The sequence below is a fragment of the Streptomyces cylindrosporus genome (assembly GCF_022698165.1).
GTDB classification, from domain to species: domain Bacteria; phylum Actinomycetota; class Actinomycetes; order Streptomycetales; family Streptomycetaceae; genus Streptomyces; species Streptomyces cylindrosporus.
The window spans coordinates 114,293-229,635 of record NZ_JALDAY010000001.1 but is presented as its reverse complement, the minus strand read 5'-3'; the positions used below and the strand labels follow the sequence as shown (position 1 = coordinate 229,635).

The window sequence follows — 115,343 nt, the reverse complement described above, 5'->3', positions numbered from 1 at the left end:
CCAGCGAGCCCTGTGACGCGGGCACGGAGTAGGCCGTCTTCAGCGGCTGGTAGAACTCGTCCATCGACTGGACGACCGACGCGAAGTACTCGGTCGGCGAGACATAGCTGAGCTGGGCGTACGCCTGGCCGAGCCAGCCGGCCTTGTCGTAGCGGGTCTCGGTCAGCCGCGTCCCGGTGCCGACGTCGCCGGTCCAGGTGCCGGTGACCCGGCCGAGGGCGTCGTAGGACGTGGACGTCTTCTTGTTGCGCCCGTCCCACTGCGCGACGGGCTGGTCCAGCTCGTCGTACTCGGTGCGGGAGGTGCCCGCGTCCGGGTCGACCGACTTCTTCTTGCGGCCGAGCTGGTCGTACTCGTTGCGCCACACGTTGCCCGCGGCGTCGGTGACCGTCTCCAGCTTGCCCGAGGGCGTGTAGGTGTACTTCGTCGAGTCGTACGGGGTCGGCGCGGCCGGGGACGCGCCCCGGTAGTGGCGGATCTCCGTGATGTTGCCCTCGGCGTCCGAGACCGTCGTCGCGGGCACCCCGCCGACCGGCGGGTCGACGTTGGTGAGCTCGCCGTCGTACGTGGTCGTGGTGCGCCACTGCTCGGCGCCGGAGACCGCGAAGATCTCCGCGGTGGTGCGGCCGAGGGCGTCGTACTCGGTCCTCGTCTGCGCGCCGACCTCGCCGTTGTGCACGAGCAGCAGCTCGTCCGAGGCGGCGCCGGCCGCGTTGTACGTGGCGTTGGTCTGCTTGACCTGGCCCGCGCCGTCGTAGAACGAGTCCGCGACCATGCGGGTGCCGTTCGGGCCCTCGGTCTGGATCTGGCGGGGCCGCAGCAGGCTGTCGTAGAGCTGGTACTCGGCGCCGTAGGAGCCGTCGTTCTCGATCTTCTCGGTCTTGATCGAGGTGACCTTGTCCTTGCGGACGTTGTACGAGTACTTGATGCTCGGCGTCTGCGACTTGGCGCGGTCCGGGAGCCAGACGGAGGTCAGCCGGCCGAGGGCGTCGTAGGCGAGGTCCGTGCGCCGGGAGTTGGGGTCGGACTGGCCGGTGGACAGGCCCCACGCGGGGGCGTAGTCGGTGGTCGTGATGTGGCCGAGGGCGTTGGTCAGCTTGGTCTGGGTGAGCAGGCCGTTCGTCTCGGTGTAGTCGGTGCGCGTCGGGTTCTGCTTGGCGTCCTTCTGGATCTTCGGCCGGCCGAAGTCGTCGTACGTGGTGGTGCCGGTGACCTGGTACGTGGCGGTGGTGCCGTCGTGCGCGGTCAGGCGCTCGGTCTTGGTCGCGTCGCCCTTGGCGGGGGCGGCGCCGAACACCCCGTCGTCGTAGGAGGTGCGTTCGTCCGCCAGGACCTGGGTCCTGCGGTCGGGGGTGGTGGAGCACTTCACGGACACCTTCTCGCTGCGCGAGGGCAGCGAGAGGATGTTCTTCGCGGTGTTGTCCGCGTACCACAGGCGGGTGCAGGTGTCGTCGCCGGTCCTGGAGACGTCGGACTGGTCGTCGATCTCGATGGGCCGGCCGGTGCCGAGGTCCGTCTCGAACGTCGTGGTCGACTTGGTCTGGCGCCAACTGCCGTCCGACAGCAGGCTGTAGCCGCGTTCGGTGTCGGACTTGACGATGCTGGCGCGGGTGGTGCCCCAGCTCCGGGTCTGGGTCGCGGTGGTGTGCTTCCAGGGCTCGCTGATCGCCTTCGAGATCAGCTTGGAGCCGTCGTAGGTCGCGGCCTCCAGCTCGTGGCCGGCGAACTCCTCGGAGTCGGTGTAGGAGACCCCCGTGGAGTCCTTGACCGTCACCGAGCGGGTGCCGCCCGCGGGGTCGGCGTCGCCGTTCATGCCCTGGAGGTAGGTGTAGTCGACGCGGGTCTTCTGGTCGTCGGCGGTGCCGGAGGTCACGGTGACCTTGCCGTAGCCCTGCCAGCCGCCCCAGGTCAGGTACTTCTCGTCGGTGATGCCGTCGGGCTTCGCCTTACGCCAGGCCGCGTCGCCCTGGTAGGCGTAGCGGGTGACGAGCTGGTCGCTGCCGCCGGTGCGGTCGGTCTCGATCACCGCGGAGACGACGTACTTGTGGAACCAGTCCGTGATCGGCTCGATGTAGCCGGGCGGGGACCACTTCACCGGGTAGCAGCGCTTGGTGGACTCGCCCGGCTTCGGCAGGGCGGCCTTGGTGCAGTCGGTGGGCGCGTAGTTGACGTCGAGCTGGGAGCCGGTCTCGCTGAGGACCGCCGAGAGACGGAAGCGGTAGAAGGGCGCGATGTTGTCGCCGACCGCGTCGACCCGGTTGGCGAGCTGCTCGCCGAAGAGGTCGACGGTCGGCAGCTTGGTGGCCGTGCCGGCCCGGCCCTCGTGCTCGATCTTCGACAGCCACAGCGTCTTGGAGTCGTCGCCGTTGTCGGTGAACAGATGCGTGAGGGTCCAGGCGTCCACGTCCTGGTAGTTCGTGGCGTCCTTGCGCATCTGGGTGACGATCGAGGTCAGCCGCTTGGTGGTGAAGAAGGTCTGGCCGACCGTGCACTTGGTGCCGGACTTGCACTCCTGGTCGACCGGGACGTCCGGCCAGTGGGCGGCGTTGGCCGTGGTGCGCTTGCTCTCCGCGCAGTCGAAGTCCGCGGTGGGCAGGCAGCGTTCGGCCACGTTGAAGACGATCCGGGCCGGGGCCTTCGCCGCGTAGACCTGGCCGTCGCGCTGACCGTAGTCGATGCGCTTGAGGTAGCCGCCGCGGTGGTACGCCGTCCCGTTGACGTCCGTCTTCCCGTTGAGGGCGTAGTAGTTGGTCTCGCGGTCGTAGAAGTAGGACATCACGTTGCCGTGGGTGTCCTTGACGTAGTCCAGGCTCCAGCGCCAGGCCTGCTGGCAGTGCGCCGAGGTGAAGGTGGCGTTGTAGCAGGGCTCACCGGAGTCGTCGCCGAAGACCGGCGCGGTCCAGACCGAGTTGGTCTCCTCGTTGCCGGTCGCCCAGCCCGGCAGCCGGTTCTGGCCGAAGTAGTACTCCGTGCCGTCGGTGGTGGTGACCCGCCAGTACTCGCCGTCGTTGTCGCCGTTCGTGGCGCCGGTCAGCTTCTCGACCTTGGAGCCCTCGTCGCCGGACAGGCGGTACTTGCCGGTCGTGTCGTCCTTGACGAGCTCCGAGGCGGAGCCGCCCAGCATGACGGTGGCGTTCTCGAAGGCCCAGCACTGCTCCCCGGAGCCGTCGTGGCCGTCGTCGGAGCAGGGCTTGTAGCGGCGCTCGATGTAGCCCGGGTCGTAGGAGAAGCCCTCACCGATCCAGGAGCCCTGGTTGTTGGTCGCCGCGGTGCGGCCGTCGGCCGACTGGGAGGAGTAGCCGAGACCGGCGGTCGGGGTCAGGCCGCCCGGGGTCGGGACCGTGCGCAGCGGATAGTTCCAGGAGAAGCCGCCGGAGGAGTTCGCGACCGTCCAACTGGCCGACGGGGCAAGGGCGGTGGCCTTGTAGGTGCCCTGCGCGCCGGAGGGACCGGCCGCGACCGCGACCAGGGAGGTCGCGTCAGTGGCCATGGTCGAGACGCCCTCGGGCGCGGCCGGCGCCGCGGTCACGTCGGCCGAGACGGTGCCCGCCTTGACGTCGTTGACCGTCTTCAGGACCGTGGGCTGCTGCGGGCACTTCGCGCTGCCGGGTGTGGCGAACTCGGCGCACGCCGGGAGCCGCACCAGCCGCAGGCGGGAGGCGTAGGAGCCGCCGAAGCCCTCCGCGAACTGCGAGTAGTCCACCGTCAGCCGGACCTTGCCGGCCTTGTCCGCCTCGCCGTCGGCGCGCTCCACGCCGAGCAGGACGCCGACGCCGAGCTTCGTGGCCCGCTTCGGGTCGAGGACGTCGACCCGGACCTTGCCGGCCGCCTGTCCCGCCTTGACCCCGGCCTTCGCCCGGGTGACCGTGACGGGCAGGCCGCCCGCCTCCGCGGTGGCGCCGAGCTTGACCTCGGCGCCGCCCTGCCTCGGCCACACCGCCTTGTCGAGGCCCTTGACCGCGGCCTTGTGCGCCGGGTCGGAGGGGCGGGACTTCTTCTTCGCGTCGGACCCCTGGGCGGGGTCCCCGTCGTCCTGGACGCCGGGGCGGCTGGTGCGGCCCCGGTCGCCGTCGTCGAGCGCCAGTGCCTGGACCGACGAGGCCGACAGCGCGAGCGTGAGCCCGAGCACTGTCGCGGCCAACGCCGGTCCGGGCATACGGCGGCTCAGTGAGCGGCCACGGAAGAACATTCGGCAACTTCCTGAAAGAGGGACAGGACAGGTGTGCCGGGCCGCCTCGACGGCCCGGCACACTTCAGGGGTGACGGTCCGTCACATGTCGGGCAGCGCCGTCAGCGCGGCCATCTGCTGCACCGCGGTCTGGTCGGCGGCGCCGCTGTAGACGCGGACCTCGTCGATCGCGCCGGCGAAGTACTCACTCGCCCCGCGCAGTGAACGGCCCACCTGGAGACCGCCGGTGGCGGACCACAGGGTGTCGTCCGTGCCGTAGGCACCGGCCACCAGCTGGCCCTCCACGTAGAGGCGGACCGAGTTGGCGAAGGCGTCGTAGACGACCGCCAGGTGCTGGCCGGAGCCGCCGGTGTCGGGCAGTTCCTGGTCGTCGGTGAAGGTGACGACCTCGGGGGCGGCCGCGTCGGACCTGGCCACGGCCAGCTCCCACTGCTGGGTGGCGGCCTGGTAGCGGACCTGGAGGCGGTTGGCGTTCGCGCCGGGCAGGGACAGCACCGTCTGCGACTTCTCCGGGTCCAGCGAGGTGAGCTGGGCGCGGGCGGTCACGGTGAAGCTGCTGTTGCCGGTGACCGGGGCGGTGGCGGTGGACGCGTAGTCCCCGTCGCCGTCCAGGACCAGGTTGCCGTCGCCGACCAGGGCGGCGGTGTCGAACAACGGGTCGGCCGGCCGGTAGATCGAGGCGTTGCCCGCGAGGGTCAGCGCCTGGCCGCCGCCGGTCTCGGCGGAGGCGCCGCCGGTGGCGTCGTCGAGCTGCCAGTAGGCCTTGCGCTGCGGCCGGACGGTCATCAGCTCGGCGACCTGGGCGGACGGCAGCACCCGGTCGAAGACCCGCACCTCGGCGAGGTCGCCGGTGAAGTTGTCGCGGTAGCCGCTCTTGGCCGTGGCGCGGCCGATCTGCAGCGGCCCGTACGACTTCCAGGTCGAGCGGCGGGCGGCGGAACCCTTCAGGTCCTTGTTGACGTAGAGCTGGAGCTCGGGGCCGGAGCTCTTCTGCGCGTCGTACACGCCGGTCAGCAGGACCCACTGGTCCTTGACCGGGGTCACTCCGGTGGAGACGGCCTTCCACTCGCCGAGCGAGTCCACGTCCTCGACCGGCGCGGAGAACTTCCAGGTCTGCGCCGAGGCGTCGTAGCCGAGGGTGAAGCCGGGCTCGCCGGTGCCGTCCTGGCTGACGACCACCATGTCCCGGTCCAGTGCGGTGGGCCGCACCCAGGCGCTGACGCTGAAGCCCCTGGCCGTGTCGAGGACGGTCTCGCTGGTGTCGAGGTACGCCCCGGAGCTGCCGTCGAAGCGGGCGGCCCGGTCGACCTTGCCGCCGGGGCCCTCCGCGCCGAACGTGACGGCGGAGCCCGCGGTCGCGGAGAACTCGTCGCCCTCGTCGTGCGCCTCGGTGTCCCCGGCCTCGTCGGCGAGGTTCCACTGGGCGACGACCGGGGTGCCCTCGCTCACCAGGAACTCGTAGTGCGCCTTGGTGCCGGGGTTCTCCGCCTTGTCGACGGCGATCACGTCGACCCAGTGCCGCCCGGACCGGGTCGGCATCCACTGCACGGAGGCGGCGCCGCCGGGCGTGGGTGCGGGGACGGTGGTCGCGGGGCTGGCGGTGCTGTCGAAGGCGTACTGGTACTTGACGACGTCGGTGTCGGGGATCTTGTCGTTCGGGTTCGGGGCGAAGGTGAAGGTGCCGTAGGTGCCCACGCCGTCGTGGTAGACGGTGTCGGACGGGTACTGCTTGGACAGCACGTTCGGCTTGCCCGGGTGGTCCGGGTCGTAGATGAACTCGCAGCGCTGCGCGGGGTCGCCGTCGGAACTCCACGGGCCGTAGCCGTCACCGTCGTAGGCCCGGGCGCTCCAGTAGATGACGGTGTTCTTCGGGATCGTGGACTTCACGGTGTGCGTGAACCTGGTGCCCGCCGTGGGGGACAGCCAGTCCGGGGTGGTGTACGTGTACGAGCCGCCCGACCACTCCACCTTGAACTGGACCTTGACCTTGTCCGTCTGGCCGTTGCCGTGGTCGGGGTCGCTCGCGATGGCGTAGAGCTTCGGCGGGGTCTCGGCGTACTCGCGGCTCGCGCCCCACTTGCACACGCCGCCGGGGTCGGTGGCCATGTCGGACGTCTTGATCTGCCGGGGCAGGTTGTTGTACTTGACCGACAGGTAGGCGTTGCCGCAGATCCGCTTCCACTCGGCGAAGCGGGACTCGTCGGCGGCCCGCAGACCCAGCGTCATGGAGTTCCAGCCGCCCGCGGCGGCCGTCTTGATCTCGCTGGTCAGCTCGCCGGACTCGCCGCTCTCGAAGTGCAGGTTGGCCTGGCTGGAGCAGGAGGTCGGGGAGATCGCCTTGTCGACGGTCTGGAGATAGTCGTCCCAGTCGTCCGAGGTGTTGGACCAGCTGCTGGACGAGTTGAGCGAGTAGTTCTGGCCGCCGATCCGGTAGAGCTGGATGGGCTCCGCGGTCGGGGAGGCGCTGTAGATGTGCTCGACCCGGGCGGAGAAGGTCGCGCCCAGGATCTGCTTCCCCTTGTAGAAGGAGAGCGGCATCGTGAACATCACGCGGCGCACGCCGACGCCGTTGCAGGAGACCGGGTTGTAGTCGGTCGGGCACTTGCCGACGCCCGCGCTGCCGGAGTACTTCCAGTCCTGCTCGCCCGGCATCCCGGACATGACGCCGGTCCAGGAGGTGCGCGAGGTGGTGCGCGAGATCGGGTCGATGACGACCGGGAAGACGGTGTCCGCGCCCTTGAGCAGCTTCTGGTCGGGGACGAGGCTGAGCCTGCCCTTGCCGACCTCGACGTCCAGCGGGGCGACACGGCCGCCACCGCCGGGGCCCTCCAGGGCGGGCTCGGCGGCGGCCTGCGGGCCCGGGGTGGCCGCAGTGGTGGTCGGGGTGGCCGTGCCGGTCGTGGAGGTGGCCGCGGGGGTCGCTGTCGCGGTCTCGTCCGCGCCCGCCGCCGCGGCCTTCAGCGCCTTCGCGACGGCCTTGGGGCCCTGCTTCCTGGTCGCGGCCTCCTCGACGGCGGCCGAGTCCCACATCGAGGGCCTGCCCGCCTGGAAGACGGTGCCGCCGACCGCGGAGTCCTCGGCGACGATCGCCCCGTCGCCGCCCTCGGCGACCTTCAGTCCGTCGGTGGTCATCCCGAGGTCGATCCGGGCCAGCCGCGGGTCGGCCGCCGCCTCGGGCGTCTTGACGACGAGGAGATGGCCGAAGCCGTCGGCCTCGGCGCGCACGGTCAGGTCGACGCCGGGCAGGACCTCGGCGTAGGTGGCGGTGTCGCCCTCCACCCGCGGCGCGGGCAGCTTGCCGTACGGCCAGGTCAGGGCGAACTCGCGGCCCGCCTTCCGCATCGTCACGAACGGCTTGCCCGCCTGGCCGGCGGAGAGGCTGAGGCCGACGGTGGCGGCCTTCGGCCCCCAGGTGCCGTCGGCACGCTTCACCAGCGTCTCGTCGACCGGGACCCACTTGCCGCCCTGGACCGTGCGCACCGGCTCGGTGTACTCGCGGGCGGTGAAGGTGCCGTCGGGCTCGGCGAAGATCTCCCGGCGCTCGGTGCGCGCGCCCACGACCTCGGTCTTCTTGCCGGTGTCCTTGGCCATCGCCATGGCCTGCTGCTCGGTCACCGCCGACCGGTCGGCGGCGACCGGCTTCTGGTCCCGGCCGGGGCCGCCGTCCGGCAGGGCCGCCAGGGTGCCGGCGGTCACCGCGCCGGCGACGGCGGCCGCGACGGCGGCGCGCACCAGCACGCCACGCCGTATCGGTCTGTGTCTGTCTGCGGACACGCGTCCACTCTCCCGTTGGTTCATGTCTGTCTCGGGTCCGGGCCCCGGATGCGCGCGCCGAGCGCGGCGCCCTCCGGTCCGGTTGCGCACAGGGCGAAGTCCCCGGCCGCGGCGGCCGGTGACTTCTCGTCGGCGGACGGTCAGCGGACGGCCGCGCCGAAGGCGACGTCCGCCGCGGGGATCCCGTTCCCGCCCGGCTTGATCGTCTGGGTGGGCGCCCCGCCGGAGGTCACGCCCCAGGGGAAGCCGTGGACCGCGTGGCCGCCGGCCGGGCCGTAGGGCACACCCACGTACAGCAGGGAGGGCGAGGCGGCCAGGGAGAGGCCGGCAAGCATGCGGGACGCGGGCGTGCCGGGGATGCCGTTGCCGGGGCTGATCCACTGGTCGGAGGCGCCGGGGGCGCCGACGAGCGGGACGATCTGGACGCCGCCCTCGTCGGTGTACTCCTCGGAGGCCTCCTCACCGGGCACGCCGACGGCGACCTTGGTGGTGGCGGCGGTGGAGGTGGCGTTCGGGGAGGTGTTGACGGCGGTGAGCCGCTTGCCGAACAGGTCGCCGGCCTCGGCCGTCTCCTCGACGTTGTCGGTGTTCTGGTCGATCCAGGCCAGCTGGCTGAAGCCGCCGCTCGCGGTGAGCCGGAACACCTGGACGGCGCCCGCGTCGACGGTGGTCTTCAGGTCCTCGCCGGGAACGCCCACCACCAGCAGCGACTCGGTGGTGGAGGTGGCTCCGGACGCCCGGTACGGGACCATGGCGAGCGCGGCGCCGAACTGGTCGCCGACCTCCTCGGCGCCATTGACGAGGTCGTCGGCCTGGTCCTGGCCGAGACCGCCGAGCGGCTTCGGGGAGCCCGACGTCAGGGCGTGGCTGAAGTAGCCGACACCGCCCGCGAAGACGGTGGTGCCGAGCGCCTCGCCCGGGGAGCCGACCGCGAAGTGGGTGGGGGTCGCGGCGAGCGAGGCGCCGAAGCGGTCGTCCCGCTCGGCCACGCCGGGCACGGCACCGGCGGTCTCGGTGTCCTGGCTGACGCCGGCCACGGTCTGCGCGGTGCCGCTGACATAGTAGAAGCAGCCCGCGTCCTCGACGGTGCCGATCGACTCGCCGGGGCTGCCGATCAGCAGGAACGGCGTGCCGGCCGAGGTCTTGCCGGCCTCGACGGCGTATCCGACCCAGTCCTCCGCCTCCGGGGAGCCGGCCAGCGGCTTGTCGGTGCCCTGGAGGAACTCCTTGACGGCCTTGCCCGTGCCGAGTCCGGCCGTGGCTCCGTAGACGACCTGCACCAGTCCGGCGTCGGGGACGGTGCCGAGGTCCTCGTACGGGGTGCCGACCACCAGGTCGCTGCAGCCGTCGAGGTCGGCGTCGTAGACGGCCAGGGAGAAGCCGTACCGGTCGCCCGTCTCGGGGGCGCCCGGGATGTTGTCCGGGGCCTGGGAGACGGTCGTACTGCCCTTGCCGCCGCCGTAGACGACGTGGACGGCGCCGGCCTTGGCCACGCCGTCGACGGTCGCCTCGGGGTCCGCGATCGCCGTGTCCCTGACACCGTCACCGTTGAAGTCGGACTCCACGCCCGACGGACACGCGACGGCCGCCGCGGCGGGCGTGCCCCCGCTTCCGAGCCCCCAGCTCAGCAGTGCGCTCACGGCCACGACGCAGGCAGCACGGCGCCACACTTTCCCCACCCTTGACACATGCACCCCGTTGATAAACGAAATCTAAAGAAGGTCAAGGAATCATCTACGGCATGACGTGCACACGCAACGGTCACTCCCCTTACCAGCGCATGACAAAAATCACAGGAGCCCCACAGGCAACATCAAGGGGCACTTGGGTGTCCGCGTATGCTCGCCGGGGACGCAGGACAGACACCGGAAGGCGAACGAGTGAACTACAGGGTCCAGCCCAGCGCGCAGGTCGACGAGAGCGCCGAGATCGGCGCCGGAAGCAGCGTCTGGGACCTCGCGCAGATCCGTGAGGACGCCCGGCTCGGCGAGGGCTGCGTGATCGGCCGGGGCGCGTACGTCGGCTCGGGCGTGCGGATGGGCGACAACTGCAAGCTGCAGAACTACGCGCTGGTCTACGAACCGGCCGAGCTCGGCAGCGGCGTCTTCATCGGCCCGGCCGTGGTCCTCACCAACGACCACAACCCGCGCTCCGTGGACCCCGACGGCAAGCAGAAGCGCGGCGGCGACTGGGAGGCGGTCGGCGTGAAGATCGCCGACGGGGCGTCGATCGGAGCGCGCTCCGTGTGCGTCGCGCCGCTGACGATCGGGCGCTGGGCGATGGTCGCCGCGGGCGCGGTCGTCACCAAGGACGTCCCCGACTTCGCCCTAGTGGTCGGCGTCCCCGCCCGCCGCATCGGCTGGGTCGGCCGCGCGGGCGTCCGCCTGACCGAGCGCGAGGGTGAGAGCGGCGTGTGGGAGTGCCCGAGGACGGGCGAGCTGTACGACGAGAAGGACGGCGTCTTGAGCGAGCGGGCGGTCTGAGCGGGGGGCGAGCGGCCGAGCGGTCGGAGCAAGGGACGGGCGGTCCGAGCGGGAGGCGGGCGACCCGAGCGGGAGGCGGGCGGCCCACGCAGGGGGCGAGCGGCCCAAGCCAACGGGCGGTCTCAGCAGGGGGCGAGCGACCCGAGCAGGAGCGGGTGGTCCAAGTAGGAGCGACCGGTCCAAGCAGGGAGCAAGCGGCCCGAGCAGCCGGGCGCGTCGGCCTGGGACCAGCGCGTCGGCTGAGGAAGCGGGCGGGGCTCCTGACCAGCCGCCGGGCTCGGCCCGCCGGGCGGTTGCTCCGGCTCACGTGAACGCAGCGCGAGGGGCGAACGCCCTGCTCACCTGAGCCCAGGCCACCGAGCCCCGCACCGCGCCACCCGCACCCAGCTGTCAGCCCACCAAAGCGGCGCGCCGCCCCCACCCGCACCCGCCCTCAGCCCACCAAGCCGGACTCCGCCCCCACCCGCACCCGCACCCGCCCTCAGCCCACCGAGCCAGCCTCCGGCCCACCCGCACCCAGCCCTCATCCCACCAAACCGGCGCGCCGCCCCACCCGCACCCGCCCTCAGCCCACCAAACCGGCCACCGGCTCACCCGCCCGGCGCCACACCCAGTGCCGGTCCACCGCCAGCGGCAGCCCCAGCACCACCGGTATCCACATCAGCGCACCCAGCCGGTCCGCCTCCTGGATCAGGGGGTGGTTGGTGACCACGAACGCCCCGCTGAGCGCGGTCGCCGCGGCGAGCAGGCCCAGCCCTTCGCCGTACCGGAAAAGCGCCCAGGCCGCGAGGGCGGTCAGGGCGAGGAAGTACGGCAGGGCGGCCTGCTGCGCGGCCCAGTCGCGCCAGAACCGGCCGGCGAGGGCGAGCAGTTCGCCCCACGGGTCGGCCACCTCACGCAGCCGGAAGTGGTGGGTGAAGGTGTCCTGGAGGGTCACCTGCGCGGACGGCAGCGCCAGCACCTTCATCGACACGGCGACCGACGCGGCGGCCACCGCCGACACCCCCGCCAGTACGGCCGTCCCCCGGTGCCGCAGCCGCCCCGGGAGCAGCAGGGCACCCGTAGCGACGGCCGCCACGAACGCGGCCAGTACGAGGACCGACGAGTACCGGGTGAACGCCCCCACCCCGTACGCCAGGACCATGACGGCCGCCGCCTTCGGCAGGGAACGGCGGCGCAACAGCACCAGCCCGCCCCACAGCACGCCGAGCGCGCACATCGTGAACAGCCCCTCGCTCAGGGCCTGGTCGCTCCACCAGCCGAGCGGACTGGCGAGGAACGCCACCTGCCCGGTGAGGGCGGCCGTCCGGCCCACCCCCGCCCCGCGCCGCAGCAGCCCGAAGACCAGCAGGGAGCCGCCCGCCGCGGTGAGCAGGCCGAGCAGCCACATGCCGTCGAGCACACCGAAGGCGGCGACGAAGGGCGCCGCGAGCAGCGGATAGGCGGGGCGGGCGGCGAAGATGGCCTGGTAGCGGGGGTCCGCCGTGGTGATGTCCCGGGCGTCCGCCCAGCGGTCGAGGCAGCTGCGCTCGGCCGCGGCCCGAAGCGCCCGCTCGCTCTTGCGGTTCGTCGGCTGCAGCCGCGCCTCGTGCGCCTCACGGCTCGCCCGGCTCGCGCAGTACGCGGCGAGCGCCGTGCGGTGCGCCTCCTCCCGGGAGGCGCCCAGGTACTGCTCGGCGGCGCGGGCGTACCGGTAGGAGTCGGGGAACAGCGTCCAGCGGGGACCGGCGGCGAGCTGCAGGACGGCGTACACGACACAGACCAGCAGCGGCAGGACGGCGGCCCGCAGCCGGGGTGGCATCCGGGTGGTGCGCGCCACCGCGGGCTCGCTACGGACGGACAGCTCACCCGGCATGGCAGGGGCACCCCCGAGAGTCACGAAGACGACGGCCCCGGCCGAGTGGCCGGGGCCGCATCCTACGACGAGCCTGGTCAGCCGCCGATGACCACCCGGCGCACACCCTTCCACGCCTCCGGGTCCGTCGTACGGCGCCCGTCGACGAGGACCGTGACGTCCGGCAGGTCGGCCGGGGTCAGGGTGCGGTACTCGGCGTGGTCGGCCTGGAGGATCGCCGCGGTGACCTTCTCGCCCGCGTGCGGGGTCAGACCGTGCGCGGCGAGCTCCTCGGCCGTGTACATCGGGTCCGAGACGAGCGGCACCGCGCCGCGCGCCTTCAGCGCCTCGACGGTCGGGAAGACGCCCGAGAAGGCCGTCTCCTTCACGCCGCCGCGGTAGGCCGCGCCCAGGACGAGGACGTTCGCGCCGGTCAGGTCGCCGTAGGCCGCCGCGAGCAGGTCGACGGCGTACTCCGGCATCGCGGCGTTCGCCTCACGCGCGGAGCGCACCACGGTCGCGGACGGGTCGTTCCACAGGTACATCCGCGGGTAGATCGGGATGCAGTGGCCGCCGACCGCGATGCCCGGCTGGTGGATGTGGCTGTACGGCTGCGAGTTGCAGGCCTCGATGACCTTCTTGACGTCGATGCCGTTGCTGTCGGCGAAGCGCGCGAACTGGTTCGCCAGACCGATGTTGACGTCCCGGTAGGTCGTCTCGGCCAGCTTGGCGAGCTCGGAGGCCTCGGCGGTGCCCAGGTCCCACACCCCGTTGGGCTGCGGCAGGTCGGCGCGCTCGTCGAAGTCGAGGACCTGCTCGTAGAACTCCACACCGCGGGCCGTCGAGGCCTCGTCGATGCCGCCGACCAGCTTGGGGTAGCGGCGCAGGTCGGCGAAGACCCGGCCGGTGAGGACGCGTTCCGGGGAGAAGACGAGGTGGAAGTCCTCGCCCGCGGTCAGGCCCGAGCCCTCGGCGAGCATCGGCGCCCAGCGGGTGCGGGTGGTACCGACCGGGAGGGTCGTCTCGTACGAGACCAGCGTGCCGGGCTTCAGACCCTGGGCGATCGCCTTGGTGGCCGCGTCCATCCAGCCGAAGTCCGGGACGCCCTCGGCGTCCACGAACAGCGGGACGACCACGACGACGGCCTCGGACTCGGCGACCGCGGACGCGGTGTCCGTGGTCGCGCTGAGCAGACCGGCGTCGACCGCCTGCTTCAGCTTGACGTCCAGGTCGTGCTCGCCGGGGAACGGCTCGACGCCGGCGTTGACCAGCTCGACGACCTTCTCGTTGACGTCCGCGCCGATGACCCGGTGGCCCTTGGCGGCGAACTGCACCGCCAGCGGAAGCCCGATCTTGCCGAGCGCTACTACACAGATGTTCATGGAGGGTCGCTACTTCTTCCTCTTGGAACGGGACTTCGATATCCGGGCGAGGCCGGCCAGCACCCGCTGAGCCGCGGTCGGCTTCGGGGGGTACATCCGCGCCGTGTCGACCACGACCCGCCCCTTGGGGTTGACCAGGGCCGACGCCCGGTACGGGTCGTCGTCCCGGCCCCACCTGCGGGCCAGCGGCATGGGCAGCCCCTTGCCGCGCACGGGTATCTCGTACGTCGAACCGGCCACGTCCAGGTACACCCGCACGCCGAACTTGCCGGTGACCTGCGCCAGCGGGGCACGGGCGTGCAGCACCGTGGCGGCGCCGTCGGCGGACGGCTCCAGCCTCATCTCGCCCACCACGGACGCGAGTTCGTGCTCCGGCGGCAGCCTGCGGGCGCCCGCCTTGTCGGCAGACTTGGGCATCGCGCCCTTGACCAGGCGCAGTGCCGCGCCGGCGCCCTCGACCTCGCCGAGGACCGGCAGCCGTACGAACGCCGTGTAGGCGAGCTGCTCGCCCTGCTGTTCCCACGCGGAGGACAGCAGCTGGGTTCCCTTGGCGAGGCGACCGGGGACGGCCTCCCCGACCAGTTCGTACACCCGGTCGGGCACGCCGACGCGGGGGTCGCGGAAGCCGGGGTAGCGGGCGTAGGCGCGCTCCCCCTCCACGACGAACGGGGGTGCCCCGTGCTCCTTCTCCGAGGAGATCGCCCGGGCCAGCTCGTCGACCGCCCCGGCCCGCGCCAGTGCGATCCGCACCCGGCGCTTGACGTCCATGGCGTCCCGGATGCCGTCGGTGAAGTACGCGTCGGCGAGCCGGCCGATGCCCGAGCAGAGCTCGCGCTGCAGGTCCCGGTCCAGGGACGGGAAGTCGTCCTGGACCAGCTTGGCCAGCTCCCAGGTGAAGTGCCGGCGCAGCACGGCGTCGCGCTTCGGGCCCTCCTCGACGAGACCGGCGGTGAAGTCCACGATCTCGGCCGCCGCCCGCAGCCGCGCCAGATGGTCGGCGCGGTAGGTGATGTTGCTGGCGTCGCCGCGCTTGACCGCGTAGTAGCAGGTGTAGTCGGCCACCACCGAGATCTTCCGGGCGCGCACGCACGCCTCGATGGTGAACGGCTGGTCGCTGCCCACGGGCAGGTGCTCGGGGAAGCGCAGGTGGTACTTCTCCACCATGTCCCGCCGGAACAGCTTGGTGTTGGCCAGGGTGAACGGCAGCGCGGAGTCGTACAGGCTGACGTCCGCGAGGTTCTCCTTGTAGAGCGCCTGGTGCACGTACCGGCCGTTGGTGCCGACCATCTTGCCGACGACGACGTCCGAGTCGTTCTCGTCGGCGCACTTCACCATGCGCTCCAGGGCCTCCTCGCCGAGGTGGTCGTCGGAGCCGATGAAGTAGACGTAACGGCCGGTGGCCACGTCCAGCGCACGGTTGCTGGGCGCTGCCGGGCCCCCGGAGTTGGCCTGGTGGATCACCTTGACGGTGTCCGGGTAGAGCGCGGCGAACCGGTCCAGTTCCTTGCCGCTGGAGTCCGTGGAGCCGTCGTCGACGGCGACGATCTCCAGGCGCTCCCGCCCGATGCTCTGCCCGATCAGGGAGTCCAGGCACTCCGTGAGGTAGGGCATCGTGTTGTACACCGCGACGACGACGCTGACGTCCGGTCTGCCGGTCATGCTCCCGCCTCCACCCGTCCGCGCTCGGCCGCCGGGCGGACCGCGCTGCCGGGCACCAGCCGCGTGTAGACCGCGTCCAGCCGCTCGGCCTGGGCCTCCCAGGTCCACTCGTCGAGCAGGCCGTCCTTCTCGTACACGCTGCGGTAGCGCTCCGCGTCACCGAGCACGGACTTGACCGCGCGCACGTAGTCCTCGACGTCCTCGGCCTTGAAGACCTCGCCCTGGCCGGTGCGTTCGACCATCTCGCCCATGGTCTTCACATCGCTGACGACCAGCGGCAGCCGGGCGTGCGAGTACTCGAAGAACTTGGTGATGAGGGCGATCTCGTGGTTCGGCCAGTGGTGGATCGGGATGACCCCGAGGTCCGCCCCCGCGAGGAAGCGCACCACCTGGTAGTGCGGCACGTACGGCAGGATGTGCAGCCGGTCCGAGACGCCGAGTTCCTCGGCGCGCTCGCGCAGGCCCCGCATGTACTCGGACTCGGTGTTCAGCACCACGAACGCGGTGTGCACGTCGGCCAGTTGGGGCAGCGACTCGACCATGATGTCGAGGCCGCGCTGCGGGGCGGCGGCACCGCTGTACACCGTCAGCGGCACGTCGAGGCCGATGCCGCACAGCTCGCGCAGGTCCGGGACCGGCTCCGCGGCCTGCTCCGGGGAGAGCTCCGCGTCGGGCGCGTTGAGCACGACCGAGGGAAGCTCCTTGAGCCCGTGGCGCTCCTGGAGCATCTCGGCGAGCGTGGAGGACACCGTGGTGACGGCGTCGGCGTGCCGGGAGTACTCCAGCTCGTGCGCGCACTGCGCCTTGTGCCAGCGCGGGTGCGGGTTCCACGGCTTGATGCCGGGCAGGAACTCGTGCGCGTCCCACACCAGCTTGACCTTGCCGCCCCGGGCCCGGGCGCGCAGCGCGGCGCGGGCGCCGACGCCGAGCATGCGGAAGTCGTTGGCGTGGATCAGGTCGGGCTCGAGCTCGTCGATGACCTTGCCGTACGCCAGCTCCAGGTCCCACAGGTGCGGCTCCAGCCGACGCCAGCTGCGGTTGCCCATGGTCTTCTGCCAGAACGCGGTGGTGAACCGGTCCAGCGGGCCGTCCATCTCCTTGCGGCGCCGGTCCAGCTCGGCGGTCTTCCGGGACCGCAGGTTCACCCAGGACTGCATGAACCGGGACGCCAGCCGCGGCAGCACCAGGCGCAGCCGGGTGAGGAACGAGCCCTCCTGCCGGGCCAGGATCAGCCGGACGTTGAGGTCGGCGCGCCAGGCCTTCATCTTCTGCCTGCGGTACGAGGCCAGCGGCCCCGGCTTGTAGGCCAGCGGCGAGCGCAGTACGGCCCGGCGGTACTCGTGACGGCGGCGGTGCAGCGGATTGGGCACCGGCAGCAGACGCACCTGCGCCTTGCCGATCTCCCAGGTGATCTCGCTCTTCGCCTTCGCCTTCCCCTTGCCGAGCAGGATCACGTCCCACCCCGCGTCGGCGGCCGAGCGTGCTTCCTTCTGCACGCGCGAGTCGCCGTTCACCCCGTTGTCGACGAGCATGACGATGCGTCCACGCACCGCGGGCCGCGCCGGCGTCTTCTCAGCTGCCATGTGTTGCCAGGTCCTCCGCCTGAAGGGAAACGCTGCGGTTGTGTATCGCCGACTCCAGCACGGCCGCGGCCACCTGCACGGTGCGCATGCCCTGGCGCAGGGTGCAGATGTCGGCGTCCTTGCCCAGCACCGCGTCCCGGAACAGCTCGTGCTCGACCAGCAGCGGCTCGCGCTTGGGGATGGCGTACCGGATCATGTCGCCCTCGGAGACCCCGCGGAAGGCCTGCAGGGCCTCCCATTCGGTGGTGACCGCGGCGTTGGAGTGGAAGGTCAGGTCGGCGGTGAGAGTGTCGGCGATGAAGCAGCCGCGCTCGCCGGTCACCGAGGTGAAGCGCTCCTTGAGCGGGCTCAGCCAGTTGACCAGGTGGTTCACCATGGTGCCGTCGTCGAGGCGGCCCACCGCGGAGACCATGTCCTCGTGGCTACGGCCGCTCTTGGAGACGGTGTGGGCGGCGATCGACACGTACTGGCGTCCGAGCACCCAACCGGTGAGGTCGATGTCGTGGGTGGCGAGGTCCTTGACCACGCCGACGTCCGCGATGCGGTGCGGGAAGGGGCCCTGGCGGCGGGTCACCACCTGGTAGACGTCACCGAGTTCACCGGCCTCCAGGCGGGCGCGCAGGGAGCGCAGCGCCGGGTTGCAGCGCTCGATGTGGCCGACGCCGGCCACCAGCCCGCGCGACTCGAAGGCGTCGACGAGGCGGCGGGCGCCTTCCACGGTCTCCGCGACCGGCTTCTCGATGAGCGCGCACACCCCGGCCTCGGCGAGCGCCAGGCCGACCTCCTCGTGGAGGTGGGTGGGGCAGGCCACGACCGCGTAGTCGACGCCGAGGGCGATGAGCTCCTCGACGGTGTTCAGGATCGGCGCCCCCTGGGAGGCGCCGAACTTGTCGCCCATCGGGTCGACGACGCCGACCAGGTCGACACCCTCCAGACCGGCCAGGACCCGGGCGTGGTGCCGGCCCATGGAACCGAGTCCGACGAGTCCCGCGCGCAGCGCCTTCCCGGTGCTCACAGCTGCTCCCCCAGGGTGTTGACGGCGGCGACGACGCGGTCGAGGTCGCTGGTGGACAGCGACGGGTGGACGGGCAGCGACACGACCTCGGCGGCGGCGCGGTCCGTCTCCGGCAGGTCCCAGGTGCGTCCGGCCTTCTGGTCCGGCTCCCAGTACGGCTTCAGCCGGTGGATGGGGGTCGGGTAGTAGACGGCGTTGCCGATGCCGGCCTCGGTCAGCTTCGCCATGGCGGCCTCGCGGTCGCCCAGGATGCGCACGGTGTACTGGTGGTAGATGTGCCGGGCGCCCTCGGCGACCTTCGGCGTGACCACGTTCTCCGCGCTGATGTGCTCGGTGAGGTAGGCGGCGTTGGCGATGCGCTGCTCGGTCCAGCCGGCGAGCTTGCCGCGCTGGACGCGGCCGATCGCGGCGGAGACGTCCGTCATCCGCACGTTGGCGCCGACGATCTCGTTGGCGTAGCGCTGCTCCATGCCCTGGTTGCGCAGCAGGCGCAGGGTGCGGGCGGTCTCGGCGTCACCGGTGGAGATCATGCCGCCCTCGAGGCTGTGCATGTTCTTCGTCGGGTAGAAGCTGAAGGTGCCCACCGCTCCGAAGGCGCCGACCGGGATGCCGTGCAGCGCGGCGGCATGGGCCTGGCAGGCGTCCTCGACGACGGCGAGGCCGTGCTTGCGGGCGATCGCCAGGATCTCGTCCATGGCGGCGGGGTGGCCGTAGAGGTGGACCGGCATGATCGCGGCGGTGCGCGGCGTGATGGCCGCCTCGACCGCGGCGGGGTCCAGGCAGAAGGTGTCGGCATCGATGTCGGCGAAGACCACGTCGGCGCCGACCAGTCGAACGGCGTTCGCGGAGGCCGCGAAGGAGAACGACGGGACGATCACCTCGTCGCCCGGGCCGAGCCCGAGGGCCAGCAGCGACAGGTGGAGGGCGGAGGTGCCGGAGTTGACCGCCACGCAGTGACGTCCCCCGACCAGCTCCGAGAACTCCTCCTCGAAAGCGGCCACTTCCGGACCCTGGACGACCATGCCACTGCGCAGTACGCGCACCGCGGCCTCGATCTCGTCCTCGCCGATCACAGGTCTCGCGGCCGGTATGAACTCATGGGCGTCAGTCATCGACATCCCCCTCCTCTACGGCGACCTCAAGGGCGCACCACTCATGCCGTCGGGAAGGACCATGTCGATGTACAGCACGGCCGCATCCCAGGTTGTCCATGGCCGCCTGTGGGCGGATGGACGGTTCGTACACAGGACCCCGCCCCCACGAGGGTTCCTTGCGGGAAGTCAGCCGTGCCCGGCGCCGAGGGCCGGTGTGCTCATCGGCTGTTCAACTCATCCGCACGTTACCAGCACTTGGTCGGCAATTTTCCTGGGCGTTACGACAGTGAAATCACCCTCGCCCGTTGCCTCCGTCACAGGAGAAACACAGCGCGACCTTCAGGTGCACACAGCGTGACGCAAAAGGGAAGACGGTCATACGACGGCGCGGGCGCCCGGTGGTGTGCCGGACGCCCGCGCCGCTGCCGTTCCCGCTTCGCCGCGGGTGCGGAGGTCAGTCCTCCGTCGAGGCCGAGACGGACGAGGCGCTCTGCTGCGCGGCCGCCGTCTTCTTGGCCGCCGCCTTCTTGGTGGCGGTCTTCTTCGACGTGGCCTTCTTCGCGACCGTCTTCTTGGCCGCCGTCTTCTTGGTGGCGGCCTTCTTCGCGGTGGCCTTCTTGGCCGTCTTACGGGCCGTCTTCTTGGCCGGAGCCGCCTCCTCGGCGCCCTCCGCCGCGGCCTCGCCGGCCTCGGTGGTGGACGGGACGACCACGACGGCCGCCTCCTCGGACGCGGTGGGCGCGGTCTCCTTGCGCACCGCACGGCGCCGCGGACGGGCCGGAGCGGCGCTCTCGGCGGGCGCCTCGGGCTGCTCGGCGACGGGCGCGGCAACCTCCTCGGCCGGCTGCGGCTCCGCCACGGGCGCGGTCTCGGCGACCGTCACCACGGCGGCCTCGGCCCCGGCGGGCGACCCGGCCGGCGCGGACACCTTGCGGGTGGCACGGCGGCGGGTACGGCCCTTGGGCGCGGCCTCCTCGACGGCGGGCGCGGCCTGGGCGACCGGGTCCTCCGCCGCGACCGGCTCGGCCCGCACCTCGGCGGCCGTCTCCGGCTGCACCGGACGCGCGGTCTCCTCGGCGACGGTGACGTCCTGAGCGGTCGGCACCTCGGCGGCGTCCGCGTCGCCGTGCCCGGCGTCGGCGTGCTCGCTCTCCGGACGCGTGGCCCGCCCCTTCGGCGAACCCGCCGGGGCCGAGGCCCTACGGCCGGACCGGCGCCGACTGCGACCGCCGCGCACCGCGGCCTCCGCCTCGGCGACGCTGCTGTACAGCTCCTCGTCGGGCGCGAAGGAGGGCGCGGCCAGCGCGACCGGCTCGGCCACCTCCGCGGCGACCTCCGCCTCGGTCTCCTCGACCTCGGGAGCCTCCACGGCCACCGCGGCCTCGTGCACATGCTCGTGCCCGTCGCCGCCGCGCCCGCGCTTCTTGCGCTTGCCGCCGCCACCGGCGGAGGTCGGCTGCTCCATGTGCACGATGACACCGCGGCCGTTGCAGTGGACGCAGGTCTCGGAGAAGGACTCCAGCAGCCCCTGCCCGACCCGCTTACGGGTCATCTGCACGAGCCCCAGCGAGGTCACCTCCGCCACCTGGTGCTTGGTCCGGTCCCGGCCCAGGCACTCCAGCAGGCGCCGCAGCACCAGGTCCCGGTTGGACTCCAGCACCATGTCGATGAAGTCGATGACGATGATGCCGCCGAGGTCGCGCAGCCGCAGCTGACGCACGATCTCCTCGGCCGCCTCCAGGTTGTTCCTGGTGACCGTCTCCTCCAGGTTGCCGCCCTGGCCGGTGAACTTGCCGGTGTTGACGTCGACCACGACCATCGCCTCGGTCCGGTCGATCACCAGCGAACCGCCGCTGGGCAGCCAGACCTTGCGGTCCAGGGCCTTGGCGAGCTGCTCGTCGATCCGGTACGTGGCGAAGACGTCGACCTCGGAGGTCCACTTCGACAGCCGGTCGGCGAGGTCCGGCGCGACGTGCGAGACGTATCCGTGGATGGTCTCCCAGGCGTCGTCACCGCTGACGACGACCTTGGTGAAGTCCTCGTTGAAGATGTCGCGGACGACCCGGACGGTCATGTCCGGCTCGCCGTACAGCAGCGTCGGGGCGTTGCCGTTCTTCGACTTCTTCTGGATGTCCTCCCACTGCGCCTGGAGCCGCTCGACGTCACGGCGCAGCTCGTCCTCCGAGGCGCCCTCCGCGGCCGTACGGACGATGACGCCCGCGTCCTCGGGGACGATCTTCTTGAGGATGGTCTTCAGCCGGGCCCGCTCGGTGTCGGGCAGCTTGCGGCTGATCCCGGTCATCGAGCCCTCGGGGACGTACACGAGGTAGCGGCCCGGGAGGGAGACCTGGCTGGTGAGCCGGGCGCCCTTGTGCCCGATCGGGTCCTTCGTCACCTGGACGAGCACGGACTGCCCGGACTTCAGGGCGCTTTCGATGCGGCGCGGCCCGTTGGCCATGCCCAGCGCCTCGAAGTTGACCTCACCGGCGTACAGGACGGCGTTGCGCCCCTTGCCGATGTCGATGAAGGCGGCCTCCATGGAGGGAAGCACGTTCTGGACCTTGCCCAGATACACGTTCCCGACGTACGAGGTCGACTGCTCCTTGTTGACGTAGTGCTCGACGAGCACGCCGTCCTCCAGGACGCCGATCTGCGTGCGCTCGCCGCTCTGCCGGACGACCATCACCCGCTCGACGGCCTCACGGCGGGCGAGGAACTCGGCCTCGGTGATGATCGGGACGCGCCGGCGCCCCTGCTCGCGCCCTTCCCGGCGGCGCTGCTTCTTGGCCTCCAGACGGGTCGACCCCTTGATCGACTGCACCTCGTCGGAGGGCTCGGCCTTCGGGCGGGGCTCGCGGACCTTGACGACCGTGCGCTCGGGGTCGCCCTCACCGGGCTCGGTGTCCACGGAGGAGTCACCGGCGCGACGCCGGCGCCGACGGCGCCGACGGCTGCTGGAGGAGGAGCCCCCGGCCTCGTCGCGGGCGTCGTCCTCGTCCTCTTCCTCCTGCTCGGCGGTGTCCTCGGCATCCTGCTCGGCCTGCTCGGCGGCGGCCTCGTCGGAGTCCTCGTCGTCACCGGCGGCCTCGGGGGACTCGCCCCGGCGACGGCGACGGCCACCACGGCGACGGCGGCGGCGCGAACCGGTCTCCTCGGCCTCCGCCTCGTCCTCACCGGCGTCCTCGGCCGGCTCCTCGGCCTCGGCCTCGTCCTCGGCCACGGTCTCGACGGCGGCCTGCGGCTCGGCGTCCTCGCCGAAGGCAGCGCCCCGGCGCCGACGCCGGCGCCGCGATCCGCCCTGCTCCTCCGCCGGCTCCTCGACCTCCGGGACCTCCACCTCGACCTCTGCGGCCGCTTCGGCGGCGGCCCGCTCCGGCGTCTGGAACCTCGGCTCGGTGAACACGGGTGCCTGGAACACGGCGACGGCAGGCCGCGCCGGCCGCCGCGGCCCCTCGTCCTCGACCTCGTCGGCCCCGGCACCCCGCTCGGGCTCGGAGAACCCGACAGCGGCCTTGCGAACGGCCCGACGACGGGTACGACGGGGAGCGGCGTCCTCGATGACAGCCTCCTCGGCAGAAGCGGATCGGGCGGCACGACCGGCAGGGGCCTCGGCAGCAGCGGACTCGGCGGCACGAGCGGCAGGGGCCTCGGCAGCAGCGGACTCGGCGGCACGAGCGACGGGGGCCTCAGCGTCAGCGGACTCGGCGGCACGGACGGCAGGGGCCTCGGCAGCAGCAGTGTCGGCCTCGGCGGCGGCAGCCTCTTCGGTGGCCGGCGTGACGGTCGCGTCCTCGGCAGCGGCACCGGTCTCACCGGCGGCGGCCTCGGCCTCGCCGGTCACAGCGCCCTCCGCCTGGGCAGGCGCGGACACACGACGAGTGGCCCGACGCCGGGTACGACGCGGAGCGGCCTCCTCGGCAGGAGCCTCATCGGCCTCGGCGACGACCGCCGACTCGGCGGCAGCGGCGGGAGCCTCGCTCACGGCAGCCGCCGCGTCCTCCGCGACCGGCGCGGCCTCGTCGGTGTCGGCGGCCTTCGGCGCCCCGGCAGGCGCGGAAGCCCGGCGGGTCGCACGACGACGCGTACGCGCGGGCGCAGCCTCCTCCGCGACAGCGGGCGTCTCGGCGACGACCTCGGCCGCCGCTTCCTCGACGCTGTCCCCGGAAGCAGCCGGCACCGCGGTCTCGACGACCTCGACGACCTCGGCGGCAGCCGGAGCCCCGGCAGGCGCCGAGGCACGCCGCGTCGCACGACGACGCGTACGCCCGGCGGGCGCGGCCTCCTCGGCAGGCGCCTCGGCGACGACAACCGCCTCCGCGGCCTCCTCGACCTCGGCGGCCTCCTCGACCTCGGCGACCTCTTCAGCCTCGTCGGCCTTCTTCTCGTCGTCAGCCGGTATGGCCGACTCGGTGATCTCCTCCGGCGCTGCGGAGGCGGCCCCGGCGGGCGGACCCGCGGGGCGTGAAGCGGCACGGCGCCGACGACGCGGCGGCAGGGTGTCGCTGGGAGTGTTCAGTTCGGAACCCTCTGTGGGTTCGGTCGGTTCGAGCATGCGGGCTTATCTCCCGTCAGGCTCCCGGGCGCCGCGCCCGGTCCGGCGTCGATGACTCGATCGCCGTTGACGTCCGCGGCTCGCGCGTTGCGCGGTGCCGCCGTTCGGGGCGCGGGCGCCGCACGGAAGCTCTCTGTGTCCTGTCTCGCCGGTTCCGTACGCCATGTTGCGTACGGCCTGGCGAAAGTCTTCTGGTCGGTGCGCTGCCCGACCCAGGTGGCTCCCGAGTACGAGGGCGGCGCTACGACGTCCGTCCTTCGCGGGACCTTCCTTACGCCGGCGCCTTCGCGGTGGCAGCGGGGTCGGCCGTGGGTAGGGCCGTCGCTGCCTCGCGGTCGGGCGCGAGCGGGTCGGTCACCGTGCCGGTCTCTTCATCGAACAGCCCCTGCGCCAGCCTGGTCACCGCTGCGGCGACCGGCGGCGCCAGGTCGGCCACGGCGCGAAGACCGGACAGGACGTCGTCGGGTCGTACGGCAGGCGTCACGTGCCGAACAACCAGCCGCAGTATCGCACAGGGCTGGTCGGTCGGCCTATCAGCCGTTTCATTGTGCGTTTCCAGGTGTACGACCGCGGCCCGGGCGTCGAAGGTGCGGACGCCGTTCTTGGTCGTGCGCTGGACCTCCACGGCCTCGGCGGCGTTGAACGCGGCGACGGCCCGCTCGGCCTCCGCCGGCGCCACGCCGTCCAGCCGCAGCTCCCACACGGAGGCGGTGAGCCGGTCGGCGAGCCCGGAGGTCCGGGCCTCGACGGCGTCGACGACGTCGAGCCCGGCGGGCAGCGACTCGTCGAGGAGGAGCCTGAGCTTCTCCGGGTCCCGCGCCTCGGTGAGGGCGATCTCCAGGTACTCCGCCTCACTGCCCGTGCCGGTGGGTGCGGCATTGGCGTACGACACCTTCGGATGCGGCGTGAACCCCGCCGAGTACGCCATGGGCACCTCGGCGCGGCGCAGCGCACGCTCGAAGGCGCGCTGGAAGTCACGGTGGCTGGTGAACCGGAGGCGGCCGCGCTTGGTGTAGCGCAGTCGGATGCGCTGCACCGCGGGTGCGGGCGGCGGGCCTTCGGGCTGTCGCTTGCCCAGTGTCGCTCAGTCCTTCGTGAGTGCGGTCGTACTGCTACCAAGAGTACGTGTCTCGCGGCCCGTCGGTTCCCGCCGGTCCACGGCCTCGGCGCGGGCGGGCTCGCCGAACACCATGCGCCGGAAGTCGGCGCGGGCCTGCCGTACGGACTCCCGGGCGGAGGCCAGGGCGAGCCGGGTGGCCCGGCCCACACTGCGCGCGGCCTCGGCGGCGGGCCGGAGCACGGCGTCCCGGACGACGTGTCCGACGGGCGTGAGCACGGTGCGGTAGACCCAGCGCACGGGCTCGACGAAGATCCACCGGAAGAGGGTCCCGAGGGCCCGCCCCACGGCGAGGGAGATCCGTCCCGCGATCCGCCAGGCGTGCCCGAGGGCGTCGCCGACCTCGCGCGCGACGACGGCGAGCACGCGTCCGACCGGCACGAGCACCCACCGCCACAGCGCGAGTGCGGGCAGGACGAACAGGACGCGGGCGATCCAGTACAGGCCGGTGCCGATCCCGGTGACGGCCATGCCGAGGATCCACCCGATCCCCTTGGCGCACCAGACGATCGCCTGTCCTACGGGGGTGAGCACCCGCATGACCGCGTGCCCGATCGGCGTGAGCACGCGCGCGTACAGCCATCCCAGCCCGGCCGCAACACCCCGCGCGGCCCATGCGAGGGCGTGCCCGAGGGGAGTCAGCACGTACTGGTAGGTCCATACGGCGGGTATGACGAGGAGCACGTTCCCGAGCCACCCCAGCGCCTTGCCGACCGGGACGACGACGTACCGCCAAAGCCCCACGAGCGGCCAGACGAACACGGCCCGCGCCACCCACTCCAGCGCCCGGCCGACCGGCCTGAGCACGGTGTCGTTCAGGAACCGTCCGGCCACGACGAGCGCGTCCCACACCATCCGTACCGGCACGACCAGCACGAGCACGACGATCCGCACCGGAATGCGGATGGCGACGACGAGGCACCCCTCGGGCCCCTGCCCCTGCCCCTGCGGCGGGCGCTTCTCCAGATCCATACCCGTCTGGACGCGCCGACGGGCCCGGCCGGATCCCGTCGGGGCGCCGGTTCTCTATTTCTTCCGGGACCCCCGGGCCGCCTTGCCCGCGCGGGCGGCCTTCGGTCTGCGGGCCGGTGACGCGGGCGGAGGTACGGCGGACAGGTGCCGGGCCGAGAAATCGCGGTTGATCTCGGTCTGCCGACGGACGGCCTCGGGGAGGTCGGGCAGAGCGAGGAGGGTGTCGCAGGCCCGGAGCGCGGCCAGGTGGTCGCCCACCCAGTAGGCGGTGATGGAGAACTCGAACAGCAGGCCCCAGCGGTACACCCAGGACCGGGTGAAGAGGAGGTCGTCCGGCTCCGGGCGTCCGACGGCGTCGACGAGCAGGGCGTGCGCGGTGCGGTGACGGCCCTTCAGACGCAGCCGGGAGGCCAGCTCGTAACAGGCTTCGAGCCGCCCGGGCCGCGCCTCCCAGGCCCGGGAGAACGCGTCCATCGCCCCCGGCCAGTCGTCCTCCGCGTCCGCCCGCAGGATTCCGGCCTCCAGGAGGGAGCAGTACACCTCCTCCGGCCAGCCGCCCATCGCCGCGCGCCGCTCGTACAGCTCGACGGCCTCGGCCGCGTGACCGAGGTCGCGTTCGGTGTTGGCGAGGTAGAAGACGGTGCGGGGGTTGCCGGGGTCGCGTTCGAGTTCGCGCCGCAGCAGCCGGGCGTCGCGCTCGAACTTGTCGCTGCGGCAACCGCCGTCGGCGTGGTCCTCGATGACCAGGGCGTCCAGGTTCTCCTGGACGTCGGGCTCGTCCGTGCACGGGTACTCGTGGGTGACGCCCTCGTACCGCCACGCCCAGTCGCCCCGCATGAGGTGCTTGAACCGGTGCTGGGTGCCGGGAGTGTCGTAACGCAGCATGTACGAGCCCGCCGTGAGCCGGGGCAGCGGGGCGTCCTGGCGGATGACGTGGTCGGCGTCGAGGGTGAGGAGGTAGTCGGCGCGGCCGCGCGCCCGCCGGATGTTGGCGGTGCGGTTGTGGCCGAAGTCGACCCAGGGTTCCTCGCGCAGTTCGCCGGGGATGCCGTCCAGCGCCTTGCGGACGAGGTCCTGTGTGCCGTCGGTCGAGCCGGTGTCGGAGATCACCCAGGTGTCGACGAGGTGGCGGACCGAGCCGAGGCACCGTTCGATGACCTGCGCCTCGTTCTTGACGATCATGCAGAGGCAGAGGGTCTGCTGCTTCACGGTTCGAAATGTGGCATGTCTTCGGTTTTCCTCCCGTACATCCCCACACAAATTCGCCCGTCCGGCTCCCTCCACTGGTCCGATCTACGGATAAAACAGCGCGTCCCGAACGGCGACGCCGGCCGACACCGCACCCCCGGGCCACCCTCACCTCGGGGCCGGGAGCTGTCCCGGACCATCGAGGCAAGGAGCACACAGATGAGTCCTGAACACAGGACGTCCGCGCTGCTCGGGCCGCTGGCCCGGGACGGTTTCAGGAAGGCCGGGATGCTGGCCTCGCTCACGCTGGTCCTGGCGACCGGCCTGGCGGGCCCCGCGGCCGCGGCGGCGCGCGACATCGGCGACCGGACCCCGACGTTCCGCGGCGGCGACGACCACTGCAAGCCGAACGGCCACCACAAGTCCCAGCACGCGACCCCTTCGACCGACGACCACGGCAAGGGCGGCTGCAAGGGCCCGACCGGCCCGAAGGGGGCGACCGGCGCCACCGGCCCGACCGGGCCGAAGGGAATGACCGGGGCGACGGGTGCCACGGGTGCCCCCGGCGCCCCCGGCGCCACAGGACCGGCGGGACCCACCGGACCGGCCGGTCCGACCGGACCCGCGGGACCGACCGGCCCGCAAGGCCCGCAGGGCGCGACCGGTGCGGCCGGCCCGTGCTCCGACATCGACGCCTACCACCCCCAGGGCAACGTCGAGTACCGGGCCGCGCTGACCGGCGGCCGCTTCTACGGAGGCATCCGTGACCTCTCGGGCAACGACGCGAACCCGCCGGTGCTGTGGACCGACCTGAGCACCCACACCGGCTATCCCGCGGGCGGCGACGCGGGCCTGCCGTGCGGCGCGGCCGTCGGCGAGCATCCGACGTCGGGCGGCATCCAGTTCGAGACGATCACGACCACCGGACGCGTCTACCGGATCACCTGCACCTTCGACAGCAACGGCACTCTTCCGGCGATCCTTCAGTGCGGCACCAACACCGGCAACGTCTGGGCCGAGGCAGCCAACCGACCGGCCCCCAACGGGGTCAACGACGGCACCACGCCCTGACACCCGTCACGCCCAGGGGCGCCCCGGAGGGCCTCGCCGCCTCCGCGGACGCCCCGCGCGTGTGCGCTCAGATCGCCTCGCACAGCGCCTGGTCGGCGAGGAGCAGGGCGTGCCAGTAGCGGTAGAGCCGGACGCCCTCCGAGTGCCCGGTGAACTCGCAGTACTGGATGGCGGCGGCGACGGCCTCCAGCGGCGGCAGAAACGCCGAGGGCAGCACGTCGGCGTCTCCCCCGGCCGAGGCCAGCTCACGCATCGCCTCGTGCGCCGTGGCGACCACGTCCCCCTCCAGCTCGGGGAGGTGCTCGCTCAGCGCCCGGTAGTACCTCAGATGCTCGCGCAACGCCGTCGCGAGGAGACTGCTCGGCTCTGCCATGGGGTCCTCCGTCGGAAAGTCGCACGAGACAAGGCAGGGTGTTCGGAAGCCCCCGCACGGAGGGGGCCAACCGGCCCCGGCACGACCGCGACCGGCCCCCCGCACGGGCCGACCGTCACCTCGTCAGGCCGACGGCACCGGCGCACGCTGACAGCATGACCGGCAACCAGAAAATCCAGAAGCCTCCACGCAACGGGTCATGGCATCCGAAAGGCTTCATGATCCTCACTCCGGCCCGGATCGAGGTCACGGCCGGAGAACAGTTCACCTCGTCCGTGACCGTGTGGCCCGCGGGACCACGGCACGTCGTGAACGCGTCAGCAGCCGCCGGATCGCCCGTACAGGTCGAGGTGAACGGTCACAAGGTGACGATCACCGGCCGCCTCGGACACGCGGGCGAGCAACTCGCCGTCCACGTGACCGTACGAGACGACACCACGGAAACCGCCCACGACACCCTGCTCATCGAGGCCACCCCGACCGACCGACGGGCGACCCCACCCGCACACTCCCCTACTTGTTGACCACCGTCAGAGGCAGCAACTTCTTCCCCGTCGGCCCGATCTGAATGTGCGTGTCCATCTGCGGGCAATTCACAAAGCACAAGCCCTCAGAGGTCGTTCTCTTTCCGAACCTCATGTGCGGATTCCGCTGGTCAGGGATGGGATGCAGCTGCCGCGGAAGTCTCGACTCGTTGCCGGTCGGGATGTTGTGGGGGTGGCGGATGCCGTCGATGCGGGCGGTTCTGGAAGCGCGGCGGAAAGCCGCGGCAGTTCGGGTGGGCGAACTTGAAGCCGAACTGGTGCGGGTGCGGGCGGACTTGGCGGACGCGGAAGAGGTCCTCAGGCACCGGGTGATCGGCTTGGAGCAGTATCTGGAGGCACTGGCCGAGGAAGCGCCCGCCGTGGTGGCTGTCGGGTCGTCCCGCAGGAAGCCGGTCGGGCCGCGACGCGCGGTGCCGCACCGGGAGAACGCGGTCAGTGTCGGGGACCTGTCAGTGGACTACCAGGCGTTGATGGCCGCGGCCCTGGACGCGGGCGCCGAGGGGCTGGGTGCCCGCCGGGCTGCGGTCGTGCTGGGCTGGGACAGCGCCTCCGTCTCCCGCGTCGAGGGCGCGAGGGCCCGGTTGAAACGGCTGGTGGAACGGGGCTGGCTGGTCGAGGAGAAGCCGGGCAGGTTCATGCTGCCGACGCTGGGACAGAATGCCGCTGAGGGTGGGCGGCCAGCCGGCGGCTCATGAGCGTGGTCATCGACCACAGGATGACGGCTTCGCTGGTGTCGGTGCGCCGTTCGTAGTCACGGACCAGGCGACGGCTGCGCAGGAACCAGGCAAAGGATCTTTCCACGACCCAGCGGCGGGTCAGGACCTGAAAACCTTGGACATCGTCGCTGCGGCGGACGACGTCGATGACGAGACCGAGGTGCTGGGCAGCCCAGTCCTGGAGGTGCCCGCGGTAACCGCCGTCGGCCCAGATCCGCGAAAGCCGCCGCAGCTGCATCTTTGCCGCGGGCAGCAGGATGCGGGCGGCGTCCCGGTCGGTCGTGGACGCTGGCGTGACCAGCACGGCCAGAAGAAGCCCGAGAGTGTCGGTGAGCAGGTGCCGCTTGCGTCCATTGATCTTCTTCCCTGCGTCGTAACCCCGTGAAGCGAAGGCGACGGTGGCGTCCGCCTTCACCGACTGCGAGTCCACTACGCCCGCACTCGCCTCCTCCGCACGGCCCTCCAAACGCCGGACGGTCCCGCGCAGCCGGTCGTGCAGCTCGGCCACCAGCCCGGTGTCCCGCCAGCGGGCGAAGAAGGCATACACGCGAGGCCAGGGCGGAAAGTCGGCCGGCATCGCCCGCCACTCGATGCCGTTGTCGACGAGATAGCGAACCGCGTCGATCATCTGCCGGTGGCAATATCCCTCCGGCCGCCCGCCCCGGCCCTCCAGCCACCCCGGCACCGGCAGCAGATCCCGCACCAGGGACCACTCCGCATCGCTCATGTCGGAGCCATACCGCGGCCGCCGGCCCGGCCGGTCAGCAGCGTTCCCGAACCGGTGAGCGAGACAGTCACACCCAAGAGTGGCCGGACTGGACCCGTCGGCCACCACCACGCAACACTTCAACACCAGGGCCTCTTGCAACTCGCTGGATTCGACAACCGCGAGCTACCAAGAGGCCCGTCCTTCATGCCTGGACACCGCTCAACTCACCCGAACCAGGACCCTGTTCGAACCACACCGACCACACGAGCGCATTGAGAACAGGCAGTCACCAGTTGCACCGTAGGGCGGCGATGTCAGACGAGCGTGGCGGCGATGTCTGGAAGGGCGAGGAAGTTCGCAGGCTGCATCCGCGCGCGGTGAAGCTGTTCGCCGGGCCGCGCGCGAGTCGAGTTGCCCTGAAGTGGTGGTCACCAGCAGGCGCGCGGTCGATGATGGCGGTATGGGGTGGTGGGGGAGGCTGCGTCCGTGGCTGGCGCTGGTCGGGCCGTTGATGGCTGTGGTGGTGCTCACCGCGGCGCCGGCGGGGGTGAAGGACGGCGAACTGCCGTGGCCCAAGTGGCTGGTGGCGGGGTTGGTGGCGGCGGGCGGGGTGCTGGTCGCTGTCTGGACACCCCTCGTCAAGGCCAGGACCGACGCGTTGGCCGCCCGCACCACACGCGCCGCTGAACGCGATGCGCGGGGCGAAGACGCGCTGCACCGGCTGCCCACACGTAAGGGCAGAGTCCAGCTGGTCGAGGAGGTCACCGATCGCGCGCTCCTGGGCATCCACGAAGCCATCCCGCTGCCCGCGGATAGGACCAACGGTCAGGGGCTGTCTGCGGAGTTGCCCACCTACGTTGCCCGCGACATCGACGCGGACCTGCGCACGGCGCTCGAAGCTCGCAGGAAGACCGGCGGGTTCGTGCTGCTGGTCGGTCCGGCCGCATCCGGCAAGACCCGCTGCGTCTACGAAGCCATCCGGGCCGTGCTCCCGCGCGGGCGCCTGTTCATGCCCGGCGACGCCGCCACCCTCACCGAACTCGTCACGGGCGGCGCCAACCTCAAGCACGGCGTCGTGTGGCTCAACGAGACACAGAACTTCCTCACCGGTCCGGACCGCCTCAAAGCCGCCACGGTTCGCCGTCTGCTGGCCGACAGCGCCCACCCTGTGATCCTGATCGGCACCATCTGGCCTACGACCTATGACCAGTTGCGCACCCCCGCCGCGGCCGTGGACGGCGGGGAGTCAGAAGACCTCAACAAGGACAGCCGTGACGTCCTGGAACTGGCCCGCCGATTTTCCCTCGGTTCCTGGAGCGAACAGGAGTGGGCGCGTGCCGGGGAGCTAACCTCAATTGACCCTCGGATCGAACGGGTGACGCGCCACCGCGGGCAGGCCGGGCTAACCCAGTTACTCTCGGCCGCCCCCGAACTCATCCACCGGTGGGAACAGGCGGACAGTCCCTTCGGCCAGGCCGTCATCACGGCCGCCGTGATCGCCCGGCGCTGCGGCCATCCCGACACAGTCCCCTCAGCCATCGTGGAGGCCCTCGCCCTGGAGTGCCTAACCGGACCCTGGCGTGCGGCTGCGAAGGACAGCTGGTTCCCCGAGGCGCTCACGTGGGCCTGCCAGCCCGTCCACCACAGCGGCGGCATCGCGCCCCTCCAGGCATGCGCAAAAACCATCGGGCAGATCGACGGCTACCAGGTCTCCGACATCCTCGTCGACCACGCCAGCCCGTCCGCTCCTGCCTCTCAACAACCGATCACCTCACGCGTGTGGACCCACCTCACCGACCTGGCCGCACCCGAGGCGTGCCTCTCAATCGGAATCGCCGCCTACCGTGCAGGCCAGTCAACTCATGCCCGCACGTCCTGGCAACGCGCCGCCGACGCCGGACACACCGCCGCCATGCACAACCTCGGCTTCCTCCTCGCCGAGCAGGGCGACACCGACAACGCCCGCACCTGGTACACCCGCGCCGCCGACGCCGGACACACCGACGCCATGGTCAACCTCGGCATCCTCCTGAAGCAGCAGGGCGACACCGACAACGCCCGCACCTGGTACACCCGCGCCATCGACGCCGGAGACACCGACGCCATGTACAACCTCGGCAACCTCCTCGCCGAGCAGGGCGACACCGACAACGCCCGCACCTGGTACACCCGCGCCATCGACGCCGGAGACACCGACGCCATGTACAACCTCGGCATCCTCCTCGCCGAGCAGGGCGACACCGACAACGCCCGCACCTGGTACACCCGCGCCGCCGACGCCGGACACACCGCCGCCATGTACAGCCTCGGCATCCTCCTCGCCGAGCAGGGCGACACCGACAACGCCCGCACCTGGTACACCCGCGCCGCCGACGCCGGACACACCGACGCCATGGTCAACCTCGGCATCCTCCTGAAGCAGCAGGGCGACACCGACAACGCCCGCACCTGGTACACCCGCGCCATCGACGCCGGAGACACCGACGCCATGTACAACCTCGGCATCCTCCTCGCCCAGCAGGGCGACACCGACAACGCCCGCACCTGGTACACCCGCGCCGCCGACGCCGGACACACCGACGCCATGTACAACCTCGGCATCCTCCTCGCCCAGCAGGGCGACACCGACGGCGCCCGCACGTCCTGGCAACGCGCCGCCGACGCCGGACACACCGACGCAGCGGATGCCTTGGCCACGCTCATGCAGCAGGAAGACAACTCCGCGCCCACTGCCAATCCACAGGAATAACGACACCGCAGACGAACCCTGCCAGCTAGGGCCGTTCTAAATAGCCGAAAGCTAACGAGATTCGCTCGTTCGCCCTGGGTTCCTGCACCGTCTTCCCGACGGTGGTCTTACTCGGCGCAGGCGTAGTGCTCTCATCGGCGTTCCCCAGCGCGATCACCAGCACAACCACGACAATGACGGACACTGCCGTCACCGCTCCCAGGCACCCCACAGACACGCACGCCCCCGGCCCTTCTTTTGCGGCGATCCAAGAGGAGGTCCCCAGCTCCCGGCAGGGGGTCGGCTTCCGCTCGGACCTCCCCACTGGGAACCCCAGCGGGGACCACCCGCCGGCGGTTCACCCGTAGGCGGCTGACTCTCTGGCACGTCGGCCTCCTTCGCAGCGGACACCACCACGCTAGGAAGCCGTGACTCCTCGCGCGAACCCGGCGCAGCCACTCGGGCGACCGCCGCCGCCCACCCTGCTCCTCGGGAGCTGTCAGTCCTCAACCCACTCCACCTCGGAGCAGACCGCTGAAGAGCCCCCAGACGGCGGCAGAGGCGTTCTCGGCGCATCTCTCACGAACTCCTGCCGCCGACCTTGGATGCCGAGCGCGTGCAGCGCAGCAGCCGCCTCATCCTCGCTGGCGTCCGCCAGAGCATCAGCGATCCGCCGCAACGCCTCGCTCACCTCAGTGCCCGTGCCCGCCGCCCGCAGCGTCCTTCTTGACTGTCAACGGCAGCAACTTCTTGCCGCTGTTACTTACTTGTGGCCAAGTATCCATCTGCGGTCACAACGGCTCGCGCATCCGCGAACCCATTTGCTGCCCTTTCCCTCTCGTCACATCAGTTTCACAGGCAGGCGCACAATCGAGTGAGCGCGCGCCCTCTGACACCCATACGCCCTTACCAGCCGGACTTGACACTGATACTACGGATCCCTGGAACCAGGGGGGATGCAAGTGACAAGCATCGATACGGGATCTGCCGGTGATACTGCGAACGATGGATCGCAGAGTGAAGGCGACAAAAGCGAAAGCAGGACCAGAATCCTGATCGCAGCTATTGGCGGGCTGGCACTGGTCGCTGCTGCGACTGTCACAGCCCTGCTTACTTTCCTCGGCGGCAACAACGGATCACCACCACCCACCACTGCCTCTGCCTCACCCCCCTCCGTCGCGACTGAAGACCCCTGCGACCTCAGACGGCTTGCCGACTCGTGGAATCAGCCTCCGTCGCAGCGCTACAACGAAACCCTCTTCGCCGGCCGCCGGGCACCTAACGTCTATACGCAGGTGGGTGGGCCGGAAGACAACCCAGAAATCAGCGTCAAGGGGCAGGTAAGCCTGGACATTCCTGCAGGCCAAGTCCTCTATCTCATCACGAGGCCTGACCCAGATTCCAAGGACGAGTACGGACACCCAGGGTCAAATAGATTCTATCCAGCCTCACCAGTCACCCCGACTTCCAGTGGCTGTTGGGAAGACGACAACCACTCAGTCGGCTATCCCGGCGCCAAGGGAATTAGTGAAACCTACATGCTCGTTCTCGTAGGATCCGACCAGGCGGCAAAATTCCCTGCCGATCGCAAGTCGAGGGACTGGGATGGATACAGCCAAGAGCAATGGCAAGCCATAACCAAGATCGACGTCATGAGCTTCCACGTTTCAACGGCCTGAAGAGTTGCCCCGGGCCCAGCTCTACCGACCAACACCGCGGTCAACCACGGGCGTAGACAGTCAACCCGCGATCCGGTTCACCTTCGTCACCTTGCACGTCACCTTCTGCGTGACTTGGTCCGAGCCACCGGCCGTGGTCTTCACCGTCTGGCCCGACGCAACCGTCAACGACAGGGCCGCGCCCTCTGACACGCGAATCCCGTTCGGGGCGTCGAACTCGACAGTGACGCTGTACGTCGAGGCCTTCGAAGTGTGGTTGTGGATCTCCAACCCGGCCGTGGGCAGCCGCGTTGTCGAGTCCACAGCGCATGACGTGACCTTCACGTCAGCTGATGGCTTGTGGCTGGGACTGTTGCTCGTCCCGACCGCGATCACCACCACAATCACGACAATGACGACCACTGCCGCCAGGGCGCCGAGGCACCCCCACAGACACGCACGACCCCGGCGCTGCTTTTGCGGCGGTGCGGGAGGCGGCCCCCACCCTCCAGGAGGGGCTTGGCCTTCGCTCGGGCGCCCCCACTGCGCACCGCTTCCTTGCGGCTCCCCTGTCGGCGGCTGACTCGGCGGCATGTCGGCCTCCTTCGTAGCGGACATCGCCACGCTAGGAAGCCCGAGATCATCTCGCGAGTTGGAGGCAGCCATGTGGGCTGGCGCCTGCCGGCGCGGATCGCGCCCCTCAAGGCCTGGCAGCCCCTAGACCCACTCCAGCCGAAGAGCCTCCACTCGGCGGCAGAGGCGTCCTCGGCGTCTCCTGCACGGGCGCCTGCCGTCCAGGCTGCGCCCCGAGCGCCCTCAGGACGGCAGCGGCCTCTTGCTCGCTGCCGTCCCCCAGCGCCGCCACGATGCGCCGCAACGCCTCACTCACCTCAGTGCGTGTGTCCGCTGGTCGGAGCGTCCTTCTTGACCGTCAGCGGCAGCAACTTCTTGCCGCTGTTGCTTACTTGTGGCCAAGTATCCATCTGCGGGCACACTCGAAGCCACAAATGAGGCCCGTGGCATCACTACTCCACTTCGATGCCGTAATCCTGGACGAGCTGCTCCAGTCCTCCCATGTACCCCTTTCCGCCCAGCACGAAGTCCCAGTCACCACTGGGTCTGTGGCGGAAAGAGCCGAGCACCAACGCCGTCTCGCCGATGCGGCCGTCGGAGACTTCGAGTCGATCAAGTTCGTTCATCGCAGGGTCCAGCAACCGCCCTTGAGGCGGCAGTCGCGCAGGGATCTTTCAGCCCTTCATGCGGGCGAAGGTGTGCTTGACGCGGGCCCGGACCTGCTTGTGGCTCCGGTTGTGTTCGTCTTTCCAGGCCGGGAGTTCTTCGCCTTTGCGGCGGCGGTGCGGGATGACGAGTCCGGTGCCTTGGTAGCCGCCGTCGGCGATGGTTATCGTCTTGCCGACGGCAGCCTTGGCGCCGGATTCTTCCCAGCCGCGGGAGTCGTGGCCGTTGCCCGGTACGGGCCGGCCGACCACGACGACCAGGCGGGTACCGGCGTCGATGATGACCTGCACGTTCGCGGAGAACCGGTAGTTGCGGCTCGAGGCGCCGACCTTGCGGTCGCGGACTGGGACCAGCGTGCCGTCGACGATCCACAACCGCTCCGTGGCATCGGCCGGACGCGAAGCCGGTGCGAGAGCGAGGAGGGGTCCGAGTCGCTGGATGACCCTGCACACCGTCGCCGGCGAGACCCCCAACAGCGGCGCGAGTTGCCTCATGGTGAGGTTCGTCCGGTAGTAGACGGCCACCACCAGCACCCGCTCGGCAAGCGGCAGACACCACGGCCGTCCGAGCCGCGGCCCATCGCCACCTCGCTCCCGCACCGCCTTCAGCAACCGCTCGAACTGCGTCATCCGCAGCCCCGTGAACGTCTCCACCCACAATGGATCAGCCCTCAACACCCCACGCATACAAGGGAAATGCCCTGATCACGGCCTTCTGCAACGCGCTTTAGCAGCGGAGTGCCGTGCCCGTCAATGATGAGAGGGCGATTCCAACCCAACTCCGGCCCCCGCCAAGGAGCCTCGCGCCTTCCTCTTCTCCGGCACCCCCAGGAGGAGCCAGCCACGCTCCATGGCCAGTCCAACTGTTCGGCACGCCCAGTCCGGCCGACAGGGCGACTCCTGAGACGGGTACCCCTACTGGGTGCCAGCGTGTGGCACAAGGTCTCGCACAACGTCGGCTGGTCCGGCCTCTTCGACTGCTCGCCACCACAGATGGCCCCGGCTCAGCCAACAGTGACTCGATCAGCGACCACGCTTCGTCCGCCACAATCCACGATGGCAAGTACTTCTTCCTCCAAGGCCTCAGCAACGAGCGCTGAGGCCGCCAGCCGCATGATCAACCACTTCCGCAGGACACCAGGAGTCAGCGGGCGAGCCTACGTACCCACCTGGAGGAGCCCACCCTCCACAGCACCCCTCGATCAATACAGATTCCACGGACTCCCCAGAGCATTGAAGATCACCCGGGACGGGAAGAAGGTTTCAACTGCACGTTCCATGATCGATTGAGATCGATCTCCTACAAAAGCTCACCGACTGCACTCGGCATCAACAGTTACCCCGCGCTTACGACTGGGATAGTTTCTGGACGCAAAAGGCTTCCATACCGCCCCAGCAGTCCTCACGCCCCACAGCCTTGGGGGGTCCGTGTTGTCACGCCTCGCCATCTCGGGAAGGCTTCCGGAGTCTACTCGACGTCCACATCCAAGAGGCGCTACGGTACGGCCATGCGGTCTCGGCAGGACGAAAACAATACACGAGCGACGAGGGTCAACCCGGGGCCCTTCAGACCCTCTCGCCCTAAACGTATAGAGTAATTAATTCATATCAGGCTCATGTTCGAATGATCGCAACTCATTTCCGGAGGCGAATCCGTGACGACTGCCGCCACTCAACTGTCACCAGACTTGGATAAGGCTGGTTCGGCCGACGGCAAGGGCGGGACCCCACCCACACCTTACGGAGCCTGCGCCATGATGGTGAGTGACGCGGACTGTGACCTCGATGCCATCACATGGTCGATGAAACTCGCATCAGTGCGGCGTTACTATCATCAACGCTTTTGGGAGGATGAGACAAAAGAGGCCGAGTACGCCTCAAGGATCGAACCAGACCCGCGGCTGGAGAGCGTGGCGGAGCACAGTTGGCATGTCGCGGATGCCGTTTTGATCCTGGCACCACGTTTTCCTCTAATCGATATCGGTCGGGCTCTTGCATTGTCGGTGCTCCACGACAAGATGGAGATCAAGATCGGTGACTGGAGTCCAGTAGGCCGCGACGGCACCGGCGATAAGACACACGCCTTCGACACTGAGAGACGCAAGAGCAAGGAAGACGCCGAGCGGAAAGCAATCGAGCAATATCTCAGGATGCTGAGTCCCGCCGCTAGCGAGCTCCAGCAGCCGATGTTCCATGAGCTACTGGAAGGCCGAACAGATGAAGCGAAGTTCGTCAAAGCGGTCGACAAGTTGCAGGCCCTCGTCTATGTCGTGGTCAAGAAATCTGGCCGCATGAACAAAAACCATCTGCGATTTACTATGCGTTATAGCGAGAAGGTTATGATCTGGCCTGGTCTTGAGCTGCACCTTACGCGAATGAGGGAACGACTCTTTGCCTCTATTGCAGACAATCAGAAGAAGCCGATCGAGGAAATCAAGGCATGGGCAAAGACTGAACAGATGACGTTATTTGAGGACTGAGACATCCGCCTCCCAGGTATGAACTCGTCAAGGGGCAAACCAATGGTTGCAACTGGGAGTGGCAGCACAAGGAATATTCTTCTAGACTTCTTGGATCGGGATGGCCGGGAGATGTGGGGGACGTTCCGCGACTTCTCCAACCTTCAACACAGGAAGTTCCTGTCGGCCGGCCTCACAGCAGCATGTTTCCTCTGTCGTGAGTACTGCATCCTGCCACCCGTATTTCTTACTCTAGACCCAATTGTGCGCAATCTACTTCAAACAAGAGCCACATATCTGGATGAGCGGATCATCCGACTGCCGTTGAAGGACGACAGCCTCGAAACCTGGATCGGAAAATCGCAACGCCAGTACAAGGGCCATGCAGGTTGGGCTGCGGAAGTCACTGCTCCTGCTGGCCTAAAGTTCCTCCAGCGACACGCCTCATCCATCATCGCGCGCGAGTCAGACGTGTCGTACTCCCTGACCTCCGGCTGGGAGGAGGGACCCGACGCCGATCAATTCTGGATCCCCACGACCCGGCTGGTGCGCCCCGCCCTTCTGGAACAGGCACGGACGATTCCTCGTAGGTTGCTTGATGGCAACTCTGCGGTTACCTGGGCCCGCATCCGGTCCGATCTTGCATCGTCCACGCCGCGGGAGGACGACTTCCTGCGACGGGCACTCCAGCATGAATACTTCAAGATCTATATCAGCGAATACGATCTCGCCGTATTAGACGGGCTGCCGATTCAGCGCATCAACTTCAGCGCTGCACCGTCCGATCCCTATTACCATTTTGACTGTTTTCGGGCCGCGATGCGTACCGCTGGGCTAGACCCGCTGGTCTTAAATCTCAGCGCCGAGTCTCTTTGCCGACTTCGGTCGACGTATGGCCACCATCAATTCATTGCGGCCTACCGGCAGTTGACCCAGGTGGCTACGACCTCGCGCGAGGTCGAATATTCCCTGGCTCAACCTCTGCGCTCCCGCGATTGGGCGAAGGATAGGGAACTCAGCCTGCTTGCAGTGCAACCCCCCAGCACCAATGGCATCGTCCTCGACGATGCACAGCTCGAACGGGTCGAGGAAAGACTGATCGTACTCGCTACGCACGCAGCAAGTGGATATGCCAGGATCGCCGAGAACGGCGGTCGAAGACAGAGAGAAGGCTCAATGGTTGCGGTTCACGCCACCGAACCCGTCAAACAGCCCTGGGTGGGAGTCTTCGTCGCACTCCGTGAGGAACTGGAGATACTCCAGAGCCGATGGAACCTGACAAACGCATACGGAGACACTACTTGGAACGGGACCGCGGGCGGCCGGCCGGTCCGAGTGCTGTGTGCACAAGGTGCGGGTCGAGTACGCGCAGCTGTCGAAATGTCTCACTTCCTTAGCGGGCTAGACGATTTGCCCGATCTAATCATCGTGCTCGGAATAGCCGGAGGTTTCACCGAGACCGACTCAATCAACCGGGGTGACGTCATTGTCGCCGACAACGTGGCGGACCTGGGCACGCGAAAGCTGCGGGCGGGGGCCGACGGTGATACGCCAGAGTTTCGGATTGCACCATATATATGCGCCCCGGAACTGACACAGGCTCTCAACTCCGGATCATTCAACGAACGCCAGTGGGCAAACAACGTAGCCCGCGAAAACGACTGGCCGCGTGAACTCCTGCCGCGAATCCACCATGGCACCATCATCTCTGTGGATGAAGTGGTGAGTACGGACGAATGGCGTCAGCACCTGCTGCAGGCGTGGCCTAAGGCCTGCGGCGTCGAAATGGAAGCGGGTGGTGTGATGGCGGCCGCTCAAAGATTCAGCAAGATCCCGGTTTCCGTCGTCCGAGGAGTGAGCGATCTTGCGAATCCGCTAAAAGCCGACGACGAGTGGCGCAAGCGTGCCATGCGTGCTGCTGCATCCGTAACCGAGCAAGCCCTCAATATTCTGACGCCTGGATGGAACTGAACTGGTCACCGCATGGAGGGGCCACCCGGCCTCAGCAACTTCGGATCATCGTAGAACTCTGCGTCTCGTCGCCGGACTAGGTCTGAGAAAAGCTGCCACGAAATGATGTCGCGATACTTGAAGCCCGAGCTCGATAGCGTCACCACGCCGTCATCTCTGGTGGCCAAGCCTAGGTCCACAGCCTCAGCCAATACAACTTCGCACTCGCGTCGCAGGTTCGGCTCCGCCTGCTCGAGCAGGCGTCTGACGTCCAGCCGGAACATATCGAGAACAAGACGCTTGCGAATTCGCTCCGCATCGTCATAGACGAAACCATAGTCGACGACTATATCACCCCCGCGCGCCCCAAGGTATCTTTGCATCGCCCTCGCGGATGGATGCAGCGGGATATTACGCAAATAGTCGACGGTGTTAGTGTACGTCCTGGCGCCCAGGCCTACGCCGAGAACCGGCACTCCGGAAAACTGAAGCCTCTTTTGCAGATATCCGCCATTTTCTGTACGGAATCGAACGTTACTCTCTTGTCGGTATCCAGCCGACAGAATAAGCTCACGCGCGGCATCGTATCTAGAGTAAAGGGCCGGATCACGCCGATAGCTGTACCTACCTGTACGACTGAACCAAGCATCTGGGCGGATTGTAAGCATGTAGGTCGAGATCGTCTCGGGTGAAAACGCCAGCACACCACGAACTGAGGACAACCACGATTCATCGGTCTGACCCAGGAATCCCATAATAAGATCAACGCTGAGATTTCGGACCCGTGCTTCACGTACTGAATCGATGGCTCCTCGAATGACAGTTACACCGGCTAGATTACGGCCCGCATGTTTCAATTCGCCGCCATCGAGCGACTCAATCCCGAGATTGATCCGGTTAAGTCCCATAGCCACCAGGTCTTTGAGGAAGGAATAGCCGTCACTTCCTGAAAGCGAATCGGGGGACGCCTCCATACAGAACTCCTCCACACCCGATAAATCGACGTGCAGCCGATCCAAGGTGCGGATGATTCTCTCGAAATGACGCACATCCAGCAGGCTCGGCGTGCCTCCACCAAAATAGACTGTCCGGATCTTCCGCGCCTGGAGGACATCCGCATAAGCCGACAACTCTTGGCACACAGCGTCAACATACGCGTCGTAAAGGGAATGCGATGTAGATGTGATCGTGTACAGATTGCAAAATCCACACTTGTACCGACAGAAGGGCATATGCAGATAAAGGTTGAGGTCGTTTTCAGGCGTGTAGTCAAGATCGGTCGCCCAGATCGCCTGTGCGCTCCGGGGCATTGACAATGGCCTGTATGCAGACCTTGGCGGATAGGTATAAACAAACGGAGGTATCGCTTCTCCCTCAACGTGTACACGCAGCTCGCCATCGCTACTGAAACTCATGACGTTGGCACCTCCACTCGCTTTCCGGTCACAGTTCAAACTCCCTGCACTGCGAACTGCCCCATCGCTGGCCCGGTAGATACACCGAACAAGGAAATCCCAACGCCCTTCTCTATCTTGCTCAACAGCAACCTCGCCTCGATGGGTAGATCAGCGATCAGTCGAACGTCTCGAATTTCTTCTTGCCATGTCCTGAATATATTGCGCGTTCCTCTACTAGTGTCATGGACCTCGATGTCACCAAGACCTGTAAGCACGTCGAGTTTACCGACAACCAGGTGCGTTGCATCGTTAATCTCGGCCGCAGTGCACAACTGATGGATGTCCATCCATCCGCAACGTCGCAATTCACCTCTTGAGGTGTCCAGTTCATCTCCTTTCTCCTGCAGCGTACGCAGTTGAGGCCCGAAGACTTCCGTAAGAAAGGGTCCGTTTCCAAGCTTCGTTAGGTAAGCAGTGGCGAGTAGGAAGACCCGACCAATCGATCGGTGACCGATCCCCAGCCCGGTGAGGACCGCTCCAACGGTCGTGTTGGACGAGGTGACGTACGGGTAGTCGCCGTGATCGAGGTCGAGGAAAGTGCCTTGACCGCCTTCCGCAACGGCATACGCACCAGCCGCCAACGCCCTACGTAAAATCACTCCGGTATTAGTGATGTTCGCACCCATAGCTTCTACAAGTTCCTGGCAGAACGCCCGATCCTCTTCGGGAAGCTTGCGAAGCTTGTCGGGAAACACCAGGTCGCCGACACGGGTTCCCGTCCGTCCTGTCTTCGCGACCAAGGCCGGCCCTACGCCTTTACCTGTCGTTCCGAGACGGGCAGAGGTTGCCCGATCCGCATCGATGTGCTCTTGAGTAATGACGTGTGCCGCCTTGGACAGGTACACCGAGTCGATAGTCAGTCCTAAAGCGACGCGGGCCGCGAGCTCGTCGAGCAGAGTCCTCGCATGTACCACTACCCCGTTACCGATCAACGAAAATTCAGATGTGATGCCACCAGCCGGCAGCATTCTGAACTCGATTTTCTTTCCGTTGACAAGTAGCGAATGTCCCGCATTGGGACCGCCCTGGAATCTCGCGCAAAATGCAGCTTTGCTGCTTAGGATTGCGGAGAGCTTGCCCTTTCCTTCATCTCCCCATTGGGCACCCAGTACCACATCAATTGGCATCGGGCACCCCCGGCATGTCAGTAGCCTTTGGCTCCAGCCGATGCCCTAGTCGGAGATTAGAAACGAGCTCATCGAGTCGTCGGAACATCCGCTCACCGCCATCGGACAGGTCATTACTGACGACCTGATCGAAAGCATATCCAACCATTTTCCGCTCCGCGCTGTTGCCGTGCACAGGCGAGGTTTGGCGTGTGATCTTCACGACGATACCGCCGACACTTCGGATGTAATCTGCCTCTTCCGGGAATCGGACGTCTGAAACAACCATTGGGTCAGCTCCTGCGGCTGCGACAGACTCGATGATGACCTGCAACCAATAGTTGGGAGAAGAGTGCCGGACCCGGAAATCAGTCCACCAGATCAGTCCGTCTCGAAAATCCTCTTTCTGGCTCTCGTCGTATTGGAAGCCATGCAGTCTAACCATGGCATCGACCTCTGCCTTGACAGCAGCCCCGACAGAACATTCACGAAAGTGGTGAGCTTCGACCAGATATCGAGCTGCCGTGGTCTTACCGGCCCCCGGCCGATCCGATGCCAAACCAATGATTGGTGGCTGATCGCTGTAGATCGTCACGCCGCGCTCCCGTGGACTTGACCATGTCGCGAGAAACGGTGTTGCACTGACTGTTCTACCGAGGTGCGACACCTACGTTACGCCTTAAGCAACGGTCCCGATACCCGTAGTTCAGTAAAACCATGACGTAGACGCCCGGATACCATGCTCCCATAATTGCACGACCCGCCTCTTACACCCCCGTTGGGAAATTTAGCCAGCACCTTGCGCGCCGCGACAGCAGTACTGAATTTCCAACCCCGACACGTCCGAAATTCGCTGCATGCCTACGCCCGAAAGTTAACCTTTGATCGACGCCTCATGACTCTGTCTAGTCGCCATTCTGGATGGTCAGTCTGCCGCAGTGGCAGGAACAGAGGGTGGCGCCGTTTCAGCATAGAAGATGAATTGCCATGCGAGTACCGCAGTCGCGGCGGCTTCTGCGAGCGAGACAACGAAGAGAACTGCTGGCGGCGAGGAGGAGCACCAGAACACAGTGACGCCCGCTGCAGCCGTGCCACAGAACGTCAACAGGTCCGCGCAAAGCTGCAAGAGCTTGCGCAGTCGTCGCTTCGGATCGATGCGATGAGCCGACTCCCAGCCAAACACAGATGCCGATCCGGTAAGGTCGGCTAGCCGCGGGTCGAGTTCTTCTCGCACATATCGACCTATGGGCGAAACTTTTTGGTCATTGGCAAGATAAGTCCACCTCAGAACCAGGCAAGCCGCAGGTAGGAGCAATAGCAGCGACAACCGACCTGACTGGGCCCCAGCAACCGCCACGGCCGCAACCGACGCCAAGGTCGCGTACAACAGATTGTCCCTGAACCCTATCCGGCTCCGTTGCTCCTCCTTGAGCTGCTGATACTCCAGAAGCAACAACTGCCCGACGAGCACCACTGGTTGGGTCATTCTTCCTCCGCGTGAGTTCAGTCGAGTCCTTCCCGCTCAACTGGCCCTGCACGCTCCGGATCTTGCGAAAATGCATCCACCGTCGTCACAGCCCTTCGCCACGTGATGGGCTTTCGACTACCCGAATCGTTGAAACGACCAGGATGGATCTTCGGCTTGCCGATGATCAAAACTCGGGAGCCGGGTAGGCGAAGTGCGTCTCCCGATCAGGAAAGCCGATGCGGCAACTCTGCAGGCCTCGCTCACCCACGGCAGCCTGTCAGCACTCGATCAAATACGGAGCGCACGTCAGTGCATATGATCGCTGGGCGCTGGCAGAAAGTTCTGGACCAGCACAGCAACAACTTCTTCCCCCTAGGCCCGATTTGTCCGAGTGAGTGCGCGCCCTCTGACACACATGCGCCCTTACAAGCCGGACTTGGCAAACGACCTGCGAGATTTGGCGCCAGAAGGTCGCTCTCTCAACTCTTGACGGCCTCTGCGATCTGCTGGGCGGCCTGGGCGGGTGTGAGGTGCGTGGTGTCAACGACCTCAGCCTCGGCGTGCAGCCACGTGCGGGCCGCCTCGGCGTAGGGCTCAAGGTATTGGAGTCGGAACGGGGAGTTGGGGCCAAGAACGGTGTCGCCCGCGATGCGCCCGCGGAGGGCGTCCTGGTCGGCATGGAGGACGAAGTGCCGAACGGGAATGGCGTGCTGAGCGAGGCCCGAGCTGATCTCGCGCCAGTGCTGCTCGACCAGGACCGTCATGGGCATCACCAGGGTGCCGCCGGCGTAGTCGAGGACGCGTCGGGCGGTCTCGACTACGAGTGACCGCCACGGCGGCCAGTGCTGGAAGTTATCCGTCGCGGGCAGTCCTGGCTTGATGTCCATGAGTGTCTCGCCGACTTTCTCGGCGTCGAACACCCGTGAGTCCGGGATCAGCTGCTGCACGAGTGCACTGGTCGTTGTCTTGCCTGCGCCGTGCGTGCCGTTGAGCCATACGATCATGGACTTGACGCTAGCGTCGTGGGGGCTGCGGGGACAGCTTCGGGTGACAGAAGGACTGCTGAATGAGCGTGCGTGACAGGATGCCTCGCCTGTGACAACCAGGACGCTGCGACCGATCTCTTTTGGCAGCTCACCCAACCGCGCTGGCAACAACTCCTGAGCTTCGGCTCAACCGACCAACACCGCGGTCAGCCAGGTCAACCACGGGGCAGATCATCAGCCCGCGATCCGGTTCACCTTCGTCACCTTGCATGTCACCTTCTGCGTGACTTGGTCCGAGCCGCCGGCCGTGGTCTTCACCGTCTGGCCCGCTGCAACCGTCAATGACAGGGCAGCGCCTTCTGACAGACGGGTCCCGTTCGGTTCGTCGAACTCGACAGTGACGCCGTACGTCGAGGCCTTCGAAGTGTGGTTGTGGATCTCCAGCCTGGCCGTGGGCAGCCGCGTTGCCGAGTCCACAGCGCATGACGTGATCTTCACGTCTACTGATGGCGGATGGCTGGGACTGGTGCTCGTCCCTACCGCGATCACCACCACAATCACAACAATGACGACCAGTGCCGCCAGGGCGCCGAGACACCCCCACAGGCATGCACGACCCCGCCGCTTCTTTTGTGGCGGCGCGGGAGGAGGCCCCCACCCTGCAGGAGGGGCTTGGCCTTCACTCGGCCGCCCCCACTGAGGACCGCTTCCCTGCGGCTCACCCATCGGCGGCTGACTCGCCAGCATGTCGGCCTCCCTCGTAGCGGACATCGCCACGCTAGGAAGACCGAGATGCTCTCGCGAGTTGGAGGCAGCCATGTGGGCGGGCGGCCGCCGTCGCGGATCGCGCTCCTCAAAGCTTGCCAGCCCCTAGACCCACTCCACCTCAGAGCGGATGGCCGAAGAGCCTCCAGGCGGCGGCAGAGGCGTCCTCGGCGCCTCCTGCCCGGATGACTGCCGCCCGCCCCGAGCGCCAAGCGCCCCAAGCACAGCGGCAGCCTCCTCTTCGCTCACGTCCGCCAACGCATCCACGATGCGCCGCAACGCCTCACTCACGTCAGTGAGCGTGATCGCTGGTCGGAGCGTCCTTCTTGACCGTCAACGGCAGCAACTTCTTCCCGCTGTTGCTTACTTGTGGCCAAGTATCCATCTGCGGACAAACCCCACAGTCAAAACAAGGCGTCCACCGGCAGTCCTCGACCTCCGTCTCGTCGAGGGCGTCCTGCCAGTCCTCCCAGAGCCAGTCCTTGTCCAGGCCCGAGTCGAGGTGGTCCCAGGGGAGGACCTCCTCGTACGTCTTCTCGCGGGTCGTGTACCAGTCGACGTCCACGCCGAAGGCCGGCAGCGTCTTGTCGGCGCAGGCCATCCAGCGCTCGTACGAGAAGTGCTCGCGCCAGCCGTCGAAGCGGCCGCCGTCCTCGTAGACCGCGCGGATGACGGCGCCGACGCGGCGGTCGCCGCGCGACAGGAGGCCTTCCACGATGCCCGGCTTGCCGTCGTGGTAGCGGAAGCCGATCGAGCGGCCGTACTTCTTGTCGCCGCGGATCTTGTCCCGGAGCTTTTCGAGGCGCGCGTCCGTCTCCTCCGCCGAGAGCTGCGGGGCCCACTGGAAGGGGGTGTGCGGCTTGGGGACGAAGCCGCCGATCGACACCGTGCAGCGGATGTCGTTCGAGCGGGAGACCTCGCGGCCCTTCGCGATGACCTTCGTCGCCATGTCGGCGATCTGCAGGACGTCCTCGTCGGTCTCCGTCGGCAGGCCGCACATGAAGTACAGCTTCACCTGGCGCCAGCCGTTGCCGTAGGCCGTCGCGACGGTGCGGATCAGGTCCTCCTCCGACACCATCTTGTTGATGACCTTGCGCATGCGCTCCGAGCCGCCCTCGGGGGCGAAGGTCAGGCCGGAGCGGCGGCCGTTCCTCGTCAGTTCGTTGGCGAGGTCGACATTGAACGCGTCCACCCGCGTCGACGGGAGGGACAGGCCGATCTTGTCCTCCTCGTACCTGTCCGCCAGGCCCTTCGCGATGTCGCCGATCTCGGAGTGGTCCGCACTCGACAGCGAAAGAAGACCGACCTCCTCGAAGCCCGTCGCCTTCAGGCCCTTCTCCACCATCTCGCCGATGCCCGTGATGGAGCGCTCGCGCACCGGGCGCGTGATCATGCCCGCCTGGCAGAAGCGGCAGCCGCGCGTGCAGCCGCGGAAGATCTCCACCGACATGCGCTCGTGGACCGTCTCGGCGAGCGGCACCAGCGGCTGCTTGGGGTACGGCCACTCGTCCAGGTCCATGACGGTGTGCTTGGACACCCGCCACGGCACCCCGCTGCGGTTCGGTACGACTCGGGCGATGCGGCCGTCCGGGAGGTACTCGACGTCGTAGAACGCCGGGATGTAGACGGAGCCCGTCCTCGCGAGGCGGAAGAGGACCTCCTCGCGGCCGCCGGGGCAGCCCTCCGCCTTCCACTCGCGGATGATCTTCGTCATGTCCAGTACGGCCTGCTCGCCGTCGCCGATGATCGCCGCGTCGATGAAGTCCGCGATCGGCTCCGGGTTGAAGGCCGCGTGGCCGCCCGCGAGGACGATCGGGTCGTCCAGGCCGCGGTCCTTGGACTCCAGCGGGATGCCCGCCAGGTCCAGCGCCGTCAGCATGTTGGTGTAGCCCAGCTCCGTGGAGAAGGACAGGCCGAGCACGTCGAAGGCCTTCACCGGGCGGTGGCTGTCGACCGTGAACTGCGGGACGGCGTGCTCCCGCATCAGCGCCTCCAGGTCCGGCCACACGCTGTACGTGCGCTCGGCGAGGACGCCCTCCTGCTCGTTCAGTACCTCGTAGAGGATCATGACGCCCTGGTTGGGCAGCCCGACCTCGTACGCGTCCGGGTACATCAGCGCCCAGCGCACATCGCAGGACTCCCACGGCTTGACCGTGGAGTTGAGCTCTCCGCCGACGTACTGGATCGGCTTCTGCACATGCGGGAGCAGAGCTTCGAGCTGCGGGAACACCGACGCAGCGACTTCGGCAGGCATCTCGCGAACCTTCGGGCTGGACTGAACTGACAGGGGTGACCATCTAGCCTAACCCGCCCCCGGGCCCGCCCCGACCGCCCGAGCCGCGCCACGGGCCCGACCCGAGGTCCCGAACCCCGCCTCAGCTCCCCAGACCGCCCTTCACCTCCGCCCACAGCCCCGGCAGCTCCGCCTCGTCCGTCGCCGCCCGCTGCTCCTCGCGCCCGTACAGCACCCCGTACGTGAACGCGCTCTCCCCCGCCCCCTGCGCCTGCGCCGCGATCTCGCGCAGGGCCTCGCGGGCCATCACGCTGTCCTGGTGGTCGCCGAGCAGGTTCTGCAGCGCCTTCGCCGACTTCACCAGCGCGGACGCGGGGCCGCCGAGCGCCGGTACGGCCGCCTCCGCCGCGTACCGCGTGCGCTTGGCCTTCTTGCGCGCCTCGTGCAGCACCAGGTCGCGGTCGTGTCCGGCCGGTTCTCCGAGCGCCTGCTCGACGAGCTTCGCGACCTTCCCGAAGTCCTTGCGTACGGCCTTGGCGAGCACCTTCTCCGGTTTCCCGGCGGCCGCCTCCAGCAGGGGCGGATCCGCGACCAGCGCGTCGAGCGTCTCCAGGAGCTGCAAGTACCGCTTTCCGTCCAGTACGGCGATCAGCCGCCGCCGCGATCCCCCGCGCCGCGCGTGCGCCCAGGTGCGCAGGCGGGTGCGGACGGGGCCGACCACGAGGGTGCGGGGCAGTTCGTCGACGGCCGCCGTGATGCGCTCGGTCAGCACCTCCTGGTCGCGGTCCACACCGAGCTCACCGGCCAGCCACTTCAGTTCCTCGCCGATCGGGTCGGTGACGGCACGGTCGAGGACCTTCGAATACGAGCGGAACGAGCTGCGCATCCGCCGCGTGGCGACCCGCATCCGGTGCACGGAGTCGTACGCGTCCTGCCGTACCGCCGGGTCGAGTTCCAGGATCGCGTCCCGCTGCTCACGGACGTACGCGAGGACGTGGTCGCCCGCGGTCACGGGTTCCGGCGCGGCCGGCCGCTGCTTCTTGCGCTTCTTCCTCGGTTCCGTCTCGGCGAGCGCCCGGGCCAGCTTGGACGCCGACTTGGCGGGCCGTACGCCCGCCTTGCGCAGTCTTTTGTCGACCTTGTCGAGGAAGGCCGGGTCGCCGTCGTCGGCGAGCTCCACCTCCATCTCGGTCCACTGCGCGGTACCGCCGTCCCCGCCCAGCCGCTCGGCCCGTACGGCGTCCACGCTGACCTCGGCGAGCAGCCGGCCCTCGGCGTCGACCAGGTCGCGGACGTCGCGGTCGGAGCGCAGCCGCATCACGGGCAGCAGTTCGGCGTCCCGGATCCGGGCGCGGATGAGGGCGACGAGGCTGCGCGGGACGGTCGCGGAGAGGGGGGCGTGGACCTCGTCGCGGACGCCCGGCGCGACCGGCAGCTTCAGGTGCCAGCCGGCGTCCGAGCCGCCGAGGCGGCGGCGCAGGGTGATGGAGGCCGCGGCGAGGCGCTCGTCCGGGGTGTCGTAGTAGGTGGCGTCGAGGTGCGCGACTCCCTTGTCGACCACGGCCGCGACACCGGCGACGCCGGTCAGGTCGGGCAGTCCGCTGTCGTCGGATTCGTACTTCCGCTCGATCTCACGCTTTGTGTCCGCCATGAACCGAATCTAGTGGGATTCCGCTTCGAGCGGCAGGGCCCATCGGGCATGAATGCCAGGCAAACACAGCGAAAACACTCGGCACGCCTACGCCGACATGGGCCGTTGCACCCTGATCGACTGCAACAGCCCCACCGCCACCCACACGGCGAACATCGACGATCCTCCGTACGACACGAACGGCAGCGGCAGACCCGTCACCGGCATGATCCCGAGGGTCATGCCGATGTTCTCGAAGGACTGGAAGGCGAACCAGGCGACGATCCCGGCGGCCACGATCGTCCCGTACAGCTCGGTCGTCTCGCGGGCGATCCGGCACGCGCGCCACAGCAACACACCGAGCAGCACGATGATCAGGCCCGCGCCGAGGAAGCCGAGCTCCTCGCCCGCGACCGTGAAGACGAAGTCGGTCTGCTGCTCGGGCACGAACTGGCCGGTGGTCTGGGAGCCGTGGAAGAGCCCGGCGCCGGTCAGCCCGCCCGAACCGATCGCGATCCGCGCCTGGTTGGTGTTGTAGCCGACGCCGGCCGGGTCGAGGTCGGGGTTGGCGAAGGCGGCGAAGCGGTTGATCTGGTACTCGTCCAGGATGTGCAGCTGCCAGATGGCGACGCAGCCCAGCACCCCGGCGGCGAGCAGGCCGAAGATCCAGCGGTTGGAGGCGCCGGAGGCGAGCAGCACGCCCAGGATGATGGCCACCATGGCCAGGACCGTGCCGAGGTCGGGCATGAGCAGCACGATCAGGATCGGGACGGCGGCCAGACCCAGCGCCTGCAGGACCGTGCGGTGGTCGGGGTACGGCCGGTCCCCGGCGTCGACGCGGGCCGCCAGTATCATCGCCATGCCCAGGATGATCGAGACCTTCACGAACTCGGCAGGCTGGAGCGAGAAGCCGCCGCCGAGCACGATCCAGTTGCGGCTGCCGTTGATGGTGGCGCCGAGCGGGGTGAGCACCATCAGCACGCCGAGCAGCGAGATGCCGTAGAGGACCGGCACGACGTTGCGCAGGGTGCGGTGGCCGAGCCAGACCGTGCCGACCATCAGGGCGAACCCGATGCCGGTGTTCATGAGGTGCCGGATCAGGAAGTAGTACTGGTCGCCCTGGTTGATCTCGGTGCGGTTGCGGGTCGCCGAGTAGACCAGGACCGAGCCGATCAGCGACAGCGCGAGGGCCGCCAGCAGTATCGGCCAGTCCAGCCGGCGGGCCAGCGAGTCGCGGGCGAAGATCCGTGTCCAGCCCGCGCGCTCGGGCCCGTACCCGGAGACGGAGAAGCTGTTGGCCCCGGTCATGTGAGCATCCTCCGGCTTCCCCTTCTGCGCGGGCGCCTGCGGGTGTTGCGGTTGGTCGCGGTGGGCGAGGCGGTGGTCGCGCCCGGCTGGGTCTCGTCCGGGGCGGTCGCGCCCTGTTCCTCGGCCTTCTGGAGGTCCTTGACCGGGTCCTTGGAGACCTTCGGGGAGTCGATCGTGCCGTCCGTCTTGACCTTCGGCAGGCCCTTCTGCGGGGTGGGCAGCAGCGCCTTCTTCTTGTCGATCGAGCCGTCGGCCTGGACGCCGTACAGGGCGCTGTAGATGCCGCGGACGGCCTCACCGGAGGCGCCGGAACCCGTACCGGCCTGGGCGATCGTCATGACGACCGTGTAGTCCTTGGAGTACGTCGCCAGCCACGAGGTGGTCTGCTTGCCGTAGACCTCCGCGGTACCGGTCTTGGCGTGCAGGGTGATCTTGTCCTGCGGCCAGCCCTGGAACTTCCAGGCGGCGGTACCGCTGGTGATGACGCCGGCGAGGGCCTTGTCCATGCCCTTGAGGGTGGCCTGGCTGACCGGGAGCTTGGCCTTGACCTGCGGCTTGATCTCCTTGACCGTCTTGCCGTCGGCGCTGACGATCGCCTTGCCGATGGTGGGGACGTACTCGGTGCCGCCGTTGGCGAGCGCCCCGTAGATCATGGCCTCCTGGATCGGCGTGACGAGGGTGTCGCCCTGGCCGATGGAGTAGTTGATCGAGTCGCCCTCGCGCATCTTGTTGCCCTCGAGGCAGTTCTCGTACGCGATCTTCTCGACGTAGGAGCCGTCCTTCTTGCCGGTCTTGCACCAGACGGCCTTGTTGGCCTTCCAGTAGGCCTCCTTCCACTGGCGGTCGGGGACGCGGCCGGTGACCTCGTTCGGGAGGTCGACGCCGGTCTCCTTGCCGAGGCCGAACTGGTGCGCGGCCTTGTAGAAGTAGTCCTTGGGCTCGCCCTTCTTCGGGTTGATGCCGCCGTCCTTCTTCCACTCGCGGTCGGCGAGGCCGTAGAAGACGGTGTCGCAGGAGACCTCCAGGGCGCGGCCCAGGGAGATCGGGCCGAAGTTCTCGCCCTCGAAGTTCTTGAAGACCTGGCCGCCCACCGAGTACGAGCTGGTGCAGGGGTAGCCGCCGTCCCAGACGTAGCCGGCCTCGACCGCGGCGGCCGTGGAGACCACCTTGAAGGTCGAACCGGGCGCGGACTGACCCTGTATGGCCCTGTTGAGGAGCGGGTAGTCGGAGTCCTTGCCGGTGAGCTTCTTGTAGTCCTTGGCGGAGATGCCGCCCACCCACACGTTCGGGTCGTACGTCGGCGCGGAGGCCATGGCGACGATACGGCCGGTCTTGGCCTCCATGACGACCACGGCGCCGGAGTCGGCCTTGTAGTTCTCGCCGGTGATCTTGTCGTACTGCTCGCGGGCCTTCTTCATCGCCGTGTTGAGCTCGTACTCGGCGATCCGCTGGACGCGGGAGTCGATGCTGGTGACCAGGTTCGAACCGGGCTCCGCCGCATCGGACTTGGCCTTGCCGATCACGCGGCCGAGGTTGTCGACCTCGTAGCGGGTGACGCCGGCCTTGCCGCGCAGTTCCTTGTCGTACTCCCGCTCAAGGCCGGAGCGGCCGACCTGGTCGGAGCGCAGGTAGGGCGAGTCGGTGTCCTTGGCCTGCTGGATCTCGTCGTCGGTGACCGGGGAGAGGTAGCCGAGGACCTGGGCGGTGTTGGACTTGCCGGGGGCCGGGTAGCGGCGCACGGCCTCCGGCTCGGCGGTGATGCCGGGGAAGTCCTCGGAGCGCTCGCGGATCTGCAGGGCCTGGCGGGGCGTCGCCTCGTCGGTGATGGGGATCGGCTGGTACGGCGAGCCGTTCCAGCACGGCTGGGGCGTCTTCGCGTCGCACAGCCGGACCTTCTGCATGACCTCCTCGGGCTTCATGCCGAGGACCTTGGCCAGCTTGGTCAGGACGGCCTTGCCGTCGTCCTTCATCTTCAGCAGGTCGGTGCGGGAGGCGGAGACGACCAGCCGTGTCTCGTTGTCCGCGAGGGGCACTCCGCGGGCGTCCAGGATGGAGCCGCGCACGGCGGGCTGGACGACCTGCTGGACGTGGTTGCCCGACGCCTCCTTCTGGTACGACGCGCCCTCACGGATCTGCAGGTACCACAGGCGGCCGCCGAGGGTGCCGAGCAGGGAGAGGACGAGGATCTGGATGACGACGAGACGGATCTGGACACGTGGGGTCCGTCCGGTCTCGGGAATGTTGGTCACGGTGGCTGCCTCCCCCTCTCAGTGCGCGGACGTGTGTGCGCTTACGCATGATGAACGACGGGCCTGTGAGGCGTCGTTCCGCGAAAGCCGCCCCGTTCGAGTGAACGCGGCGGAGCCGAACTGACGTGCCCTCACAGCCGCTTGACCCCCTTGATGCGGCCCACCCGGGCCGTCCGCGTGCGGGCCTTGGTCTTCAGGCTGCCGAGGCCGCCGCGCTGGCCGCCGATCTTGAGGCCGGTGCCGTTGGAGATCCAGCCGGAGGAAATGTCGGTGGCCTTCTTGGACGAGGCGTTGGTCTCCGCGAGCGGGTCGTTGTCCGCGCGCCGGGCCAGCGCCATGATCCCGGGGACCACGAACGGGGCGAGCAGCAGGTCGTACAGGGCGGCCGAGAACAGCAGGCTCATCAGGCCCACATGGCGGGCGGCGGTGTCGCCGACGAGGGCGCCGACCCCGGCGTACAGCAGGGTGGAGCCGATCGCGGCGGCGACCACGACGAGCATCGGGCCGGTGGCCGACTTGAGTCTGCCGTTCTCCGGTTTGATCAGCCCGGCGAAGTAGCCGATGACGCACAGCACGAGGGCGTAGCGGCCCGCCGCGTGGTCGGCCGGTGGGGCGAGGTCGGCGAGCAGGCCGGCGCCGAAGCCGACGAGGGCGCCGCCGACATGGCCGTACACCATGGCCAGGCCCAGGACGGTCAGGAGCAGCAAGTCGGGTACGGCGCCCGGGAGATGGAGGCGGGCGAGGACGCTCACCTGGATCACCAGGGCGACGACGACCAGGGCCGAGGAGAGCAGGATCCGGTTGACGCGCATGGGGAACTCAGCTCCTACTGCTGCTGGCCGTCGACGGGCGCGTTCGCCGACGGGGTGACCGTGACGGTGACCGTCGGCGTGGGGGTCGGCTTGGGCTTCTTGGGCAGGACCGTGTCGCGCGGGTCCTTCTTCGGGGCCTCGACGACGACACCGACGATGTCGAGCTTGGTGAAGCCGACGTACGGAGTGACGTAGATCGTGCGGGTCAGGCCGCCCTCGGAGGGCTCGACGCGGGAGACCACGCCGACCGGGACACCGGGCACGAACGGCTTGTCGGCCTGGGAGCCGAAGGTGACGAGGCGGTCGCCCTTCTTCACGTCGGCCTTGCCGTTGAGGAGCTCGACACGCAGCGGCCGGTCGCCCTGCCCGGAGGCGAAGCCGAGCTCGTCGCTGTCCTCCATGCGGGTGCCGACGGTGAAGTCGGGGTCGTTGGCGAGCAGGACCGTGGAGGTGTCGGGGCCGACCGTCGTCACGCGGCCGACCAGGCCGTCGCCGTTGAGGACGGTCATGTCCCGCTTGATGCCGTCGTTGGCGCCGACGTCGATGGTGATCGTCCAGGAGAAGCCCTGGGCCGCTCCTATGGCGATGACCTCGGCGCCCTTGATGCCGTACTGGCCCTCGCCCGCGATCTTCAGCATCTTGTCGAGCTGCTTGAGGCGGCTGGCGTTGCGGTCGTCGCTGCCGAGCTTCGCCTTGAGGGCCGCGTTCTCCTGCTCCAGGCGGGCGAGCCGGTCGTGCTTGCTGCCGGAGTCGCGGATCGCGGAGACGGCGTTGCCGACCGGGTCGACCGCCGCCGACACGCCGTCCTCGATCGGGCCGAACACGGTGGCCGCGGCCTGGCGGGCACCGTCGACCGGCGAGTCCTCCCCGCCGCGGATGTCGACCGTGATCAGCGCGAACGCGACGGCGATCAGCAGCACCAGGAGCAGCCGGCTCTCTCTCGTGTCCCTCACGTGCGGCGGCCGTGCCTTCCTCATAGGAATGTGCGGGTGTTCAGGTATGGGGGTGCGGAGGCTTATGGGCGAGCTTATGCCTCTATATCAACGATCCGCCGCACGAGAGGAGATCATCTCGTACGGCGGAATCGAAGAGTTACGTCATCTGCGCGGCTGGGCGTCCAGCACCTGCTGGAGCGCCTCGAACTCCTCCACGCACTTGCCGGAGCCGAGCGCCACGCTGTCCAGCGGGTCCTCGGCGATGTGGATCGGCATGCCGGTCTCGCGCCGCAGCCGCTCGTCGAGGCCGCGCAGCAGCGCCCCGCCGCCCGTCAGAACGATTCCGCGGTCCATGATGTCGCCGGACAGCTCCGGCGGGCACTTGTCCAGGGTCGTCTTCACGGCGTCGACGATCGCGTTGACCGGCTCCTCGATCGCCTTGCGCACTTCGGCGGCCGAGATGACGACGGTCTTGGGCAGCCCGGAGACGAGGTCCCGGCCACGGATTTCGGTGTGCTCGTCGGAGTCGAGGTCGTACGCCGAACCGATCGTGATCTTGATCTGTTCCGCCGTCCGCTCACCGAGGAGGAGCGAGTACTCCTTCTTGATGTGCTGGATGATCGCGTTGTCCAGCTCGTCGCCGGCGACGCGGATGGACTGGGCGGTGACGATGCCGCCGAGCGAGATGACCGCGACCTCCGTGGTGCCGCCGCCGATGTCCACCACCATGTTGCCCGTGGCCTCGTGGACCGGCAGACCGGAGCCGATGGCCGCGGCCATGGGCTCCTCGATGATGTGCACCTGCCGGGCGCCGGCCTGGGACGACGCCTCGATGACGGCACGGCGCTCGACGCCGGTGATGCCCGAGGGCACACAGACGACGACTCGTGGACGGGCCAGATACCTCCGCTTGTGGATCTTCAGGATGAAGTAGCGGAGCATCCGCTCGGTGATCTCGAAGTCGGCGATCACGCCGTCCTTCAACGGCCGGACGGCGACGATGTTCCCGGGCGTGCGCCCGATCATCTTCTTCGCTTCCGCACCGACCGCGAGAATTCCACCGGTGTTCGTGTTGATCGCGACGACGGACGGCTCGTTGAGTACGATCCCGCGACCCCTGACGTACACCAGCGTGTTGGCGGTCCCGAGGTCGACAGCCATGTCACGGCCGATGAACGACATTGAGTTCCCCATCAGGATTCGTCTGGCCTTCCCGGGAGCTTTTGAGGGCTTTTCAGGTCGGCGAAGTGGGTGCTGTGACGTGAAGGCTTCCATCGTAGACGCGCCTTCGCGAACACTGCGGGAGGGTCTTCGCCATTGTCAGCAGATGATGCGCGGCTCCGCTTCTGGAGACGGGCGTTCGGGGGTGCTCGTTCCCTCGATCGCCGCGCATCATGCGGCCCTAGGCCCGACCGGGGAAGAAGATCTTCACCTCGCGCTCGGCGGACTCCTCGGAGTCGGAGGCGTGGATCAGGTTCTCGCGGACGATCACGCCGAAGTCACCGCGGACGGAGCCGGGGGCGGCGGCGATCGGGTCGGTCGGGCCGGCCAGCGCGCGGACGCCCTCGATGACCCGCTCGCCCTCGACGATCAGGGCGACGACCGGGCCGGAGGCCATGAACTCGACCAGCGGCTCGTAGAACGGCTTGCCCTTGTGCTCGCCGTAGTGCTGCTCCAGGGTCTCCTGGTCCAGGGTGCGCAGCTCCAGCGCGGTGATCTGCCAGCCGGCCTTGCGCTCGATACGGCTGATGATCTCGCCGGTCAGGCCGCGACGGACGGCGTCGGGCTTGAGCAGGACGAGGGTGCGCTGGGTCACTGCGGGCTCCTATTGATCATGAGTCGTGCGGGGGTGTTCGAAGGTTACAGGGCGTGTCGGGGCCCTTGTTACGCAGCGTCAGGTGTAGAGGAGCCCGACTGTGCCGTCTGCGCCGCGAATCTGGCCTTCGCCTCGTCGATCTTCCGGCCGTAGTGGACGGAGGCCCACCACAGGGCCGCGAAGACCGCGCCCAGGAAGAACATGGTCGGGACGGCGAAGCCGGAGGCGATCAGGGCGATCTGCAGGGCCCAGCCCAGCGCGATGCCGCCCGGCCGGGTCACCATCCCGCACAGCAGCACCGACAGGAACATCAGGATGCCGCAGACCGTCCAGACCGTGGCCGCCGACAGGTCCGGGTCCTTCATGGCGACCAGTCCGGCGAAGCCGATCACGAAGAACTCGCCGATCAGCGTGGAAGCACAGAGCGTACGCACGGGTCAGCCCCTCCCGAGGAGCAGTCGGGCCTCGCCCACGGTGATGACGGAGCCGGTGACCAGGACACCGCCGCCGGCGAACTCGCCCTCCTCCTCGGCCAGCGTGATCGCGGCCTCCAGGGCGTCCGGCAGCCGCGGCTCGACCTGCACGCGGTCGTCGCCGAAGACCTCGACGGCGATCGCGGCGAGCTCGTCGGCGTCCATCGCGCGCGCGGTGGAGTTCTGCGTGACGACGACCTCGGCGAAGATCGGCTCGAAGGCCTCCAGCAGCCCGCGGACGTTCTTGTCGCCGCTCGCGCCCACGACGCCGATCAGCCGGCTGAAGTCGAAGGCCTCGCCGACCGCCTCCGCGGTGGCGCGGGCGCCGGCCGGGTTGTGCGCGGCGTCCAGGACGACGGTCGGGGAGCGCCGTACGACTTCGAGGCGGCCCGGCGAGGAGACCGCCGCGAACGCCTTGCGCACGGTGTCGATGTCGAGGGGCTCGGGGCGCTGGGAGCCGACGCCGAAGAAGGCCTCGACGGCGGCGAGCGCGACGGCGGCGTTGTGCGCCTGGTAGGGGCCGTGCAGCGGGAGGTAGACCTCGTCGTACTCGCCGCCGAGGCCGCGCAGGGTGAGCAGCTGGCCGCCGACGGCGACCTGGCGGGCGACGACCCCGAACTCCAGGCCCTCGCGGGCCACGGTGGCGTCGACCTCGACGGCCTTCTTCAGCAGCACCTGGGCCGCGTCGACCGGCTGCTGGGCCAGGATGACCGTCGCGTCCTGCTTGATGATCCCGGACTTCTCGCCGGCGATCGCGGCGGGCGTCTCGCCGAGGCGGTCGGTGTGGTCGAGGTCGATGGGGGTCACGACCGCCACATCACCGTCGATCACGTTCGTCGCGTCCCAGGAGCCGCCCATGCCGACCTCGACGACCGCGACGTCGACGGGCGCGTCCGCGAAGGCGGCGTACGCCATGCCGGTCAGCACCTCGAAGAAGGACAGCCGGAACTCCTGCTGCCCGTCGACCATCTCGACGTACGGCTTGATGTCCTCGTACGTCTCGATGAACCGCTCGGCGGAGATGGGGGCGCCGTCCAGGCTGATGCGCTCGGTGATCGACTGGACGTGCGGGCTGGTGTAGCGGCCGGTGCGCAGGTCGAAGGCGCCGAGGAGTGCCTCGATCATGCGGGCCGTGGAGGTCTTGCCGTTCGTGCCCGTGATGTGGATCGAGGGGTACGAGCGCTGGGGATCGCCCAGGACGTCCATGAGGGCGGTGATGCGGGTGACCGAGGGCTCCAGCTTGGTCTCGCCCCAGCGTGTCGCGAGCTCCGCCTCGACCGCGCGCAGGGCCTTGTCGACCTCGGGGTCCTCGGGGCGCGCGGGGACATCGGGTTGGGGCGGGCCGCCCTGGGTGCGCAGGGTCCGGCTGCCGGCCTCGATGACCGCGAGATCCGGGTCGCGGTCCGTCTCTTCCGCGATGATCTCGTCGAAGGGGTCGCTCTCACTCACGGGGCCAGTCTACGGAGGACCACTGACAGACGTGGACGAAGGTTCCCGGACAGCTCCGGGAACCTTCGTCGCGGCGGTACCGGTCAGGCCTCCGGCAGCCTGTCCAGCTGGGCCTGGATCCTCGTGATGTCCTCCTCCGCCTTCGCCAGGCGGCCTCGGATCTTGTCCACGACGTTGTCCGGGGCCTTCGCCAGGAACGCCTCGTTGCCCAGCTTCGCCGTCGCCTGGGACTTCTCCTTCTCCGCCGCCGCGAGGTCCTTCGCGAGGCGCTTGCGCTCCGCCGCGACGTCGATCGTGCCGGAGAGGTCGAGGGCGACCTCGGCGCCGGAGATCGGGAGCGTCGCCGTCGCCGTGAAGGACTCGCCCTCCGGCTGGAGGCGCAGGAGCTGGCGGATCGCCGCCTCGTGCGGGGCCAGGGCCGTGCCGTCCAGCGTCAGGCGGGCCGGGACCCGCTGGCCGGGCTGGAGGCCCTGGTCGGCGCGGAAGCGGCGGACCTCGGTGATGACCGACTGGAGGGTCTCGATCTCCTGCTCGGCCGCGGTGTCACGGAAGCCACTGTCCTTGGGCCACTCGGCGATGACGATCGACTCGCCGCCGGTGAGCGTGGTCCACAGGGTCTCCGTGACGAACGGGACGACCGGGTGCAGGAGCTTCAACGTCACGTCGAGGACCTCGCCCAGGACGCGCTTCGAGACCTCGGCCGGCTCGCCGCCCGCCTGGAACGTCGTCTTGGACAGCTCGACGTACCAGTCGAAGACCTCGTCCCACGCGAAGTGGAAGAGGGCGTCGGAGAGCTTGGCGAACTGGTAGTCCTCGTACAGCGCGTCGACTTCGGCGACGACCGAGTTGAGGCGGGAGAGGATCCAGCGGTCGGTCGCCGACATCCGCTCCTGGGAAGGCAGCGGGCCGTCCACCGTCGCGCCGTTCATCAGCGCGAAGCGCGTCGCGTTCCAGATCTTGTTGGCGAAGTTGCGGGAACCCTGGACCCAGTCCTCGCCGATCGGCACGTCGACGCCCGGGTTGGCGCCGCGGGCGAGGGTGAAGCGGAGGGCGTCGCTGCCGTACTTGTCCATCCAGTCAAGGGGATTGACGGCGTTCCCGAAGGACTTCGACATCTTCTTGCCGAACTGGTCGCGGACCATGCCGTGCAGGGCGATGGTGTGGAACGGCGGGGTGCCGTCCATCGCGTACAGGCCGAACATCATCATCCGGGCGACCCAGAAGAAGAGGATGTCGTAGCCGGTGACCAGGACGGAGTTCGGGTAGAACTTCGCGAGCGACTCGGTCTGTTCGGGCCAGCCGAGCGTGGAGAAGGGCCACAGGCCGGAGGAGAACCAGGTGTCGAGGACGTCGGTGTCCTGCTTCCAGCCCTCCGCCTCGGTGCCGGGCGGCTGCTCGTCGGGGCCGACGCAGACGACCTCGCCGTTCGGGCCGTAGAAGACCGGGATGCGGTGGCCCCACCACAACTGCCGTGAGATGCACCAGTCGTGGAGGTTGTCGACCCAGTCGAAGTACCGCTTCTCCATCTCCTGCGGGTGGATCTTGACCTTGCCCTCGCGGACCGCGTCGCCGGCGGCCTTCGCGAGCGGGCCGACCTTGACCCACCACTGCATGGACAGGCGCGGCTCGATGGTGGTCTTGCAGCGCGAGCAGTGGCCGACGGAGTGGACGTACGGGCGCTTCTCGGCGACGATCCGGCCCTCGGCGCGCAGCGCGGCGACGATCGCGGAGCGGGCCTCGAAGCGGTCCAGGCCCTGGAAGGGGCCGTGGACGGTGATGACGGCGTGCTCGTCCATGACCGTGATGGCCGGCAGGTCGTGCCGCTGGCCGATCTCGAAGTCGTTCGGGTCGTGGGCCGGGGTGACCTTGACGGCGCCGGTGCCGAACTCGGGGTCGACGTGCTCGTCGGCGACGACCGGGATGGTGCGGTCGGTCAGCGGGAGCTTGATCTGCTTGCCGACGAGGTGCTTGTAGCGCTCGTCGTCGGGGTGCACGGCGACGGCGGTGTCACCGAGCATGGTCTCGGCGCGGGTGGTGGCGACGACGAGCGTCTCCTCCCCCTCGCCGTACTTGAGGGAGACCAGCTCGCCGTCGTCGTCCTGGTACTCGACCTCGATGTCGGAGATCGCGGTGAGGCACCGGGGACACCAGTTGATGATGCGCTCGGCGCGGTAGATCAGCTCGTCGTCGTACAGCCGCTTGAAGATGGTCTGGACGGCCTGCGAGAGCCCCTCGTCCATGGTGAAGCGCTCGCGCGACCAGGCGACGCCGTCACCGAGGCGGCGCATCTGGCCGGAGATCTGGCCGCCGGACTCGGCCTTCCACTGCCAGACCCGCTCGACGAAGGCCTCGCGGCCGAGGTCGTGCCGGGACTTGCCTTCCTTCCCCAGCTCGCGCTCGACGACGTTCTGCGTGGCGATGCCGGCGTGGTCCATGCCGGGCTGCCAGAGCGTCTCGTAACCCTGCATGCGCTTACGGCGGGTCAGCGCGTCGATGAGGGTGTGCTCGAAGGCGTGCCCGAGGTGGAGGCTGCCGGTGACGTTCGGCGGCGGGATGACGATCGTGTACGACGGCTTGTCGCTCTTCTCGTCCGCCTCGAAGTAACCGCGCTCTACCCAGCGCTCGTACAGCGGCCCCTCTACATCGGCCGGCGCGTACTGGGTCGGCAGTTCGGTGTCGGGCGCGGGTGGCTGCTGCTGAGCGTTCTCGGTCACGGGGTCAGTTTAGGGGTGTCGCGGGCATGTCCCGAAACGCGTTTGTTCTGTAACGGTGCGACCCCCGATGCGGTGCGGCTACCGCGTCTGCGCCAGGATGTCGGGAACACATAAAGCATCTGGAGGGGAACCCAGAAATGAGCTACAACCAGCCGGGCCCGTACGGCGGGCAGCCTCAGCAGCCCGGACCGTACGGCCAGCCGGGACCGTACGGCCAGCAGCCGCCGCAGGCCCCCCAGCCCGGCTATGGCTACCCCCAGCAGACGCCTCCGCCGCAGCCGGGTTACGGCTACCCGCAGCAGCCCCCGCAGGGCGTGCCGGGCCAGCCCCCGCAGGGTGTGCCGCCGCAGCCGAACCCGTACGACCAGCAGCAGGCGTACGGCCAGCAGCCGCCGTACGGCCAGCCCCAGTACGGCGTCCCGCAGCCGCCCCCGCCGGGTGGTGGCGGCAAGAAGGCGGGCCTGATCATCGGCGCCGTGGCGGTCGTCGCGGCGATCGGGGTGGGCGCGTACTTCGTGCTCGGGTCGGGGAACGGGGGCTCCGGTGGCGGCGGCAGCGTCGCCAGCGACGGGGCGCACAAGCTGACGGCGCCGGCGACGCTCATCAACGACGAGTACAAGAAGAGCGGCAAGTCCGAGGTCGGCACGATGACCTCCAGCGACATCAAGGACGCCGAGTCCTGGGGCGTGAAGAACCCCAAGGACGTCAGCGCGAGCTACGCCTCGGGCACCGGCCTCACCGCCAAGAGCCTGATGTTCGCCGGCGTCTACGGCACCATCGACGACCCGGAGAAGGTCGTCGACGCGATGTTCGCCCAGATGAAGACGGAGTCGGAGAAGGACTCGGGCTCCTCCTCGACCGACGGCAAACTCGTGGGCACGCCCCAGGAGTTCAAGCCGGCCGGCTTCAAGAACGGCATCATGAAGTGCCAGGTGGTGGAGACCACGACCTCCGGCCAGACCATGAAGATGCCGTTCTGCATCTGGGGCGACCACAGCACGCTGACCTATGTGCTGTCGTACGACCTGGAAGCCCTGACCTCGGGCAAGAGCCAGTCGATGGACGAGGCGGCGGCGCTGACCTCGAAGGTCCGCGACGACGTGCGTGTGCCCGCGTGATGTCGTAGGCCGTCACAACGGCGAAGGGGCCCCGGTCGGTTCGACCGGGGCCCCTTTCGGCTTGTTCCGCGCGGGGGTTACGCCGTCTTCTGCTCGCCCGGTCCCCGCCCGTTGCGCGCGTCGCGCGGGATCAGGGTCGGGTTGACGTTCGAGTGGACGACGTCCGCCGTGATGACGACGCGGGCCACGTCCTTGCGGGACGGGACCTCGTACATCACCGACATGAGGACCTCCTCCATGATGGCGCGCAGGCCGCGGGCGCCGGTCTGGCGGAGGATGGCCTGGTCGGCGATGGCCTCCAGGGCCTCGCGCTCGAAGTCCAGCTCCACGCCGTCGAGTTCGAAGAGGCGCTGGTACTGCTTGACGAGCGCGTTGCGCGGCTCGACCAGGATCTGGAGCAGGGCCTCGCGGTCCAGGTTGTGGACCGAGGTGATGACGGGGAGGCGGCCGATGAACTCGGGGATCATGCCGAACTTGACCAGGTCCTCGGGCATGACGTCCTCGAACTGGTCCTTGGCCTCCAGCTCGCGCTTGGAGCGGATCGTCGCGCCGAAGCCGATGCCCTTGGCGCCGGCCCGGGACTCGATGATCTTCTCCAGGCCCGCGAAGGCACCGCCCACGATGAACAGGACGTTCGTCGTGTCGATCTGGATGAACTCCTGGTGCGGGTGCTTGCGGCCGCCCTGCGGCGGGACCGAGGCCGTGGTGCCTTCGAGGATCTTCAGGAGGGCCTGCTGGACGCCCTCGCCGCTCACGTCGCGCGTGATGGAGGGGTTTTCACTCTTCCTCGCGACCTTGTCGATCTCGTCGATGTAGATGATCCCGGTCTCGGCCTTCTTGACGTCGTAGTCGGCCGCCTGGATCAGCTTGAGCAGGATGTTCTCGACGTCCTCGCCGACATAGCCGGCCTCCGTCAGCGCCGTCGCGTCCGCGATCGCGAACGGGACGTTCAGCATGCGGGCCAGGGTCTGGGCGAGGAGGGTCTTGCCGGAGCCCGTGGGGCCCAGCAGCAGGATGTTGGACTTCGCCAGCTCGATCGCGTCGTCACGGCCGCTGCCGCCGCCGTTCTCGCCGGCCTGGACGCGCTTGTAGTGGTTGTAGACCGCGACGGAGAGGGCCTTCTTGGCGGCCTCCTGGCCGACCACGTAGCCCTCGAGGAACTCGTAGATCTCGCGCGGCTTCGGGAGCTCCTCCCAGCGCACCTCGCTGGTCTCCGCGAGCTCTTCCTCGATGATCTCGTTGCAGAGATCGATGCACTCGTCGCAGATGTACACACCAGGCCCTGCGATGAGCTTCTTGACCTGCTTCTGGCTCTTGCCGCAGAACGAGCACTTCAGCAGATCGCCGCCGTCACCGATGCGTGCCACGGTGTGCTTCCCCTTCGCCTGGGAGACGCCTAGATCCAGCGGCTCCTGGTGCTGCCTATTCCGACGGTACCTTGCCGGGCCCCCCGTTCGGGCCCCCCTTGGCGCGGTTCACTTTGACGTGCAGCGTGTCAAAGGCCACCAACCGTGCCAAGGGGCGGCAGACAATACAGCCTCCGACTAGCGGACGGCCGCGTTGTTCATCTTCCGGGTGGAGATGATCTGGTCGATCAGCCCGTACGAGAGCGCCTCCTCGGCGGTGAGGATCTTGTCGCGCTCGATGTCCTCGCGGATCTTCTCGATCGGCGTGGTGGAGTGCTTGGCCAGCATCTCCTCCAGCTGCGAGCGCATCCGCAGGATCTCGTTGGCGGCGATCTCCAGGTCGGAGACCTGACCGCGGCCCGTCTCGCTGTACGGCTGGTGGATCAGCACGCGCGCGTTCGGCAGCGCCATGCGCTTGCCCGGCGTACCGGCGGCCAGCAGGATCGCGGCGGCGGAGGCCGCCTGGCCCATGCAGACCGTCTGGATGTCGGGCTTCACGAACTGCATCGTGTCGTAGATGGCCGTCAGCGCGGTGAAGGAGCCGCCGGGGCTGTTGATGTAGACCGAGATGTCCCGGTCGGGGTCCATCGACTCCAGGCACAGCAGCTGCGCCATGACGTCATTGGCGGAGGCGTCGTCGATCTGCACGCCGAGGAAGATCACGCGCTCCTCGAAGAGCTTCGCGTACGGGTCGTACTCGCGGATGCCCTGCGAGGTGCGCTCGACGAAGCGGGGGATGACGTAACGGGACTCCGCCGCGGGACCCGTGTACTCGGCGCGTGTGCGGTCGTACAGGCCGCTGCCGGGGAAGTCGTTCACTGTCTCTCTCCTAGGAGCTTGGGCGGTCGGCTGAGGGGCTTGTGCGGGGGTCTCAGGCCCCGGTGCCGCCGCCGCCCGGCATGTTGGCGGCCGTCGTGATGACGTCGTCGATGAGGCCGTACTCCTTGGCCTCGTCGGCGTCGAACCAGCGGTCGCGGTCGGAGTCGCGGGTGATCTGCTCGAACGACTGACCGGTGTGCTGCGCCGTGAGCTCGGCCATGCGCTTCTTGGTGTGCAGCAGCCGCTCGGCGTGGATCTTGATGTCCGAGGCCGAGCCGGCCAGGCCGGCGGACGGCTGGTGGATCAGGATCTCGGCGTTCGGGAGCGCGAAGCGCTTGCCCGGGGTGCCCGCGCTGAGCAGGAACTGGCCCATCGAGGCGGCGAGGCCCATGGCGATGGTCACCACGTCGTTCTTGATGTACTGCATGGTGTCGTAGATCGCCATGCCCGCGGTGATCGAGCCGCCGGGGCTGTTGATGTAGAGGTAGATGTCCTTGTCCGGGTCCGCGGCAAGGAGCAGCAGCTGTGCGGTGATCTTGTTCGCGATGTCGTCGTCGACCGGCTGGCCGAGGAAGATGATCCGCTCGTTGAGCAGCCGGTTGTAGACCTGGTCGCCGAGGCCACCACCGATGGAAGGCTCGCCGGCGGCGGAGGGCATCAGATTCGTCACGTATCCACCTGCTCGTCTTACGACGGCGCCGGGCCGTCTTCACGTTTGCCTTCGGGGGCGGGAGGTCCGGGGACTCCACTGCCCTCGTATTCATGGACCCTAACGCGCTGCTCCCTTCGGGGAATCCCGGTAAGGGGGGTGTTCGCCGGGGGCGTAGCGGTGCCGGAAGACGACAGGGCCCCGGGGCAAGCGTCCCCGGAGCCCTGTCCTACGTCCGTCAGGAGTGCCGTGGGTGTCAGCCCTCGGTCTTCTCCGTCTCGTCGGCCTCGGTGGCGTCGGCCTCCGTGGCCTCGGCGGCGACGTCAGCGGCGCTCTCGACCTCGTCCTCGTCGTCCAGGTCGATGACCTCGCCGTTGGTGTCCTTCACCGTGGCGGCCTCGACCACGACCGCGAGGGCCTTGCCGCGGGCGACCTCGCCGACCAGGAGCGGAACCTGGCCGCCCTCGACGACCGCCTGGGCGAACTGGTCGGGGGACATGCCGGAGGAGGCGGCACGGCGCATGAGGTGCTCGGTGAGCTCCTCCTGGTTGACGTTCAGCTTCTCCTGCTTGACCAGCTCGTCGAGGACGAACTGGGTCTTGATGCCCTTGACCGCGGCCTCACGGGTCTCGGTCTCGAACTCCTCCTCGGTCTTGCCCTGGATCTCCAGGTACTTCGCGAGGTCGAGGCCCATCTGACCGAGCTGGTGGTGCTCCAGGTTGTGCTTGCGGGTGTTGATCTCGTCCTCGAGCAGCTTCTCGGGGACGGGCACCTCGACGAGCTCCAGGAGCTTCTCCAGGACGCGCTCCTGGGCCTGGGTGGCCTGGTCGTACTGCTTCATGTTCTCGAGGCGCTTGCGGCTGTCGGCCTTCAGCTCCTCCAGGGTGTCGAACTCGGAGGCGAGCTGCGCGAAGTCGTCGTCCAGCTCGGGGAGTTCGCGCGCGGCGACCTGGGTGACCTTGACGGTGACCTCGGCCTCCTTGCCGGCCGCGGAGCCGCCCTTGAGCTCGGAGGTGAAGGTGGCCTCCTCGCCGGCGGACAGGCCCTTGACGGCGTCGTCGATGCCGTCGAGGAGCTCGCCGGAGCCGATGGTGTAGGAGACGCCCTCGGCGACGCCGTCCTCCAGGACCTCGCCCTCGACCTTGGCCTGCAGGTCGATGGTGACCACGTCGCCGTCCTCGGCGGCGCGCTCGACCGGGGAGGTGGAGGCGAAGCGCTCGCGGAGCTGCTCGACCGACTTCTCGATGTCCTCGTCGGTGACCTCGACCGCGTCGACCTCGACCTCGATGCCGGAGTAGTCCGGGATCTCCAGGGCGGGGCGGACGTCGACCTCGGCGGTGAAGTTCAGCGTCTCGCCGTCCTTCAGCTCCGTGATGTCGACCTCGGGCTGGCCGAGGACGTCGATCTCGGCCTCGTTGACCGCCTCCGTGTAGAACTTCGGAAGCGCGTCGTTGACCGCCTCCTCCAGGACCGCACCGCGGCCGAACCGCTGGTCGATGACGCGCGCCGGGATCTTGCCCTTCCGGAAGCCCTTCACCGTGACCTGCTGGTTGATCTTCTTGTACGCCGCGTCGAGGCTGTCCTTGAGCTCCTCGAAGGGCACCTCAATGCTGAGCCGAACCCGGGTCGGGTTCAGGGTCTCGACGGCGCTCTTCACGGTTCGGTCTCCTTGGGGCTGACTTTAGGGATCGTGCCCGGCACAGAGACACACGGGCATGCAGCTTGCATAGTAACGGCAGCGGCGACACGCCCCAAAGGCGATCACTGGCGATCACTGGGGATGATCAGCTGGTCGGGGTGGCGGGATTTGAACCCACGGCCTTCCGCTCCCAAAGCGGACGCGCTACCAAGCTGCGCCACACCCCGTCTGGTGCGACACGTAGGGTACATGCCCGCAGGCAGTGCGGCTGCCGCATTAACGGGGTGTGCGGCGGAGCGGGGCGACCCGCTACGATGCCTTCAGTGCCGCGGTCATCCGACCTGCGGCGCCTGCTGTGCGGGCGTAGCTCAATGGTAGAGCCCTAGTCTTCCAAACTAGCTACGCGGGTTCGATTCCCGTCGCCCGCTCCACACGGCGAAGGCCCGGCGAGAGGTTCGTCCACTCTCTCCGGGCCTTTCGTTCGCGGGTGGGGCCGTTCTCAGCGGGGCCCTGCTCAGACGAGGCAGCGGGCGAGGAACCAACGGGCCTCGTGGGCGGACAGGGTCAGCGAGTCCTCGTGGCCGGCGTCGATGGACAGCACCACTTCGTCGGTCGGCCAGTGCTGGGCCAGCTGTCGCAGGGTGACGGGCCGGTAGCAGGGCACCTGGGGGAAGGCCTTGAGCATCCGCTCCTCCGAGGTGAAGACCATGACCTTCGGGGCGTCGTTCAGGCCCTCGATCACCGGCAGCACCAGCCTGACGTACTCACCGCGGCCGCGGGTGTAGCGGATCCCGCTCACCGCCGGAATGAGCACATCGCAACCCGCGAGCGCCTCCAGTGCCCGGCTGTCGGGTGCCGTGGCGAGATCCCGCAGAGCGTCCCGCGCCACCGCTTCGAACACTTCGGCCGGGATCTCCGTCATGACTCCGCACCCTTGCTGGACGAGCCGCCACCAGATAGATCGCGCCTACCCCGGATCGGCCCGGTCATGCGGGTCAGAAGCTGATCGATCAGAAGCTGATCGAGTTGATCGTTTCGGCTATCGAGTTGAGGAACCTGTTGATCGACGGGGCCATGCCGGTCGACGCCAGGAAGAAGCCGAAGAGCACCGCGACGATGGCGGGGCCGGCCTTGATCGATCCTCCTCGGATCAACACCACCAGGATGATCGCCAACAGCAGCACCACTGACAGTGAAATGGCCACAACTGATCACACCCTTGGTCGGTCCGCTCCCGGCCCGGAGGTGCCGGCCCCGCACACCCCCGCCAGAACCATCGTGCCACCAACCAGGCCCGCGTATGCGGCAGGTGAGGCATCGTCGGCCACACTGTGCCCTACCTTTGCCTGCGCCATGCACGCGACCGCACGCCCGGATCACCGACCGGTGCCGTCCGCACGGCAATTCGAGGGACAGCCGCACAGGGAATTCGACCGGTTCGTTTCCATGTCCACACAACCCGTTCGCAGGTATTTCGAATTGTTGCCACGGGCACATCAAAACCGCCGCACAATGCACCCAGTTGTCATGATTCATCCGGACTAAAAGGTGCATAACGCCAGTCTGTGGTGATGTCAACTTCCCTGATACGCAAGGTATTCGCGGGTACTCGAAGGCGAAAAGCAGGAATGACGTGGGCGGTTTTACGGATTCCCACAGACGACGCTAGGGTGCCTCAGATGTTTCACGCCGCCTCGTCCCCCGGTCAGCACAGAACGCCGCTCCCCCCGGCACAGTCGCCGCCGTCCGGAGCGCCGAGAACGCAGCGCGACGCCTTCTTCGACAACGCGAAGTACCTGGCGATCGTGCTCGTGGCGATGGCCCACTCCTGGGAGCCGCTGAAGGGCGACAGCCGCGTCCTGGAGGGCGTGTACACGGTCGTCTACACCTTCCACATGCCGGCGTTCATCGTCATCTCCGGCTACTTCTCCCGCAGCTTCGACATGCGCCCCGACCGCCTGCGGCGGCTCGTCACCGGCGTCCTGGTGCCGTATGTCGTGTTCGAGACGGCGTACTCGCTCTTCAAGCGGTACGGCGACCACGACCCGGGCATGGACATCAGCCTGCTCGACCCCTGGTACCTCACCTGGTTCCTGGTCGCGCTGTTCGTCTGGCGGCTGACCACCCCGCTGTGGAAGAGCTTCCGGTGGCCGCTGCCGCTCGCGCTCGGCATCGCCATGCTCGCCTCCGTCTCGCCGGACATCGGCGACGACCTCGATCTGCAGCGGGTGCTCCAGTTCCTGCCGTACTTCGTGCTGGGGCTGTGCATGCGGCCCGAGCACTTCCGGATGGTCCGCACGCGCGCGATGCGGATCCTGTCGGTGCCGGTGTTCGCGGCCGCCCTCGCCGTCGGGTGGTGGGCGGTGCCGCGCATGAACACGGCGTGGTTCTACCACCGTGACTCCGCGCAGGAGTTGGGCGCGCCGTGGTGGGCCGGGCCGGTCATGACGCTGGCGCTGTTCGGCTGCTCGCTGCTGCTGACCGCCTGCTTCTTCGCCTGGGTGCCGCGCCGGACGATGTGGTTCACGGCGCTCGGCGCGGGCACGCTGTACGGCTATCTGCTGCACGGCTTCCTGGTGAAGGCCGGTGACTTCTACGGCTGGTTCGACCACGACTGGATGCACCGGCCGCTCGGCGAGATCGCGGTGACGGTCACCTTCGCCGCGGCGGTCACGGTGCTGTGCACCAGGCCCGTACAGCGGGTGTTCCGGTTCGCGATGGAGCCCGAGATGAAGTGGGCGTTCAAGCCGGATCCCGCGGAACTGGCGCGGGAGCGGCAGAAGTCCGAGCAGCGGGAACCGGCCAACGCCCGGAGTTAGGACCGACCCTCCTCCAGACCGAGAAGTGCGCGCATGTGTGCGTACTTCTCGGTCAGTCGTCTGCGGGTGGCCTCGTCGGTCAGGCGGGCCAGGCGGGCCGGGTCCGCGTTGTGGGCGAGGTCCGCCTCCTTGACCAGGAGTGCTCCCGGCGTGCTGCGGATGCGCTCCGCGTACGTCTCCGGAGGCTCCCCCGGGCGCTTGGTGACGGCGAGGACGATGGCCTTCGTGCGGGGGCTCAACGCGGCCTGTTCCAGCCATTCTTCGGAGAGGGCGTCGTCCTCCACCGCGTCGTGCAGCCAGGCCGCCGCGATCTGCTCCTCGTCGCCGCCACGCGCGCGTACCCCGTCGGCGACGGCCTGGAGGTGTTCGGCGTACGGCCGTCCCGCCTTGTCGGTCTGGCCCTCGTGGGCGGCGCGGGCGATCGTCTCGACTTCGGCCGGGGTCAGCCGTGGTGGGGTCGCGGTCACTGCTCCAGTGTCTCCCTGCGCAGGGCCGCGCGGGCCGGGAGGGTCGCGGCGGTCACCCCGAGGACGACGATCGCGCCCGCGAAAGTGCCGTACACCAGCGGGGGTATGTACGGGCCCTGCCCGGTCAGGCCCTTCATCATCGGGACCAGCGTGGCCAGCGCGATGCCCGTGCCGAGGGCGATGCCGGCGAGGGCGACCATCAGGGCCTCCCAGCGGATCATGCGCAGGACCTGGCGGCGGGTGGAGCCGATGAGGCGGAGCGTGCCGAGTTCGCGGCGGCGGTCGAGGACGGTCATCACCAGGGTGTTGACGGCGGCGACGGCCGCGAAGCCGCCGAGGACGCCGGCCATGACACCGTTGGCCCAGGCGTTGAGCTCCCGGTCCAGGGACTGCGCTGTGGTGTAGTCGCCGCGGTCCAGGACGGTGCCGTACGCCTTCAGCGCCTGCTCCGTGCCGCCCTTGGTCCACAGTTCGGTGGCGAAGGCCGAGCTGACGTGGGTGGCGAGATCGCCGCGGGCCATCGTGATCTGGGACAGACCCATGCCGCGTCCGTACGTCGCCACGACCACCGGCGCGGCCTTCGTGCCGTCGGGCAGCCGCAGGTGCAGGCGGTCGCCGACCTTGACGTGGGTGGTGTCGGCAAGGTTGGCGTCGACGGCGATCTCGCCCTTTTTCAGGGACAGTCGGCCGTGTTTGAGGTCGAGATCCTGTACGGCGGTCAGGTCGCGGACGGAGCCCGTCACGCCCTGTGCCGTCGCCTGCTCCAGGGAGCCGGACGCCGGGACGAGCACGGAGGTCTTCAACAGGCCGACGGCGGCCGTGACTTCGGGGGTGCGGGCCGCCTGCCGTACGGCGTCCGGGGTCAGGCCCGGGTCCGCGGTCACCATGTGGTCGGCGAGGATGCCGTCGCGCTGCTGGGCGGCGGTGACATGGTCCGTGCTGGTCTGCATGAAGATCAGCACCGAGGAGAACGCCATGGCGAGCACGATCGGGGTGATCGCGGAGGCCAGACGGCGGGCGTTGGTACGGGAGTTGGCGGCCGCGAGCGCCGCGGGGGCGCCGGCGCCGCGCAGGGGCAGGCCGATCAGGCCGGCGCAGGCGCGGGCGACGAACGGGCCGAGCAGCGCGACGGCGAGCATGAACAGGAAGACCACGCCGAGGGCCGCGTTGGCCGCGTCCTCGCCGTTGAGGGAGGCGGACAGGCCGGCGCACACGAAGCCGCCGGCCGCGGCGGCGACGCCGAGCGGTGTACGGATCCAGCCGGGGCGCAGCCGTTCGACCGAGGCCTCGCCGAGCGCCTGGCCGGGCTTGATGCGGGAGCTGCGGTGGGCGGCGATGTAGCCGGAGAGGAGCGCGGTGAGCAGGACCGCGCCGGCGGCGGAGACGAGGGGGATCCAGGAGACGGAGAACCGGACGGCGTCCGGTACCGCTCCCCTGTCCTGGAGCTGGCCGAACCACCAGCGGGCCAGGGCGACTCCGGGCAGACAGCCGAGGGCGCCGGCGAGCGGGGCGACCAGGAGGGTCTCGGTGGCGATCGTGCGGCGGACCTGGCGCGGGGTGGTGCCGATGGCGCGCAACAGGGCGAACTCGCGGGCGCGTTGGCCTACGGCGAGGGCGACGGTGCCGGCCGCGGTGAAGACGGCGACCATGGTGGCGACGCCGCCGAAGGAGCCGCCGATGCCGATGAGGGTCTCCTTGGCCTCGGCGAGGAGGGGGTCCTCGACGGTGCCGCGGTCGTCGCCGGTGTGGATCTTGGCGTGGGCGCCGAGGGCTTGGGCGACCTGGGACTTGAGGGTCGCCGTGCTGACGCCCTGCTTCGGGAGTACGGCGATGGCGTCCACGCGGTCCGGGTGGCCGGAGACCCGTACGGCGTCGGAGTCGGCGAGCCAGAGGGTGTCGGAGGTGGCTGCGGTCGTGCCGGAGACGCGGTAGGTGCGGGGGCCGTCGGGGGTGGTGAGGGTGATGTCGGAGCCGACCGTGGCGTGGGTGCCGTGGGCGCCGTGGGCGCCGTGGGTTCCGCTGGTTCCGTTGGTGAGGACGACCTCGCCGGGGGCGGGGGCGTGGCCGGCGGTGAGCTTCTCGCCGGTGAAGGCGGTGGAGTTCCAGTTGTGGGCGGTGAAGTGGGTGCCGTGTGGGCCGCCGACCGGGAAGGTGACGTCGGCGACGGCGGTGCGTGCGCCGGGGGCTGAGGCCGCCTTCTCCACGAGGTCGGCGTCGAGGCGGGCGCGGTCGGGGAGGGGTTCGCTGTCGGCGTCGTCGCCGTGGCCGTAGGGGGCGCGTTGGTCGGCGGCGGCGACTACGGGGGCGGCGGCGTAGCGGGTGGGTGGGACGGTGGCGCGGATGCCGGTTTCCAGGAGGATGCCGCAGGCCGATACCACCATGGCGGCCATCGCGAGTGCGATGAATGTGCCGGCGAAGGTGGAGGGGCGGAAACGGAGCGTTGCGCGGGCCAGGCCGTTGGGGGTCAGCATGGGGGTGTCCGGTCGGGGTCGGGTGCGGGTGGGTTGGTGGGCACCGGGCCTTCGGCCCGGTTTGGTTTCCCACCCGCACCGCCCGTGCGGCCATCGTGGTCGGGTGCGGGTGGCCCCTGTGGGGGCTGGGCGCCGTCGGCGAGTGCGGCCGCGTGGTCCGTGGCCGGTCGGCGCCGTGGGCCGTGGCCGGTGCGGCACCGTGGTCCATGGCCGGTATGGCGCCGTGGTTCGGGCCCTCTGCGGCGCCGACGTCCGAGGCCAGTGCGGCCGCGCGGTCCATGGCCAGTACAGCCGCGCGGCCCACGGCCAGTACCGCCGCGCGGCCCACGGCCAGTGCAGCCGCGCCGTCCATGGCCAGTGCCGCGTCCTCGTCCATCGCCCATGTCGGCCCTCGGTCGATGGTCATCACGCGGCCGTCTCCGCGTACGCCGTCCGCGGAGTCGTGAGTGCCGTCATGTGGGCCGCGATGTGGGAGGCCGGGGAGCGGTTCAGGTGGGCCGCTATCTCGCCGTCCGCCAGGAACAGGACGCGGTCCGCCCATGACGCTGCCGTCGGGTCGTGGGTGACCATGACGACCGTCGCGCCGTGGGTGTCGACGGCGTCCCGCAGGAGGGTGAGGATCTCGGCGGCCGTGGTGGTGTCCAGCGCGCCGGTCGGCTCGTCGGCGAAGACGACGTCGGGGCGGGTGACCAGGGCGCGGGCGATCGCGACGCGCTGCTGCTGGCCGCCGGAGAGCTGGCCGGGGCGGCGGCGGGCCTTGTCGGCCAGGCCGACCTGGGCGAGGACCTCGGCGGTGCGGTGGCGGTCGGGGCGGTGGCCGGCCAGGCGCATCGGGAGGACGACGTTCTGCTCGACCGTGAGGGAGGGGAGGAGGTTGAAGGCCTGGAAGACGAAACCCAGGCGGGTGCGGCGCAAGGCCGTGAGCTTGTTCTCCTTCATGCCCGTGATGTCCGTGCCGCCGAGCCGGACGGTTCCGGCGCTGGGGCGGTCGAGGCCGGCCGCGCACTGCAGGAACGTGGACTTGCCGGAACCGGAGGGGCCCATCACCGCCGTGAAGGAGCCGGGCGGGAGGGTGAGGTCGATGCCGCGGAGGGCGTGCACGGCGTTGCCGCCGCGGCCGTAGCGCTTGCGGACTCCGTGCAGTTCTACGGCCCAGTCGCCTGACATGCCTGGTTCCTTCCGGTCCGGGGTGGTGCTTCGAAGCTACGGACCGGGGGTGGGATCGGGCGATGAGGGCGGCTGGCGGATGCGGGCGGGGGTAAACCCCACCCTTGGCACCCTGGTCTACAGGGGCTTCGCCGCCGCCGTCGGGCCCTCGCGGCAGATCAGCAGCAGGGCCCGGTCGTCGTTGACGTCCCGGGCGACCGCCTCGATGAGGTGCCAGGCGGCGCCGTGGAAGCCGCCGGCCACATACCGGTCGGCCTCCCCGGTGAGGCGGTCGATGCCCTCGACGATGTCCCGGTCGGAGGTCTCCACCAGCCCGTCCGTGAACAGCATCAACACGTCACCGGGCCGCAGCGACCCCTTCACGGGGTCGAACTGGGCACCGTCGTACACGCCCAGCAGCGGGCCCTCGGCCGCCTTCTCCTCCCAGCGTCCGCTGCCCGCGCTCAGCTGCAGGCCCGGCGGATGGCCCGCCGAGTACAGCTCGTAGTCGCCGGAGTCGAGGTCCAGGACCAGGTGGATCGAGGTCGCGAAGCCCTCGTCCCAGTCCTGGCGGAGCAGATAGCCGTTCGCCGCGGGGAGGAAGGCGTGCGGCGGCAGCGAGCCCAGCAGGCCGCCGAAGGCGCCCGACAGCAGCAGCGCCCGCGAGCCCGCGTCCATGCCCTTGCCGGAGACGTCCGTCAGGACGACCTCCAGGGTGCGGCCGCCGTTCGTACGGGACGCCACCACGAAGTCGCCGGAGAAGGACTGCCCGCCGGCCGGCCGCAGGGCCATCTCGCGGTGCCAGCCGTCCGGCAGCGTGGGCAGCTTGCTCTGCACCCGGATCCGCTCGCGCAGGTCGAAGAGCATGGTCCCGCCGCGCCGCCACGGCACACCGACCCGGCTGCGGAACTGCGCGACGAGCAGCCCGAAGAACCCGCAGGCGGCCACGACCAGCACCACGCCGGGCGTGACCCGCGAGGGCCCCTCGGTGTACGGGCCGAGCTTGACCGACTCCACGATCAGCGCGGTGGCGGCGGCCGCGTACAGGCCGAGCAGGCTGGCCGGGCGCAGCAGCAGCCCGCCCGCGACGATCGGGACGACCAGGGCGGCCGGTGAACACCACACGGAGTTCACGAGGGTCACGCCCGCGATCAGGGGGATGGTCAGCAGCAGTCCGGCGAGCGCGACCCAGTCCGAGCCGTCGCCGCGGAAGTAGTCCACGGCGCTTCTGCGCAGGCCGACGCGGGCCCGGTGCCACTGGATCCTCAACCGGGCCGTGAACGTCTCGGCCGCCGCGCGCCGCTCTCGTCCTGCTGCCATTAGTTCGGGACCTTATCCGTCGGACCCGCCACTTGGCACAGGAGGTACGACTTGTCCCCCATCCGAGGTTCAACTTCACAGTCACCCTTCGGACCGTGAACGCCCCGTTTTGCACAGGGGCGTTCACGAATTGTCCGGAGAAATTCCCTCGCTCGCCCCGCGGGGCCCTGGTAGGCATGGTTCATGGGGACTGACTTGCGGGCGCTCGCGGAGAGCGAGTGGGACGAGTGGTACGACAACCTGCTCCGGGCCTTCGGCGGAATGCCGGAGTCCGCCGAGGAGCGGGCGCTCTGGCGTGAGATCACCGAGACGGAGCGGTCCGTCGGCGCCTGGGACGGGGACCGGTGCGTCGGGACCGCCGGGGCGTTCAGCTTCCGGCTGACGGTGCCCGGCGGGGCCTCGGTGGCCGCGGCCGGCGTCACCATGGTCAGCGTGGCCGCGACGCACCGGCGGCGCGGGGTGCTGAGGTCCATGATGCGGCGGCAGCTGGACGACGTACGGTCCTGGGGCGAGCCGCTGGCGGTGCTGACGGCGTCCGAGCCGGAGATCTACGGCCGGTTCGGGTACGGCGCCGCGACGCAGCACGTGAACGCCGAGATCGACACGTCCCGCGTGACGCTGTCGGTGCCGCCGGGCACCGACGACGTACGGCTGCGGTACGCCTCGCCGACCGAGGCGCTGGGCGCCTGTGAGGCGGTGTACGCGCGGCTGGTGTCCCGGCGGCCGGGGATGGTGGCGCGGATCCCGGGCTGGGAGCGGCTGTGGGTGCTCGATCCGGAGGGTGAGCGGGACGGGGCCTCGCCGCTGCAGTGTGTGCTCGCGGAGCGGGAGGGCGAGGTCGTCGGGTACGCGCGGTTCCGGATCAAGCCGGAGTGGGACCACGCGGGCCCCAAGGGCACGGTGGTCCTGTCGGACGCCGAGGCCCTGGACCCGGCGGCGCACGCCGCGCTGTGGCGGTTCCTGTTCGACATCGACCTGACGTCGACGCTGAGCGCGCGCGGGCGGCCGGTGGACGAGGCGTGGCAGTACATGGTGTCCGACCTGCGGCGGTGCGGCCGGCGGCTCCGCGACTCGCTGTACGTCCGTCTGGTGGACGTGGGCGGCGCGCTGGAGGCCCGTACGTACCAGGCGCCGGTGGACGTGGTGTTGGAGGTCGAGGACGCCTTCTGCCCCTGGAACGGCGGGCGTTGGCGGCTGACCGGCGACGCGAAGGGCGCGTCCTGCGAGCGGACCGAGGACACGGCCGATCTCGCCCTGTCCGTACGGGAGTTGGGCTCGGCGTACCTCGGCGGCGTGACCCTGGGAGCGCTCGCCGCGGCCGGCCGGGTACGGGAGCTGCGGCAGGGCGCGCTGACGGAGGCGTCGCTCGCGTTCACGTCGACCGCGGCACCCTGGCTGCCGCACGGGTTCTAGCTCAGCGCCGCTGGCAGGAAGGGCACCAGAAGAGGTTGCGGGCGGCGAGGTCGGCGGTGTGGATCTCGTCGCCGCAGATGTGGCAGGGCAGGGTGGCGCGGCGGTAGACGTACACCTCGCCGCCGTGGTCGTCGACGCGCGGTGGGCGGCCCATCGCCTCCGGGGTGTGCTCGGGGCGGACGGTGTCGATCCGGTTGTTCCGGACGCCCTCGCGCATCAGCGCGACCAGGTCGGTCCAGACGGCGTCCCACTCGGCCGGGGTGACGTCCTTGCCGAGGCGGTAGGGGTCGATGCCGTGGCGGAAGAGGACCTCGGCGCGGTAGACGTTGCCGACGCCGGCGATCACCTTCTGGTCCATGAGGAGCGCGGCGATCGTCGTACGGCTGCGGGAGATCTTCTTGTACGCCGACTGCGGGTCGGCGTCGGCGCGCAGCGGGTCGGGGCCGAGGCGGGCGTGTATGGCGTCCTTCTCGGCGTCCGTGATGAGGGCGCAGGTCGTCGGGCCGCGCAGGTCGACGTACGACGTGCCGTTCGCGAGGCGGAGGCGGACGGTGTCGGTGGGCGGGGGCGCCGGGGCGTCACCGAAGCCGACCTTGCCGAAGAGCCCGAGGTGGATGTGGACCCAGTCGGTGTCCCGGAACCCGAGGAACAGGTGCTTGCCGTGGGCCTCGGTACGGGTGAGGTGGGAGCCGTCGAGCAGCTCGGCGGCGTCGGAGAACTTGCCCTGGGGGCTGGTGACGCGTGCGGGGCGGCCGGCGAAGCGGTCGGCGTAGTCCAGCGCGAGCCGGTGAATCGTATGCCCCTCGGGCACGGTTCCTGTTCCTTCCAGCCCCCAGGGGGCGATCAGTCCTGCTGCGGGTGATGCGCCGGGATCGGCGGCAGGTCGCCCGTCGTCTCGTACTCCGCCAGCATCTCGATGCGCCGCGCGTGCCGCTCGTCGCCCGAGAAAGGCGTGCCCAGGAAGGTCTCGACGAACTTCGTCGCCTCCTCCTGCGTGTGCATGCGCGCGCCCACCGCCACGACGTTGGCGTTGTTGTGCTGCCGCCCGAGCGACGCGGTCTCCTCGCTCCACGCGAGGGCCGCCCGCACGCCCTTCACCTTGTTCGCGGCGATCTGCTCGCCGTTGCCGGAGCCGCCGATCACGATGCCGAGGGCGTCGGGGTCCGCGGCCGTCTTCTCCGCGGCGCGGAGGCAGAAGGGCGGGTAGTCGTCCTGGGCGTCGTAGATGTGCGGGCCGCAGTCGACGGGGTCGTGGCCGGCCTGCTTGAGCCACTCGACGAGGTGGTTCTTGAGTTCGAAGCCGGCATGGTCGGAGCCGAGATACACGCGCATGGCTCCGAGTGTGACATGGCGGTTTCGGGGCAGCAGCCCGGGGTGTCGACCAGGAAAAATCCAAGGCCCACCACGGAACCTCAAGAAAACCTCAAGTAACGATCTGGATTCAAAGGTTCAAGAATTCCTTTGCCTGCGATTCACTGGCCCGACTCGTACAGACCCCAGTACGGGAGACCGCTCACCCGGCGCAAAGGAATTCCCCCCATGACTTCCGGGCTCCAAGCAGGCCTCAAGAACCGCCATCTGTCGATGATCGCCATCGGCGGCGTCATCGGCGCCGGCCTCTTCGTCGGCTCCAGCTCCGGCATCGCCACGGCAGGCCCCGGCATCCTCCTGTCGTACGCCCTCGTCGGCACGCTCGTCGTCCTCGTGATGCGGATGCTCGGCGAGATGTCCGCCGCCAACCCCACCTCCGGCTCCTTCTCGGCGCACGCCGACCGCGCGCTCGGCCGCTGGGCCGGGTTCTCCATCGGCTGGCTGTACTGGTTCTTCTGGGTCGTGGTGCTCGCGGTGGAGGCCACCGCCGGCGCCAAGATCCTGGAGGGCTGGATCCCGGCCGTGCCGCAGTGGGGCTGGGCGCTGATCGTGATGGTCGTGCTGACCGCGACCAACCTCGTCTCCGTCGGCTCCTACGGCGAGTTCGAGTTCTGGTTCGCCGGAATCAAGGTCGTGGCGATCGGCGCGTTCATCGTCGTCGGCGCGCTCGCGGTGTTCGGTGTGCTGCCGGGCGTCGACAGCGACAAGGCGGGCCTGGGCAACCTCACCGACCACGGCGGCTTCCTGCCGAACGGGCCCGGCGCGATCCTCACGGGCGTACTGCTGGTCGTCTTCTCCTTCATGGGCAGCGAGATCGCGACGCTGGCGGCCGGCGAGTCGGAGGACCCGCAGCGCGCGGTGACGAAGTCGACGAACAGCATCATCTGGCGGATCGGCGTCTTCTACCTGGGCTCGATCTTCGTCGTCGTCACCCTGCTGCCGTGGAACGACCCGTCCATCAAGGACAAGGGCTCGTACGTCGCCGCCCTCGACTCCCTCGGCATCGCGCACGCCGGTCAGATCATGAACTTCATCGTGCTGACGTCGGTGCTCTCCTGCCTCAACTCCGGCCTCTACACGGCCTCCCGGATGGCCTTCTCGCTCGGGCAGCGGGGCGACGCGCCGAAGGCGTTCGCGAGGACCACCTCGCGGGGCGTGCCGATGGCCGCGATCGTGGCCTCCGTCGTCTTCGGCTTCGTGGCCGTCTTCTTCAACTACCGCTTCCCGGACTCGGTCTTCCTCTTCCTGGTCAACTCCAGTGGTGCGGTGGCCCTGTTCGTGTGGCTGGTGATCTGCTTCTCGCAGCTGCGGATGCGGCGTATCATCCAGGCCGAGGCGCCGGAGAAGCTGGTCGTGAAGATGTGGCTGTACCCGTATCTGACCTGGGCGACGGCCGCGTTGATCGTGTTCGTGCTCGGCTACATGCTGACCGACACGGAGCACGACGGCCGCGAGACGGTACTGCTGTCGCTGCTGGTCGCCGCGGTCGTACTGGCCATCGCCTTCGTGAAGGAGAGGGTGCGCGGCGGACGGACGACGGCCGCGGTCGAGGACCGGGCCACGTCCAAGGACCCCGTCAAAGCACCGTGAAGCTGTCCTTGACCTTGTCGTAGGTCTTGACCGCCTGGGCCTCCACGTCCGGGTGGTACCAGATGTTGACCTGGTACGACCTGCCGTCCTGGTTGAAGCCCAGGAGGCGGGCGTGCCAGGGGACGCCGTTGACGGTGACCGTGTACTCCCAGACCACGGCCGGGTTGCCGCGGAAGGTCGTCTGCTCGAAGCGGATCTTCCGGTAGTCCCGGCCCTGGCGGGCGTTCTGCTCCGACTGCTCCCACGTCTTCACCAGGTCGCCGCGTGCCACCGAGGACTTGGCGACGAGTTCCTGGGCGGTGTCCGGGGAGGTGTAGTGCACCTCGGCCCCCGTCTTCACGTCCCGCCGCCAGCCCTTGGGGGTGGCCCAGGCGTATCCGCCGGCCTCCTCGTGGGTGCCGGGGGGCAGGGTGCGGGGGCGGGTGGTGCCCTCGACGGTGGGCGAAGGGCTGGTGGCGGACGCGGACGCGGACGGCGAGGTCGATGCCCCGTTCGCCTTGTCGCCGCCGGGCGACCCGGAGTTGGCGAGCAGCAGCACGACGACGACCGCGGCGACGGCGGCGACCCCGGCCCCCGCGAAGACTCCGATACGACGACGACCGCGCCGGGGCCCGGCAGGCGCGAGCGGACCGGCCGGACCTGCCGGACCGGACGGCTCGGCCTGGCGCTCGGGTGTCCTGAGCGGGTGGGAGCCGAGGGCAGGCCGCGTACGACGCTCGTGGTCGGCACCGTTCGGGTGCGCGGGGCGCTGGGTCGCGGGCCCCGAGGCTCGGATCAGGGAGACACCGCCGCGCTTTACGGTGGGGGGTTCGGGGGTGCCGGGGCGCGGGGCGGGGGACGCCGGGGGTGCGGCGGATTCGTCCGGGCGCGGGGCCAGGGTTGCCGGGTGGGCGGCGGATAGGTCCGGATGCGGAGCAAGCGACGCCGGGGGTACGGCGGATGCGTCCCGACCCGGGACAGGGGTTGCCGGCGGTACGGCGGATGCGTCCCGATGCGGGGCCAGGGTCGCCGGGTGGGCGGCGGGATCGTCCGAGTGCGGAGCCAGGGTTGCCGGGTGGGCGGCGGGTTCGTCCGAGTGCGGGGCCAGGGTTGCCGGGTGGGCGGCGTCGTCCTGGTGTGGGGTCGGGTTCGGTCGCGGTGGTGCTGGGACGGACGGGGTCTCGGAGCGGGCGTCCGGGCGGAGTTCGGAGGGGACTTCCGTGGAGGCGCTGGGGGTGGGCGGCTCGTCGGAGGTGGGGAAGGCGGCGGGTGTGTGGTCGCCGGTGGGGTGCGGGGCCGGTGGCCGGCGGTGGCCGAAGTCGTGGGTGTCCCTGTGGTCCGGCGGGATCGCGTCCTCGGGCTCCGGCTCGGGTTGCCTGGGGTCGTGGACGGGTCGTACGAAACGGGTCTCCAGGTAGGCGGGGGTGGGTGATTCGTTCGGGGGCCAGGGGGCCGGAGGGGTCGGTTCCTCGACCTGCTCGGCTTGCCGCACCGCCTGGTCTTCCCGAATCGCCCGGTCTTCCCGGCCTTCCCAGTCTTCCCGGCCTCCCCGGTCTTCCCGGCCTCCCCGGTCTTCCCGGGTCCCCGGCACCTCCGTCGCTTCCGATGGCCCAGGCCTCGGCCGCGGCGCCCGCTTCTCCAGTGCCACGGCGTGTTCAGGCACCGACGGGTCGGACTCCAGGTCTCCTGACGGCTCCCCTCCTGCCGGCTCGGCGACGAGGTCCGTCTCCCGCTCGGCCCCGGCGGCCTCCGCCCCGGCAGCCTCCGCCCCGGTGGCCTCCACCTCGGCCGGCGCCTGCTCCCCCGCTTCTCCCCCGCCCACCGGCAGCGTCGGCGTGGACGCGGGGAACGCGAGGGGCCGCAGGGCCTCCTCCAGGTCGGGCAGGCCCGGCCTGACCTCCGGTTCCTTCTCCAGCAGGGCCGCCAGGACCTCGCTCAACGGCCCCGCCGCGGCCGGGATCTCGGGCTCCTCGTACAGGACCGCGTGCAGGGTCGCCAGGGTCGTGTCGCGGGAGAAGGGCGAGCGGCCGCCCAGCGCCGCGCACAGCGTCGCGCCGAGGGACCAGATGTCCGAGGGCGGGCCCTGGGGGCGGCCGGAGACCCGCTCGGGGGCCATGTAGTCCGGCGAGCCGACCAGCATGCCGACCATCGTGAGCGCCTTCGCGTCCTGGATCGCGGCGATGCCGAAGTCGGTGAGGACCATGCGCTCGCCGAGCTCACCCGCGCCCTCGACCAGCACGTTGCCCGGCTTGATGTCCCGGTGCAGGACTCCGCGGGCGTGCACCTGACGCAGGGCGGCGACGAGACCCAGGCCGATGCGGGCCGTCTCACGCGCGCTCAGCGGGCCGTCCTCCACCATGATCCGTTCCAGGGAGCGGCCGTTCACCAACTCCATCACGATCCACAGGCGTTCGCCCTCGTCCACCACGTCGTAGACCCGTACGACGTTGGGGTGGTCGATCCGCGCGGTCGCCCTGGCCTCGCGCAGGGTGCGTTCACGACGGGTTCGGGTGTCCTCCGCGTCCAGGCCGTCTATCCGCATCTCCTTGACGGCGACCGGGCGGTCGAGCATTTCGTCGGCGGCTCGCCACACCCGCCCCATTCCCCCCTGCCCGATACTTTCGACCAGCCGATAACGGCCCGTCACCAGAAGCCCTGGAACACCGCCGCTCCTCAAATTCCCCGGCAAATCCACCGCACCCCCTCGACCACGCCCGGTCCACCCCGAGTGAAACACAATGGTCACACTTCATGCCGTACCAGCATAGTGCGGAGAAATCTTGTGGTAGCTCTTCAAGTACTGCGAATTCAGGCGCAGCCAAGGGGGATGTGAACATGAGTTCTCGTCGCACGACGACCATCGCGGGATCTGTGGTCGCGGCATCTTTTTCGGCGGTGATGATCCTTTCCTTCACCGCCACCGCGGACGACCAGGGGCCTGGCAGCGGCAAGGGGGGAAAGGTCATCGACGAGGCCCCGGCAGGCGTGAAGCTGACCACGCTCCTGCCTTCGAAGATCTCGGTCGACAACAGCACGCAAAAGACGGCGATCACGGCCACCGTCAAGAACGACGGGACCAAGGACAGTGGAAAGATCCAGCTTTTGGTCGTCGGTTTCGACGGCCTTACGGTCAAGAACGTTCAAGGCTGCTCCGCGATCGACAAGGGGAATCTTCCGGAGGGCTCGAACAGTGGTTTCGCCTGCCCGATCGACAATCTCGCGGCCGGTAAGTCGAAGTCGTACGCGGTGGACGCCACGTTCGACCTGAAGAAGACCGGAAAGATCTGTCTGCCCGTGCAGACCGGCGACGGAAAGAAGACGTACTGGCAGCAGGGCCCGGTTCCGTTCGGTACGAACAACCCGTCGCCGAACGCCCCGGCCACCCCGCTGCTCCTGGGCACCGACAACAAGCCCGTGGCCCCGGGCGGCGGCGCCAGTGAGCTGCCGAAGACCGGCGTCGGGCGCGACATCCTGCCGCTCGGCGCGGCGGGCGCCGCGCTGCTGACGGCCGGTGCGGCCGGCCTGTGGTGGTCGACCCGGCGGCCGACCCGGCAGCTGGGCGCCTGAGGCACCGAGGGCCCGTTATTCAGTCCGCCCGCATAACCTGACGGCAGGTGTCAGGTTATGCGGGCACTCTGTGCGCCATGAACACCGTCGACAACACCGCGGACCTGCTCGTCCTCCGTCCCGGCGACCCTGGCTACGACGACGAACTCGCCGGTTTCCAGACCGGGTTCGCGCGGCGCCCCGACGTGGTCTTCGCCGCCGCCTCGGCCGAGGACGTGGTCGCCGCCGTGCGGTACGCGGCCGAGCGCGGCCTCCCGGTCGGCGTCCAGGCCACCGGCCACGGCCTGCCCGGCGCTTTCCCGGGCGGGGTGCTCGTCACCACGCGGCGCATGGACCGGGTGAGCGTGGCCCCCGGGGCGCGTACCGTCCGCGTCCAGGCGGGCGTGCGCTGGGGCCAGGTCGTCGCGGCCGCCGAGCCGTACGGGCTCGCGCCGCTCAACGGCTCCGCCCCCGGCGTCGGCGCCGTCTCCTACACGCTGAGCGGCGGACTGGGCATCCTGGCAAGGGAGTTCGGCTACGCGGCCGACCATGTGCGCTCGCTGGACGTCGTCACGGCGGACGGCGTGCTCCGGCACGTCACCCGGGACTCCGCACCCGACCTGTACTGGGCGCTCCTCGGCGGCGGCCACAACCTCGGCGTCGTCACCGAGCTGGAGATCGACCTCGTACCCGTGAGGACGCTGTACGGCGGGTCGGTCGCCTTCGACGGGCGGGAGACCGACCCGGCGGCGCTGCTGCGGGCCTACGAGGAGTGGACGCGGACCGTGCCCGACGGGCTGACCTCGTCCTTCGCCGCCGTACCGTATCCGGACCTGCCGGCGCTGCCGCCGCAGCTGCGGGGGCGGTACGTGGTGTCCGTGCGCGTCGCGTACACCGGGACCGACGGCCCCGAAATCACCGCTCCCCTGAGGGAGTTGGGGCCCGTGCTCGCGGACTCGCTGCGGGAGATGCCGTACGCCGAGAGTCACACCATCCACAGCGACCCGGACTTCCCGCACGCCTACTACGGGGACAGCGCGGTGCTGAGCGAGCTGGACGTGGTGCGGGCCGGTGAGCTGCTCGCGCGGGTCGGGCCGGACTCCGGCGGGCCCATGTGCGTCGTCCAGGTCAATCATCTGGGCGGGGCGCTCGCCCGGCCGGCGCCGAACTCGGTGCCGTACCGCGAAGGGCGCTTCCTGGTGCGGCTGTTGGCGGCCGGGGACCGGGAGGAGGCGCGGGCGCTGCTGGATCCGGCCTTCACGCTGCTCGCCGACCTCACGCTCGGGCGGGCGCTCAACTTCGCCTTCGGGGCCGGGGACCGGGCCGAGGGGCTCTACGACGGGGAGACGCTGAAGAGGCTCGCCGGGCTGAAGTCGTCGTACGACCCGGCGAACCTCTTCCGTCACAACTACGGTGTCAGCGCTGCTTGTTGACGAGCTTCCAGGCGGTGGGCGTGACACCCATCGCCAGGGCCGCCTTCAGGGCGTCGCCGAGCAGGAACGGGGTGAGGCCGGCCGCGATCGCCGCGGACAGGGACATGTCGGCCGCGTACGCCAGGTACGGGACGCCGACGGCGTAGATGAGGGCCTCGCCCAGCAGCATGGTGCCCGCCATGCGTACGACGGAGCGGTCGGCGCCGCGGCGGGCCAGGGCGCCCACGACGGTGGAGGCCAGGATCATGCCGAGGATGTAGCCGAAGGAGACGGAGGTCCCGGAGGTGCCGCCGGCGAACCACGGCAGGCCCGCGAGACCGGCCAGCGCGTACAGGACGAGGGCGCTCAGGCCGCGGCTCGCGCCGAGCGTGGTGCCGACGAGCAGCGCGGCGAAGGTCTGGCCGGTCACCGGGACCGGGGAGCCCGGGACGGGCACGGAGATCTGGGCCGCGAGGCCGGTGAGCGCGGCGCCGCCGAGCACGAGGGCCACGTCCCGGAGGCGGGACGCGGGCAGCAGGTCGGCGAGGACCTGGGGGCGGGCGGTGGCGGAAGCGGTGCTCATGGGGACTCCGCGGGTGACGGGGACATGCTGGGACACGGTGACGCTATCCCGGCGCCCTCGAACGGATCACCATCACTCGTCGACAAAGGCCGGAGCACGGACTTGGTGGGCTCCGGACAAAGGATGCCTGTTACACCGGGCACGGCGTGACAACGGTCACTGAGGCGGGGAGGGCGTGGTCACTTCACCGGCCCGGGGGGCTGTGTGCGGTTCCGCCAAATGAATCCTAGTGGTCTGGTCTGATTCGCCCTTCCTGGCCTACCCTTCGAACCATGGTTGCCCAGGCCCGGAATCTCACGTCGCGTCGCTATGTCGACCTGCGACGGCAGGGCGCTGCCACCTGTCGCCGTCCCGGCTGAGGCGGGCGGTTCGGCGCGCCTCGGCCTCCGAGACGTGTCGGCCCCGTTCCCGAGGACGGTCTTCCATGCCCACTGCCCTGGCGTCCACTCCCGCCGCCCCCGCCTCCCCTGCCTCCCGGCGCCGTACGAGCGCCAGCGTCGTCCTGCGGTCCGTCCTCGAACACGGGCCGGTGGCGCGCTCCACCATCGCCCGGCTGACCGGTCTGTCGCCGGCGTCGGTGACGGACTACTGCGCCCGGTTCGCCGAACTCGGCCTGATCCGCGAGGCGTCCGCGCCCCGGCGCTCGAACGGGGTGGGCCGTCCGCACCTCCCCGTCGACCTGGACGACTCGCGGTTCGTGGTCGGCGGGGTGCATGTCGCGGTGCCCTACACGACCGTCGCGCTGCTCGATCTGCGCGGCCGGGTGGTGGTCCGGCGCGAGCTGCCGCACGAGCGCACCGATCCGGGGTGGGTGCTGGCACGCGCCGCCGAGGGGCTCGCGGGGCTGCTCGCGGGGGCGCCGGGCTGCCGTCCGCTGGGCGCCGGCGTCGCCGTCGGCGGCTGGGTGGACCGGGAGTCCGGGACCGTGGTGGAGCATCCGCTGCTGGGCTGGCGGGACGTGCCGGTGCGGCGGACGCTCGGCGAGCACACCGGGCTGCCGGTCCATGTGGACGGCCACGCGCGGGCGTTGGTCAACGGGGAGCGGCTGTTCGGGCGGGCCCGCGGCAGCGGCAGCGTGCTGCATCTGTTCGTCGGCAATGTGGTCGACGCGGCGTTCGCCACGGGCGACGAGGTGCACCACGGCCCGCGCTCCCAGGCGGGCGCGATCGCCCATCTGCCGGTGCCGGGCGGCACCGAGCCCTGCGACTGCGGTCAAGTCGGCTGCCTACAGGCCGAGTTGAGCGAGCGCACGCTGTGCAGGCGGGCCCGGGAGGCAGGCGTCACCGACGGCGTGAACCCCATGCACGTGGTCACCGCGGCCGCCTCGGGCGACCTTCGGGCGGTACGGCTGCTGGTGGCGCGGGCGGGTGCGATCGGGCGGGCGGCACGGCTGCTCCTCGACGTGCTCAACCCGGAGACGGTGGTGGTGACCGAGGTGGGGATCATCCACCGGGAGGACTGCCTGAGCGCGCTGCGCGCGGGGGTCGGGGCCGAGCGGGCGGCTTCCGTGCTGCCGACGAGTTTCCCGGATTCCGTGCTGGCCGTGGCGGGCGGTTCGGTGGCCCTCGACGTGCTCTACCGGGATCCGCTGGCCTCCTCACCTGAGCGGAATTAATTCAGAAACGCCGAATATTGACAGGGCTTCCGCGAAACAGCGAACATCCTGTTCATGAGCCCGCACCTGTACTGTCGCGCCCTTTGTTGCTGACACGTTGCCCCGCGTGACGCGCTCATTTCTTCTGCATGAAATGCCTTCTCGGCGATTCCTCATGCCCTTATTCAGGGAGTCCTCCCATGCCTTTTTCCCGTACGTCCGGCGTCGACCGCCGCCTGTTCCTCACCTCAGTCGTGGGCGCCGCCGCCGGTGTCGCCGGGCTGAGCGGCTGCGCCGGCAGCAGCGCGGCCGCCGACACCAAGGGCGCCTCGTCCGCGCCGCTCGCCGACAAGGTGCCGGCCGGCACCAGCCTGAAGGTCGCCTCCTATCTGAACGCCCAGCAACTCCAGTTCAAGCTGGCCAAGTTGGGCACCCTGCCCTTCACGGTTTCCAGCTGGGTGAACATCGGTGCCGGACCGGATGTCATCAACGCCTTCCGCGCGAAATCCCTGGACCTCGCCAACAACGCGGGAATTCCACCGATCCAGGCGCACTACCAGGGATTCGACGCGAAGATCGTCGCGATCGACATCACCCGCAAGCCGAATTACCTCTTCGCCACCAAGCCCGGCAGCGACATCCGCTCGGTCGCCGACTTCAAGGGGAAGAAGCTCGCGTTCTCGCAGGGCCAGGCGCAGGGCGTCGTACTCCTGCGGGCGCTCAAGCAGGCCGGGCTGAAGTACGACGAGGTGAAGCTGGTGCCGCTGACCAGCAACCAGTTCCTGACCGCCCTGCAGTCCGGCCAGGTCGACATCGCGCCGCTCGCCAACACCCAGGTGCCCGCGTATCTGCAGCAGTACGGCGCCAAGGGTGCCCGCACCATCACCACGGACGTCGTCGACCTGCTCAACCTACTCTGGGCGCCGACCTCGGTGCTCGCCGACTCCGCGAAGGCGGCGGCGGTCGCCGCGTACATCCCGTTCTGGGCCAAGGGCCAGGTCTGGCAGTACGAGAACCCGGACCGCTGGAACGAGGAGTTCTACGTCAAGACGCAGAACCTGACCCTCGCCCAGGCGAAGTCGATCTCCGACCTCGCCAACAAGCCGCTGTTTCCCCCCAGTTGGGCCGAGGCGATCAAGTGGGAGCAGGAGACCGCGGATCTGCTCGCGGAGGGCGGCTTCGTGAAGAAGTTCGACGTCTCCTCGCTCTTCGACCACCGCTTCGAGTCCATCGCCGCCCGGGCCGTACCGGCGGAGTACCGGAGGTGAGCGCCGTGACCACGACCACGACCACCGCCGCGCCGGCCGCGGTCGCGCAGGAGGGCCACCGGGTACGGCGGCGGCGCGGCCTCGCCCCCGGCAGGCGGCTGCCCGCGGCCCGGCTGACCGGCCCCGCCGTGCTGGTCGCCCTGTGGGCCGCCGCCTCCGCCGCCGGACAGCTCGACCCCGGCGCGATCCCGGCGCCCTGGACCGTGCTGCGGACGGCCGGCCGGCTGTGGACCGCCGGGACCCTGCCCACCGACATCCTGACCTCCCTCGAACGGGCCGCGTACGGCTTCGCGATCGGCCTCACCGCCGGGGTCCTGCTCGCGCTGGCGTCGGGGCTCAGCCGGGTCGGCGAGGCGCTGATCGACGGGACCGTGCAGCTCAACCGGGCGATCCCGACCCTCGGTCTGATCCCGCTGTTCATCCTCTGGCTGGGCATCGGCGAGACCTTCAAGATCGCGATCATCGCCATCGTCGTCTACATCCCGATCTACCTGAACACGCACGCGGCGCTGTCCGGCATCGACAGCCGGTACGTCGAACTCGCCGAGGTCCAGGGGCTGTCCAGGCTCCAGTTCGTCCGCCAGATCGTCGTCCCCGGCGCCCTGCCCGGATTCTTCGTGGGACTCCGGCTCGGGGTGACCGGCTCCTGGCTCGGCCTGGTGGTCCTGGAGCAGATCAACGCCACCAGCGGACTCGGCTACATGATGTTCCAGGCCCAGAACTACGGCCAGTCCGACGTGATCCTCGTCGGGCTGCTGGTCTACGGGGTCTTCGGCCTGGTCTCCGACAGCGCGGTCCGTCTCGTCGAACGGAGGGTGCTGTCATGGCGCCGCACACTGAGCAGCTGACCCGGCCGGCCGTCCGGATCCGGGGCCTTACACGGTCGTTCGAGGGTCGTACGGTCCTCGACGGCATCGACCTCGACATCCCCGCCGGGCAGTTCGTGGCCCTCCTCGGGCACAGCGGGTCCGGCAAGAGCACGCTGCTGCGGGCCGTCGCGGGGCTGGACCACAACGTGACCGGAAGCGGGCGGCTGACCGCGCCGGAGCGGGTGTCGGTCGTCTTCCAGGACTCCCGGCTGCTGCCCTGGCGGCGGGTGCTGGACAACGTACTGCTGGGGACCGGGGGCGAGGAGAAGGGGCGCGCGGCTCTCGCCGAGGTCGGGCTGAAGGGGCGCGAGCGGGCCTGGCCGGGCGAGCTGTCCGGCGGCGAGGCACAGCGGGCGGCGCTCGCGCGGTCGCTGGTCCGCGAGCCCGAACTCCTGCTGGCCGACGAGCCGTTCGGCGCGCTGGACGCCCTGACCCGGATCAGGATGCACGCGCTGCTGCGGGAGCTGTGGAAGGCCCACCAGCCGTCCGTGCTGCTGGTCACGCACGACGTGGACGAGGCGATCGTGCTGGCCGACCGGGTGCTGATGCTGGACCAGGGCCGCATCGGCCTGGACCTGACGATCGACCGCCCGCATCCGCGCTCGTACCGGGACCCCCTGTTGGGCGAGTACCGGGAACGGCTGCTGGCCGCGCTGGGTGTCACGGAGGACGCCTCGTGACCGCGCCTGTGGGGGCTGCCGCCCCCAGACCCCCGCTTCGGCCTGAACGGCCTCGTCCTCGAACGCCGGACGGGCCGAGTGGCCCGCCCCCACGCCCGCAAGCAAAGGACCACGCATGACCCGCCGGCTCCACCTCAACGCCTTCCTCATGAACACCGGTCACCACGAAGCCTCTTGGCGGCTCCCCGAGAGCGACCCCTACGCCCATGTCGAGCTCGGTCACTACGTGCGGCTCGCCCGGACCGCCGAACGCGGCACCTTCGACTCGCTGTTCCTCGCCGACGGGCCCCAGCTGTGGGGCAGTGTCGCGCAGCGGCCCGCCGGCGCACTCGAACCGCTCACGCTGCTGACCGCGCTGGCGACCGCCACCGAGCACATCGGCCTGATCGCCACCGCGTCGACCTCCTACAACTCCCCCTACAACCTGGCCCGCAAGTTCGCCTCGCTGGACATCATCAGCGGCGGCCGGGCCGGCTGGAACATCGTCACCACGGCGGGCGCGGAGGCCGCCCGGAACTTCGGTCTCGACGCCGAGCCCGCGCACGCGGAGCGGTACGCCAGAGCCGGCGAGTTCCTGGACGTCGCCCTCAAGCTCTGGGACAGCTGGGAGGACGACGCGATCCTCGGCGACAAGGAGACCGGCGTCTGGGGCGACGACACGAAGATCCACCCGCCCCGGCACCGGGGCACGTACTTCAGCGTCGAGGGCGCCCTCAACGTGCCCCGCTCGCCGCAGGGTTACCCGCTGCTCGTGCAGGCGGGCTCCAGCGAGGACGGCAAGAACTTCGCCGCCCGGTACGCGGAGGCCGTCTTCACCGCCCAGCAGACCCTCGCCGACGCGCAGGCCTTCTACGCCGACCTCAAGTCCCGTACGGCGGCGGCCGGGCGCGACCCCGAGCACATCAAGGTGCTGCCCGGGATCGTGCCGGTCGTCGGGTCGACCGAGGCCGAGGCGCGGGCGAACGAGCAGGTGCTGGAGGACCACATCGTGCACCGGCACGGGGTGGCCAATCTGGAACGGCTGCTGCAACTCCCGGAGGGGACGCTGGAGTTGGACGCCGAGCTGCCCTCCGAGCTGCCGCCCGAGAGCGCCATCGAGGGCGCCAGGAGCCGGTACACGCTGATCGTGGAGCTGGCCCGGCGCGAGCGCCTCACCGTCCGGCGGTTGATCGGGCGGCTCGGCGGCGGGCGCGGTCATCTCACCTTCGCCGGTACGCCCGAGCAGGTCGCCGACGCCATCGGGACCTGGTTCGCCCAGGGCGCCGCCGACGGCTTCAACATCATGCCCGCCGTGCTCCCCTCGGGCCTGGAGACCTTCGTCGACCAGGTCGTGCCGATCCTGCGCCGCCGGGGTCTGCTGCGCACGGAGTACGGCCCCCGCCAGACCCTGCGGGAGCGCTACGGCCTCCCCCGCCCCGCCAACCAGTACGCACCCCGGGAAAACGCCCTCGTCTGAAAGGACCCGCACATGTCCGGCATCGAGATCCAGAAGGTCACCGCGAACATCGGCGCCCGCGTCTCGGGCGTCGACATCTCCCAGCCGCTCGGCGAGGAGACCGCCGCCGCGATCCGCGAGGCGCTCAACGTCCACAAGGCGCTCGTCTTCGACGACGTCGACCTGGACGACGCGTCCCAGCAGGCCTTCGTCCGCCACTTCGGCGACGTCACCACCGCCCACCCGACGGTCTCCTCCGTCGACGGCGTCCCCAATGTGCTGCCTGTCGACAGCGAGCGCGGCCGGGCCGCCAACCACTGGCACACCGACGTCACCTTCGTCCTCAACCCGCCGCAGGCCAGCACCCTGCGCTCGATCACGATCCCGCCGTACGGCGGCGAGACCCTGATCGCCAGCTCGGCCGCCGCCTACCGCCAACTGCCCCAGTCCCTGCGCTCGTTGGCGGACACGCTGTGGGCCGAGCACACCAACGACTACGACTACGCCGTACCGGAGGAGGAGGTCGACGAGGAACAGGCCGCCCAGCGCGCCCAGTTCACGTCCATCAAGTACCGCACGGTCCACCCGGTGGTGCGCGTGCACCCGCTGACCGGTGAACGCGGGCTGTTCATCGGCGGGTTCGCGCAGCGGATCGTCGGGCTGTCGCCGGGCGAGTCCCGGAAGATCCTCGACCTGCTGCAGGCGTACGTGACCCGGCCGGAGAACGTCCTGCGCCACCGCTGGTCGGAGAACCAGCTCGTCCTGTTCGACAACCGCATCACCCAGCACTACGCCGTCGACAACTACGACGGTCTGCCGCGCCGCCTGCACCGGGTGACCGTCGCCGGTGACATCCCGGTCGGCATCGAGGGCAAGGAGAGCTACTCCATCGAGGGCGACGCCTCGCACTACACGACCGTGGCCGCGTAGTCACCGGCCCTGGGGGTTTGCGCGGGAGTAGTTGCTGGTAGGTTGCTGTTGCGAGTTATTCGCAATAAGAGCTTGAGGGGATACGTCATGCCCGTCTACACGCTGCCTGACCTGCCGTACGACTACTCCGCGCTGACCCCCGTGATCAGCGCCGAGATCATCGAGCTGCACCACGACAAGCACCACGCCGCTTATGTGAAGGGCGCCAACGACACGCTGGAGCAGTTGGCGGAGGCTCGGGACAAGGAGAGCTGGGGGGCCGTCAACGGGCTGGAGAAGAGCCTCGCCTTTCATCTGTCCGGGCACATCCTGCACAGCATCTACTGGCAGAACATGGCCGGGGGCGGGGACGGTGGCGGGGAGCCGCTGGCGGTGGACGGGGTCGGGGAGCTGGCCGACGCCATCGCCGAGTCGTTCGGGTCGTTCGGCGGGTTCAAGGCGCAGTTGTCGAAGGCCGCCGCGACCACGCAGGGGTCGGGGTGGGGTGTGCTTGCGTATGAGCCGCTGAGTGGGCGGCTGATCGTCGAGCAGGTCTACGACCATCAGGGGAACGTGGGGCAGGGCTCCACCCCGATTCTCGTGTTCGACGCCTGGGAGCACGCCTTCTATCTGCAGTACCGGAATCAGAAGGTCGACTTCATCGAGGCCATGTGGGCCGTCGTCAACTGGCAGGACGTGGCCCGTCGTTACGCCGCCGCCAAGTCCCGGGGGGATGCGTTGCTGCTCGCTCCTTGAGCAGGCGACGAAAGCGTCCTGCCTCGTGATCGTCTTCTCAACCTTCGCCGGGCGGGCGGAATGACGGAAGCCCCCGGGAGGACGTGACTCTCGGGGGCTTCCTGTGACAGGGGCTTCCTTTGCAAGGGGCTAGGGCTTGCGGGCCAGGCCGCCGTGCTGGCCGATCGGGGTTGTGTCCGCGCCGGGTGCCGGGCGCCACAGGGGGACCGAGACCACGCCCGGTTCCACCAGGTCCAGGCCGTCGAAGTACGCCGTGATCTGGTCCACCGGGCGCAGGAAGTACGGCACCGCGCCCGTCTCGTTGTACGCGTCCTGCGCCTGTTCGTAGGCCTGGTCGGTGCCGCGGGAGCCGTCGTTGACGGAGAGGTAGCTGCCCGAGGGCAGGCCCGCGACCAGGCTGCGGACCAGGGAGCGGGCCTTGTCGTAGTCGGCCACGTGGCCGAGGATGCCGCTGAGGATCAGGGCCGTCGGCTGTGTGAGGTCCAGCGTCTTCGCGGCCGCCGCGAGGATGGCGTCCGGGTCGTACAGGTTCAGGTCCTCGTACGCCGTCACGCCCTCCGGCGTGGACGTGAGCAGGGCGCGGGCATGGGCCAGGACCAGCGGGTCGTTGTCGACGTAGACGATCTTCGCCTCGGGGGCGCTGCGCTGGGCGACCTCGTGGGTGTTGTCGACGGTGGGCAGGCCGGTGCCGACGTCCAGGAACTGCCGTACGCCCGCCTCCTCCACCAGGTACCGGATGCTGCGCCCGAGGAAGGCGCGGCTGGCGCGGGCGATGGTGACGATGCCGGGGAAGACGGCGGTGTAGGCGTCGCCGGCCGCCTCGTCCACGGGGTAGTTGTCCTTGCCGCCCAGCCAGTAGTTCCAGATGCGGGCCGAGTGGGGTACCGAGGTGTCGATCTCCGTCATGTGCCCATGGTGCTACGGGAGGTCGGGCTCGCACGGCACATTGAGGGAGAGAAGTGCGGCGAAACCGTCGTCGTTCACGGTGAGTTCGCTGATGGCCGCGTTGCGCAACCGGGGGAACACCCTGCGGTAGTGGGCGGGCGGGATGTGGAGGAGTGTGCACAGCACCAGGCGGAGCAGGGTGTTGTGGGCGACGACGAGGACGCGTCGGCCGGGGTGGGCGGCGGCGATGCGGCGCAGCGCGGCTTCGCCGCGGGCGGCGGCGGTCAGTGGGTTCTCGGCGCCGGGGAAGGGGTTGGCCACGGGGTCCTCGCGGAAGGCGTGGGCCGCGTGCGGGTTCTCGGCGGCGAATTCGGCGAGGGTACGGCCTTCCAGGGCGCCGAAGTCGCATTCGCGGAGGTCGGGTTCGCGGTGCGGGGTGAGGGCGAGGGCGTGGCAGGCGGGCTCGGCGGTGATGACCGCGCGGGAGAGGGGGGAGGTCCAGATGGCGTCGACCGGGTGGGTGGCCGCCCAGCGGCCGAGTGCCTCGGCCTGGGCTCTGCCCGTGTCGGTGAGGGGGACGTCGCTCGCTCCGGCGTAGCGGTTCTCGGCGTGCCAGACGGTCTCGCCGTGGCGGGCCAGGAGGAGGGTGGTCGTGGTGGTGCTCATCGCGCGGTCCGTTCGTGGGTGGGTCGGGGTCGGGGCGGTACGGCGAACCCGCCGCCCACGGGGTTGGTGCTTCTTGGAGGGGTGGGCCTGCGCGAATGCCATGTACGCGGCGGGTTGCGCCGTACCGCCCCGACCCGCTCCCGTGCGTGGGCGGCCGCGGCCACGGCCACGGTGGCGGTGGCTGTGGTCACGTTGTGGTGTCACGGCTCAGGCGGGCGTGTGCGTGGGTCGCCACGGGGGGTGGTAGCCAGCCGCGGGTCGTCAGTTCGTCGATCAGGCGGGCGTACGGCTCCGCGAAGCGGGCGGTGCGGTGGGGGTCGGGGGTGAGGGTGGTGGTGATGCGGACCATGCGTTCGGCCACCTCGGGGAGGGGGCCCGCCCCGGTTCCGTGGGCCGCCAGGGCCGCCATGCCCAGGGCGGGGTCGGTTTGTTCCGGTACGCGGGCCTCTCGGGCGAGGATGTCCGCTCGGAGTTGGTTCCAGTACTCGCTGCGGGCCGCCCCGCCGGTGAAGGTGAGGGGGCCGTCCAGGGGGGCGCCCAGGTGGTGGAGGTAGTCCAGGCAGAGGCGTTCGGCGAAGGCGACGCCCTGGAGGAGGGCGGCCCACAGGTCGGCGTCGTTGGCTGTCTCGCCCAGGAGGAGGGCGGAGGCGGTCGGCGCGTTGAAGGGGAAGCGTTCGCCGCGGGAGAGGAGGGGGTACGCCACCGCGCCGGACGGCTCGTAGGACGCCGCCCGTGCGTCCATGGTTGTCGGGTCGGCGCTCCCGAAGGCCGCGGTCAGTACGCCGGCGCCCACGCCGGAGGCCCCGCCCGGCAGCCAACTGCCGTCCGGGGCACGGTGGTTGTAGACCACGCCGGTGGGGTCGTGGACGGGGGCGGTGGCGGCGCCCTTGAGGACGAGGGTCGTGCCGAGTACGGAGTTCCAGGAGCCGGGGCGCAGGGCCGCCGAGGCGATCTGGGCCGCGCAGCCGTCGGTCATGCCGGCGACGACCGGGGTGCGGGCCGGGATGCCGGTCGCCTCGGCGGCCTCCGGGGAGACCTCGCCCAGGGGGGTGCCGGGGCGTACCACGTCGGGCAACAGGCCGTCGGGCAGGCCGAGTTCGGCGAGGGATTCGTAGGGCCAGGTGTCCTGCTCCAGGTCGTAGCCGGTCTTGAGGGCGTGGCTGGAGTCGGTGGGCGGGACCTCGCCGGTGAGGCGGGTGACGATCAGGTCGGGCTGGTGGGCCAGGCGGAAGGGAGTCGGGCGGGCCAGGTGGAGATGGGGGTGGTGGGAGTGGTGGCGGGTGGGGGCGTACTTTGCCATCAGCCACAGTGCCTTCGGCAGCGCCCATGTGTTCTGTACCCGTAGGCCCGCTCCTCGTGCCTGTGCTGCCTCGTCCGCGGCGCGTCCGTCGTCGTACATGAGGGCGGGGCTTCTTGGGTGGCCTGTTTTGTCCGTCAGGAGGATGGTTCCGGAGGTGCCGCACACCGCCAGGCCCCGCGGGCGGTGCGGTCCCTTCAGTGCCTGGCGGGACGCCGTGCACACCCCGGCCCACCAGTCCCCCGGGTCCTGCTCGTGGCGGTTCCCCTCCCGGCGGCCGGTGAGGGGGGCCGAGCCGCGGCCCAGGACCGTTCCGTCGGCCGTGACCAGCAGTGCTCGGACGCTCTGGGTGCCCAGGTCGATGCCCAGATACGTCTCTAGCTCGTCCGGCATCCGCGCCTCCCGGGTATCGGTCGACAGTGAGAACTTCACAGCACTGATTGATATTGACTCGCGGATTTCGCTTGCGCGAGGGATTGACTCGCAACTTCCGCCGTTACACCCTCGGCCACACGATGAGCAGCAGCGGTGGCGGTGTGCAGCAGGGGCCCGCGGTCCGTCGGGCCGCCATGGCCGAGAGGGTGCTGGCCGACGGTTCGGCGACCGCGGCGGAGCTCGCCGAGCGGTTCGGGGTGAGCCTGATGACCGTGCACCGGGATCTCGACGAGCTCGAACGGCGGGGGATCGTACGGAAGTTCAGGGGCGGGGTGACCGCGCAGCCGTCCGGCGTGTTCGAGTCCAACGTCCAGTACCGGCTGAAGACCATGCGGGCCGAGAAGGCCGCCGTCGCCGAGGAGGCCCTGAAGCTCATTGAGCCCGGCATGGCGGTCATGCTGGATGACTCGACCACTGCGCTGGAGATAGCGCGGCGGCTGCGGCTCGGTGACGTGACGCCGCTGACGGTCGTCACCAACTTCCTGGAGGCCATCAACCTCCTCGCCGATCAGCGGGGCATCCATCTGATCGCCCTCGGCGGCGACTACGACCCGCTGCACTCGTCCTTCCTGGGCGTCTCCTGCGTCGAGGCGATCGAGCAGCTGCGGGTGGACGTGTGCTTCGCGTCGACGTCGGCCGTGCGCGGGGGCTATGCGTACCACCAGGAGCAGCACATCGTGTCGGTGAAGCGGGCGATGCTCGACGCGGCCGCCCGCAGCGTGCTGCTGATCGACCACACCAAGCTCGCCCGGACCGCCCTGCACCGGGTCGTCCCGCTCTCCCGCTTCGACCTGCTCCTCGTCGACGACGGGGCGTCGGCGGCGGACCTGCGGGACCTGGAGGAGCAGAACGTCGACTACCGCGTCTGTGCGATCTCCGAGAGCGAGCCATAAGCCATAAGAGGAGGGGTGGTCTATGACCGGGACGGAGGATCGTGGGCGCGTCGGCCGCGGCCGCCTCCTCGCCGAGACGGGAGACTTCCTGCGATGAGCGAGATTCTGCGGATCGTGGCCGCCGGTGACCACTTCGTCCGGCCGAGGCTGATCTCGGAGGCGATCTCCGGGGTCTGGCCCCGGGAGGGGTCCGGACGGGGCTTCCTGGTGCGGGAGTTGACTCTGGGCTGGCCGCTGGAGCCCTTCGGGCCGGTGGCCGAGGTCGACGAGGCGAGCGGTACGGAGGACGAGCTGATCGCCGCCCTCGCCGACGACCGCGAGGTCCTGGTCACCCAGATGGCGCCGGTGACCGAACGGGTTCTGGAGGCCTCCCCCGCGCTCCGGCTCGTTGTCGTCTGCCGGGGTGGGCCCGTCAACGTCAACCTGGACGCGGCCAAGGTCAACGACGTGCGTGTCTGCTACGCGCCCGGGCGCAACGCCGCCGCCACCGCCGAGTTCACCGTCGGGCTGCTGCTCGCCGCGCTGCGGCGCATCCCCCAGGCCCACAACCTCCTCGCCGGGCAGCGGAGTTGGCAGGGGGCGACCTATTACACGTATGAGCACAGCGGTCTGGAGCTGGAGGATCTGCCGGTCGGGCTCGTCGGCTACGGAGCCGTCGGCAGCCGGGTCGCCCGCGCGCTGTGTGCCTTCGGGGCGCAGGTGATGGTGTACGACCCCTATGTGCGCGGCGAGATCCACGGTCTGCGGGTCTCCTCGCTCGACGAACTCCTGCGGCGGTCCCGGGTGGTCAGCCTGCACGCCCGGCTCACCCCGGAGACGCGGGGGCTCATCGGGTCCCGGGAGCTGGCGCTGTTGCCGGAGGGGGCGGTGCTGGTGAACGTGGCGCGGGGGCCGCTGGTCGACGAGGACGCGCTGTGCGACGCGCTGGAGAGCGGGCGGTTGTCGGGGGCGGCGCTGGACACGTACGAGAGGGAGCCGGTGGGGGCGGGGTCCAGGTTGTTCGGCCTGGCCGATCGGGTGGTGATGACACCTCATCTGGGAGGCGCCTCGCGGGCGGTGGCCGAGAAGGCTGCGCGGATCGCGGCGGAGGAAGTGGGGCGCTGGGCGCGCGGGGAGACGTTGGCGCACTGTCTGACCTGAGCCGGGAGGCGGGATGTACGTCGGTATCGATGTGGGCACGTCCACGGTGAAGGCCGCCGCGTTCGACGGCGGCGGGCGTGAACTCGCCGTGGCGGCACGGCCGGTGGGGCTCGCGCTGCACGGGGGTGTCGTCGAGCAGGACATGGAGGAGGTGTACTCGGCCGTCGTCGGTGTGCTCGGGGAGCTGACCACCCGGGTGCCGGGGCCCGTCGAGCTCGCCGGGCTGACCGGGCAGGGGGACGGGGTCTGGCTCGTCGACAAGGACGGGCTGCCGGTGCGGGCCGCGGCCTCCTGGATGGACGGGCGGGCCCATGAGCTGCTCGACCAGTGGCTGGAGGACGGGACCTTCGAGGCGGTGTTCCGGCGGACCGGGAGCGCCATGTTCCCGGGGTGTCCGGGGCCGCTGCTCGCCTGGTTCGACCGGTACGAGCCGAGGGCTCTCGACGCCGCCGCGACCGCCCTGTACTGCAAGGACATGGTCTTCCGGCGGCTGACGGGCGCGCCCGCGACGACGGATGTGTCGGACGCGTCGATGCCGTTCCTGGACCCGCGGACACGGACGTACGACAACCGGGTGGTGGAGTTGCTGGGCCTCACCCACCGGCGCGGTCTGCTCGCGCCGATCGGGGATCCGCTCGCCGTCGCCGAGGCGCGCGGGGAGGGGCTGCCGGCCGGTACGCGGGTGGCGAACGGGCCGTACGACCTGCCGGCCTGCGCGCTCGGCGCCGGGGTGACCGTGCCGGGCGACGGGCTGCTGATCGTCGGCACCTGCCTGGCGAGCCTCGTCGCCACGACCGACCTCGATCTGAGCGGGGAGCCGGCCGGGCTGTACATCTCCACCGACCGGCCCGGGCACCGGCTGCGCGCGATGCCGGCGATGGTCGGTACGGCGGCCCTGGACTGGGTGCTGTCGACGACCGGCGTCCACCACGAGGAGGTCGACGCGCTGCTCGCCGACACCCCGCCCGGCGCGAACGGCGTGCGTGTGCTCCCGTACTTCGCCCCGTCCGGTGAGCGCGCGCCCTTCGTCGAACCCCGGCTGCGGGCCGAACTCACCGGCGTCTCACTGGAGTCGACCAAGGGCGACCTGGTCCGCGCGACCTGCGAGGGCATCGGCTTCGCGGCCCGGCACTGTCTGGCGGCGGCGGGGCTGACGGGTTCGCTCGCGGTGTGCGGGGGCGGGACGCGCAGTCCGGCGTGGATGCGGCTGCTGGCCGATGTGCTGGGGCGGCCGCTGAGGGTCGTCGAGGGTGAAGTCGGCGCGCGGGGCGCGGTGTTGGCGGCGGCGGAGCGGTACGGGGTGGCGCTGGACGCCGCGGCGTGGACGGAGCCGACGGCGGTCGTGGAGCCGGACGCGGCACGGGCCGCGTACTACACGAAGGCGTACGGGGAGCACCTGGAGCGGCTGGCCGCAGCCCGGAACCGGGCGCGGCGGGTCTGATTCCGGGACTGCCGCACCGGCCCCGCGAGAACTTACGCTCACAGGGCCGGTGTTGGTCGCGAGGAGGAGGTCCCATGGCGTCCAGGTCCGAGTCCAGGCGGTGCAAGAACTGCGGCAGCGTCGAGGACTTCGTCCCGATCACCGACGAGTCGGAGAAGGCGCACGTCCAGCGGTACCAGGAGCAGAACGGCAGGAAGTGGACCGTCTCCGCCAAGTACTACCGCTGCTCGCGCCCCGGCTGCCGGCGCTTCCAGCGGCTCGGGGACGTGAACGACGGCGGCACCTTCCCCGAGTCCGACGCCGGATAGCCTCCCCCCGCGCCCTACAGGTTGCTGAAGTCCGGGCCCTTGGTGCGGGTGCGCTTGATCTCGTAGAAGCCGGGGACGGAGGCGACGGCGAGGGTGCCGTCCCAGAGGCGGGCCGCCTCCTCGCCCTTGGGGGCGGGGGTGACGACCGGGCCGAAGAAGGCGATCTGCTCGCCGTCCGCGCCGGGCACGGCTATGACCGGGGTGCCGACGTCCTGGCCGACCTTGTCGATGCCCTCCTTGTGGGAGGCGCGCAGCTCGGCGTCGAACTCGAAGTCCTTCTGGTCGAAGTACTCGATCAGCTCGGCGGGCAGGCCGACGTCCGCCAGAGCGCCCTCGACGGCCTCGCGGGTGGGGCCCTGGCCCTCGTTGTGGATACGGGTGCCGAGCGCGGTGTACAGCGGGCCGAGGATGTCGGAGCCGTGCTTCTGCCAGGCCGCGGTGACCACCCGGATCGGCTGCCAGGCCTTGGTCTCCAGCAGCTCGCGGTACTCCTCGGGCAGCTCGTCGATCTTCGGCTCGTTGAGCACCGCGAGGCTCATGATGTGCCAGCGCACCTCGATGTTCCGGACCTTCTCCACCTCAAGGACCCAGCGGGAGGTCATCCAGGCCCAGGGGCACAGCGGGTCGAACCAGAAGTCGACGGGGGTCTTCGCGGAGGTGCTCGCGGTCTCGGACATGGGGCTCCTAGGAAAAGTGTTCGTTTCAACCGGCAACACCGGGCACCGCCGTCCCCATTCCCGAGTGCCCGCGGTCAGGAGCGCATGGCAGGATCGGGCCTGTCCACATACCGAACGCCAGCCGAGGGAGTACCGCCCGTGCCCGGTGAGAATCTGACCCGTGACGAGGCCCGGGAGCGGGCCGCCCTGCTGTCCGTCGACGGGTACGAGGTGTCTCTGGACCTGCGTTCGGCGGTGGGCGAGGAGACCGGGGACGGCCCCCGCACCTTCCGGTCCGTCACCACGATCCGCTTCCGCAGCAACGAGCCCGGCGCCGCCTCCTTCGCCGACCTGATCGCCCCGAGTGTGACCTCCGTCTCACTCAACGGCCGTGATCTGGACCCCGGTCAGGTCTTCGACGGCTCCCGCATCCTCCTGGAGGACCTCGCCGCGGAGAACGAGCTGATCGTCGACGCCCAGTGCGCGTACTCCCGCACCGGCGAGGGCATGCACCGCTTCGTCGACCCAGAGGACGGCGAGGTCTACCTCTACACCCAGTACGAGCCGGCCGACTCGCGCCGGGTCTTCGCGGGCTTCGAGCAGCCCGACCTCAAGGCGCCGTTCCGCTTCGAGGTGCGCGCGCCGGAGGGCTGGACGGTGTGGAGCAACGGCGTCGGCGATCTGGCCGACGGCGTCTGGCGATTCGCGGAGACGAAGCCGATCTCGACGTACATCACGTGTGTCGTGGCGGGCCCCTACCACTACGTGACGGACTCGTACGAGCGTGTCCTCGACGACGGCGGCAAGCTGGAGATCCCCCTCGGCGCCCTGTGCCGCAAGGGTCTCGCGCCCTACTTCGACGCGGACGACGTCTTCCTCGTCACCAAGCAGGGCCTGGACTTCTTCCACGACAACTTCGACTACCCGTACCCCTTCGGGAAGTACGACCAGGCGTTCGTGCCGGAGTACAACCTCGGCGCGATGGAGAACCCGGGACTTGTCACCTTCCGCGAGGAGTTCATCTTCCGCGGCAAGGTGACGCAGGCGTCGTACGAGGGCCGCGCCAACGTGATCCTGCACGAGATGGCGCACATGTGGTTCGGCGACCTGGTCACCATGGTGTGGTGGGACGACCTGTGGCTGAAGGAGTCCTTCGCGGACTTCATGGGCACGTTCGCGAACGTCGGCGCGACCCGCTTCAAGGACTCCTGGATCACCTTCGCCAACCGCCGCAAGGCCTGGGCGTACCGCGCCGACCAGCTCCCCTCCACGCACCCCATCACCGCCGACATCCGCGACCTCCAGGACGCGAAGCTCAACTTCGACGGCATCACGTACGCCAAGGGCGCCTCCGTACTCAAGCAGCTGGTGGCGTACGTCGGCCAGGACGCGTTCCTGGAGGGCGCGCGGCGCTACTTCAAGCGGCACGCGTACGGCAACACGCGCCTCGGTGACCTGCTGTCGGTGCTGGAGGAGACCAGCGGGCGGGACATGGGCGCCTGGTCGCGGTCCTGGCTCCAGACGGCCGGCGTCAACTCCCTCACCCCGCAGGTGCTGTTGGACGCGGAGGGGAAGGTCGACGAGCTGGCCGTGGTGCAGGAGGCGCCCGAGTCGCATCCTGAACTGCGGCCGCACCGGGTGGCGGTGGGCCTGTACCGGCGTACGCCCGAGGGCGCGCTGGAGCGGTACGCGCGCGCCGAGGCCGACGTCGACGGCCCCCGTACGGTGGTGCGGGAGTTGTCGGGTGCCGAGGCACCGGAGCTGGTCCTGGTCAACGACGACGACCTCACCTACTGCAAGATCCGCTTCGACGCGGGCTCCCTGGAGACGCTGAAGGCGGCCCTCGGTGACATCACCGACCCGCTCGCCCGCGCGCTGTGCTGGTCGGCGCTGTGGAACCTGACGCGGGACGCGCTGCTGCCGGCGTCCGACTTCCTGGACCTGGTGATGCGTTTCGCGGGGCGCGAGACCAGCATCGGGGTGCTGCAGATGGTGCACGCGTGGGCCGAGTCGGCGCTGGTGCACTACGCGACGCCCGAGTGGCGCGACCAGGGCGCGGCGCTGCTCGCCGAGTGCGCCCGGCGGGAACTGCTGGAGCGGGCCGAGCCGGGCAGCGAGCACCAGCTGGCGTGGGCGCGCTTCTTCGCCCGTACGGCCGAGGACGAGGGCGGCTTCGACGTACTGCGGGGGCTGCTGGACGGCACCACGGTCATCCCCGGCCTGGAGGTCGACCAGGAGCTTCGGTGGGCGTTCCTGGAGCCGCTGGTCGTGCACGGGTCGGCCGGCGAGGCGGAGCTGGCGGCCGAACTGGCCCGCGACGACACCGCGTCCGGCAAGCGGCACCAGGTGCGCTGCCTCGCCGGGCGGCCGTCGGCGGCGGTGAAGGCGCAGGGCTGGGCCCAGGTGGTGGAGTCGGACGCGCTGTCCAACGCGCTGGCCGAGGCGACGATCGCCGGGTGGGGGCAGCCGGGCCAACGGGAGCTGCTGGCGCCGTACACGGAGAAGTACTTCGAGGCGATCGAGCGGGTGTGGTCCACGAGGTCGATCCAGACCGCGATGAACATCGTCTCGGGTCTGTTCCCCTCGCTCCAGGCCTCGCAGGCGACCCTGGACGCGGCGGACGCGTGGCTCGCGGCCCACGAGGACGCGGCGCCGGCGCTGCGGCGGCTGGTCCTGGAGGGGCGGGACGACCTCGCGCGGGCGCTCCGGGCACAGGCAGCCATGGCCAAGGCTTGATCCGTCGGTGACCGTTACGAAATTCGGTCAACAACACCCGTAACCCCTGGTCCGACCCGATCGGACCAGGGGTTTTCGGCGCCCTATCGGCACCCGAACACCCGTCCTTTAGTGCCGCCTTGTCCGTATTTGTCGACGGGCGTGTAACAGCGGTTAGGGGGCGGTCCGGGCGCGGAAAACCCCTCGACATGAACCACAACACCCCGCTCCCCCCGGCCTCCCCCCGCCCCCTGCGCCACCTCGCCGAGGTCCACCGCCGCGTGCTGACCACGGCCCAGCTGCGCTCGCACGGTGTCTCCTCGTCGGAGATGAACGAGCAGTGCCGCCCCGGCGGCCCCTGGCAGCAGATCCTCCCGGGTGTGTTCCTGCTCCACCCGGGTCCGCCGACCAGCGAGGAGCGGCTGCACGCGGTGCTGATGTACGCGGCCCGGGAGTCGACGCCGGGTGTGCCGGTCCAGCCCGCCGCGGACTCCCCGCACCGCGCGGTGTACGCGGAGGCGATGATCACGGGCCTGGCGGCCCTCACCCTGCACGGCTTCACGTCGGCGCCCCCGCTCCTGTCCATCGAGAAGATCGACGTACTGGTCCCGCGTCTGCGCCGCCTGCGCTCCACCGGCTGCGCCAGAATCGTCCGCACCGCCGCCCTGCCGACTCCGCAGCAGGTGACGGGAGTTCCGATCGCCCCGGTGCCGCGCGCACTGGCCGACGCGGTCGCCGAGCTCTCGGACGCGGGGGCGGTACGCCGGCTGCTGACCGAGGCGGTGCGCGGCGGCCACTGCGAACCGGCTTCGGTGGTACGGGAGTTGAACGCGGCGAAACTCCTCAGCCGCCCGCACGTCGTGGACGCCGTCGACTCCCTCCTCGCCGAGGGCCGGGCGATCGCCGAGGACCGCCTCTACCGCATGGTCCACGAGCACGGCCTGCCCGACCCGGTCTGGAACGTCGACCTGCGCCTGCCCGGCGGCCCCCACCTCGGCGGCCTCGACGCCTACTGGCCGGAGCAGGCGGTGGCGGTGGAACTCGACACCCGCGCCCCCCGCCAGGACGAGGACGCGATGTGGTCGGAGTACGCCCGCAAGCGGGAGACCTTGGAGCGGCTCGGCATCACGGTCGTCTACATCACCCCGAAGAAGCTCCGCGACGGAATGGAGCAACAGGCGGCGGTGGTCCGCACCGCCCTGATGGCCTCCGGCGACCGCGACCCGGCCGCGTATGTCGTGGTGCTGCCCCGGTAGTGACGGACCGGGGCAGGCACCAGGAGGGGAGAGGAGGGACCGCCGGTCGGAGGGGGACCGGCGGTCCCTCCTCGGGTGTGCGCACGCCGGGCGGGGCGAGCCAAGGTAGATTCCATCTACGTAATATCCGTTCTACGTCTCGACCCCATCGGCGCCGACCACGACCCCGTGGCGGCAACCGTGCACTTCGCGGGCGGGAGGCGATGAAGTGGCTGGAGCGCAGCCGTTGCCTTTCGGTGGCATCGGCGGGAAGCGGCGGCCCTGACAGTCACGGCACCGTCGGCGGCGAGATGGCCGGCGCGGACGCGGACGCCGGTGCGAGCCGCGCCCGTACCGTCTTGCCTACATCTGCACGGAGGAACCAGTCCAGTTCAGCGCCGAGTTCCCGTACGACGAGCAGCCCGCGTCCGCCCTCACGGCCACCGGAGTCCACCCTTGCCACCGGGAACGCCAGCGACGGATCGGACACTTCGACGGACAGCACGCCGCCGTCCGACACGGCGAGCCGCAGCCACAGTTCGTGACCGGGGAGTCTGCCGTGCACGGCGGCGTTGGTGACGAGCTCCGACGTGACGAGTACGGCGTCGTCGATGTCGCCGGTCCAGTTCCACAGGGTCAGTTGGCGGCGGGTGTGGAGGCGGGCGAGGCGGGGGCTGCGGAGGGTCAGGGGGTAGCTCGTGGACCAGTCGGGGGTGAGGAGGGTGGGGGGTTGGGGGGTCGGCATGTGGGGTCCCTTCTGCGCTGTGGCTGTTCAACCACGGTGGCCGGAGCACCCGTTCGACTTCAATCGAAACGCAGTTGATTAATCAGTCGGCTGCAAATTGGACTATGCCGAGTTCTGCACAATCGGCTGCGCGGGCCGCATACGCGATGTCACACTCTGCACGCGGCGACAAGAAGGCGGTGCACATGGCAGCCAAACGGGGGCGGACAGCACAGCGGCTCGAACTCGGCTTGCAGCTGAGGCAGTTGCGCGAGAACTGTGGCCGGGGAGACCGAGGCGGGGGGCTCACCCGTCAGCAGGCGGTCACAGGGCTGCGGATTTCCTCGGCCTCCCTGCAGAGGATCGAGTCGGGGTCGCTGAACTTCCGCAACGTGGGCGACCTACGGAAGCTGCTGAACAAGTACGGGGTTACTGACGAGGAGGTCATCGAGTCCCTGATCAACCTCAACCGGGACTCGAACCAGCAGGATTGGCTGACGCAGTACCGGGGGCTCATGCCGGCCGGGATGCCTGGGTTCGTCGGCCTTGAACCTGAGGCCCACTCCATGAAGGCGTACCACCCGACGCTGGTCTACGGTCTGCTCCAGACGGAGCGCTACGCGAGCGCCGTGCACGAGGTGCAGAAGCCCGTCGAGGAGTACACGACCGAGTTCATCCGCAGCAGTGTGGAGCTGCGGATGAAGCGGCAGGAGATTCTCACACGGGAGAACCCCGTCCGGTTGCACGTCATCCTGGGGGAGGCGGCTCTGCGGTATCCCATCGGCGGAACCGACGTGATGCGCGAACAGTTCGCCCGCATCGAGGAGTTGTCGAACTGGGACCACGTGATCATCCAGGTCCTGCCATTCCGTCCCAGTTACCGCTCGGTCAACGACTTCGCGATCCTCGACTTCGGTGACGAACTTCCGCCGCGCGTTCAGACAGACAGCGCCTGGGGGTCCGTATCCACGTCTGACAAGCCGCGTGAAGTTGGCCGGTTCACCCGCAGGTTCGACGCCATGACAGCATCAGCACTGCCGCCCGAAGACACACCGGACTTCCTTCACCGACTGGAACGAGAGCTGTAGACGATGCCCACGCACCCCACCGCACCCGAACTCGCCTGGTTCAAGTCCTCCTACAGTGACGCGGGCCAGAACTGCGTAGAGGCCGCCCACTTCCCACCCGCCATAGCCGTCCGCGACTCCAAGAACCCCACCGGCCCCGCCCTCCTCCTCCCCCCGACCGCGTGGATCCCCTTCCTCACCCACCTCAAGGCCTAAGAATCAGCCCGCGACCTTCTCCAACTTGGCGACCTGCGCCTCGACGACCTTGACCGGCACCGTGACGGTCCCGGAGTCGGTCAAGGAAGGGTTGAAGAAGACGGCAAGGGTCGTACCGGACCGGACGACTGTGTACGCGGTTGGGGTGTCCGCGCCGAGGATGCCGCCATCCAGCCGGAAGGCCACCGCCTCGTCACCGGCGTCCGGGGCCTTCAGAGACTTCACCGCGGTGGCCTTGAGGTCGTCGCTGATCTCGAAGCCACCGGGGCACCCGTCCACGGATTTCCGCAGGTCCGCCATACCCTGCTCGGCGTCCACGCCCTGGTAGGAGTTGAGTACGACGCTGCTCCCCGCCACGTCTCCGTCGCCGGACGCGGCGTACGCGGTCCGGCCCACCCTCGCCTCGGGTTCGGCGCTCACGTTGAACATCGACATCAGGATGACGGCGGCGCAGACATCATCGCCGACATCGATGGGGATGTCCCCGAAGTCGGGAACCGAGAGGGCCTCGACCGAGTAGCCCTTCAAGTCCCCTTGATCGAGCAGGGCCTTGGTCAACTGGTCTTTCGTGAGCGACACGCCTTCGGAACCGACCCCGGGACTTGCCGACGCGGAGGCGGAACCCGATTCCGCCACAGCCGAACTCTCCGCCCCGTCGGGCTGCTTCTCCCCGCCCGAACCACACCCAGCCGCAAACGCCAACACCACAAACGCGGCTGCCGCACGCACCCATATGTTCCGGGCCACGCGCCCCTCCCTGACTCTTGCTCACCCACAGGTCAGAACGCCCCCAACGGGCGCTCGTCACCTACAACTTGACGATTCGCCGGCCCTACCCGAGCCGCGCAGGCACGAACGCCGCCGCGTCCCCGTGCCACTTCTTGTGCACCCACAGCCGCTCACCGGCCAGCTCGATCTGAGCCCAGGTACCGGACATCGGGCCGATCGGCGTCCCCTGCGGCAACCGCGCGAGCACCCGCGTCGGCTTCACACCGCCGAAACGGCCGTACTCCAGCACGACCGTCGCCTGATCGGTCACGAGCACCACACGCCGGCTGATGAACGCGTTGGCGAGAAGCGCCCCGGCGAGCCCGCCCAAGGCGCCCCCGAAAAGCCCTGCGTTGCCCGCCATCCCAACCGCAGCGAGAACGACCCTCAGCCCGATTGCCCCTGCCACGAAGAACGCGATCTGGAACCAAGGATTGATCCCACCTTGCGCGAACACCACCCGGCGAACCTGCTCGCCGGACTCCAGGAAGCGCTGGGACCGCTCAATAGCCTTTCTTGAAATATTCGAAGTCACGATCCTCAACCAATCGACTAAAAATTTGCTCGACCACTAGATTCAAGAATCCCGCACCAAATTTCGCAAGTTACCGCCAGGACTGATTGCGGCTGGGCGGAAACGGGCCAAACAGGCTGCCATACTCACCCGTATCATCGCTAAAAGCGAAACCCGGACCCGCACTCTTGACGCCCTCATACAACCGGACAGTAAGAGCCAAGGGAGGGGCGAGGGCCAGACCAAGTGCTTCAGCAACCCGTGACTGCTCAGCACCTACTGCGGGCCAATTCGCCACCAAATCCCGACACAGAAAGCCTGTTGCCGATTCCATGGCGGCAAGGTCCCCGCCCGCAGAATACTTCAGACAGTCTCTCCAGTACGGAAAACCCACCACCAATCCCAGAGCCTCCCTCAAGTCGGTGGCGATAATTCCAGCATCACCTTCCGAGCTTGCATACAGCATCGGGCGAGCAGACGCCCCGGTGCCGCACAGATAGAACATCCCACCCGTAAAGTCTCCAGCAACGGCTTCGATCGGAAGCCCGGAGGCCAGCCTTGCAGACTCATCACCGGCCTTGCGTCTGACGTCAAACTCGAACGCATCCCCCAGAAGCGCCGCGAGCTCCTCGTCTTCTTCTATACGCTGCAACAAATTACTAGAATCTCGCATAACGCCACCATAGCAGAGTCCGATATGAGCATACCCTTACAGCATCCCTATCTTTCGATAATACCCAAGCAGTCCTTTAATTCCTGGATTGAAATAGCCTGGATCTCCGTACTGCTGCTGGCCTATTCGGCGCATGTCCCAAATATCCCGAGCAAGGACGGTGCGGAACGGCAGACCGCTCTCAGCTGCCTTAGTAGCACGTCCGCGCGACTTATACGTCCTTGTCAGCGCATGATCACCCTGCTTCATTACGATGGCTCCGCCCTCGTTCCTGGAAAGGAATCCAAGGCCGTCTTGCGGCATGTGATGGGCTTCCAGGCCGTCGCCTACTGGACCTGGATTGAGATCACCAAAGCGTCCGGCATCATTCTCTGCCACGGTCTTGCAAGTATTGTGAACGAGAACCGCCTGCGACCCTGCCAGCACGTAGTACGTGTGCTGCGCGGCCACCGTGAGGTTGTACGTCCGGACATGATCCGCATAGGCCCGGTTGCCCTTGATCTTCGCCGTGCTGCCGTCGGCTGCCAGCAGGGTCATCCCCGGCTTCAGATCGCCGGCCTTGATCCACTCCCCTGTTGAGGGGACCCAGAACGGGTGCTCCGCGGTGGCGGTGATCTTGTGGGTGCCGGTCGGGCCCTCGATGGACAGCTCGTTGAGGTGCTTGTCCGTCTCGGTGCTGATCAGTGCTGTGACCGGCTGGGAGTTGGTCTCCCCCGTGTCCGGGTCCGTGGACAGGACCTCGTCACCGAGTTCGATGTCCTCGATGTTCTTCGACGAGCCGTCCGCCAGCAGGACCTTGGTGCCCGCGAGGAAGCAGTTGACGGATCCTCCGGCACTGGTGGCAGCAGCCTTGCTGCCGAGCAACTTGCCCGCGAGGGCGTTCGCGCCCTTCTGCAGCAGCCGTCCGGCGCCTTCGCCTGCCACGCCGCCTGCCGCGCCCCACAGCGCACCCTCGGCCTGGTCGGCCAGCTGACCGCCGATGCTGTGGTCGGCGTCGGAGTCCATGGCGTTGCGGACGCCCGCCCCGGCCGCGCCGGCGATCGCGCCGCAGCCGGCCGCGAGGGCGTAGCCCGCACCGCCCGTCGCCGTACCGGTGACAGCCGCCGTGCCGTAACAGGCCGCACCCACCACGACCTCGGTGGTGAAGCTGACGATCTCGACCTTGTTGGCCTCCCACCAGTTGCCGAGCTTGCACTTCCAGTCGCAGTCGGAGGGCGGCTTCGTCGTCGTGACGGTCCTGGTCACGGTGACGGTGACGGTCTGGGTGTCCGAGCTGGAGCCGGTGCCGGTGCCCGAGCCGCCGCTCCCGTACTCGGGGCAGGCCGGGTTGGTCACACTGGGGCAGCCGACCGTGGTGGGGGTGCTTCCGACGCTGTCGCCCAGGAACATCAGCCCACTCGGATCCGAATGGCTCACCGGGCTGTTGTTGCTGTATGCGTAGCCGTTCATCAACGCCGGGTCGGCGATGTCGAGGAGCGGGTCGGCGGAGATGAAGCGGCCCGTTTCCGGGTCGTACTCCCTCGCTCCCAGATGGGTCAGGCCTGTTGTGTTGTCGTCGGCTCCACCGATGTAGCCGCGGTGGGTGGCCCAGGTGTCGCTCGTGGTTCGCTCGACGCCGAACGGGTCGGTGCGCTGGCGCTTCACGGCCTGGCCCGAGGCGAGGTTGACCGTGGCTGTCGTCGTGCCGTGCTGGTCGGCGATCATCGCGATCAGGGTCGAGTTCGACGACCCCAGGGTGGACGAGCGCATGACCGCGGGCGCGCCGGCCTGTGCGTAGTAGCGCTGGCAGTACGACGTCGACCCGTTGGCGTCGGTCGACAGCTCCATTCCGTCCAGGTAGAGCGTGTGGGAGGAGCCCGTCGAGGCCACCAGGCGGTTGCCCGAGGCGTCGTAGACGTAGTTCGTCTTGTCGTTGAAGGCCCAGGTCTGCGCACCGGTGCCGTTGCACGTGTAGAGCTGGAGGTCGGTGCCGGACGCCGAGTTGGAGCTCGGTACGTCCAGGCACTTTCCTGATGCGACGTGCTTCAGCGTGTTGCTGTCGGTCGACGTCCACTGCTGGTTGGCCGCGCCCGTGCAGGCCGCGATGACCACCGCCGCGCCGTTCGCCGTGCCGCCGTCCTTGTACGCCACGGGCTGGACCGTGGCCGCCATGCCTGCGCCCCTGCTGTACGGCACGCCGGACGTCAACGGCGACGGCATTCCCGACATCTGGACGCTCACCAGCGACAACAGCGTCAAGTTCTACGCCGGTGGAGCCAAGGCCCTCGGAAGCGGTGTCACGGTCATCAGCAACACGGACGGAGGGTGGTCGATCAAGCTCGCGTTCGGATAGGACGGCGGGGCGATGGAGGCGGTGTGGGACAGACTCCCCGCCGCCCGCCCCTCACAACGGTTCCGGGAGCGAAGGCCGCGTTCCCGCCGCCATGTGGATGCCGTCGATCAGCGCCGCGTACGCCGCGATCATTCTCGTACGGCTGAAGCGTTCGCGGCTTGCTTCCAGGGCGGGGGCGAGATCGGTGCGGGAGGCGACCGCCTCCGACCACGCCGACGCGATGAGCTCCGGGTCCGGCGGGGTGACGAAGCCGTGGCCCGCGACGATCGCCGCGCTGTCGCCGACGTCCGTGGCCACCGGTACCGCGCCGCACATCATGCCCTCGACCAGGCACAGCGGGGCCGCCTCGCCCCAGGAGGAGGTGAGGGCGACCACGTCGGCGGCGGCGTAGACGTGCTCCATGTCGTGGCGGACGCCGAGGCGGTGGAGGCGGGACGCCGGCCCCTGCTCCGCCCCGAACGCGGCCTCGATGTCCGCGTCCAGGCCCGGGTTGGCGGCCGTCATGCCGGCGCCGCACATCAGGACGTGGCCCTCCGGCTCCCGGTCGAGCCAGGCCCGGGCGGAGCGCAGGAACAGCGGCACGTTCTTCATCGCGTCGTAGCGGGCGGCGAAGGCGACCACCGGGGCGTCGGCGGGGATGTCGAGGGAGGTGCGCAGGGCCAGCCGGCGGGCCGGGTCGGGGCGGAACCGCTCCAGGTCGACGCCGTTCGGGATGACGTGCAGCAGCTCGGCCGGGATGCCCGCGGCCTGGTAGGCGGCCCGGGTGGACTCGGCGCAGCACACGCACGCGACGACCGTGCCGTCGGCGATGGCCGCCTTGAGCTCGTCGAGCGCGCTGCCCTGGTTCTCCGGGTCGGAGCGGTGCAGGCAGACCACGACCGGGCGGCGCGGCAGACCCGACTGGTTGAGCAGCCGCAGGGGCTGTTCCTTGAGGGAGAGGATGACGTCCGCGTCGGCCGTGGCCCGCGCGGTATCGGCCAGTTCCGGGCCGGTGAAGACGGCCGGATCACCGCTTGCGGGGAAGACCCTCCCCAGGGAAGCGACACCCACCCCGGCCGCGGTCAGCGACCGGTAGCAGGCGTCGCTCTCCATGCGCTGCCGGGTGGCCTCCCGGTGCACCTCGCTGTGGATGCTCAGCACGCGATGGTGCTGGCCACCCTCCTGTAGTCCCAGTACGACATCGCTGTGGACGATCCGGGCCCCGCCGGAGAAGAAGCCCTCGTAGACCGAGAGCACGTGCAGTCCGCGCCTTGCACGCACACGACCACCCGCCTTGCACAAATCGAGCCATCCCCGTGAAGTGCGGGTTAGCCGATATGAGGCGGCATGAATATTGCGTACGGATTAACTCGGCGCTTCGTGTCGGAGTCTCCTCGATTACGGGCGCTACCCGGCGGTCATTTACCGCAGAATTCCGCCTCCATCACCGCCTTGTCATCCCCCGTCCAGTCCCCGTTGAAGTTGAACGCGAGGGAATGCCTGCCGTCCGCCGTCGCCGAGACGACCGTGTTGGAGCCGTGGATGCCGCCGTCGTGGCCCCAGACGTGGACGCCGCAGGACAGGGTGCGGTCCCCGAGGCCGAGGCCGTAGCGGGCGTTCGGGTTGCCCTTCACCGGGACGGTGGTCTTCATCTCCTTGAGCTGCCGCGGCGGCAGCAGGGCACCCCTGAGCAGGGCCGACAGGAAGCGGTTCAGGTCGGCGCTGTCGGAGATCATGTCGCCGGACCCGGCGGCGATGGTGGGGCTGAGTTCGGTGACGTCGTACGACGGTCCCGTCGTCGATTCCGCCAGCTTGGAGTAGGCGCGGCTGCTGGGCCGCGGGAGCGTGGTCCGGGTGCCGGGGACCGAGGTGCCGGTCAGGTGGAGGGGCTCGATGATCCGGTGCCGTATTTCCGCGCCGTACGAATTCCCCGTGGCCTTTTCGATCACCATCGCGGCCAGGAGGTAGTTGGTGTTGGAGTAGCCGTAGGAGGTGCCCGGTTCGAACTCCGGCGCGTGGGACATGGCGATGGCCAGCAGGTCCTGCGGGGTCCTTCGGTCGTAACGGTGCTCGAAGAAGCTGTCCTTGACGAAATACGTGCTGACGAATGTGTCGTCCTCGGTGTAATTGAAGATGCCGCTGGTGTGGTCGAGGAGTTGCCGGAGGGTGATCCGGCTGCCGTCGTGGCCGTGGCCGTGGACCGCGCCGGGCAGCCACTTCTCCACCGTGTCGTCCAGCGACAGCCGGCCCTCGGCCTCCAGTTGCAGGAGCACGGTGGCCACGAAGGTCTTCGTGATGCTGCCGATCCGGTAACGGTCGTACGGCGAACGGGACTTGCCGGTCCGGATGTTCCCCACGCCGGCGGTCGTCGACCAGGTGCCGTGCGCGTCCCGCACGGACGCCGTCACCCCGGGGACGCCGTCCTTGACGGCGGCCTCGACGGCCCGCCGGGTCGCGTCGTGGCCGCCGGCGGGCGTGGCCGCGAGGGCAGGGCCCGCCAGGGCCGCCGACAGCGCCACGGCCGTGGCCGCCACCAGCATCGTACGAACATGTCCGCTCATGTCTTGGTCTCCCCCTGGGCCTGATGGCTCGGACGGCTCGATGGTCGCGAGCCGGTCGGGGGGACAGACCCGGCCCACAGCGCCGCGGTTGAGGCGCTGTGGGCCGGTTGAGCGGGAATCAGCCCTTTTTGAGGACCAGTTCCGTGTTGCGGTCGTTGGCGTCGCCGCCGAGGACCTTGCTGGCGCCGGGGGCGTTGTAGGAGAGCTCCCGGTAGAGGGCGGCGAGGCCCGTCTGGGTGAGGTCGGAGAAGTCGGTGCGGTGCGGGGCCGCGGACTCGACCAGGGTGGTGAACAGGGAGAGCGTGCCGTCCTTGTTGTCGGCGATCTCGATGACGCGCGCGAGCTGCGGGTAGTCCACGTGCGAGGCGGTGGAGATCTCCCAGAAGGAGCGGCCGTCGGGGGCCGAGTGCGGGGTGATGTCGTTGCGGTGGATGTGGCCGTTCACCCAGGCGAGGACGTTGGCGTGGCTGCCGAGGAGGGCGACCACCTCCTCGCCGCCGTGTCGCCGCTCGTCGGGGTGGGCCGGGTCGCGGTGGCTGGTGTTGTCCATCGTCTTGCTGGTGTGGTGGCTGAAGACGATGGCGTACGAGTCCTTGTTGTCCCGCAGCTGCTTGTCGAGCCACTTCAGCTGGGCGGTGCCGATGGAGCCCTCGTAGTGGCCGCCCGGGTCGGTGGTGTCGAGGCTGATGCCGATGACGTCGTCGGCGATGCGGAAGGTGTAGTACTGGGTGCCCGCGTCGAGGTTGGCGCTGGAGTAGCCGTGGCCGACGGGGCCGACACCGCGGTAGGCCGGGTCGAGGTGGGCCTTGAGGTAGTCGGCCGGGGTGTACGGGGCGCGCTTGTCGTCCGGCGTGACCGAGCGCATGTCACGGCTGTGCGCCTTGAGGAAGTCCCGGAAGGCGAGGCCCTTGGGGTCGTCGCCGGCGCTGATGTGGGCCTGGAGCTTCTTCGAGTCGGCCACGGAGACGGACATCAGCTTCCGGCCGCCGACGGCGTACTCGGCGAGCCAGGAGTCGCCGTGGCCGTAGCAGCCGAGCGGCATGGCGTCGTGGTTGCCGACGGTGGAGTACCAGGGCAGGTTGAGGCCGGGGCTGCGGACCTCGCGGATGGCGGCGGCGAGGAAGCCGTTCAGGTGCGGGAAGCCGAGCTGCTTGTCGCCGTCGCGGACGGCGGAGTCGGCCTGCCAGTACAGCTTGAGCCCGCTGTTCTGGACGCCTTCGTAGTGCCGGGGGTCACCGGAGTTGGGCTGGATCCGCCCCCCGCTCATGATCTTCAGGAACCACTCCAGCTCGGACTTGGCGTTGTTGTCCGTGTTGTCGCCGGTGGTCATGGCGAAGTGGAGCGGGGAGCCGGTGACCGGGGCGCCGCGCAGGGCGTTGATCCGCTCGACCAGGGACACGGCGCCCTGCACGGTCAGCGCCTCGTGCGGGCGCCAGGAGTGCGGGTTGGTGGCCCGCAGGTACTCCAGGCGCATCGGGTGCTGGGCGTCGATCAGGTGAAGGTCGGTGAGCTGCACGAAGGCCGCGAGTGCGGTACGGCGGCCGGCGCGGCCCGTCTTGGGGGCGGCGAGCTCGCTGCGCACGACGCGGGACCAGCCGGGGCCGTCGCCGAGGCGGCGGTACGGCGCGCTGGTGCGCGGGGCGGCGACCGTGGCGAGGGTGGTGCCCTTGGTGTACGGCGCGAGCGGGGCCGACTCGACCTGGCGGGAGTGCGCCACGGTGGCCTCGTGGGCCTCGCCGGCGGTGGTGGCGGCCTGGCTGTCGGTGGGCCGCAGGGCGTAGCCGATGCCTGCGGAGACGGCTGCGGCGCCGGTGGCGGCGAGGACGGTACGGCGGTTGATCGCCGGGGTGGCGGCGACGACAGAGCGTATGCGCGACATGGCGCGATCT

The 115,343-nt window shown here is 69.4% G+C and carries 89 protein-coding genes, 2 tRNA genes and 2 pseudogenes (1 of these 93 cut by a window edge); 31 read left to right on the top strand and 62 right to left on the bottom strand.

The annotated features are described in order from the left end of the window. The 3 genes from MQP27_RS00965 to MQP27_RS00955 form a co-directional block, all read right to left on the bottom strand. Positions 1-4,156, bottom strand: the 5' portion of a protein-coding gene (locus MQP27_RS00965) for a polymorphic toxin-type HINT domain-containing protein (RefSeq protein ID WP_242759218.1). It extends 2,717 nt beyond the left edge of the window; only the first 4,156 of its 6,873 coding nucleotides appear in the window; its start codon is at positions 4,154-4,156; its stop codon lies beyond the left edge, outside the window. Between the two features lie 114 nt (positions 4,157-4,270). Further along, complete coding sequence (locus MQP27_RS51320; protein WP_242759216.1) at positions 4,271-7,963, bottom strand: LamG domain-containing protein; 3,693 nt, start codon at positions 7,961-7,963, stop codon at positions 4,271-4,273. A gap of 140 nt (positions 7,964-8,103) precedes the next feature. Continuing rightward, the gene (locus MQP27_RS00955; RefSeq protein WP_242759211.1) at positions 8,104-9,603 is read right to left on the bottom strand and encodes a VCBS repeat-containing protein; all 1,500 of its coding nucleotides are present in this window, start codon (positions 9,601-9,603) and stop codon (positions 8,104-8,106) included. A gap of 240 nt (positions 9,604-9,843) precedes the next feature. Here MQP27_RS00955 and MQP27_RS00950 point away from each other — a divergent pair, with 240 nt between their 5' ends. After that, entirely contained in the window at positions 9,844-10,446 is a 603-nt protein-coding gene (locus MQP27_RS00950) for an acyltransferase (protein WP_242759208.1), read from the top strand. A 565-nt stretch (positions 10,447-11,011) separates the two neighbouring features. Here MQP27_RS00950 and MQP27_RS00945 read toward each other — a convergent pair. From MQP27_RS00945 to MQP27_RS00900, 10 genes are all read right to left on the bottom strand, one after another. Next, positions 11,012-12,301, bottom strand: a complete 1,290-nt coding sequence (locus MQP27_RS00945; RefSeq protein WP_242759205.1) for a hypothetical protein — start codon at positions 12,299-12,301, stop codon at positions 11,012-11,014. Between the two features lie 77 nt (positions 12,302-12,378). Next, entirely contained in the window at positions 12,379-13,662 is a 1,284-nt protein-coding gene (locus MQP27_RS00940; protein ID WP_242759203.1) for a nucleotide sugar dehydrogenase, read from the bottom strand. A 9-nt stretch (positions 13,663-13,671) separates the two neighbouring features. Then, positions 13,672-15,321 carry a glycosyltransferase family 2 protein gene (locus MQP27_RS00935; protein WP_242759194.1) on the bottom strand — a complete coding sequence of 550 codons (1,650 nt, stop codon included), beginning with the start codon at positions 15,319-15,321 and terminating at the stop codon, positions 13,672-13,674. Beyond that, positions 15,318-16,904, bottom strand: a complete 1,587-nt coding sequence (locus tag MQP27_RS00930) for a glycosyltransferase family 4 protein (protein WP_242759183.1) — start codon at positions 16,902-16,904, stop codon at positions 15,318-15,320. The genes MQP27_RS00935 and MQP27_RS00930 overlap by 4 nt, the downstream gene beginning before the upstream one ends. Then, entirely contained in the window at positions 16,894-17,919 is a 1,026-nt protein-coding gene (locus MQP27_RS00925; protein WP_308289899.1) for a Gfo/Idh/MocA family protein, read from the bottom strand. The genes MQP27_RS00930 and MQP27_RS00925 overlap by 11 nt, the downstream gene beginning before the upstream one ends. Further along, positions 17,916-19,031: a DegT/DnrJ/EryC1/StrS family aminotransferase gene (locus tag MQP27_RS00920; protein WP_242759169.1), complete on the bottom strand. Its 1,116-nt coding sequence runs from the start codon at positions 19,029-19,031 to the stop codon at positions 17,916-17,918. The genes MQP27_RS00925 and MQP27_RS00920 overlap by 4 nt, the downstream gene beginning before the upstream one ends. A 436-nt stretch (positions 19,032-19,467) precedes the next feature. After that, positions 19,468-23,565, bottom strand: coding sequence for an Rne/Rng family ribonuclease (locus tag MQP27_RS00915; protein WP_242759166.1), 4,098 nt, complete (start codon positions 23,563-23,565; stop codon positions 19,468-19,470). A gap of 271 nt (positions 23,566-23,836) precedes the next feature. Beyond that, entirely contained in the window at positions 23,837-24,601 is a 765-nt protein-coding gene (locus MQP27_RS00910; RefSeq protein WP_242759163.1) for a TIGR03936 family radical SAM-associated protein, read from the bottom strand. A 48-nt stretch (positions 24,602-24,649) separates the two neighbouring features. Beyond that, the gene (locus MQP27_RS00905) at positions 24,650-25,654 is read right to left on the bottom strand and encodes a phage tail tape measure protein (protein WP_242759154.1); all 1,005 of its coding nucleotides are present in this window, start codon (positions 25,652-25,654) and stop codon (positions 24,650-24,652) included. Positions 25,655-25,708: 54 nt separating this feature from the next. Next, the gene (locus tag MQP27_RS00900; RefSeq protein ID WP_242759144.1) at positions 25,709-26,863 is read right to left on the bottom strand and encodes a glycosyltransferase; all 1,155 of its coding nucleotides are present in this window, start codon (positions 26,861-26,863) and stop codon (positions 25,709-25,711) included. Positions 26,864-27,061: 198 nt separating this feature from the next. Between MQP27_RS00900 and MQP27_RS00895 the strand changes: the two genes are divergently transcribed. Next, entirely contained in the window at positions 27,062-27,913 is an 852-nt protein-coding gene (locus MQP27_RS00895; RefSeq protein ID WP_242759141.1) for a collagen-like protein, read from the top strand. A gap of 67 nt (positions 27,914-27,980) precedes the next feature. Here MQP27_RS00895 and MQP27_RS00890 read toward each other — a convergent pair whose 3' ends face one another. Further along, the gene (locus MQP27_RS00890) at positions 27,981-28,286 is read right to left on the bottom strand and encodes a hypothetical protein (RefSeq protein ID WP_242759138.1); all 306 of its coding nucleotides are present in this window, start codon (positions 28,284-28,286) and stop codon (positions 27,981-27,983) included. Between the two features lie 218 nt (positions 28,287-28,504). On the opposite strand from MQP27_RS00890, the gene MQP27_RS00885 reads away from it, so the two are divergent. Continuing rightward, positions 28,505-28,810, top strand: a complete 306-nt coding sequence (locus MQP27_RS00885; protein WP_242759136.1) for a hypothetical protein — start codon at positions 28,505-28,507, stop codon at positions 28,808-28,810. A 209-nt stretch (positions 28,811-29,019) separates the two neighbouring features. Next, on the top strand, positions 29,020-29,526 hold the full coding sequence (locus tag MQP27_RS00880; protein WP_242761306.1) for a hypothetical protein: 507 nt from the start codon (positions 29,020-29,022) through the stop codon (positions 29,524-29,526). On the opposite strand, the gene MQP27_RS00875 is transcribed toward MQP27_RS00880, so the two are convergent. Continuing rightward, positions 29,465-30,274, bottom strand: a complete 810-nt coding sequence (locus tag MQP27_RS00875) for an IS5 family transposase (protein WP_242759134.1) — start codon at positions 30,272-30,274, stop codon at positions 29,465-29,467. The two genes, MQP27_RS00880 and MQP27_RS00875, sit on opposite strands and share 62 nt — an antisense overlap. A gap of 442 nt (positions 30,275-30,716) precedes the next feature. On the opposite strand from MQP27_RS00875, the gene MQP27_RS00870 reads away from it, so the two are divergent. Together MQP27_RS00870 and MQP27_RS00865 are read left to right on the top strand one after the other, a co-directional pair. Beyond that, entirely contained in the window at positions 30,717-33,005 is a 2,289-nt protein-coding gene (locus MQP27_RS00870) for a tetratricopeptide repeat protein (RefSeq protein WP_242759128.1), read from the top strand. 941 nt (positions 33,006-33,946) lie between these two features. Then, positions 33,947-34,663 (top strand): hypothetical protein, encoded by a 717-nt coding sequence (locus tag MQP27_RS00865; RefSeq protein ID WP_242759124.1) that lies wholly within the window; start codon positions 33,947-33,949, stop codon positions 34,661-34,663. A 60-nt stretch (positions 34,664-34,723) separates the two neighbouring features. On the opposite strand, the gene MQP27_RS00860 is transcribed toward MQP27_RS00865, so the two are convergent. The 3 genes and pseudogenes from MQP27_RS00860 to MQP27_RS00850 all read right to left on the bottom strand — a co-directional run bounded on the left by MQP27_RS00860 (position 34,724) and on the right by MQP27_RS00850 (position 36,567). Beyond that, the gene (locus tag MQP27_RS00860) at positions 34,724-35,065 is read right to left on the bottom strand and encodes a hypothetical protein (RefSeq protein ID WP_242759122.1); all 342 of its coding nucleotides are present in this window, start codon (positions 35,063-35,065) and stop codon (positions 34,724-34,726) included. A gap of 602 nt (positions 35,066-35,667) precedes the next feature. Then, positions 35,668-35,859: pseudogene (locus MQP27_RS00855) on the bottom strand (TerD family protein); the annotation flags it as partial. Beyond that, positions 35,838-36,567 (bottom strand): annotated as a pseudogene (locus MQP27_RS00850) (transposase family protein). The pseudogenes MQP27_RS00855 and MQP27_RS00850, both read right to left, overlap by 22 nt. Before the next feature lie 968 nt (positions 36,568-37,535). On the opposite strand from MQP27_RS00850, the gene MQP27_RS00845 reads away from it, so the two are divergent. Further along, entirely contained in the window at positions 37,536-38,360 is an 825-nt protein-coding gene (locus MQP27_RS00845; protein ID WP_242759121.1) for an HD domain-containing protein, read from the top strand. Positions 38,361-38,663: 303 nt separating this feature from the next. Then, the gene (locus MQP27_RS00840; RefSeq protein ID WP_242759118.1) at positions 38,664-40,310 is read left to right on the top strand and encodes a 5'-methylthioadenosine/S-adenosylhomocysteine nucleosidase family protein; all 1,647 of its coding nucleotides are present in this window, start codon (positions 38,664-38,666) and stop codon (positions 40,308-40,310) included. Positions 40,311-40,315: 5 nt separating this feature from the next. Here the strand turns inward: MQP27_RS00840 and MQP27_RS00835 are convergent, their stop codons facing one another. From MQP27_RS00835 to MQP27_RS00755, 17 genes are all read right to left on the bottom strand, one after another. After that, a complete protein-coding gene (locus MQP27_RS00835; protein WP_242759116.1) occupies positions 40,316-41,704 on the bottom strand; it encodes a coproporphyrinogen-III oxidase family protein in 1,389 nt (462 codons plus the stop codon). 35 nt (positions 41,705-41,739) lie between these two features. Further along, positions 41,740-42,873 (bottom strand): adenylosuccinate synthetase, encoded by a 1,134-nt coding sequence (locus tag MQP27_RS00830; protein ID WP_242759114.1) that lies wholly within the window; start codon positions 42,871-42,873, stop codon positions 41,740-41,742. Continuing rightward, positions 42,863-43,447 (bottom strand): nucleoside/nucleotide kinase family protein, encoded by a 585-nt coding sequence (locus MQP27_RS00825; protein ID WP_242759112.1) that lies wholly within the window; start codon positions 43,445-43,447, stop codon positions 42,863-42,865. Before MQP27_RS00825 ends, MQP27_RS00830 begins: the two co-directional genes overlap by 11 nt. A gap of 330 nt (positions 43,448-43,777) precedes the next feature. Next, entirely contained in the window at positions 43,778-44,338 is a 561-nt protein-coding gene (locus tag MQP27_RS00820) for a hypothetical protein (protein WP_242759110.1), read from the bottom strand. 461 nt (positions 44,339-44,799) lie between these two features. After that, on the bottom strand, positions 44,800-45,324 hold the full coding sequence (locus tag MQP27_RS00815) for an AAA family ATPase (RefSeq protein WP_242759108.1): 525 nt from the start codon (positions 45,322-45,324) through the stop codon (positions 44,800-44,802). Between the two features lie 216 nt (positions 45,325-45,540). Then, positions 45,541-45,861, bottom strand: a complete 321-nt coding sequence (locus tag MQP27_RS00810; RefSeq protein ID WP_242759106.1) for a hypothetical protein — start codon at positions 45,859-45,861, stop codon at positions 45,541-45,543. Positions 45,862-46,363: 502 nt separating this feature from the next. After that, positions 46,364-48,325 (bottom strand): TIGR03960 family B12-binding radical SAM protein, encoded by a 1,962-nt coding sequence (locus tag MQP27_RS00805; protein WP_242759104.1) that lies wholly within the window; start codon positions 48,323-48,325, stop codon positions 46,364-46,366. Positions 48,326-48,446: 121 nt separating this feature from the next. Then, entirely contained in the window at positions 48,447-49,955 is a 1,509-nt protein-coding gene (locus tag MQP27_RS00800; RefSeq protein WP_242759102.1) for a CYTH and CHAD domain-containing protein, read from the bottom strand. 87 nt (positions 49,956-50,042) lie between these two features. Then, positions 50,043-51,242: a rod shape-determining protein RodA gene (gene rodA, locus MQP27_RS00795; RefSeq protein ID WP_242759101.1), complete on the bottom strand. Its 1,200-nt coding sequence runs from the start codon at positions 51,240-51,242 to the stop codon at positions 50,043-50,045. Continuing rightward, a complete protein-coding gene (gene mrdA, locus MQP27_RS00790; RefSeq protein ID WP_242759099.1) occupies positions 51,239-53,491 on the bottom strand; it encodes a penicillin-binding protein 2 in 2,253 nt (750 codons plus the stop codon). The genes rodA and mrdA overlap by 4 nt, the downstream gene beginning before the upstream one ends. A gap of 131 nt (positions 53,492-53,622) precedes the next feature. After that, positions 53,623-54,303, bottom strand: coding sequence for a rod shape-determining protein MreD (gene mreD / locus MQP27_RS00785; RefSeq protein ID WP_242759096.1), 681 nt, complete (start codon positions 54,301-54,303; stop codon positions 53,623-53,625). A 14-nt stretch (positions 54,304-54,317) separates the two neighbouring features. Then, on the bottom strand, positions 54,318-55,256 hold the full coding sequence (mreC, locus tag MQP27_RS00780; protein WP_242759094.1) for a rod shape-determining protein MreC: 939 nt from the start codon (positions 55,254-55,256) through the stop codon (positions 54,318-54,320). A 144-nt stretch (positions 55,257-55,400) separates the two neighbouring features. Beyond that, positions 55,401-56,420 (bottom strand): rod shape-determining protein, encoded by a 1,020-nt coding sequence (locus MQP27_RS00775; protein ID WP_004001297.1) that lies wholly within the window; start codon positions 56,418-56,420, stop codon positions 55,401-55,403. 220 nt (positions 56,421-56,640) lie between these two features. Continuing rightward, entirely contained in the window at positions 56,641-57,054 is a 414-nt protein-coding gene (ndk, locus tag MQP27_RS00770) for a nucleoside-diphosphate kinase (RefSeq protein WP_242759091.1), read from the bottom strand. 68 nt (positions 57,055-57,122) lie between these two features. Then, positions 57,123-57,488 carry a DUF4233 domain-containing protein gene (locus MQP27_RS00765; protein WP_242759089.1) on the bottom strand — a complete coding sequence of 122 codons (366 nt, stop codon included), beginning with the start codon at positions 57,486-57,488 and terminating at the stop codon, positions 57,123-57,125. A 3-nt stretch (positions 57,489-57,491) separates the two neighbouring features. After that, entirely contained in the window at positions 57,492-58,976 is a 1,485-nt protein-coding gene (gene folC / locus MQP27_RS00760) for a bifunctional tetrahydrofolate synthase/dihydrofolate synthase (protein ID WP_242759087.1), read from the bottom strand. Between the two features lie 83 nt (positions 58,977-59,059). After that, positions 59,060-61,690 (bottom strand): valine--tRNA ligase, encoded by a 2,631-nt coding sequence (locus MQP27_RS00755; RefSeq protein WP_242759085.1) that lies wholly within the window; start codon positions 61,688-61,690, stop codon positions 59,060-59,062. 137 nt (positions 61,691-61,827) lie between these two features. Between MQP27_RS00755 and MQP27_RS00750 the strand changes: the two genes are divergently transcribed. Beyond that, the gene (locus MQP27_RS00750) at positions 61,828-62,808 is read left to right on the top strand and encodes a hypothetical protein (protein WP_242759080.1); all 981 of its coding nucleotides are present in this window, start codon (positions 61,828-61,830) and stop codon (positions 62,806-62,808) included. A 77-nt stretch (positions 62,809-62,885) separates the two neighbouring features. On the opposite strand, the gene clpX is transcribed toward MQP27_RS00750, so the two are convergent. The 5 genes from clpX to MQP27_RS00725 all read right to left on the bottom strand — a co-directional run bounded on the left by clpX (position 62,886) and on the right by MQP27_RS00725 (position 67,548). Beyond that, positions 62,886-64,175, bottom strand: coding sequence for an ATP-dependent Clp protease ATP-binding subunit ClpX (clpX, locus tag MQP27_RS00745; RefSeq protein ID WP_058925301.1), 1,290 nt, complete (start codon positions 64,173-64,175; stop codon positions 62,886-62,888). Between the two features lie 177 nt (positions 64,176-64,352). Next, positions 64,353-65,033, bottom strand: a complete 681-nt coding sequence (locus tag MQP27_RS00740; RefSeq protein ID WP_308289898.1) for an ATP-dependent Clp protease proteolytic subunit — start codon at positions 65,031-65,033, stop codon at positions 64,353-64,355. 52 nt (positions 65,034-65,085) lie between these two features. After that, entirely contained in the window at positions 65,086-65,691 is a 606-nt protein-coding gene (locus tag MQP27_RS00735; protein ID WP_188286831.1) for an ATP-dependent Clp protease proteolytic subunit, read from the bottom strand. 247 nt (positions 65,692-65,938) lie between these two features. Continuing rightward, complete coding sequence (gene tig, locus MQP27_RS00730; protein WP_242759078.1) at positions 65,939-67,339, bottom strand: trigger factor; 1,401 nt, start codon at positions 67,337-67,339, stop codon at positions 65,939-65,941. 132 nt (positions 67,340-67,471) lie between these two features. Continuing rightward, positions 67,472-67,548: transfer RNA gene (locus MQP27_RS00725), tRNA-Pro, on the bottom strand. Between the two features lie 130 nt (positions 67,549-67,678). Here MQP27_RS00725 and MQP27_RS00720 point away from each other — a divergent pair. Further along, positions 67,679-67,752, top strand: a tRNA-Gly gene (locus MQP27_RS00720). A gap of 83 nt (positions 67,753-67,835) precedes the next feature. On the opposite strand, the gene MQP27_RS00715 is transcribed toward MQP27_RS00720, so the two are convergent. Then, positions 67,836-68,243, bottom strand: coding sequence for an SseB family protein (locus tag MQP27_RS00715; protein ID WP_242759076.1), 408 nt, complete (start codon positions 68,241-68,243; stop codon positions 67,836-67,838). Positions 68,244-68,331: 88 nt separating this feature from the next. Beyond that, entirely contained in the window at positions 68,332-68,526 is a 195-nt protein-coding gene (locus MQP27_RS00710; protein WP_016435177.1) for a hypothetical protein, read from the bottom strand. Between the two features lie 474 nt (positions 68,527-69,000). Here MQP27_RS00710 and MQP27_RS00705 point away from each other — a divergent pair, with 474 nt between their 5' ends. After that, positions 69,001-70,140: an acyltransferase family protein gene (locus MQP27_RS00705; RefSeq protein WP_242759075.1), complete on the top strand. Its 1,140-nt coding sequence runs from the start codon at positions 69,001-69,003 to the stop codon at positions 70,138-70,140. Here MQP27_RS00705 and MQP27_RS00700 read toward each other — a convergent pair. From MQP27_RS00700 to MQP27_RS00685, 4 genes are all read right to left on the bottom strand, one after another. Then, positions 70,137-70,607 (bottom strand): HD domain-containing protein, encoded by a 471-nt coding sequence (locus tag MQP27_RS00700; RefSeq protein WP_242759074.1) that lies wholly within the window; start codon positions 70,605-70,607, stop codon positions 70,137-70,139. The two genes, MQP27_RS00705 and MQP27_RS00700, sit on opposite strands and share 4 nt — an antisense overlap. Beyond that, positions 70,604-73,078 (bottom strand): FtsX-like permease family protein, encoded by a 2,475-nt coding sequence (locus tag MQP27_RS00695; RefSeq protein WP_242759073.1) that lies wholly within the window; start codon positions 73,076-73,078, stop codon positions 70,604-70,606. Before MQP27_RS00695 ends, MQP27_RS00700 begins: the two co-directional genes overlap by 4 nt. A gap of 405 nt (positions 73,079-73,483) precedes the next feature. Further along, complete coding sequence (locus tag MQP27_RS00690) at positions 73,484-74,245, bottom strand: ABC transporter ATP-binding protein (RefSeq protein WP_242759067.1); 762 nt, start codon at positions 74,243-74,245, stop codon at positions 73,484-73,486. A 117-nt stretch (positions 74,246-74,362) separates the two neighbouring features. Next, positions 74,363-75,544 carry a PP2C family protein-serine/threonine phosphatase gene (locus MQP27_RS00685; RefSeq protein ID WP_242759066.1) on the bottom strand — a complete coding sequence of 394 codons (1,182 nt, stop codon included), beginning with the start codon at positions 75,542-75,544 and terminating at the stop codon, positions 74,363-74,365. Positions 75,545-75,727: 183 nt separating this feature from the next. On the opposite strand from MQP27_RS00685, the gene MQP27_RS00680 reads away from it, so the two are divergent. Further along, entirely contained in the window at positions 75,728-76,957 is a 1,230-nt protein-coding gene (locus MQP27_RS00680) for a GNAT family N-acetyltransferase (protein ID WP_242759065.1), read from the top strand. 1 nt (position 76,958) lies between these two features. Here the strand turns inward: MQP27_RS00680 and MQP27_RS00675 are convergent, their stop codons facing one another. Continuing rightward, complete coding sequence (locus tag MQP27_RS00675; protein ID WP_242759064.1) at positions 76,959-77,768, bottom strand: Fpg/Nei family DNA glycosylase; 810 nt, start codon at positions 77,766-77,768, stop codon at positions 76,959-76,961. Positions 77,769-77,800: 32 nt separating this feature from the next. After that, a complete protein-coding gene (locus MQP27_RS00670) occupies positions 77,801-78,289 on the bottom strand; it encodes a ribose-5-phosphate isomerase (RefSeq protein ID WP_242759063.1) in 489 nt (162 codons plus the stop codon). A 207-nt stretch (positions 78,290-78,496) separates the two neighbouring features. Between MQP27_RS00670 and MQP27_RS00665 the strand changes: the two genes are divergently transcribed. Beyond that, complete coding sequence (locus tag MQP27_RS00665; RefSeq protein ID WP_242759059.1) at positions 78,497-79,918, top strand: amino acid permease; 1,422 nt, start codon at positions 78,497-78,499, stop codon at positions 79,916-79,918. Here the strand turns inward: MQP27_RS00665 and MQP27_RS51940 are convergent. After that, positions 79,905-82,499 (bottom strand): serine/threonine-protein kinase, encoded by a 2,595-nt coding sequence (locus MQP27_RS51940; protein WP_242759058.1) that lies wholly within the window; start codon positions 82,497-82,499, stop codon positions 79,905-79,907. The genes MQP27_RS00665 and MQP27_RS51940 overlap by 14 nt on opposite strands. A 233-nt stretch (positions 82,500-82,732) precedes the next feature. Between MQP27_RS51940 and MQP27_RS00655 the strand changes: the two genes are divergently transcribed. Both MQP27_RS00655 and MQP27_RS00650 read left to right on the top strand, forming a co-directional pair. Then, the gene (locus tag MQP27_RS00655; protein WP_242761298.1) at positions 82,733-83,464 is read left to right on the top strand and encodes a hypothetical protein; all 732 of its coding nucleotides are present in this window, start codon (positions 82,733-82,735) and stop codon (positions 83,462-83,464) included. A gap of 77 nt (positions 83,465-83,541) precedes the next feature. After that, entirely contained in the window at positions 83,542-84,876 is a 1,335-nt protein-coding gene (locus MQP27_RS00650) for an FAD-binding oxidoreductase (RefSeq protein ID WP_242759057.1), read from the top strand. Here MQP27_RS00650 and MQP27_RS00645 read toward each other — a convergent pair. Next, positions 84,860-85,438, bottom strand: coding sequence for a biotin transporter BioY (locus tag MQP27_RS00645; RefSeq protein WP_242759054.1), 579 nt, complete (start codon positions 85,436-85,438; stop codon positions 84,860-84,862). The two genes, MQP27_RS00650 and MQP27_RS00645, sit on opposite strands and share 17 nt — an antisense overlap. Positions 85,439-85,862: 424 nt before the next feature. On the opposite strand from MQP27_RS00645, the gene MQP27_RS00640 reads away from it, so the two are divergent. The 7 genes from MQP27_RS00640 (at position 85,863) to MQP27_RS00610 (ending at position 92,949) form a co-directional block, all read left to right on the top strand. After that, a complete protein-coding gene (locus MQP27_RS00640; RefSeq protein ID WP_242759053.1) occupies positions 85,863-87,053 on the top strand; it encodes an ROK family protein in 1,191 nt (396 codons plus the stop codon). Positions 87,054-87,232: 179 nt separating this feature from the next. Further along, entirely contained in the window at positions 87,233-88,300 is a 1,068-nt protein-coding gene (locus MQP27_RS00635; RefSeq protein ID WP_242759052.1) for an ABC transporter substrate-binding protein, read from the top strand. Further along, positions 88,297-89,148, top strand: coding sequence for an ABC transporter permease (locus MQP27_RS00630; RefSeq protein ID WP_242759048.1), 852 nt, complete (start codon positions 88,297-88,299; stop codon positions 89,146-89,148). Before MQP27_RS00635 ends, MQP27_RS00630 begins: the two co-directional genes overlap by 4 nt. Continuing rightward, entirely contained in the window at positions 89,124-89,849 is a 726-nt protein-coding gene (locus MQP27_RS00625) for an ABC transporter ATP-binding protein (RefSeq protein ID WP_242759046.1), read from the top strand. Before MQP27_RS00630 ends, MQP27_RS00625 begins: the two co-directional genes overlap by 25 nt. Before the next feature lie 115 nt (positions 89,850-89,964). Next, positions 89,965-91,305: an LLM class flavin-dependent oxidoreductase gene (locus tag MQP27_RS00620; RefSeq protein WP_242759042.1), complete on the top strand. Its 1,341-nt coding sequence runs from the start codon at positions 89,965-89,967 to the stop codon at positions 91,303-91,305. 12 nt (positions 91,306-91,317) lie between these two features. Further along, complete coding sequence (locus MQP27_RS00615; RefSeq protein WP_242759041.1) at positions 91,318-92,214, top strand: TauD/TfdA dioxygenase family protein; 897 nt, start codon at positions 91,318-91,320, stop codon at positions 92,212-92,214. 87 nt (positions 92,215-92,301) lie between these two features. After that, positions 92,302-92,949, top strand: coding sequence for a superoxide dismutase (locus MQP27_RS00610; RefSeq protein ID WP_242759040.1), 648 nt, complete (start codon positions 92,302-92,304; stop codon positions 92,947-92,949). A 129-nt stretch (positions 92,950-93,078) separates the two neighbouring features. On the opposite strand, the gene MQP27_RS00605 is transcribed toward MQP27_RS00610, so the two are convergent. The 3 genes from MQP27_RS00605 to MQP27_RS00595 all read right to left on the bottom strand — a co-directional run bounded on the left by MQP27_RS00605 (position 93,079) and on the right by MQP27_RS00595 (position 96,190). After that, positions 93,079-93,855 carry an SAM-dependent methyltransferase gene (locus MQP27_RS00605; RefSeq protein WP_242759038.1) on the bottom strand — a complete coding sequence of 259 codons (777 nt, stop codon included), beginning with the start codon at positions 93,853-93,855 and terminating at the stop codon, positions 93,079-93,081. Between the two features lie 12 nt (positions 93,856-93,867). Continuing rightward, positions 93,868-94,500, bottom strand: coding sequence for a histidine phosphatase family protein (locus tag MQP27_RS00600; protein ID WP_242759036.1), 633 nt, complete (start codon positions 94,498-94,500; stop codon positions 93,868-93,870). A gap of 187 nt (positions 94,501-94,687) precedes the next feature. Then, positions 94,688-96,190 (bottom strand): FGGY-family carbohydrate kinase, encoded by a 1,503-nt coding sequence (locus tag MQP27_RS00595; protein WP_242759035.1) that lies wholly within the window; start codon positions 96,188-96,190, stop codon positions 94,688-94,690. A gap of 122 nt (positions 96,191-96,312) precedes the next feature. Between MQP27_RS00595 and MQP27_RS00590 the strand changes: the two genes are divergently transcribed. From MQP27_RS00590 to MQP27_RS00575, 4 genes are all read left to right on the top strand, one after another. Continuing rightward, positions 96,313-97,125 (top strand): DeoR/GlpR family DNA-binding transcription regulator, encoded by an 813-nt coding sequence (locus MQP27_RS00590; protein ID WP_242759033.1) that lies wholly within the window; start codon positions 96,313-96,315, stop codon positions 97,123-97,125. A gap of 93 nt (positions 97,126-97,218) precedes the next feature. Continuing rightward, positions 97,219-98,265 (top strand): 2-hydroxyacid dehydrogenase, encoded by a 1,047-nt coding sequence (locus tag MQP27_RS00585; RefSeq protein ID WP_242759032.1) that lies wholly within the window; start codon positions 97,219-97,221, stop codon positions 98,263-98,265. A gap of 13 nt (positions 98,266-98,278) precedes the next feature. Next, positions 98,279-99,706 (top strand): FGGY-family carbohydrate kinase, encoded by a 1,428-nt coding sequence (locus MQP27_RS00580; RefSeq protein WP_242759031.1) that lies wholly within the window; start codon positions 98,279-98,281, stop codon positions 99,704-99,706. 74 nt (positions 99,707-99,780) lie between these two features. Further along, on the top strand, positions 99,781-100,014 hold the full coding sequence (locus MQP27_RS00575; RefSeq protein WP_242759030.1) for a hypothetical protein: 234 nt from the start codon (positions 99,781-99,783) through the stop codon (positions 100,012-100,014). A gap of 14 nt (positions 100,015-100,028) precedes the next feature. On the opposite strand, the gene MQP27_RS00570 is transcribed toward MQP27_RS00575, so the two are convergent. Next, positions 100,029-100,691: a mycothiol-dependent nitroreductase Rv2466c family protein gene (locus MQP27_RS00570; protein WP_242759029.1), complete on the bottom strand. Its 663-nt coding sequence runs from the start codon at positions 100,689-100,691 to the stop codon at positions 100,029-100,031. 138 nt (positions 100,692-100,829) lie between these two features. On the opposite strand from MQP27_RS00570, the gene pepN reads away from it, so the two are divergent. Both pepN and MQP27_RS00560 read left to right on the top strand, forming a co-directional pair. Further along, entirely contained in the window at positions 100,830-103,406 is a 2,577-nt protein-coding gene (gene pepN / locus MQP27_RS00565) for an aminopeptidase N (RefSeq protein WP_242759028.1), read from the top strand. Between the two features lie 188 nt (positions 103,407-103,594). Next, the gene (locus tag MQP27_RS00560; protein ID WP_242759027.1) at positions 103,595-104,641 is read left to right on the top strand and encodes a hypothetical protein; all 1,047 of its coding nucleotides are present in this window, start codon (positions 103,595-103,597) and stop codon (positions 104,639-104,641) included. Positions 104,642-104,909: 268 nt separating this feature from the next. Here the strand turns inward: MQP27_RS00560 and MQP27_RS00555 are convergent, their stop codons facing one another. Then, positions 104,910-105,365, bottom strand: a complete 456-nt coding sequence (locus tag MQP27_RS00555; RefSeq protein ID WP_242759026.1) for an ATP-binding protein — start codon at positions 105,363-105,365, stop codon at positions 104,910-104,912. A 185-nt stretch (positions 105,366-105,550) separates the two neighbouring features. Between MQP27_RS00555 and MQP27_RS00550 the strand changes: the two genes are divergently transcribed. Both MQP27_RS00550 and MQP27_RS00545 read left to right on the top strand, forming a co-directional pair. After that, positions 105,551-106,432 carry a helix-turn-helix domain-containing protein gene (locus tag MQP27_RS00550; protein WP_242759025.1) on the top strand — a complete coding sequence of 294 codons (882 nt, stop codon included), beginning with the start codon at positions 105,551-105,553 and terminating at the stop codon, positions 106,430-106,432. 3 nt (positions 106,433-106,435) lie between these two features. Next, entirely contained in the window at positions 106,436-106,627 is a 192-nt protein-coding gene (locus MQP27_RS00545; protein WP_242759024.1) for a DUF397 domain-containing protein, read from the top strand. Between the two features lie 3 nt (positions 106,628-106,630). Here the strand turns inward: MQP27_RS00545 and MQP27_RS00540 are convergent, their stop codons facing one another. The 4 genes from MQP27_RS00540 to MQP27_RS00525 all read right to left on the bottom strand — a co-directional run bounded on the left by MQP27_RS00540 (position 106,631) and on the right by MQP27_RS00525 (position 110,733). Then, positions 106,631-107,206, bottom strand: coding sequence for a hypothetical protein (locus tag MQP27_RS00540; protein WP_242759022.1), 576 nt, complete (start codon positions 107,204-107,206; stop codon positions 106,631-106,633). Between the two features lie 253 nt (positions 107,207-107,459). Then, positions 107,460-107,939, bottom strand: a complete 480-nt coding sequence (locus tag MQP27_RS00535) for a hypothetical protein (RefSeq protein WP_242759021.1) — start codon at positions 107,937-107,939, stop codon at positions 107,460-107,462. Between the two features lie 61 nt (positions 107,940-108,000). Continuing rightward, entirely contained in the window at positions 108,001-108,582 is a 582-nt protein-coding gene (locus MQP27_RS00530; protein ID WP_242759020.1) for a hypothetical protein, read from the bottom strand. A gap of 36 nt (positions 108,583-108,618) precedes the next feature. Next, positions 108,619-110,733, bottom strand: coding sequence for a polymorphic toxin-type HINT domain-containing protein (locus tag MQP27_RS00525; protein ID WP_242759019.1), 2,115 nt, complete (start codon positions 110,731-110,733; stop codon positions 108,619-108,621). On the opposite strand from MQP27_RS00525, the gene MQP27_RS00520 reads away from it, so the two are divergent. After that, positions 110,732-110,914, top strand: coding sequence for a hypothetical protein (locus tag MQP27_RS00520; protein ID WP_308289897.1), 183 nt, complete (start codon positions 110,732-110,734; stop codon positions 110,912-110,914). The genes MQP27_RS00525 and MQP27_RS00520 overlap by 2 nt on opposite strands. A 51-nt stretch (positions 110,915-110,965) precedes the next feature. On the opposite strand, the gene MQP27_RS00515 is transcribed toward MQP27_RS00520, so the two are convergent. From MQP27_RS00515 to MQP27_RS00505, 3 genes are all read right to left on the bottom strand, one after another. Continuing rightward, positions 110,966-112,150: a glycosyltransferase gene (locus MQP27_RS00515; protein ID WP_242761296.1), complete on the bottom strand. Its 1,185-nt coding sequence runs from the start codon at positions 112,148-112,150 to the stop codon at positions 110,966-110,968. 161 nt (positions 112,151-112,311) lie between these two features. Then, positions 112,312-113,454 carry a serine hydrolase domain-containing protein gene (locus MQP27_RS00510; protein ID WP_242759018.1) on the bottom strand — a complete coding sequence of 381 codons (1,143 nt, stop codon included), beginning with the start codon at positions 113,452-113,454 and terminating at the stop codon, positions 112,312-112,314. A gap of 118 nt (positions 113,455-113,572) precedes the next feature. Next, positions 113,573-115,333 (bottom strand): TIGR03767 family metallophosphoesterase, encoded by a 1,761-nt coding sequence (locus MQP27_RS00505; RefSeq protein ID WP_242759017.1) that lies wholly within the window; start codon positions 115,331-115,333, stop codon positions 113,573-113,575. Between the last annotated feature and the right edge of the window lie 10 nt (positions 115,334-115,343).

Coding starts and splice junctions, on each gene's coding strand:
- MQP27_RS00945 (WP_242759205.1), bottom strand. CDS start 12,301: ATGCCGGGTGAGCTGTCCGTCCGTAGCGAGCCCGCGGTGGCGCGCACC.
- MQP27_RS00940 (WP_242759203.1), bottom strand. CDS start 13,662: ATGAACATCTGTGTAGTAGCGCTCGGCAAGATCGGGCTTCCGCTGGCG.
- MQP27_RS00935 (WP_242759194.1), bottom strand. CDS start 15,321: ATGACCGGCAGACCGGACGTCAGCGTCGTCGTCGCGGTGTACAACACG.
- MQP27_RS00930 (WP_242759183.1), bottom strand. CDS start 16,904: ATGGCAGCTGAGAAGACGCCGGCGCGGCCCGCGGTGCGTGGACGCATC.
- MQP27_RS00920 (WP_242759169.1), bottom strand. CDS start 19,031: ATGACTGACGCCCATGAGTTCATACCGGCCGCGAGACCTGTGATCGGC.
- MQP27_RS00915 (WP_242759166.1), bottom strand. CDS start 23,565: ATGCTCGAACCGACCGAACCCACAGAGGGTTCCGAACTGAACACTCCC.
- MQP27_RS00905 (WP_242759154.1), bottom strand. CDS start 25,654: ATGGATCTGGAGAAGCGCCCGCCGCAGGGGCAGGGGCAGGGGCCCGAG.
- MQP27_RS00895 (WP_242759141.1), top strand. CDS start 27,062: ATGAGTCCTGAACACAGGACGTCCGCGCTGCTCGGGCCGCTGGCCCGG.
- MQP27_RS00890 (WP_242759138.1), bottom strand. CDS start 28,286: ATGGCAGAGCCGAGCAGTCTCCTCGCGACGGCGTTGCGCGAGCATCTG.
- MQP27_RS00885 (WP_242759136.1), top strand. CDS start 28,505: ATGATCCTCACTCCGGCCCGGATCGAGGTCACGGCCGGAGAACAGTTC.
- MQP27_RS00880 (WP_242761306.1), top strand. CDS start 29,020: ATGCGGGCGGTTCTGGAAGCGCGGCGGAAAGCCGCGGCAGTTCGGGTG.
- MQP27_RS00875 (WP_242759134.1), bottom strand. CDS start 30,274: ATGAGCGATGCGGAGTGGTCCCTGGTGCGGGATCTGCTGCCGGTGCCG.
- MQP27_RS00870 (WP_242759128.1), top strand. CDS start 30,717: ATGGGGTGGTGGGGGAGGCTGCGTCCGTGGCTGGCGCTGGTCGGGCCG.
- MQP27_RS00835 (WP_242759116.1), bottom strand. CDS start 41,704: ATGAGTTTCAGTAGCGATGGCGAGCTGCGTGTACACGTTGAGGGAGAA.
- MQP27_RS00830 (WP_242759114.1), bottom strand. CDS start 42,873: ATGCCAATTGATGTGGTACTGGGTGCCCAATGGGGAGATGAAGGAAAG.
- MQP27_RS00820 (WP_242759110.1), bottom strand. CDS start 44,338: ATGACCCAACCAGTGGTGCTCGTCGGGCAGTTGTTGCTTCTGGAGTAT.
- MQP27_RS00815 (WP_242759108.1), bottom strand. CDS start 45,324: ATGATCGTATGGCTCAACGGCACGCACGGCGCAGGCAAGACAACGACC.
- MQP27_RS00805 (WP_242759104.1), bottom strand. CDS start 48,325: ATGCCTGCCGAAGTCGCTGCGTCGGTGTTCCCGCAGCTCGAAGCTCTG.
- MQP27_RS00800 (WP_242759102.1), bottom strand. CDS start 49,955: ATGGCGGACACAAAGCGTGAGATCGAGCGGAAGTACGAATCCGACGAC.
- rodA (WP_242759101.1), bottom strand. CDS start 51,242: ATGACCGGGGCCAACAGCTTCTCCGTCTCCGGGTACGGGCCCGAGCGC.
- mreD (WP_242759096.1), bottom strand. CDS start 54,303: ATGCGCGTCAACCGGATCCTGCTCTCCTCGGCCCTGGTCGTCGTCGCC.
- MQP27_RS00775 (WP_004001297.1), bottom strand. CDS start 56,420: ATGTCGTTCATCGGCCGTGACATGGCTGTCGACCTCGGGACCGCCAAC.
- MQP27_RS00750 (WP_242759080.1), top strand. CDS start 61,828: ATGAGCTACAACCAGCCGGGCCCGTACGGCGGGCAGCCTCAGCAGCCC.
- MQP27_RS00735 (WP_188286831.1), bottom strand. CDS start 65,691: ATGCCCTCCGCCGCCGGCGAGCCTTCCATCGGTGGTGGCCTCGGCGAC.
- MQP27_RS00715 (WP_242759076.1), bottom strand. CDS start 68,243: ATGACGGAGATCCCGGCCGAAGTGTTCGAAGCGGTGGCGCGGGACGCT.
- MQP27_RS00705 (WP_242759075.1), top strand. CDS start 69,001: ATGTTTCACGCCGCCTCGTCCCCCGGTCAGCACAGAACGCCGCTCCCC.
- MQP27_RS00695 (WP_242759073.1), bottom strand. CDS start 73,078: ATGCTGACCCCCAACGGCCTGGCCCGCGCAACGCTCCGTTTCCGCCCC.
- MQP27_RS00690 (WP_242759067.1), bottom strand. CDS start 74,245: ATGTCAGGCGACTGGGCCGTAGAACTGCACGGAGTCCGCAAGCGCTAC.
- MQP27_RS00685 (WP_242759066.1), bottom strand. CDS start 75,544: ATGGCAGCAGGACGAGAGCGGCGCGCGGCGGCCGAGACGTTCACGGCC.
- MQP27_RS00680 (WP_242759065.1), top strand. CDS start 75,728: ATGGGGACTGACTTGCGGGCGCTCGCGGAGAGCGAGTGGGACGAGTGG.
- MQP27_RS00670 (WP_242759063.1), bottom strand. CDS start 78,289: ATGCGCGTGTATCTCGGCTCCGACCATGCCGGCTTCGAACTCAAGAAC.
- MQP27_RS00665 (WP_242759059.1), top strand. CDS start 78,497: ATGACTTCCGGGCTCCAAGCAGGCCTCAAGAACCGCCATCTGTCGATG.
- MQP27_RS51940 (WP_242759058.1), bottom strand. CDS start 82,499: ATGGGGCGGGTGTGGCGAGCCGCCGACGAAATGCTCGACCGCCCGGTC.
- MQP27_RS00655 (WP_242761298.1), top strand. CDS start 82,733: ATGAGTTCTCGTCGCACGACGACCATCGCGGGATCTGTGGTCGCGGCA.
- MQP27_RS00650 (WP_242759057.1), top strand. CDS start 83,542: ATGAACACCGTCGACAACACCGCGGACCTGCTCGTCCTCCGTCCCGGC.
- MQP27_RS00645 (WP_242759054.1), bottom strand. CDS start 85,438: ATGAGCACCGCTTCCGCCACCGCCCGCCCCCAGGTCCTCGCCGACCTG.
- MQP27_RS00640 (WP_242759053.1), top strand. CDS start 85,863: ATGCCCACTGCCCTGGCGTCCACTCCCGCCGCCCCCGCCTCCCCTGCC.
- MQP27_RS00635 (WP_242759052.1), top strand. CDS start 87,233: ATGCCTTTTTCCCGTACGTCCGGCGTCGACCGCCGCCTGTTCCTCACC.
- MQP27_RS00625 (WP_242759046.1), top strand. CDS start 89,124: ATGGCGCCGCACACTGAGCAGCTGACCCGGCCGGCCGTCCGGATCCGG.
- MQP27_RS00620 (WP_242759042.1), top strand. CDS start 89,965: ATGACCCGCCGGCTCCACCTCAACGCCTTCCTCATGAACACCGGTCAC.
- MQP27_RS00615 (WP_242759041.1), top strand. CDS start 91,318: ATGTCCGGCATCGAGATCCAGAAGGTCACCGCGAACATCGGCGCCCGC.
- MQP27_RS00610 (WP_242759040.1), top strand. CDS start 92,302: ATGCCCGTCTACACGCTGCCTGACCTGCCGTACGACTACTCCGCGCTG.
- MQP27_RS00605 (WP_242759038.1), bottom strand. CDS start 93,855: ATGACGGAGATCGACACCTCGGTACCCCACTCGGCCCGCATCTGGAAC.
- MQP27_RS00600 (WP_242759036.1), bottom strand. CDS start 94,500: ATGAGCACCACCACGACCACCCTCCTCCTGGCCCGCCACGGCGAGACC.
- MQP27_RS00595 (WP_242759035.1), bottom strand. CDS start 96,190: ATGCCGGACGAGCTAGAGACGTATCTGGGCATCGACCTGGGCACCCAG.
- MQP27_RS00590 (WP_242759033.1), top strand. CDS start 96,313: ATGAGCAGCAGCGGTGGCGGTGTGCAGCAGGGGCCCGCGGTCCGTCGG.
- MQP27_RS00585 (WP_242759032.1), top strand. CDS start 97,219: ATGAGCGAGATTCTGCGGATCGTGGCCGCCGGTGACCACTTCGTCCGG.
- MQP27_RS00580 (WP_242759031.1), top strand. CDS start 98,279: ATGTACGTCGGTATCGATGTGGGCACGTCCACGGTGAAGGCCGCCGCG.
- MQP27_RS00575 (WP_242759030.1), top strand. CDS start 99,781: ATGGCGTCCAGGTCCGAGTCCAGGCGGTGCAAGAACTGCGGCAGCGTC.
- MQP27_RS00570 (WP_242759029.1), bottom strand. CDS start 100,691: ATGTCCGAGACCGCGAGCACCTCCGCGAAGACCCCCGTCGACTTCTGG.
- MQP27_RS00560 (WP_242759027.1), top strand. CDS start 103,595: ATGAACCACAACACCCCGCTCCCCCCGGCCTCCCCCCGCCCCCTGCGC.
- MQP27_RS00555 (WP_242759026.1), bottom strand. CDS start 105,365: ATGCCGACCCCCCAACCCCCCACCCTCCTCACCCCCGACTGGTCCACG.
- MQP27_RS00550 (WP_242759025.1), top strand. CDS start 105,551: ATGGCAGCCAAACGGGGGCGGACAGCACAGCGGCTCGAACTCGGCTTG.
- MQP27_RS00545 (WP_242759024.1), top strand. CDS start 106,436: ATGCCCACGCACCCCACCGCACCCGAACTCGCCTGGTTCAAGTCCTCC.
- MQP27_RS00530 (WP_242759020.1), bottom strand. CDS start 108,582: ATGCGAGATTCTAGTAATTTGTTGCAGCGTATAGAAGAAGACGAGGAG.
- MQP27_RS00520 (WP_308289897.1), top strand. CDS start 110,732: ATGCCTGCGCCCCTGCTGTACGGCACGCCGGACGTCAACGGCGACGGC.
- MQP27_RS00525 (WP_242759019.1), bottom strand. CDS start 110,733: ATGGCGGCCACGGTCCAGCCCGTGGCGTACAAGGACGGCGGCACGGCG.
- MQP27_RS00510 (WP_242759018.1), bottom strand. CDS start 113,454: ATGAGCGGACATGTTCGTACGATGCTGGTGGCGGCCACGGCCGTGGCG.
- MQP27_RS00505 (WP_242759017.1), bottom strand. CDS start 115,333: ATGTCGCGCATACGCTCTGTCGTCGCCGCCACCCCGGCGATCAACCGC.